The sequence below is a fragment of the Lysinibacillus contaminans genome, from assembly GCF_001278945.1.
GTDB classification, from domain to species: domain Bacteria; phylum Bacillota; class Bacilli; order Bacillales_A; family Planococcaceae; genus Lysinibacillus; species Lysinibacillus contaminans.
Genome location: NZ_LGRV01000001.1, coordinates 115,343 through 230,685, shown reverse-complemented (window position 1 = coordinate 230,685; position 115,343 = coordinate 115,343). Strand labels below are relative to the sequence as shown.

The window sequence follows — 115,343 nt, the reverse complement described above, 5'->3', positions numbered from 1 at the left end:
AATCTGCTGTGCTATCTGTCGATTCTTTTGTTGCACAAAATGCCGACAATATTATTGCTGATTCTGCGTACTTAAATGGAACTGTTCGTACATTCAATAAAGACGTACGTGTCACAATGGAACGCGAATTCAGACGTATCATTCAAGGAACTGAAATTGCTCATGATTGCACAATTGAACTAGACTATCGTTGCGGCTACCCTGCTGTTGTGAATCATGAAAAAGAAACATTATTTGTACGTGATGTTGCACAGGATATTTGTGACGTTTTTGAAATGGAAGCGACTATGGGGGGTGAGGATTTCTCTTATTATTTGGAGGAAAAACCAGGTACCTTCTTCTTCACAGGGGCTGCACCTAAAAATTATGCACCTCACCATCATCCTGAGTTTGATATCGATGAGAAAGGCATGCTCGTTGCAGCCAAAGTGTTATTAACTGCTGCGCTTAACTATCAATTAGTAGACTAAAACAAAAAAGCTCATTTTCACCAGTACATTTGGTGAAAATGAGCTTTTTTTTACTTAATGAGTGTCGGTTATAAGCCTTCATTTGGTCTACCTGAGCGCTGACATTAGCACCCGAGTAGCACTATCCTTACTTCAAGTAAGCCTATCTATTGCCTCACGACTTTGTCATCTTTGTAGTCAACTCACTCACGATAATAATTACGAAAATGGTTACAAAGAACATCGGTTGCATAATACCACACAGCCCTACAATAATAGCTTGTACAATCATCGATAGACGAACGATTTGCTGTACAGCTTTCTTCCGAGCGTCTTCTGGCTGCGGATATAGCATGTCCATACGGAAGTCTCCGCCAGATAATAATGCTTGCTTTAGTTGAATCGTTGTCGCGAAACTTAATGCGGCAGCAATAATCCATGTCACAACAGGAATATCAACGAATGCCACAATCACAGCAGAGATGGCTGTTAAGCGTACCCATAAATAAAAATGATCATCTGTACGCACAAATGTACGGAATACTAAATATTTCTGAGCATTTCCCTTTGCATATGGCACGGATTTATATAACCAATCGAGCCAACCGCGGCGACGAATGCTTCCACGTAAATGTGGTACATCTGTAAAATAATTTGCAAAACGATAAAAGCTCATCATACGATTTTGTTCAAGGTTCACAAAATGCTCATAAGGCACCGGCTCGCCAGCACATTTTTTTCGGAATACGAACACATAAGCGCAGGCAATTACTGTCAGTGCAAATGCTAACATAAGTTGTGCCTGAAGCCCCATATATACAGCCAGTCCAAATATGATGGCACGTATAAATCTGTCTCCCCATATAAGATGCCCACGCGAACTATATCGATAGCTAAATTCTCCCTGTACACTCAAATATTTCAGCACCACAATTAGGAAAAATATTGCCCAAATTTCGGATATTGTTAATGTTGTAACAGCTTTTAACAATGGAATACTAATGATATAAACGATTCCCACTAACCACACCTGAGACCAAAACGTCCAGGCAAGTGCTTTTTTAAAGTACTGTGGCATTTTCGATTCCAATGGTAGTAAATACACTTGGTCAGGCTCACGTAATAAAGTTGTTGGTCGACTAAGAGCTAAAATAATTCCAATAACTACCGCAACAATCGTCTGCGCAGGAAAATCAGTGGACACTACTTTTAGCCATTCACTATATTGATAGCCCCCTGCACCAATAAGAAACACTAGCACAATCGCAATATGCCCTGTAAAAATAAATTGCATATACTTTTGCACTTCACCTATATAATGCATGAAGCGCGAAGACCACACATCACGCAAGTTATTCATTGTCCTGCTCCTTTGTCATTGCAATATATAAGTCGTCTAATGTTGCGTTAGGCATCCCGAAAGCTGTACGTAGATCCGTCATCGTTCCTTGCGCACGTACACGCCCCTCATGCAATAAAATAATACGATCACAATGTTTTTCAGCTGTCGATAATATATGCGTCGACATTAAAATAGAAGCGCCCTCTTTTTTCTTTTCATCCATTTGATCAAGTAAAGATTGAATACCAAGTGGGTCTAACCCAACAAACGGTTCATCAATAATATAAAGACTTGGATTGACTAAAAATGCACACATAATCATCACCTTTTGACGCATCCCTTTAGAAAAATGGGCAGGAAACCAATTCAGGCGTTTCTCCATACGAAATTCTTTTAATAAGATTTCAGAACGAGCGGCAAGCGTCGCTTCATCTAAGTTATAAGCCATCGCTGTTAATTGTAAATGCTCACGCAGTGTCAATTCATCATACAATACAGGTGTTTCTGGTATATACGAAAAAGCTGTACGATACTTGTCCATATTTTCTTTTAGCGTTATTCCATTTAAACGAATGTCGCCTTCTTTTGGCAGCATTGTGCCGATAATATGCTTAATCGTCGTACTTTTCCCTGCGCCATTTAAACCAATTAACCCTACTAGTTCTCCTTTTCCAATCGTAAACGATAACTCTTTAATAACAGGCTTTCTTGTATATCCACCTGTTACATGTTGAACTTCTAATACCGACATGCCATTCACTCCTCTTCATAGTTTATATTTTATCAAAAATTAGCAAATGATTCAGTTATGAGTATGATAAAATAAAGTGAAACTTCCATTATTGGAGACACATTGCTCCTTTTAATGGTGAGCTGAACTATCCGGACCCATACAGACGCTTACCTCACATGGAAAATATAAATTTTATTTACCATCTGATTTCTAGCAACAGAACTTAGCATCTGTTAGGACGAGATAAATTTATATATAAGGGGGATTTTACTATGAGCGATTGCCTATTTTGCAAAATCATTGATGGATCTATTCCAAGTACCAAAGTTTATGAAGACGACCATGTATATGCCTTCACAGACATTTCACCTGTCGCAAAAGGTCACACATTATTAATTCCTAAACATCATTGCAAGGACCTTTTTGAAATGCCAGAGGATGTAGCGCGCAATTTATACGCGGCAGCACCAAAAGTGGCAAATGCCATTAAAGCTGCATTCAACCCAATCGGCATGAATACAATCAATAATAATGGTGAGGCAGCAGGACAAACTGTTTTCCACTATCACTTACATTTTATTCCGCGTTATGACGAAAAAGAAGGACTAGCATTAAATTGGCAAACACAAAATTATACTGCTGAACAGTTAGTAGAAGTAGCAGAGAGCATAAAAGCTCACCTTTAATTGTCAGAATAGTACATTGCCAATCTATAATTTTTAGCGTACAATCAAAAATAAGTTTCGCTAACGGTCAAGAGGACACGTTAGGAGGCAAAAAGATTAGACAGAATAGTCGAGGAGAGATGAGAAATGAATACGAAAAATTTAGTTTTAATGGCTCTTTTAGTAGGTGTCGGCACTGCACTTTACGTAGTCACACCGGGTATGGTAAATGGCATGAAGCCAGACTTTATGTTAACGATGATGTTTATCGGAATTTTGCTATTCCCTACAGTAAAAGAAACATTTTTATTGTCTTTATCAACAGGTGTGTTATCTGGTTTGTTTACAACATTCCCAGCAGGCCTGGTACCAAACATAATCGATAAAGCCGTTACTGGCTTTGTATTTTTAGTAGCTGTCATCATTCTTAAAAAAGTTGTGAGCAATATCGCAATGTCAGCTGTATTAGTTGGTTTAGGAACAGTATTATCGGGTAGTATATTCTTATCTGTTGCACTATTTGTATTTGGTGCAAACGTTGGTCAAACGTTTGCAATGTTATTTGTAGGTGTTGTACTACCAGCAGTAGCATTTAACGTTGTAGCATTCATGATTATTTATCCGATTGTCACAAAATTAGTGAAACGTTCTAAATTCAACACAGCCATTTCACAGGCATAACAAACGAAGAAGCTAACCCGTGACATAAAATCACTCGGTTAGCTTCTTTTTCGTTTTGTAAATGGATAATTCATGGTTTAATAGAAGATAATATGACAAATAAAGAAATGAGGGCATTCACAATGAAAACAAAACCATTCTTAATCGGATTAACAGCTGGAATCGTTGGTGGAACAATTGCTGTTCTTTTTTCAACGCCGCAATCAGGACAACAATTACGATCTAATTTACAAGCCAATACCGATAGCGCGAAAGAAAAAATCCAAGATGTTAAATTGCAAGTAAGCAACGTCAAACATTCTGTAAACAATCTCAGAAGCGAGGCCAAAAATAATATACCTCAAATAATAAATGATTTAAAACAGTCAATTAATACCTTTTCAACAGAAATCGAACCTACCCAAAATAAATTGCAACAAGAAATCGATGCATTACAGAATTCAATTAGCGTAATCGAGAAAAACATTGCACAATTTACCGATAGAAAGAATAATACCCTTGAAAAATAAATAGTCTTAAATACCTCATACAACCATAAAATAAATCATTTTATTATCAAAAAATATGAAAATATGAGTATTTTTCACACACGTTTCAATTTTTCAATTTTTCTAACTTTAAACTCTTTTCCTTTATTGCTATAATATTTCTAAAATGTTAAAGAAAGCAGTAGGTGATGGCTTTGTCAGAGGAATTATATACTCAAAAAGAAGCAATGCTTTATAGTCAAAGAATTGCACAATTATCAAAAGCCTTATGGAAAGCAGTTGAAAAAGATTGGCAACAATGGATTAAACCCTACGATTTAAACATTAACGAGCATCATATTTTATGGATTTCTTATCATTTAAAAGGCGCTTCTATTTCAGATGTGGCAAAGTTCGGAGTAATGCACGTTTCAACAGCATTCAACTTCTCAAAAAAATTAGAGGAACGTGAATTATTGACATTTTCTAAGCGTGATGATGACAAACGTAATACGTACGTAGAGTTAACAGAATCAGGAATTGATCTTATCCTTGAAATGAATAGCAATTATCATAATACGTATCATTCTGTACTTGAGGGTTCTTTAGCTTTAAAAGACTTATACGGTCGATTCCCAGAATTTTTAGATGTCATGGCCGTTATTCGTAACATTTACGGAGAAGACTTCATCGATATTTTCGAGCGTTCATTCCATAACTTTCGTGATTCCTTTGACAAACTCGAGCACCGTTCACCAGTAAAAGGTTAGTACTATATAAAACAGGCTGTCCAACATGTCTTAATAGACTGGACAGCCTTTCTTATGAAAAAAATCATTTTATTCTCTAATAATACTTTTGAGATATCTCCTTTTCTTGCATTTTTATATAAATCACTCTACATTAGTATAATACATTGCCTTTATGGAGTTGAATCGCAATATGCATTGCTGGAAAATTTTAAACATACAACATCATTACGGCACAACACGCATTATCTTAATGGCTGTCTGTATTTTTTTATCGGTCTTTTCGATATCTTACGTAATGCTCAACCTTACACATGAAGAGCATTTTACGGATCGCTTTTTATCGTTGTTTGCCATTACAGTACTAACACTATACCCTGTTCATAAATTTATGCACTTTATAGCATTATACGATTTACGTCATCACCTAACATTACGCGTACGTGTTCAATTTTTCTTCATCCCTGTACTCCATATGCGTCTTCGTGAACCTATATCAAAAAATCGCTATATTTTTGCTTTACTAACGCCCTTTATCTTCTTAAATGCGCTAATACTTTTAGGGACATTGCTACTCCCTGCATACACACATTACGGCACACTACTTTTAGCGTATCATAGTGGTCTATGTTTAATAGATATACTTTATGTGAAATACTTATGGAAATCACCAAAAGAAGCACAAATTGAAGAAACACCAAAAGGCTACGAAATTTTAGTCCCACCAACAATTAGTTAAGCTACTTGTTTTTTGTTTACCATTTTTGATATGCTTATAAGTACTGAAAGAGGGGAGGAATAGACTTGCTATTAACAATCGTAGTTCTATTCTCGGTATTCTATTTATTTCAAATTAATCGTATGACCTATGCACTTTGCATGCGACGTGAAATTCCCGAAGAAAACCAGCCAAAAATATTCCGAACAATAAATATACTTATTACGATTTTACTTATTTCATTCTATGTAGAAATTTTATTTGCAGTATAATTGTTCCATTAATAGGAGAAAGCTAAGGATATCGATATCCTTAGCTTTTTATCGTTTAAATTAGTACAGGAATGCTGCACCAACGATAATTAATAAGATAAATAGCACGACTAATAAAGCAAAGCTTGAGCCGTGACCGCCGCCACCATATCCACCGTTGCTCATAACCTCACCCCCCTTCTTTTCTCTATCCTATGCGTCCTGGATTTTGAAATTTAGGCGATACACAAGGGGAACCATTTTGTTTTTAAATCGTTTATGTTATAGTAAAAATTGCAAGAAAAGACAGTTAGGAGAGAATACTCAATATGAAAAAGACAGTTTTATCATTAACATTAGCAGCATCAGTTTTAGCGCTTGGTGCTTGTAGTAGCGCTGACGACAAAGCTTTAGTTACTTCAAAGGTAGGCGATATTTCGGTTGCAGACTTTCATGAAACAGCAAAAACTTTAACAGGTCCTATTGTTTTACAACAAATGGTAACAGAAAAAGTATTAGCTGATAAATATGAAGTAAAAGATGACGAAATTAAAGAAGCTTTTGATGCAGTCGCTTCACAATACGGAGATACTTTTGCACAAGCTCTTGCACAAAGTGGCTTAACAGAAGCAGGCTTTAAAGAATCTTTAAAAGTCGAGATCCTTCAAGAAAAAGCTCTAAAAGACCAAGCTATTAAAGAAGAAGATGTAAAAAAATATTATGAGCAAATGAAAACAGAATTAAATGGTCGTCACATTTTAGTAGCAGACGAAGCAACTGCTAAAGAAGCACTTGCAAAAATTAAAGGTGGCGCTTCATTTGCTGATGTAGCAAAAGAGTACTCATCAGATACTGGCTCAGCATCTAAAGGTGGCGAGCTTGGTTGGTTCTCAGTGGGTACTATGGTGGACGAGTTCAATGATGCAGCTTATGAGCTTGAACTAAACACAGTTAGCGAACCTGTAAAATCTAGCTTCGGTTATCATATTATCGAAATCACTGATAAACGTGATGTAGAAGGAGTCGGCTCATTCGAAGACGAGGAAGACAATATTCGTCAAAGCATGGTAGCTAAATTAAAACAAACTGGAGAAGCTCAAGTACTTCTTAAAGACATTATCGCGAAAATGGCTAAAGATGCAAACTTCAAAACATCTGATAAAGATTTAAAAGTTGCTTTAGATTCCCTTACAACAACAAGTGAAGAGGAAGCTGCAGCTGCTGAAAAAGCTGCTAAAGAAGCAGCAGAAAAGACTGAAAAAGAATCTGATAAAGAAGCAGATACTGAGACAGAATCTAAATAATTATAATTCTCTATAAAAAAAGGGTTACGCCAGCAAATGCTAGCGTAACCCTTTTTTTAATCGATATTTGGCTTATAAAATGAGCGATTATCCAGTGGAAATAGACGCTCTGTAAATTCTCCTGGTGATGTTTTACCGAGCGCACGAGTGAGCATATTCATCTTCGCATCGATATTATCGATATAATGCAAGATTTCTGCTTCTTGAATCATCGGCTTTTTCGGGCTGCCCCACTCTTCTTTACCGTGATGCGACAATACTAGATGTTGCAACAACATGACCTCTTCGCCTTCGATTTCTAACTCGCTGGCAATTTTGGCAATTTCGTTAACCATAATGGTAATATGGCCAAGTAAATTACCTTCTACTGTGTACATAGTTGCTACAGGACCCGATAATTCAATCACTTTACCGATATCATGCAAAATAATACCCGAATACAATAAATCACGATTTAACGTTGGATATAAATCAGCAATCGCCTTCCCTAGCTTTAACATCGATACCATATGATCAAGTAATCCGGATGCGTAATCATGATGATTTTTCGTTGCAGCTGGGAAAACTAAAATCGCATCTTGATGTTTTTTGATAGCTGCACGCGTAATGCGTGAAATGTTTGGGTTTTTAATATCGAAGAAGAATTGATTTAATTCCTCATAAAGTTGCTCTTTTGGTGTTGCTGAAGATGGTACTAAGTCATTAATAGAAATACCTTCCTCTGGCTTTGCTACACGAATTGTCTTAATGCGTAATTGGTTTTTGCCACGATAGTCATGGATTTCACCACCTACACGTACAATCGCTTCTGGATGATACATTTTTTCGTGCTCCTCATTCGTATCCCATAGCTTCGCCTCGATATCTCCGCTTTTATCTTGTAATAACAGTGACATAAACGGCTTCCCGACAGTTGTAACCCCTTTAGTCGCTTGCTTAATTAGTAAAAATTGATCAACTGGTTCTCCTGCTTGGAGCGTCGTAATTCCATTCACGTTGACGTCACTCCCCTTTCCTTTGCTAGTGCTCCTAGATCGACAATTTGCTCTTTTTGCCAAAACTCGAGCATCGTTTCATGGCAAGTAAAATATAAAATTTGACGATTATATCCTACCTCTTTTATCAATTGTACCATTTTGTTTGTACGGTTTCGATCAAAATGGACAAATGGATCATCCATTATAAACGGAAATGGCGCAGATGTTGCAAGGGTTTTTGCAAGAGCTATGCGTAACGCAATATAAGCTTGCTCTTTCGTCGCCTGCGATAATTCTGCCACATGATAACGTAAGCCTGTGATGGCCTGTGCCTCAAAATACCCTTCCTCACTGATTGAAAGCTTTTCATAGCGACCATCTGTTAGCATTTTAAAAATCGTATCTACTTGTGCAAGAACATGTGGCAATTTTTCTTCACGTAACTGGAATAACGACTGATGAATTGCTGTCGCTAAAGCCTTTTGCACAGCCCATTGCTCTACAAGTTGTTGTAGCAACGCTTTTTCCTGTTCAAATTGCTGTAGAAGCTCACCGTATTTTTCATCGTTTAATAAATGCTCTTTTTGCACTTGTAATGCCGCGCGCTCTTCTAAGCATCCATCAATTTGCTGCTGTAGCTCGCTACGTGCCAATTCCATTGCTGTAGTCTTGATATCTAGTTGTTCCTTACTAATTGGTGCAGATACATGCAGTGCGTCCAGTGAAGCTAACTGACTATCTACAGTTTGCAACTCAGCTATCAGTTGTTGATGTTGCTCAAATTTAGCATAGGCCTCATAATAAGCGGCTTCTGCTTGCACATTTGCTACTGTATATAATTGCTCGATTTCATTTTCATAGTTTGTAATTAGTGGCTGTCTTTCTTGAACCTGCTGGGCAAGGTTTGAGAGTTGCTCTGTTGTTTGTACCATTGTCTGCTGTTCTTGTTGTGCTGCAAGATACGTTGAACGAAGATGCATAAAAATTTCTTGTTCACTATAGCTCTCTTTTAGCACCTGCTGGAGTTGCTCATAAAGTTCCATTTTTTTCGTTTGTACTTCTTTGAGAAGCTTTACTGTACTTGTCCTTTTCGTTGCTAACTCCTGGACCCCTCGAATGCGCATAAACAACTCTGGCAATAAAGGCTTTGCAATAGTACCCTCTACCCTATAACGCTGTAAAAAGCTTTGTAGCAATTGTACGGCTTCAGCTATCACCTGTTCTATCTGTTGAATTTTATACTCAAGCTTTGCATATTGCCGCTCTTTTTCTTGTTGCTTCTCATTTATAAGATGCTGTTGATCTTCAAGTCGTTGTTTTTTCGAGCGCAAGGTTTGGACAATACTCTCTTGTTGCTCTAATTCACGTAATAATCGTACGTTATTTTCTTTTGGCATCTCTTCGGCATTTCTTACATTTTTTAAAAATAAAATCAGTAAAATAGCCATCACTACACCAATAACTGCAACTGCTATATTCTTTTGCGACACACCGTACATAGTAGCCAAAAGGCTCATCACTAATGCAATGAATAGAAGTAACACTGGCTGCTTTTGCTTAGATCGTTGCGACCTCGAGTGCCGCAATTGCTCTAGCTTTTTCTGTTGTTGAGGCCACTGTGCTAAAATATGTTCTTCATCCGCAGTTAATGCCTCATGCGTATATTGCTTTTTTTGCCCGGCAATTGTTTCTAATTCCTCATGAGTTTGTTCTAATGTACGAAGATGGAATTTCAGTTCTTCCTCTGCATCATTTAAAGCTACTAATTGCTTTTGATATTGCTCTTCCTGCTGTAAAGATACCGTTTTCTCAAGAAGTACTTGCTGTGACGATTTTTCCTGTATACCTAATAAACGAAACTGGGCTTCAATATCCTGCTCACATAAAAAAAGATCATCGGTTAATTTTTGTTCTTTGACAATTAGTTGATTCCATGACGCTTCCAAGTGCAAAAGTCGTGCCATCTCATCAATCGACTGCCCATTAATGGCTTGTTGTAGCTTATTTTGTAACACTTGATACTGCTCTTTTAACTGTGTGACCTGTAACGTTTCGTGCGTCAAGCGATCCTTTAATTGCTCGTATCGTCTAATCCCTTCAGCAGGGAAATGACTTTGAGTATAATTTTTCAATGTGTGTTGTAACGTCTTTTGTTTTTCGATTAGAGGCATTGCTTGCTTTATTACAGTAAGTTGTTGCCAGTCCTGTTGTTGTACTTGTTGTTGTCCATATAAATCATCAAGTCTTTGCCCGAGTTGCTGTAATTTAAGTGACTTTTCTTCAAATGTATTAATCGCAGCTTGCTCTTGCTTGATTTTCTTTTCGAGTTGTTTAATCTGCTCGATTTTTTGATTAATTTGCGGTAGCTTACCAGACTTTTTAAATAGTTCCCCCGCATCTTTTTCTAATTTCTTTTCAAGGACCGATAACCGATGAACGCCCGTCGTACCAGATGCAAGCAATAAATGTGTTAGTTCTTCCTCTGACATTTTTTCAATGCCTTGTAATTCGTGAATGGAAAACGCAAAGACTGCTTCAAACGATGCTCTTGAATAGCCGTACAATAATTTGGTTAATAGTTCATCATGTCCCTTTGTACCATCCTCACAATAAACTGTAACATCACCAGCAGCTTTTCCTTTGACACGTTCAATCGTACATTCGCCGTATATCGGGTGGCTAACTGTAAGCTGTCCTCCAAATTTCGTCGACGTTTTCGGCTCGTATTTTTGCTGTGTCTGCTGCTTGGTTGGAAAGCCAAAAAGCATCTGTAAAATAAATTGCTGAATCGTCGTTTTCCCCGCTTCATTCATGCCATAAAAAATGGTGACATTATTGTGCAAGGAAATCGTAACATCTTCATGCTTCCCAAAGCCGTAAATTTGGATTTTTTTAATTGATAGCATGTGCCTATTCACGCCCTTTGAATTTCGTCTACTAACAATGCTTGCGTGTTGATTTTTAAATGCTCAATGTCTTGTTCTGTTAATGGCTCTATAAAACGTGCACCACCCGCATGCTGATATAAATCCTTCAAAATATCTTTCCACTCAGGCATGCCCCATTGCTCTATTAAATTGATCACAGATTCTGTAGCCACCGTAGGCTCATAAGTAGTGGTGGTCGATTTAGCTACCGATAACTTTTGTACCCAGCACATCGGTTCAACACGTTCTTCCGCCTCACGAATTGTTTCAAGCCATGCTTCTACTGAAGCATGCTCAAAAAGTGTTTCTGCCTGCTCGTCAATATTATTTAATTGAAGTTCTACAACCGAGGCACCGTACTCCTGACGATTTATCGCTAAGGCCTCTTCACATTTTGTCAGTAATTCATTGGCATGTAAAACATCGCTGCAATCCACCTCTATCGTGTTATACACAACTGCTGAAGTTGGTACAAATGTTAATTCCACATCAGTTTGTGATAATGTCACATCGTAAAATCCTTTGATACCTTGTTCTTTACGATGGCGACTTTGAATATTCCCCGGATAGACTATCGGAGGACTCTGCTGTAAAAGCTGGCGTTTATGAATATGCCCTAGCGCCCAGTAATGATAATTTTTTTCGAGTAACTGCTCCTTTTTAAATGGTGCATAAACAGCATGTGTTGCATCACTCGATTCACTACCATGCAGCATGCCGATGTGAATGGCATGTGAGTCCTGTGCTACTGGATAAGTATCCATCATCGATGTTTTCACATGACGCTCCCCGTAGCTAAAGCCATATACATTTACCTGCTGCCCCCGAATTTTCAGTTGCACTATACTTGTGTCTACAGGTAATTCATACACATTACTAGGCAGTGCGAAACGTGTCCACGAACCACTTAAATGATCATGATTACCGTAGCTTAAAATAACGGGAATGTTATGATGAAACAATGTTTCCATTGCTGTCTGGAAGCGGCGTTGCGCCTGTAAACTACGATTTTCACCGTCATAAATATCCCCTACAATTAAGAGAAAATCAGGTTTTTCTTTAACTGCCTTGTGAATAATTTTGTCAAAAGCTTCAAATGTACTTTCACGAATTTTTTTCAGTTTATCCTCAGGTAAGCCAAATAAGCCCTTAAACGGACTATCTAAATGTAAATCTGCCATATGGAAAAAACGAATTGTTGACATCCAATCACCTCAAATAATTTCAAAAGCGAATATTTGTTCTTATTTTATCATAGATAGTTTCAGATTAAAAATAAATTCAAGCAACATTTTCCATAGTGGTTGCAATAATATATCCTTATTTTTTATAAATTATCAAAATATTCTTTAGTTTTGCAGTGAAGTTTATAATTCTTCTATGTATAATAGAAATATCTTCAATCAAAGGGTGGGGTTTATATGGAGAATTACCGTTTTACTGCTTTTGAAAAGACTGGGGAAACCTTGTTCGACGAAACTTGGACATTTGAAAACGATGCAACCGCAAAGCAAAATGGTCAACAGCAAATCGAAGAAAAAGGTGTCGCTGAAAAAACACATCGCCTTGTGAATGCTTCAGGCAAATTAATTTTATTCCACGTTTAAAATTACTTGCGGAATAATTAAATGCGCGTACTCAATTGAGCTACGCGCATTTTTATTTACCTTATTTCCCTGAAAAAACAGGGGTTCTCTTTCCAACAAAAGCTTGAATACCTTCTAAGTGATCTGTTGTTTTACGCATCGCCGATTGCCCTGCTGCCTCCATTGCTAAAATACTTTCTAATATTGGTAAGTTCTGCGTGTGCAGAATCTTTTTTGTCGTAATCATCGCTGCAATCGGTGAAGCTAGAATTTTACCAACAAGCTGGTCCGCCATGGCAAACACTGTGCCATCTGGTGCTACATAGTCAATTAAACCCACCTCTTGTGCTTCTCTTGCTGACAGGACTTTTCCTTCCCAAATTATTTGCTTTGCCTTCACATTGCCAACCCGTTCCTTCATAAAGAAATGGCCGCCACCATCAGGAATTAAACCAATACCGATAAAATTCATCGCAAGTTTACTATTTTCACAAGCAACCACAATATCGGCACCTAGAGCTAAACTAAATCCTAAGCCCGCTGACGCACCGTGTACTGCTGCAATCACAATCATCGGTAGTTGATAATAGGCCTTCACAATACGTGTTAGACACACCATTGCCGCATTAATATCCATAGGCTGATTCGGGTCTACCATTGCCTTAATATCTCCACCTGCTGAAAAGACCTTTCCTTCTCCGCGAATAACGAGGATCTGAATGTCTGTTTCATGTTGCAATGCTTCAAAGCACTGCGCAAGTTCTTCCATCATCACCGTATCCATGGCATTCATGGACGCCGGTCGATTGAGCGTTAACGTAGCACGGCGCTCTAATTTTTCTAGTTTAATTGTAGTAAATTCCATTTCCTACACCCCCATAAATGAATAGTCATTCACTATGTACTATTCGTGCCTTTTTCGAAAATCCCTTCTTTCCTACTCAAAATAGACCTAATTATGCTATATTAAATGACGAATATTGAATTAAAGGTGGTAAATCATCGTGACACAAAAAGATTATCGTGTATTACTTTTTTATAAATATATTGCCATTGAAGATCCCGTTACCTTTGCAGCTGAGCATTATGCAGTTTGTGAAGAAATTGGGCTACTTGGCCGCATTTTAGTCGGCTCTGAAGGTATTAATGGTACGGTTTCAGGTACAACTGCTCAAACTGAAACTTACATGAACCATATGAAAGCTGATGCTCGCTTTAAGGATATCATGTGGAAAATCGACGTGGTAGAAGGGCATACCTTCAAAAAAATGCATGTACGACCACGCCATGAAATCGTGCACCTTGGTTTAGAAAATGATATTAATCCTTTAGAAATTACTGGCGATTATTTATCACCAAAGGAATTCATGACACGAATGCAAGAAGACAACACGGTTGTGATTGATGCGCGTAACGACTATGAATTCGATTTAGGTCATTTCCGTGGTGCAATACGCCCTGATATTGAAACCTTTCGTGATTTACCCGATTGGATGGAAGAACATAAAGCTGATTTCGAAGGCAAGCAAATTTTAACGTATTGCACGGGTGGGATTCGTTGTGAGAAATTCTCTGGCTGGCTAAAGCGTGAGGGATACGGTGAGAGTGTTGGTCAATTACACGGCGGTATTGCAACGTACGCGAAAGATCCAGAAGCTAAGGGTCAATTGTGGGACGGCCAAATGTTCGTCTTTGATCGTCGTCGTGCTGTGCCTATCAACCAAGTAGAACACGTAATTGTCGGCAAAGACTTTTTCACGGGTGAGCCAACAGAGCGTTACACAAACTGTGCCAACCCTGAATGTCATAAATTAATGCTGTGTGAAGAAAAACACGAAGCATTTTATATGCGTAGCTGCTCGGACGATTGCCGCCGTGCCAAACGTAACTTCTTTGTAGCGGAAAATGAATGGACTGCAGAGCAAGTAGAAGAACAAATCGCGATAATCCACGAATGTAAAAAAGCTATAGTCTAATATATTTAAAATGCGCTTGCCAAAATTAACGGCATGCGCATTTATTATTGCAGTATTAACTTCTTCCTAAATAACGTCCCACTTGTCGTCCACTAAACAAACAACCCCCAACAAAGGTTCCCTCTAAGGCACGATAGCCGTGAACTCCACCACCACCAAATCCACTTACTTCACCTGCGGCAAAAAGTCCGGGAATCGGCTCTCCGTCCGTACCTAATACTGCACCATCTAAATTCGTCTGCAAACCACCTAGCGTTTTACGTGTTAATATGTTTAATCGCACTGCAATGAGTGGCCAGTTTTTCGTATCCAAGATTTTATGTGGCTTGGCTACACGGACTATTTTATCGCCTATATAGTTTCTTGCTCCGTGAATTGCCGTTACTTGTAAATCTTTTGTGAATTTATTGTCCATTTCACGGTCACGAGCCAAAATTTGCTCCTTAATTTTCATAAAATCAAGTAACTGATTGCCTGCAAGCTTGTTCATGCCATTAACTAATTCCTTTAAATCATGCGCAATGACAAAATCCTCTCCGTGCTCTTTAAAAGCTTGAATCGGCGCAGGTGGACCCGGTAACACACGCTTTAGCACTTGACGAATACTTTTATTAGTTAAATCAGGATTTTGCTCCGATCCCGATAAAGCAAATTCTTTTTCAATAATCTTCTCAGTCAAAATAAACCACGAATAGTCATAACCTGTTTTTTGAATGGCTTCTAACGTACTTAATGTATCGAAACCAGGGAAATTTGGCGCTTCGAAGCGGTTACCTTCTGCATCAAACCATAAAGATGATGGCCCTGGTAATATGCGAATCCCGTGATTTGGCCAAATCGGATCCCAGTTTTTTAATCCTTCTGTATAGTGCCACATACGATCACGATTGACGACACGTCCACCAATGTCTTCCGTAATCTCTAACATTCGACCATCGACATAAGCCGGGACACCAGATACCATGTTTTTCGGGGGTGTTCCGAGTCGTTCTGGCCAATTTTTTCGCACTAAATCTAAATTAGCTCCAATTCCACCACTTGCCACAACGACTGCATCTGCAAAGTACAAGAATTCCCCAACACCGATACGAGAACTTTTTTCTCCGCGCTGTGCAAAGCTTTCAGCTAAAACCGTCCCACTTATCCCTGTAATACGTCCTTCTTGCTGCATAAATTCATCGACGCGGTGCCTCGGCTTAAAATCAATAAAACCCGCTTCTATCGCTTTTTTTACTTTATCTACAAATGGCTTAATAATTCCCGGACCTGTCCCCCATACAATATGAAAACGGGGAACTGAATTACCGTGGCCTCCCGCTAATGAACCTCCTCTTTCCGCCCAACCAACTACCGGAAAAAATTTAATGCCGAAAGATTTTAACCACTCGTATTTTTCACCTGCCGCAAAATCGACATATGCTCTCGCCCATTTCATCGCCCAAGAATCCTCATCTTCTAGTCGATCGAATCCAGCAGTTCCAAGCCAATCTTGCCATGCTAATTCCTTACTATCCTTAATACCTAGTCTGCGCTGTTCTGGGGAATCCACTAAAAACAAACCGCCAAATGACCAGAAAGCTTGTCCTCCGATCGAATTCTCAGATTCTTGCTCTACTAAAAGTACCCTCTTCTTAGCATCTACTAATTCACAAGCAGCAACTAAACCTGCTAGCCCTGCACCAACAATAGCAACATCGTATTTCATCAACACACCCCCAAAAATCTTCCCTACCTTATTTACATTCTGTCTGTGTCGATGCTTTCCCTTCCAGTAATACCTGAAAATTGACAAAAATAAGACAATGAAAAAACGTTCGTATTTTTCTAAAAAAAGATCAGATTATTATTTAAAACGTTTAATTTGCACTACTAGTCTACTGCATGTATTTCATGAAAAAATACGCATAGAACACCTATACTATCTGTCTTGACACTTACCGTTAGCGCTTACATTGTACCCTCCACAAAGACGAATGATTGTATTTAAAAATATGTAAATGTTCGTATTTTAACGTTTTCACAACTTTTGAAGTCAGTGTTTTTTATATTTTTCAGAAATATTGTTGACAAAGGTGAACAATAGGGATTATGATGGTATCAAATTTAATCACACGAAAATATAGTGACGGAGACACACTAGTCGCAAGGAAATCCAAAGAGAGCTGATGGTTGGTGTAAATCAGTGATTTCTACGATGTAGTTCCACTCCCGAATAGATAAGCTGAAAAATTCCCAAGTATGCTTGTCCGTCACATGCACGTTACGCATATAGCCAAGACTGTACTGAATTATTTTATTTTTCGGGCAGTGATTAAGGGTGGTACCGCGAACCAAGATTATTTAGCCTTTCGCCCCTTACGACACAATCATTGTGTTTGTAAGGCGCGAAAGGCTTTTTATTTTGTTTTAAAAATAACACAATAAGTTACTTAAAAGGGGCTAATTACTAATGACTACTATTACTGCTACAAAAACAATTAACGTATTTATCGCTGATCCACTAAGTGAAGATGGTATTTTCCCTCTTCGCCAAGAAAAAGACTTAGACTTAAATGTTATTATCGACACAGGTCTTACACCTGAAGCATTAATGGCCAAAATTGCTGACGTGGATGTACTTTTGGTACGTAGCCAAACAACAGTAACACGTGAAGTAATCGAGGCTGCAAAAAGCTTGAAATTGATTGGTCGTGCTGGTGTTGGTGTTGATAACATCGACCTTGCAGCTGCAACTGAACATGGTATTATCGTAGTAAACGCACCAGATGGTAATACAAACTCTGCTGCTGAACACACAATTGCAATGATGACTTCTCTTGCTCGTCACATTCCACAAGCGTTCAATACACTTAAAAATGGTAAATGGGACCGCAAATCTTACGTTGGCGTTGAGCTTAAAAACAAAACATTAGGTGTTGTTGGCTTCGGTCGAATCGGCGTTGAAGTAGCTTACCGTGCAAAAGGTCAACGTATGAACGTGATGGCTTATGATCCATTTTTAACGGAAGAACGCGCAAAAGAATTAGGCGTAACAAAAGCGACAGTAGAAGAAATTTGTGCAGCAGCTGATTTCATCACAGTGCATACACCGTTACTTCCTGAAACACGTAACCTGATTAACAAAGATAAATTTGCAATGATGAAAGACGGCGTACGTATCATTAACTGTGCACGCGGCGGCATCATCAATGAAGACGATTTATATGATGCAATCGTGGAAGGTAAAGTAGCAGGGGCAGCTCTTGACGTATTTATTTCTGAACCAGCAACAGATCATAAATTACTAACTTTACCACAAGTGATCGCAACACCTCACTTAGGTGCATCTACAATTGAAGCACAAGAGTCTGTAGCTGTTGACGTATCAAATGACATCATTAAATTCTACAAAACAGGTACCGTGACAAACCCAGTTAACATGCCTTCAATCCCGAAAGAACTACTTGCACAAGTAGAACCTTTCTTCGAGTTAGCTGAAAAACTTGGTTCATTCTTATCTCAAATAACAGGCGAACCTGTACAAGAAATCAACTTATCTTATGCTGGTGAAGTAGCAAACTACGATGTGCGTCCTTTAACTTCTAATGCACTGAAAGGGTTACTATCTAAAAACCACGGTAACCACGTAAATGACGTAAATGCTCGTTATTTATCTGAACGTATCGGCATGAAAATTAACGAACATAAAACAACTACTGCAAAAGGTTTCACTAGCTTAATTACAATTGAAGTGAAAACTGCTAACGAAACACATACCGTTGCAGGTACATTATTAAATGGCCTTGGCGCGCGTATCGTGAAAGTTGAAAACTATGTTGTAGACGTAGTACCTGAAGGCCACCTTCTTTACATTAAAAACACTGACAAACCAGGTGCAATCGGTCGCGTAGCAACAAAACTAGCGGAAAAAAACATCAACATCGCAACAATGCAAGTTGGCCGTGCGCAAGTAGGCGGAACAGCTGTTATGATGCTTACAGTGGATAACGTAGTGAAAGATGAAGATCTAACATTCGTTGGGCAACTTGAAAACATCGATGAAGTAAAAGCGATCAATCTATAAAAAATATAAGTAATATTTCTTTTTTGTTCAGTTTTATAATAAAAACAGCGTACTCGCCAACATTGGCAAGTACGCTATTTTATTGGAATATTATTTACAACATTTTATAGTTAAAGCTCTTTCACAAGCTTTAATAACTCTGTTAATGACTCGACTTCATACGTTGGTGTCACAACGCCATTTGGACCATTATTTTCGCGGTTAATCCACACATTACGCATCCCAACGCGAGATGACCCTAGAATATCAGTATTTAAGTTATCACCTACCATAATGGCATCCTCTGCTTGTATACCAGCTTTCTCCATGACAAACTCAAAAATTGACGCATCTGGTTTGCCTTTACCAAAATCACCAGAGATGATGATATGGTCGAAATAAGGTGCGATTTCAGGTGTAATTTCAAGCTTTAAATTTTGTAGGCTTGGTGCACCATTTGTCAGTAATACAAGTTGGTACTTGCCTTTAAGCTCATCTAACACAGCAATCGTATCTTCGTAAAGATATGGTGTCACTTTACGCTCAGCGACAAAGCGTTCACCAAGCTCTGCCCCTAAGTTAGCATCATCAATAGCAAGTGCCGCTAAGCCCTTTGTCCAAGTTGCAGTTCTATAACCTGGTACGATTTCCTTCATTTTTTGGAAGGAATCTGTTGGATCGTCAAATGTGCCCCATAAACCTTCAAACGGGTTGATACCAATTAATACTGTATAATCATATGTTTCGTAGCCTTCATAAAGTGTACGTGCTTCTTTACGCACCGCTTCTTCTAATTCAGCTGGATCTAGCGTATGTATTGTTGCAGCGTATTCGCATGTTTTTTCAAATGCTGTTTTTACTGATTGTTTATCCCATAATAGTGTATCGTCTAGGTCAAAAATAATTGTGTTAATTGACATGTCTTCATCTCCTAGTTTATGTTGGATAAAAAACGTCCATTTCTTCTATTTTAGCATACTTTCAAAATTGCTAGCATTGCTTTTTGTACATGTTCTTTTAAGTTAAACTTTCCATTCACATGAATAAAAGCCACTTCTACACTAGCAAACGCTTGTATAGAAGTGGCTGTTCATATTATTGACCCTCTAACACATAATTCATTCCTGGTGCTGCATAATAAACTAGTCCTACATCTGGTTTAAAGTAGAATGTACTTACACCATCTTTTGTCGTTTGTTCAATGACAATTAAGTTTTTCCATTCTTTTTTCTCACCATTAATAGAAACAACTTTATTCACCGCAGTTACGTCATTATAGCTAATTGGCTCTTCACTTTCGCCAATATACATACCTTCTTCATCAATATACTCTTCATAAATAGGGAAGCTTTTCTTTGTTGTTGTTTCTGCACCAACGGTAATTGGATAAGTCGCTATTACAGGAGGTGCAGTCCAATGATCCAAAATAAAACTAGTAGTAGTTTCTGACATAGTCATTGGTGTTACATAATCTGCACCCATGTATCCTTTCGATACAGTACTATCAAACGCTACTGTGAAATTACCACTTGCCTGACTACCGTTTGCCGTGATCGTATCAATCGGATCGCTGTTAAATCCATCTGCATAAATCATATAATAGTAAGATTTCCCAACAATATTACGTGGCACTAAACCTTCATAGAAATTCAATCCTGTCGCTGGTTTATGTACAACTGTCGGTCGTTTAGATGGGTCCATTGCGCGTGTTAAAAATGCTGCAAAATGAGCACGTGTTACTTCATTTTTCGGCTTAAACGTACCGTCATTATAGCCAGTAGTAATATTATTCGCTGCTAATTGTGTAACATGACTATATGCCCAATACGTTTTTGGTACGTCAGAGAAAACTATTTCCGAAGTGCCTGTTAAATTATAGGCTACTGCTAATGCTCGCGCCATTGACTCACGTGTTATATTAGCATTTGGCGAAAATTTAGATTCTTTAGGGAAGAAACCTTTTTCTGTAGCAATAGCAATTTCCTTATAGCTTGAATCTGTCGTTGGAACATCTGAGAATCCTGGATTAGTATAGCTTTCATCAAAAAGATTTAATGCACGAACTAGCATCACCGCTGCCTGACGGTTTGTCACGTAATTTTCAGGTTTAAATGTACTATCTTTATAGCCTTGAATAATCCCCTTACTCGATAAAAAATCAATATCTACATAATTACTATGTGTAGAAGGGACATCTTTAAATGTTGCAGCTTGTACTAATGGCAAACTTACGAATGACAACAATAGCACAGTAATTAAACTTATTAGTAATTTTTTCAACAACTTTCATCTCCTTTTTTCATTGGCTCATCACCAAAATATGGGGGTACTTTCCGTTTCGACTGGGGGCGTTCTGCCGGAACAAAAATCAACAGCAATCTAAAATCAATATACTTTCTAACCTAAATGCTACCCCTAAAATTTAGGTGATTTTTCCACCTTTTCTAAATATAACATTAAATACCATCGTTTTATATAGCTTTTATATTTCTAAAATAGAGAAAGCAATCTACTTCATTGAAGTTTCCACCATCTAAAAAAGAATACACAAAAAGAGGTCGTCTCTCCGCTTCCTTCGGCGACAACCTCTCCCACATATGATCCTATTTGTTTTTCTTGCGTAGTTTATCCATCAAACTCAGTATATCTGCTTTTTTCTGATCTGTTTCCTCTTTTAAAATTTCAATGTGAAAGGTGTCACCAATCTCTTCAATCATAACACGGTCACCTTCTTGAACCTCTTTATCAATCGCTGACATTGCAATGATTACATGCTCTTTTTCATTCGGATATTTCAAAAAAACAGCATAGCCATCCTCTATACGATCTAAAGTATATTTAGTCGAGCTCACTGACAATCTCTCCCTCCGAATTACGTAATTGTGCGCCATCTCCGTCATTAAGCCAAACCTGTCTACCCGTCCATTTTAAATAATTTTGTCCTTCACTTGCGGTAGTACCACTCGTTACATAAATTATTTTTCCAGGTTGTAGCGTTACATTGGGAAAGTTAAAAATTTGATTACCTTCAATTGAAACGAGCTGCCAATCCTTTAAAACAACTGCTTCTGTGGTGTTGTTTTGAATAGCGACAATTTCATTCTCTAAATCTTTACTAATAATTTCTACACCCTCTTTTTTAGCTGGTGTTGTCGCTATTATGTTATTCGACGACTCTTTTGCGCTTACATCATAGTTTACCCCGTCTGTTGACACTATAACGGTTCCAGCTTCTGCTGTTGCATAAATTTTGCTACCAACTGCCTGCAAACGCTCCACAACTTCCTCATGTGGATGACCGTATTTATTGTCTTCACCATAACTTAAAATAGTTACTTCTGGATGCACTGTTTGAATAAAGCTTTGAGAGCTACTTGTGTTTGAACCGTGATGCCCCGCTTTTAAGACTGTCGCCTTTACATCTTGTGATACCATTTCTTTTTCTAATGCCACACCTGCATCTCCTGTTAATAAAAATGATACATCCCCATAAGAAACTTTTAACACAATGGATGCATCATTATTATCCGATGCCATTTCATCTGCATTTAATACTTTCACTGACACCGCTTCATCAAATGATATGATGTCACCTGTTTTCGGGATATTATACGGGATGTTTTTCGTATCAATAAGCGTTAGCATTTCTTCAAAGGTTTGCGATGTATGTACTTTCCCAGAATCATAAAATTGTCCAATCGGCATTGAATTCAATACAGCTATTAATCCACCAATATGATCAGCATCAGGATGTGTCGCCACTACTGCATCGAGTTTTTGTACACCTTGCTCTTTCAAATAAGCGACTATCTCTTCCCCCGCTCCCTTAACTCCTCCATCAATCAGCATCGTTTTTCCATCCGGCGACTCAATAAAAATGGAATCACCTTGTCCTACATCAATAAAATGCACGTGCATTTCGTCCCCAACGTTAGTTGGTATTTTATTTGTTTCAGTATTTTCTGTACAGCCAGCAAGCATCAGTATTGTGGCAAGTACAAACATTAGTTTTTTCATAGTGTCTCCTTTAATTGTTGTGCAAGTTCTTTGGCTCTCGCAAATAATAAATCTACCGAATTGTCCATCGCAAAGGAAGTAGATATTTGTTCATCTGCAACCGGCATAATCATTGAAAAATACGAATGCAGTGCTGGTATGCTATCAACCGCAACCTTTCCTGACAATAACACAATAGGAATCCGCTTCTGCCTTGCTAATTTCGCTACGCCAAGTGGTGCTTTACCGTTCAATGTCTGGTAGTCTGAATAGCCTTCACCTGTAATGACATAGTCAGCCTGTGCCATTCTATCTGCAAGCCCTGTTGTCATACTTACAACTTCAATGCCACTTTTAAGTGTAGCCGAAAAATATGCAAGCAGTGCCATTCCAACACCCCCCGCTGCACCAGCTCCTGCCATTTCATGTACAGCATAGCCTACTTGCTTTGCTGTAACATTCGCAAGTTGGGCAAGTGCTCGCTCTAACTGCACATGCATTTCTATTGTCACACCCTTTTGTGGACCAAATACCGCAGTTGCGCCGTTTTCACCAAGCAATGGATTATCCACATCACAAGCTATGTTCCAAGTGCTTTCACCGACTCGTGCATCAAACTCTGTCATATCAATTCGCGCTAATTTCTGTAAAGCGAGTACATCGTCTGCTAGTTCCTCTCCATGTTCATCGAAAAAGCGCAGGCCTAATGCTTTAAGAAGGCCATAGCCACCATCATTTGTCGCACTACCTCCAATTCCAACAACAAATTCCCGATAACCAGCATCAAGTGCATGACGAATCACCTCACCCATACCATAACTCGTTGCCTCAAGTGGATTGCGTAATTCTTCTTTTACTAAATGTAAACCCGTTGATTGCGCCATTTCAATCACACAAATTCCATCAGGTAATACTAAATAACTTGCTTTTACCTTTTCCCTCATAGGATTATGCACTGTAACGGCTCGTAACGTGCCACCGAGACTTGTATAAAATGCATCGATGGTTCCCTCACCACCGTCTGCAATCGGCACGCATTCGACTGTTATCATTTCATCCACTTCATGAAAAGCATTAGCTATTATATTTGCAACTTGAATCGCTGATAATGACCCTTTAAATGAATCCGGACATACTACTACACGCATTCTATCACCCCCAGAGTTATGAAAAAAATGAGTAGCTCACACCACTCATTTCATCCATACCTATATATTATATAAATCATCCAGTAACTCTATCTTCTTCTCTATCGCTTCCTCAAATGTAAGGATATACGCGGCAGGATCTTTCGGATTGTGGAATTGCGTAATCTTACCCGTTTCAGGGTCAACAAATTTAGAAGATGCCCCGCAGCCCACGCCTAAAATTGTCTGCACTTCTTCCATAATTACGATATTATAAATACTTTCTTCACCAGCTTTACTATAGCCGACATTTTCTAAGTTCCCTAAAATGTTTTTTTGGCGATATAAATAATATGGTACATAGTCATTTTCCTTTGTCCACACTTCAGCCATACGCATCATTTCTGCAACTGTGTCACGATCTGCTACTTTATATTTATCCTTATTGCGGGTCATTTCAGACGCACGCTTGAACGATAACGTATGGACGGTTAACGACTCTGGCTGCATTTTTGCAGTTTCATCCAATGAATGTTGGAATTCTTCAATACCTTCATTTGGTAAGCCAATGATTAAATCCATATTGATATTGTTCATACCTGATTCACGCGCAAGCCAAAACTTATCAATTGTTTCCTGCACCGTATGATGGCGACCAATGGCTTTTAACGTTTCATCCGTATATGACTGTGGATTAACACTAATCCGATCAATACCCCATTTTTTCAACACTTCTAATTTTTCAGGCGTAATCGTATCTGGTCGCCCCGCTTCTACCGTTACTTCTCGAATTGTTTCAGGATTAGGGAAGGATTCATACATCGTTTGATACAAAGCATCCATTTCTTCCGCTTCAATCGAAGTCGGTGTCCCTCCCCCCCAATAAATCGAAGTAATCTTCATATTATTTTCTGTTAACCATTTACCCATTTCTCGTAGCTCGATGTGCAGTCCGTCTAAAAATGTCGTCACGCGCCCTTGCTTACGGTTACTTCCAATAGCGTAAGCTGGAAACGTACAATACGCACATTTTGTTGGACAAAACGGAATACCGATATATATACTAATTCCCTTGCCTATATCATCTAAATCTGGGATCGTCACTAGTTGTCGTGCCACAATCTCCTGAAGTAACGCGACCTTTTCTTCTGACAATCGAAAATCACGCTGAAGCACTTCTGCAATTTCAGTATCACTCATTCCATCCTTACGAAACTTATGATACAGCTTTGTCGGACGAACCCCCGTCAAAATACCCCACTGTTGATGCATACCAGTAAGCTGCTCTAACACATCTAAAAACACATGCGACAGTGCACGTTTAATTCGAATATTGCGCTCGCGCTCTGGCGCATCTGTTTCATACTGGATGCTATAATCATTCGTATAACGAGTACCATTCATATCTAGTACTGCACTTGTATGTACAGAAAAATCAGCATCCACACGATAATTAAATGCCACCTCCATATCGGCTTCAGTTGTATCTACTTTTAGTTTCGAATCCTCAAAAAATAAGTTAGCCATATGATTTAAAACCCGAATCCAATCTTCTGGATATTTTTGATTTATTTTAATGATTTTCATCTATTTACTCGCTCTTTTCTATCAATATTTCCTAATACTAGGCGGACATTTGCCGACGAACCTTTCAATAGTTTAACAAATATCTTCTACCAGATGCAAAACCTGAACTTTCATTCCACTTTTCAATAGTCAGAATAAACTGTCTATTGCTAGACATTTTATCTAACTCGTGTATAATGCAAATAAAAGGAGCGATAGCTTATGGTCCTCATACAAGAACGCTATTCTTCAAATTTACCAAAATTCTTTCACCTCCTAGAAATCTCGTACCATAGCTTTAATTTAGATCGGTGTGACGAGAAAACATTCTATATTTCAGTCGAGCTCAAACATAAGGCAAATAAAGTTTTGTGCGATTTTATTTATATCCTTGATCAGTCTGAAATGTACGGGGCTATTTCCATTAACGAACGCTATAAGCAAACAAAACTCTTCATTCAACAACAATTTAATCATTCATTAATGTACTCTGACGAAATGAGTCTCGCATATAGCTTTTCTAACTCTAATTTCTTTAAACAACACATAGAACAATTTGCAAAAAAGTATCCGAAATTTGTGACGAATAAAGCAAAAAGGAGCTATCTTTAAAAAGATAACTCCTTTTTTGACTATTACGCTCACTATACCTCATTGAAAACTAACTCATCATTTACTCTGTTACTATTTCACTCATAGCAGTGATATCAATCCCATTCAACGCTTGAGTTGCAAGCCGGTCTGCCTCTGTATTTGATTTTCGAGATACTAGCTCGTACTCGGGTTTGATGCCAAGTTCTTTTAGCTTCTCATCAATTTTATCTGCCCAACTCACCAAATCCTTCTCAAGTGCAGGCCAGTCTCCATTTAACTGATTGATGACCACTTGGGAATCGCCTATGATACGAATCGGCAAATGATGGACATTTAACAATTCGAGTTCCACTAAGCCCAAGTATAATGCCGCATATTCTGCCTCATTATTTGATTTGAGTTCCGCAGAAAATGCATTTTTTCGTAGCCTGTATGACTTTCCACTTTGCTCATAATAAATAACACACCCCAAACCAGACTGGCTTGTAGCGCGGTCAAAGCCTCCATCGAAATAGACTGTTATGTTATGTGGTTCAGTTTCCACTTCTTTTAAATACGCCTTCATTTCTTTGACCGTCCATGTAATGTTGTAGCTATCTATAAAGATCACGTGTTTTGCACGTCCAGTCCTCTCCATATCCTCTGCAAATAACAGTCCTTGTGCTGCAGGCATCTCCCCAGAACGAAAAGTAGTTTCCGCTCCTTTTGGTGTTTTATAAATCCATTCGATACAAACCTTCATCATCAAGCCTCCTACACCAGTAAATCTACGCGTTAATATTAGTTTCTCCAATGTATATTGGATCTATGAAAGTACATCTAAACAATCAAGAACAGGTGCCTTCTAAACCATCACTTTGGCTTATAGACACCTGTTCTTTATAATTTTTTTGTAGAACATTCAACTAAAGTGCAAACTAAATGCCTTCATACAACGCTTGCACAGGTTTTACTAAAATACGGTTCACTTCTTCAATAACTGAGCTTAACTTCATTTCTGCCTCAAGCATCGCTAAGATTTTTTCATTTTGTTGCGCAAGCTGTGCTGTTTTTTGTGCATAGACAAGTTCATCCTCTTGCAATTCTTCACCAGCCATTTGCTTTTCTTGTAAATTCATTTGTACTTTACGGAAGTTTTGGAATAGCTTTAGTGCATCTTCATCCGCTTTCACGACTGCAACCGCTTCTTGTAATGCCTCAAATTCCTCTGTTTTACGGAATGTCGCCTCTAACGCATTAATTTCATTATAAATATTAATCATAATCACATTCTCCTTTTTACATTAAATTAACGATTAAGCCTTGTACAATACCGATTAAACCACCGAGTACCGCACCAAGTACTGTAATCATTTTAAATTCACGCTGCGAAATACCGAGTACTAGCTCTTCTAGTTTCGAAACTGGGAAAGAATCGACCTGCTCACGCACAACTTCCTTTAAATTTAATCGTTTCAATACATCTTCTAGTTTCGCTTCAGCTTGTATAAATGCTTTTTCGATTAGTCGAGGCACAACGCTTTCCTTCATCCATGTGCTACCCTCTGGCCAATAATACGCAATCGGATGATTTAAACGCTCCGCTACTGCTAATTGCTCTTTTACATAGCTTTGTAAATTAACTAAAATCGGTTCAAATTGGATATCTTCTAAGAAATCTATTACTGGACGGTCCTTTAATTTATCCCATTCCTGAACGAAAATTTTTGTTAATAATTCAGTGGTACCTGGTGACTGTAAAAACTTCACAAGCTCACGTTGCACCTTACTCACCAGTGACGAGGAATCGCCTAAAAACATATTGATCATGCCACCAAGGGACCCCTTCGATGATAAGAAATCATCCATCATTGCCTTAATTGTCATTTCGCCTTCAGGGGATAAAAAATAATCCTCACCCTTTTCTAAAATATGACCAACTACTACCGGAATTTTAGCATCGATTGTTTCTTGAATATCCGCTGATAACAGTGTACGAATGGACTTCGTGGATAATGTATTTTTCAACGATTCAAATTGTCCTGCAACGATACTCTCTACTTTTTGCTCAATGGTCATCGGTACATGAGAAAACCCAGCTAAATCCAACCAATCCTGAATCGTTTTATCATTCGTAAAAATCGTTTCCTCAATTTTAACTTGTGCAAACTGTTCAACTTTTTCTTGGATATCTTTCGAGAAAAATTTCTTTCTAAATGTTTCAGGCGTTAATAAGTAATTTACAACTGTTAATCCAAGTTGGTTTGCTAATTCATCACGTCGCTTCGGAATCAGCCCAGGTGTAAATGGCACCCGCCAATTTTTAATATATATAGCTTCATGTGGACGAAATAGCATTTTAATCGCGAGGTGATTCGTTACTCCACCTATTATTGCACCGATAACTGCCATAAATAGTAATGTTACTAGAAAATTATCCATTAGCTCCCTCTCATTTCAATCGAATTCATCTTGGCACGTTCCAAAATTTCAGAATATGCTCTTTGCACTTATTATAGCAGAGCCGTGAAATTTCGTGAAAGAAATCCCCCATAATAAAATGTCTAGTTGCAAATTTACCGCTATCCTTGAATAATGATAAATAAATACATTCAAGAATGGAGTATGCAAATGATTCAACATTTTAGCTTTAAACCATTATTTGAAAATACACAATTACCTGGCTGGACAATTTCCTTCTTTTATCAACGTGAACGATACGCTGCCGAATATTTAAAAGACGGCTCTATCCAATGGATTGGTCCTATTCCATCCGATGAAGAAGATGTAAAAAAACTGATTCACGATCTCATGCTATTTCACATTTACGATTAATAAAGGTTTATCACCAAAAGTCAGGAATGACATTTGATTAAAGGATATTAATCTTAGAATGCTTGTTGATTGGAGTGGAGGCTGGGCGAGTGTAGCTGACGGCATTCGCCTTTCGCTACAAAAAACATCTGTTGCCCCGAAGCGGCTCATCGGACGCCCCCGGAAAGTGCACAGCCGGAACGGAAATCAACCTCAAGTTATAGTAAAAAGCCTCTTTTTATATTTCAAGCAAAATAATATACATATATATATTTTACTATAAATTCAAATAATTCTTTTTAAATTAAACTTATTTATATTGATATTTTTGTATTTTTCTTATACATTTAATAAATATTAACTAATATTAAATGTTTTTATGCAGGGGGCAATTTCTAAATGAATAAAGTCGTATTGTCGAGTGAGTTAAATAACTATAATTCAAAAGCTTTAATTCGGGCTAAAGTAAAAGAACATTTTTCGGAATTCTCCGATAAAATTTCCGAATTAATAGATGAATCAGGTCCTTTGACTAGTAAAGAATTTGAAATGCTTTCTGGGTTCAGTGGTAACTTTTACAACGAATACTGTAACCAATTGAAAGCACTTTTTGAAACACAAACAAGCATATCGATGGGCAAACGCTCAGGAAAGAATTTATACATATCATACAAAAGCCAAAATTATGTTTTAACACAGCAAGGCTTAACAGAAAAAGCACCAATCATCATTTCAAAATTTACAGAAGAAGTTCCACTTAAAGAAACGCTTCATGATTTAGAAAAAGCTTGCTTAAAATTACGTTTCAATCAGTAAAAAAGAAAAAAGGTTATCTCAAAATAATTTTGAGATAACCTTTATTCGTTGCATATAGAAAATAATTCATTTAAAAAAATCAGCAAGTAAAGCTCTCTTGAGATTTTTGACGTGTCGTATTATTTGAGATATAAATGCTTCTTTCTTTAAACAAACTATCCTCAATCCTTTTAAAGGTAGCATATAGTTTTTTGATTTTCAATCATTTGCCGTCTGGAAATAAATTTTTTTTAAAATGCCTTCCTTTATACGAACACGTTAATAAATGGGTTGTCAATATTTGTGTTTTCCCTATAAATAACTTATGATTGAAACATCCAACAATTTTTAAAATCATAGGAGGTGTACACTTTGTTTACTTCCCTCATTTGGGCGGGAACAGAGGAATTATTTGGACGGAGACATATTGGAGATAACCATAAGGTTGGCGGCATTCGCCCTTCTTATTATTATGACAGGATTTTTCGTTGCAACGGAGTTTGCAATAGTTAAAGTGAGAGCTACACGTATCGATCAGCTTGTTGCTGAAGGTGTTAGAAATTCAAAAAAAGCAAAAAAAGTGGTTTCAAATTTAGATGAATACTTATCTGCCTGTCAGTTAGGTATTACGATTACTGCACTTGGCCTTGGTTGGTTGGGTGAACCTACATTTGAAATTATTTTACACCCATTATTTGAGCTTTTAAATCTACCTGGTAGTGTCTCATCTATATTTTCATTTATTATTGCATTCTCACTTGTAACGTTTATGCATGTCGTTATTGGGGAATTGGCGCCAAAAACTTTAGCCATCCAAAAAGCAGAATTAGTAACATTAAAATTTTCTGGCCCATTAATTTTATTCCATACCGTTACGTATCCAATCATTAAATTATTAAATGGCTCAGCACGTGCTTTAACAGGTTTGTTCGGCTTAAAGATGATGGGAGAATCAGACGTAGCACACACAGAAGAAGAGCTACGTATGATCTTATCGGATAGTTTAAAGGGTGGAGAAATTAATAATTCAGAATATGAATACGTAAACAGTATCTTTGCGTTTTCTGATCGTCTTGCAAAAGAAATCATGGTACCACGTACTGAAATCGTTGGTATCGACAAAGAGCTAACGATTAAAGAAGTCTTCGATTTTATGGGTGTTGAGCAATATACACGCTACCCAATTATTGATGGCGACAAGGACCATATTATCGGTTTAGTGAACATGAAGCATTTATTAACTGCTTACATTAAAGACCCTGCAAACGGTGATAAACCCGTACTTGATTATATGCAGCCGATTATTCGTGTCATGGAAACAATGCAAATTAACGATCTATTACTAAAAATACAACGTGAGCGTATTCATATGGCCATTTTAATGGATGAGTATGGTGGAACATCCGGTTTAGTAACAATTGAGGATATTATCGAAGAAATCATCGGTGACATCCAAGATGAATTCGATGATGATGAAATTCCTGAAGTACAAGAAATTGCAGATAATCATTATATTTTAGATGCGAAAATGCTGTTAGAAAATGTGAATGATATGCTTGGTACTGACATAGAAGATGATGATATCGATACAATTGGCGGTTGGTTCATGACAAAACGTTTTGATGCTCTTGAAGGTGATAGCATTGAAGCACAAGGCCATGAATTTACTGTTAAAGAATCAGACGGTCACCATATTTTATACTTAGAAGTTCTGAAATTACCTGAACTTGATTTAGCGAACGAGGAATTAAAAGTCTAAATAAAATACATGCTAAAGCGACTCCCTTTCATATAAGGGGGTCGTTTTCTAATGTCCGAAAGTTTTGCGAGGAGGAAACAAAATGGAGCTGTATACAAATTTACGTCAAGGGGAAAAAGGCGCTTGGTTGTCCATTGGTACATATTTATTACTGAGCTCAACAAAGCTTACAATCGGATATATCGGTACATCAGAGGCATTAAAAGCGGATGGACTCAATAATACTACTGACATTATTGCGTCAATTGCTGTCCTCATCGGTCTTCGTATTTCGCAAAAGCCACCTGATTCTAATCACCAGTATGGGCATTTACGTGCAGAAACAGTCGCTTCTCTCGTTGCCTCGTTTATCATGCTAATCGTTGGTTTACAGGTACTTGTTAATTCCCTCAAAAGTTTATGGGAACCAACTGGCACAACACCATCGCTTCTTACAGCTTACGTTGCCATTGGCAGTGGAGCCATTATGTATGCTGTCTATCGTTACAATTTAGCATTAGCGAAAAAAATTCGCAGTGCTGCCGTCAAAGCCGCTGCTTATGATAATCGCTCGGATGCGCTCGTTAGTGTCGGTACAGCTATTGGGATTTTCGGCGCTATTTTTGGCCTCCCAATAATTGATTCACTTACTGCCTTAGTCGTCGCATTTCTTATTATGAAAACAGCCGTGGAGATATTTTGGGAAGCGGTTCAAAGCTTAACAGATGCCTTTGATATTGAAGAAGTTGAAACGTTATCTGTGTTAATCCGCAATGTTGAAGGTGTCATTGAACTTCTGGATTTCAAAGGGCGTGCACACGGCAATATGTATTTTATCGATGTTACAGTAACGGTGAATCCCTATTTAAACGTCTATGAAAGCCACCGCATTACAGAGGTAATTGAACATACCGTCATGCGAGAAAACCGATTTTGTCATGTGTTCGTGCATATCGAGCCACATGTTGGGGAAATCCCTCCAACAAGCGATTAAACCAAACGAAAACAAGCTTCCTACCAGAAAACTGACCCTATAATCTGAAACACATAAAAAAAACACTTTTCGTTGATTTTAGGTATGTAGCTATACCCGCTATTCAACGAAAGGTGTTTTTACTTATCTGATTCTATTAGGTCAATTACGCTATGCCGCTTCCCTCTGTCAACCCATGCTTCACCGCATACAAAGCAGCCTGCGTGCGATCCTGTACTTGCAACTTTGTAAAAATATTCGATATATGTGTTTTCACTGTTTTTTCAGTAACGAATAATGAAGAGGCAATCTCACGATTACTTTTGCCCTTTGTTAGTTCAGCTAATACATCCTGCTCACGAGGTGTTAACGGATTTATATTATGCGGTGCATTTTCTGCTTCCTCGCGATTTTGTTCGAGTGTCGTTGTCGCTTCAGGGTGAATTGTATTTTCGCCGCGCATAATTCGTCGGATTGATAATACAAGTTCGTCTGGTTCAATATCCTTTAGCTGATAGCCTGCTGCACCTGCCTCCATCGCTGGTACGACGTGGTCTCTATCGGAAAAACTCGTCAGCATTAATATTTCGATATGAGGAAATTTTGCTTTAATGCGCTTCGTTGCTTGAATGCCATCCATCTCTGGCATCACTAAATCCATTAAAATAATATCTGGCTGTACGCTTTCCGCTAGTTCGATTGCTTCTAAACCATTCTTCGCCTCACCAACTACCTCAATATCTTTTTGTGTTTTTAAGAAAAATAATAATCCTCGACGGACCACATGATGATCGTCTGCTATTAATACACGTATCATTTTAGTTCCCCCTTTAATACGGCAAACGGATTAATAATTCCGTTCCTTTGCCAATTTCACTTACCCAATCAGCCGTGCCTCCTACGGATTTCGCACGATCTTTAATCGACTGTAAACCCATTGATAATAGCTTGGCATTTTTATCGATGACAAACCCTCGTCCTTCATCACGAATCACGAGTAAAATATCAGTCGCTGTCACCGTAATATAAAGGGCAGCTTCCGTTACGCCTGCATGACGACGCACATTATTAAGTGCCTCCTGCGCCACGCGAAACAGTGTCTCTTCAATACGTGATGGGAATTGCAGAACACCCGAAACCGTTACCTGTAATTTCAATCCCAGCATTTCCGCGTACACTTTAATTGCTTCTAGTAAGCCATTTTCCAAGCCCTTTGGACGTAGTTGCCAAATTAACGCACGCATCTCTGTTAAGGCATCTTGCGTTAAATGCTGAATCTCTTTAAACGTTTCCTTTACATCAGGATCCTCGCTCATTTCAATACCTGCTCTAGCCGTTAACGTAACAGAAAATAGTAACTGATTCACAGAGTCATGTAAATCACGTGCTAACCGATTTCGTTCCTTAACGAGTGCCATTTCTTGTTCTTGCTTCGTTAGTAAAATACGCTTAATGGCTGATCCCATTTGAAAAGCCACCGACTCAAGTAATGCGAGCTCTTCTTCTGAAAAGCGTACGGTATCCTTCGATGCCACATTCAGCACACCAAAGCGTTCTTGCCCCGATTGCAGTGGCACTGTTGCATGATGTGTGATACCTGCATGGTCGCCAACATTCGCTGAAATCGCACTTTCGATGCGCTGGCATTCAATAATATTGGAAGCCTTTTTTAATTCCTCATTGCGATAGCGGGAAACACACCAGCAGCCACCCTTTTGCAAATAGTGACAACTTCTATGTTCAAGCGCCTCTGGCAAATTTTCATGAACAACGAGCTCAGAGCGCCCCTTTTCATCAATAAAAAAAATCCAGCCGGTTTCAAAATTCGTTCCATTTAAAAATTGCACGAGTGCCCCTTTTAGCATCGTGACAATTTCAGTTTCTTCATTTAATAGTTCAGCGATTTCTTTTAAAATACTGATATTTGAATGTTCTGCTTCTTTCACAAAAACACCTCTTCTTCGGCATCTGTTACTTCTATCATATCACTTCCCGCCTGTTTCGTAAGGAGAAAGCCATTCATACTTTTGACTGATTTGATGGACCATAATAAATCAGTCTACATAATTAATTTACTTCTAAATTTGAAACCTCTATAATCGAACAAGTAAATGCATTACTTAAGGAGAGTTGCATATGTCTAAAAAAGTAGAGAATAGCTTACTATTCATTTGGATTGTGTCTATCGTTGCAACGTTTGGATCGCTTTATTTTTCTGAAATTCGTGGCTATGAGCCTTGTAAAATGTGTTGGATTCAACGAATTTTCATGTATCCAATTGTTATTATGACAACTATTGCTTTTATTCAAAAAAATGCTCGTATTGCGCTAACAACTGCTGTATTTGCAATTATGGGTGGTTCTGTATCGCTCTATCATTACGGCATTCAAAAAATTAGCTTTTTATCAGAGTCTGCACCGTCCTGTGGTATGGTGTCATGTACTGGTCAATACATTAACTGGTTTGGCTTTATCACGATCCCATTCTTAGCACTAACTGCATTCATCTTAATCGCAGGTGCTAGCTTCTATTTAATGAAAGCTGAAAAAATGGCAAAATAATAACCAAAAATCTTAAAAAAGCCGTGTTCTACTAATGGAATACTGCTTTTTTTACGGAGGAATATCTATGTTTCAATATGAAATCATCGAAAATAAATTAACAATTGAAGAATTGTTACGTAACAATTGGCGCCTTGGTAAAAAACTTGTACACGAACTACGTATGGCAAAGGCTGTCACAACAACAGACGGCGAGCCAATTCAGTGGAATGATCCACTTCCCGCTGGAACAGTTGTTAAATTCGCATTCCCTGTCCCTGCTTCAAGCTATAAACCGACTCCGGTTTGTGCCATTGACATTGTTTACGAGGATGATCATTGTTTAATCGTGTCAAAACCTAAAGGCATGTCAACACATCCAAATGATGAACGGGACACACATACTTGTATGAATCATGTGATGGCGCATGTACAGGAAAATGGCGGTGTCTATGCCGAGCATGTACATCGTCTAGACCAAGGTACAAAGGGTTTACTACTTGTTGCTAAACACCCACTAGCAAAATCAATTTTTGACCGTATGATTGAGGAAAAATCTATTATTCGTATGTATGCTGCAGAGGTGCAGGGAAATTTACGTTCAACATCTGGTACGATTGCTGAACCTATAGGGAAAGACCGTCATCATGCTACTCGTCGTGTCGTTTCTCACACTGGGCAGCACGCTGTTACACATTATGAAGTAGTGGCACGCTATAAACATTCATGTGTCGTTCATCTTATTCTAGAAACAGGACGCACACATCAGATCCGCGTACACATGGCACATATTGGACATCCAATCATCGGAGATACGATGTATGACGCTCGCGAAACTGAAAGTGGTGACTATGAATTACATGCAATTCAATTAGAGTTTGAACATCCATTCTTAAATAAACGCATCATTGTGAAAGATACCGTTCAATAACAAACATTCAGCCGCTAACAGGACTAAGTTAGCGGTTTTTTTATATTTTAAAATATAAATATATTATTTTTATATTATTTACATAAATTTAACTAAAATATTATTATTATATTTCCATAAATGGTAATGACGACGCATTTTTTTCATGATAGAATAATATTGAATTGTCAGTCATCTGACGTAAATGAGGGAGGAATTCATTGATGAAATGGGTTAAAAGTGTTGCTGCAACTACACTCGTTGCAAGTTTACTAGCTGTACCAGGTTTCCAAACCGTACAAGCAGAGGAAACGACAACAACAACTACTGCAAAAGAAGGTTTTAAATTAACAATTCTACACTCAAATGACACACATGCGCATGTAGAAGCCGCACCACAACGAGCTACGAAAGTAAAAGAACTCCGAGAAGCAAATGAAAACTCATTACTTTTAGACGCTGGTGATGTATTCTCAGGTACTCTATACTTCAATCAATTCACTGGAGAAGTTGATATGAAGTTAATGAACTTAATGGGTTACGATGCAATGGTATTCGGTAACCATGAATTTGATTTAGGGTCAAGCCCTGAAGGACATGCAGCACTTGCGAAATTTGTAAAAGGTGCTAATTTCCCTTTACTAGGTAGTAATCTAGATTTCTCAAAAGACTCATTATTTAATGGATTACAGCTCCAAACAGTTACTAAAGATTTCGAAAACGGTAAAATCTACAACGGTATTATTAAAGATATCAATGGAGAAAAAGTTGGTATTTTCGGTTTAACAACAGAAGAAACACCATCTATTTCTAGTGTTGCTAATGTTCAATTTGCGAAATACATCGATTCTGCGAAACAAGCTGTGGCTGAATTTGAAAAACAAGGTGTAGACAAAATTATCGCACTTACACATTTGGGCTTTGATGATTCGAAAGATTTTGACAATGATCAATTATTAGCTTCAGCTGTAGAAGGTATTGACGTGATCGTAGGTGGTCACACACATACAAAATTAACAAAAGCTGTTGAAGCTAAAACTTCTTTCAAAAACCCAACAATCATCGTACAAACGGGGCAATATAGTGAAAACTTAGGTGAGCTAGACCTTACATTCAGCGATAACGGCGCTGTTGTAGAATATTTAGGTCAACTTCATGCCCTAAATGATAAAGATAAACCTGTAGAAGCTGATGCAGAAGCTGCGGCACTTCTTGCACCATACACTGAGAAAATTTCTGCAGTGAAGCTACAATCTACTGGTAACAAAGCTGTAACTACATTAGACGGTAAACGTGGCATTTGGGGCGTTCGCGCGGGTGAAACAAACCTTGGTAATGTCATTACTGATGGTATGCTAGCTGGTGCTAAAAAAATTGACCCTGAAGTACAATTTGCCTTCTCAAATGGTGGTGGTATCCGTGCTGGCATCGACGCTGGTGATATTACGGTAGGTGAAGTCATGACAGTGATGCCTTTCGGTAACGCACTAGGTATCGTGAAAATGACAGGTGCAGAAATCTATGAAATCGCTGAGCATAGCGTAAAAGACTTCCCGAAAGAATTTGGTGGCTTCTTACACTTCTCTGGTTTACAAGTACAGTTTGATGGTAAAGCAGAAGCAGGCAAACGTGTGAAATCTATTACTCTAAATGGGAAAGAACTAGATAAAGGAGCTACTTATAAAGGTGCAACAAATACATTCACTGCTAAAGGCGGCGACGGTTTCGAAACTTTAGCAAAAGTTTATGCAGATGGTCGTGTTAGTGAGCCTGGTACGATTGATTTTGAAATGTTCATTGAGCATTTAAACTCTCTTAAAAATGTAGATGCTAAAGTAGAAGGTCGCATTATTGCTACAATCCCATTCACAGATATTAAAAAAGGCTCTGAAACAGAAGGTTATGTACGTGACCTTTACTACCGTGATTTAACACAGGGTACTTCAGCAACTACTTATTCGCCAAATGCTAACTTATCACGTGCACAAGCGGCATCATTCATCGCACGTGCATTAAAACTTGAAGCAAAAGGTAATGTAGTATTCTCAGATATTACTAGTTTAGAAGAAGCTACACAAAAAGAGATTACAGCACTTGCTGAAGCTGGTATCGTAAAAGGCCAAAACGGTAAATTTGATCCTGCAGCGAAAGTAACACGCTCACAGCTAGCTCTAATGTTTGCGCGAGCATATGAGTTACAAAACGATACAAAAACTGGATTAACAGCTGACTTTAGCGATATCGCTGCTTATAATGTTGAAACACAAAATGCAATTGCTTTAGTGAAAGATCTTGGCATTGCTAGCGGTTCTAATGGTAAATTCATGCCTGGGAACAAAGCTACACGCGCACATATGGCAAAAATGCTTTCGAATTACATTCCTTTTGTAAAAGAAACGAAATAATTGCCTACTAAAAAGCCCGCTTCTCATCATAGAGAGCGGGCTTTTTTTCTTAAAAGTCGAATTTAAAGTTATCTGGATCCTGACCAAAACGCTGATTACGATTTAAAGCATGCAATTTTTCCATTTGCACTGGTGTTAATTCAAAATCAAAAATTTGTGCATTTTCCTCTATACGACTAGGTGTTACAGATTTCGGAATAATAATTGTATCATTTTGTAAATGCCAACGTAAAACAACCTGCGCCGCCGTCTTCCCTACTTCCTGAGCGATTTCAAGAATAGCAGGATCATTTAGCACTCCACCGCGGCCAAGTGGCGACCAAGCTGTTACAGCAATTTTATGTTCACGACAAAACGCCTTTAATCCGTCTTGCTGTAAATACGGATGCACTTCCACCTGATTAACCATTGGTGCAATATTCGCCTTGGCTAGTAGCTTTTCTAGATGGTGCTCATGGTGGTTAGAAACGCCGGTAGCACGAATTAGTTTTTCATCATATAAACGTTGAATAGCGCGATACGTTTCTTCAAATGTTTCCGGAACTGCCCAGTGTGTTAAATATAAATCTAGATAATCCAAGTTCAATTTTTTCAATGATACTTCAAAAGCACGTAACGTTGCATCATAGCCATGGTCACTATTCCAAACTTTTGTCGTCACGAATATATCTTCTCGCGCAACACCAGAATAACGAATTGCTTCTCCTACTTCTACCTCATTGCCATATAAAGAGGCAGTATCAATCGCGCGATACCCAACTTTTAGTGCCTTGTCGATAGCCTGAAGTGTTTCTTCTCGCTCCGTCATTTTGTATACGCCTAAGCCAAGGCGAGGCATTTCGATACCATTTGTTAATGTTTTCGTTGATTGTAAATTCACACGCTCCAACCCCTTTCTTTTCCTAGTACCATTATACAAAATATTGTATTTAAGAAAAGTGGTATAGCATCGATGATTTTAGCTTTTTTTATTATCTCGTTTTTCATCTTCATTGAGTTGGATAGGATCTGCAATGCGATTATCCTCAGCCAATTCTACACCATCGCGCATACGTTCCATTTGTTTTCCCAACTCTTTTACCTCTTCAAAATTTGCTGCCATAGTACCATTTTCGATATTCGGAACTTTTTTCTCCATTTTCATCACCTCTAGTATAGTTTTCCCTAAAACTTTATAGATGAACCATTTCTGACATATTTTATTCAGTAAGATCATTTCATTTTTATGGGAAATAGGCTATACTAAATAGAGATTTCTTTACAAACATGAGGAGGGTTCTTCCATGAGTTTATTATTAATTATTGGTGTTTCAGCTGCTTTCCTTGCTGCTATTTTCACTGCTGGTTACGAAGGCAACTACAAAGCGGACAAATAATACCTTGAGAAAGACACTAAGTATGCTGACATACTTAGTGTTTTTCTTAATTTAAGAGAAGTAGCCTAAATGGTTACTTCTCTTTTTTGGTGAGAAAATAGTATTGCTTGACATTAATCACTTTATAAAATATACTTACTTACACAAAGTAAGTTGATAATTAATAATAACTACAATTCGGAGGCAAACTATTATGCACTTTCATGAAAAACCTAATACGTACGTTACAAATGTAGAAATTAAAGTAAGGGATTTACAACGTTCTTTAAAATATTATCAAGAGGTAATTGGCTTTAAAATTTTAACTGTGGAAACAAAAAAAGCAACTTTAACAGCAGATGGCCAAACAGCGTTACTAACAATTGTCCAACCTGATGCTGTTGAAGAAAAAACAGGTTTCACAACTGGGCTATATCACTTTGCGCTGCTATTACCAACACGCCGTGACTTAGCAAACATTATCACACATTTCCGTCAAACTGGCGTCTACTTTGGTGCATCAGATCATGATGTGAGCGAAGCACTTTATTTACAGGATCCAGATGATAATGGCATTGAAATTTATATTGACCGTCCAGAAGAAAATTGGACTTGGACATCTGATCAGGTCCATATGGTGACAGATCCGTTGAATATTCCAGCTATTTTAGCCGAAGCAAATGGAGAATGGAATGGACTACCTGCTGGTACTGTTATGGGACATATTCATTTATCTGTTTCTAGCTTAAGTGCTGCAGAAGAATTTTATACGAAGGGCTTAGGTTTTGACGTCGTAACTCGCTACGGTGGGCAGGCATTATTCATCTCTACTGGTCGCTATCATCACCATATAGGCTTAAACACTTGGTATTCTGAAAATGCACCTAAACTTGGCGAAAACCAAATTGGCTTAAAAACATATTCACTAATTTTAGACAACGAAGCACAAGCAGCAAATATGAAAGAAAATCTACGAGCAATTGGTGCACCTGTCATTGAGTTTGATGGCGGATTCCAAACAGAAGACCCTGCTGGTAACGTAGTTTTACTAAAATTTTAGAAAATAATTACGAATAAAGAAAAAGCAACTCTCACTTTAAAAATGTGAGAGTTGCCTTTTTCGTTTTGTTCCGTTCGATTTTCAATTTAATCCGGGATACCCCTGCTGACGCAATGCTTCGTAGATTACGATTGCAGCTGTATTCGATAAGTTCAATGAACGCACATGCTCACTTTGCGGAATACGTAAACACATATCACGACGCTCGTAAGCAAAATCCTTTGGTAGACCAGTAGTCTCCTTACCAAACATAAAGTAAATATCACGGTCCTTATCACTAAAGTCATGCGTCGTGAAAGGCTCTTCGCTATATGTTTCGATTAAATACAAATCTCCGTTTTTAGATACTTCTAAAAAATCTTCAAGCGAATCATGATACACAACATTCACGCTATGCCAGTAATCTAAGCCGGCACGCTTTAACATTTTATCGTCTGTAGAGAAACCAAGTGGACGAATTAAATGTAGGGATGTATTGGTACCAGCACAAGTACGTGCAATATTACCTGTATTTGCTGGAATTTCTGGTTGATATAAAACGATATGCAATGGCATAACGGCACACTTCCTTAACTAAAAAATTGTAAACCTTTATCAATTTCAACGAGTACTTCCTCGTCTTGTTCCTTATCTTTCGCCGTGAGTAACGCTGCTTCTGCGACGTCTCCACCAATCTTGCCTAATGCCCACGCTGCCGTTCCTCGGATAACAGGACGACTATCCTTTTCAAGTAGCGCCACTAAATCCGGCACAGCCGCTTCTTCTTTAAAATGGGCAAGTGCAAAAATAGCATTACGTTGAATCGGCTTTTTCCCACGCCAAGATCCTGAAACATGCCCAAACTTCTCTTTAAATTCACGATTTGAAATCGTGAGCAGTGGCACAAGTAATGGCTTTGCTAGCTCTGGATCAGGCTTAAACTCCTCATGAATCCAATTAATCTTCCCTTTATTTTTCGGGCAAACGGTTTGGCATGTATCACAGCCATACAAACGATTACCAATATGTGAGCGAAACTCGTCTGGTAAACTACCCTTCGTCTGCGTCAAAAAGGCAATACAACGCTGAGAGTCAAGCTGCCCTCCTTCAATTAAGGCACCAGTTGGACAAACATCAAGGCATAAGCGACAATCACCGCATTCATCCTCCATCGGTGTATCCGGTGCAAAAGGAATATTCGTAATAAGTTCTCCTAAATACACGTAAGAACCAAATTCAGGCGTAATAATAGAGCAGTTTTTGCCACTCCAACCAATACCAGCACGCTCCGCAACAGCACGATCAACAAGTGCTCCTGTATCAACCATCGATTCAATACGCACACCCTCTATGCGCTCTTCTAGCCAATCTTTTAACAGCGTCAACCGTTCACGCAAAGCCGTGTGATAATCGATACCCCAAGAAGCACGGCAAAAAATCCCACGTCTTGCTCCCTTCTTGCCAACAGGAGCATCCTGCATACGTGACGGATAGGCTACTGCAATGGCCACGATACTTTCTGCACCGTCAAGTAGTTGCAATGGTTCTGTTCGTTTATCAATATCTGCTTCCTCAAAACCCGATTGATAGCCAAGTTCTTGCTGACGTCGCAGTCGATTTTTTAATTCAGTAAACGGAGCTGCCGTTGTGAAGCCAATTTTGTCGACCCCAATGGATTGTGCATACGCCACAAATTCACTTTGTAATTCACGTATGTTCATTTTTATTCCAACTCCTTACATGATACAATAATAGAAATATATAAAGTAGGTGATGATTCTATGGAAGTTTCACTACATCCATCTCTTTCTACACAACATCCCGAACTTAAAATCGGCATTATCCATTATACCAAAATTGTCGTAGCAGAATCGCCTCAAATGATTAAAGGGCGTATGCAATTGTATCAGGAAAATTTGTATTTAGAAATGCAAGAAACACCTGTGACAGAACGCGCAGGTATTGCAGAATGGCGCAAGTTATGGAAAAAGCTCGGTGCAGATCCAAACCGTTATCGTCACGCTGCGGAAAGCCTCATGCGTCGTGTTGGTAAACAAAACTATATTACACCGTTTCATTCGGGTGTTGATTTAAATAACTTCTTCTCATTGCAATACGAAATTCCAATCGGTATTTACGATGTCGCTCATATTAAAGGCAACGTGGAAATTGCGCTTGGGAATGAAGAAACTGGCTATGAGGGTTTAAATGGCCGCTTCAATTCGCTACAAAACATTCTATATAGTCGAGATGAAGAAAGTGCATTTGGCTCACCATTCGTCGATTCAAAGCGAACTGCTGTAACAGAAGAAACGACTGAGGCTTTGCATATCTTCTATCTTCGACCATCTTTATCAAACGAAGAAGCAGAAAAACTACTAGCTTCTGCTGGAAGAATGTTTAACCAAATCCATGGCGGTGATTATGCCACTGCCCTCTTAACAAATGTAACACCAACTACTACACTATAAAGGATGTGTTTTCATGACAATTAATCTTGCAGAAGCAGTCAAATTGAAAAGTGTTTTAGCTAAAAAGGTGCAGGAGCTGATAGGTGAGTTGCATCGTAGTGCCTTTGTGACCGTTGAAAAAGGACAAACGCCAAAAACAAGTAATCGCTCAATGACGACAATTGAGACTGAGCTTGCGCAGGTTCGACTTGATATGCGTACATTAGACCGCCTTGTATATGGAGCAAACATTCAAAATACAGTCGAATTTAAAAATGAAAAGCTAGCCCTTGTCGAAGCGATTGAGCTAGCAACACAACTCCGGGCAGAAGCTGAGCTCTGTAAGCAATTTAGCATGCACGAAAAAGAAACAGTGCGTATGGGCTATGGTGAAGGTACTATGCTTTATGAAGTCGCATTATATGAACCAGAAGAGTACCGTGAACGTGCCGCTACGCTTGAAAAAGATGCACATAAGCTCTCAAATTTAATTAATGCAAAAAACTACAGTGTCGAAATTAACTTCGACGATTCTCGCTATTTCTAAACTCGGGGCGGTGAGACTCCAATCCGAGATGGATGTGCTGTTTTCGACGCCCTACTTATAAGTAGACAACCTTACTAAACCAATAACATGTCACCTGTTACTTTATGACCGATGACCAATAACCAACTAAAGGCAACGGCCATACTCCAAACAAGCATGTAATTTAGTCGAAAATGCCATTCATAAACCTCTCTTGCACCTTGTGTGTAAGAGGGGTTTTTATGTATAAAAAGGGCACGATGTAAACCGTATTAAAAAAACTTTCTGCAGGAATTATTCTGCAGAAAGCTCTTCTATTTAATGTACGCCAGGTAAAATTCGCAATACCTTTTCCTTGGCATCTAAAATAGCTTCAACACCTAGTGGAATAGCAATATTCGTTGTTTCATGCCCAATTTTAAAACCAGCTACTACTGGTACTTCTAAATCAGCAAAGTACTCTTCCATTAGCGTTAGTAACTCAGCTTCATCCGCTTCTGTTTGTGTAAATGAGCCAATCACAACGCCTGCTAAATGATCCAATTTTCGTGCCTGCTTTAACTGTTGCAGCATAGAATCAATACGAGGAATTGTTTCTGCAATATCTTCTAAAACAAGAATTTTTCCTTCCGTCCGAATTTCAAACTTCGTACCAAGCGTACTAACAAGCCGTCTTAAATTACCGCCTGTGAGTTGGCCACGTGCCACTCCTGACGCTATTGTAGTCAGAGGCGAAATTATTTCTGTATACTGCACTTCCATAGGGGTAAACAACTGTAAAAACATCTTTTTCGAAATCTCATCCATCTTTCGCGTTGTCATAATCATCGGCCCGTGAAATGTCACTAAATCTGAAAATTCATTAATCGCTATGTGCATATATGTAAGGTCTGAAAATCCCCAGAAAATTTTCGGATTTTCTGTTAATAGCGTATAGTCGATTTTCTCTGCAATACGTGCACAACCATAGCCACCTCTCACACAAAAAATCGCCTTAACCTCAGGGTCCTCAACCATTGCATGAAAATCAGCTAGTCTCTCTTCATCCGTACCTGCTAAATACTTGTACTTTGCGCCAATAGTTGAACCAACTTTATAACGTAATCCAAGCTCATCTAAAAATGCCAACGCTTCACCTAATTCTTCTACCTCTACGGCACTCGATAATGCTACGAGTCCAACTGTGTCACCCTTCACTAAATGTGGTGCTGTACTTTTCACCGTAACCCCTCCTGTTCTTTTTATCATTCTAGCATATGCACATACGCAAAGCTTCGTCATACCACTGATTATTGCAAACAGTAACGTCAATAATTGACGGTAGTATTCTGACTATTAAAGGAGTTTTATGACCATGAAAATTCCTCCGTCCACACTATTACTACTCGCTACACTTTTATGAGGTGGTAATTTTGTTATTGGTCGTGCCGTAAGTGGGTCATATCACCACTTACACTTGCCTTCCTACGCTGGTGTGTCACCTTCATCATCTTCTTACCGAATGCTTATGGCAGCTTAAAACGTGACAGGCGCATGCTCAATGCACATTGGCCCCATCGTTCTTATTCTTTCTTTCACTGGAGTTGCTGCATTCAATGCGCTTGTTTATATCGGCTTACATTACACAACTATCCAGTAAAAATAGATAAACGCAGACTTCGTTTATTCGAAGTCTGCGCTTATTTTAATTATTTCGTACCGCCATAAATAACAGTTACATTTGGATGATTCAATAATTGGCTCGCTGGGAAATCCTCTGTCACGACACCACTACGTAACTTCTCCATCGCCTCTAACTTTTTCGCACCAAAGGCAATTAATACAATAGCCTTTGCATTCATAATGGACTGAATACCCATCGTAATTGCATGTGTTGGTACATCTGCTGGGTTATCAAAATAAATTGCATTTTCTGTACGTGTTGACTCTGTTAGCTCTACAATATTCGTTAATGAAGTAAACGGCGTGCCTGGCTCATTAAAACCGATATGCCCGTTTACGCCAATACCTAATAATTGCAAATCAATGCCTCCAGCTTCCGCAATACGTGCATCATATGCCTGACATTCAATCGCTAAATCTGCCGCCTTGCCATTTGGTAGATGAATGTTTTCTTCCTTCACATCCACATGATTAAATAAAACGTCATGCATAAATGTCCAATAACTTGCAGGGTTAGACTGCTCCAATCCAACATATTCATCTAAGTTAAACGTCTTCACATCTTTAAATGAAATTTGTCCAGCTTGCTGACGCTTTACTAATTCCTCGTACATCCCTACTGGTGAACCACCTGTTGCTAAACCTAAAACACTATCTGGTTTTGCTTGTAGTTGTGCCGTGAAAATATTGGCAGCAACCTCACTCATTTCATCATATGAATTGACTTCAACCCACTTAATGGTATTCTTCATTACACTCGTCATATATTTACCTACCTTATAAGCATTTTTATTGTTAATTTCAAATGGATAATATCCCACTACATAAAAGCTAACAAATTAATATTACAATTTATTGCTCTACATTACTATTATTTTCTTTCGCTAACTTTCGACGTGTATTCTTTGTAAATTTCGGTTATGTTAAATAGTAAGGAAGCGAGGCGACATTTCATGAATGCACACATACAACAATATTTACAGCATATTAAATTTCAAGGATCTATAGAACCGTCTATTAAACTACTAGGTCATTTACAAACATGCCATCTCCACGCAATCCCATACGAAAATTTAGATGTCTCCATGAAACGAGGCATATCATTCTCTATTCCTAATTTATTTAAAAAACTGATTGTTCAAAAACGCGGCGGGAATTGTTTTGAACTTAATATACTTTTTAGTTGGCTACTACGTGAACTTGGCTTTTCTGTAAAAAATCGCTACGCACAATTTTGGCGCAATATAGATGCAGATACACCACTAGAAAATGTACCGATGCACCAGCTACTCGTCGTGACATTTGCAGGACTTTCTTATATAACAGATGTCGGCGTTGGGGCTCTAGCTCCATGTAAGCCTGTCCCACTCCTTGCTGGGCATAAGCACCGAGAAGGTAATGAGCTCTATAAGATCGAACAAGATGATACATACGGCTGGATGCTGTACGAACAAACTTCTCACGATTGGCGTTTACTTTATAGCTTTACTGATGATGCAAGTGATGCTAAATTTGCCCCAAGACTTTCTACACAACCGAACAAAATTGCCATGATTCGAACTGCTCGTGGTCGCAATACGATGTTGAACAATGAATTCCGCATTTACGAAGGTAATACCTTAACAACCTATACCACTCACACTGAGCAAGAATGGCAACAAGCGCTAAAGCGTTATTTCCATATTTCTATTACGTAGGAAAAAGGGTGCTTCTTAACTTTACGTTAAAGATGCATCCTTTTTCATTTAATAGGCTGTGCGTTTAAGAAGCTCGTAATTATTTTTTCCGTTTTTCATCTGCTTTATTAAGCCTACGTTATCTGCATAGTAATACACATTCACATCACTGTTAAATACAGTCGTTTCTTCAAGAATAACGACATTCTTATAGGTTACTCCTCCTGCTTGATGTGTAGCATTTGTATCGTTCACCGTTATGCGGACACCGCTACTTATACCTTCATCATCTTCATGCTTAATAATGCCTATTCTTAGAGGCAGCTCTATATACAAATCATAATGAGAGCTAAAATCTTGAGCAATTGCTTGCCCATAAACGGAACCCCCATCGTATAGCAATTCATCATTAAATAGTTTATTATTCGTCGTATTGGTAATCGTCCAGATATCATTTTTATCATCATTACGGCTATACTGATAATTTAATATATACGTCTGATTATCCTCAGGTGATTTGAAGGCATAAGTGTACATATAGTTACGATCCTTCATTATTTTAAGTTTTGTAACTGTTAAGGCTCTTGCCAAAAATGCTGAAAAATGGGCCCGTTTCAGTGTTACCTTTGGCTTAAATGTACCATCCCGATAGCCCCTCGTGATACTATTATTCGCCACTGCAGAAATAGCCTGATAGCCATCTGTATTCTTCGTAACATCTTCAAAATGATACGGATCCGAACCTTTTAAATGAAATGCCCTTTGCAAAATAAGAGCCATCGTTCCTCTTGAAATCGTAGCACCTGGGTTGAAATTATGCGCAGACTGAAAAATCCCTGCACTGTGAGCGGCTGCTATTTCTTTGTAATAAATATGGGTCACGGGTATGTCTTGATAATTAGGGTTTTTTATATTAGATGTGTTCAATCCTAATGCACGTGTTAATAGTACCGCTACTTGTGCTCTCGTCACATTATTATTAGGCTTAAAAGAACCATCAGGATAACCCTTTATAATCTCTCTATCTACTAAATAATCAATTTCTGTTATTAACGTATGGTTCCTAGTCACATCATTAAAACTCGCTGCATCAACCTGTTCAATTGGCGACACCCAAACAAAAATCATAGACAGACATATCACCGCAACAATTTGTTTCATAGCTTTCACTCCTATTTAGTATTCCTTATTCTTATACTATTCACCTTCCCCTTGATTTAAAAACAATTTTTAAAAGTGATTTAAAAAACTTTCAAATAAGTCTTTTTTTTGAACCTACTTAAAAAGTTGTCCTACTTTGTAATCCTTAATAATCTCAGCAATTTCCTTTGTCTGCTTTACATACTGTAACGCTGTCACAAAACCATTTAATCTCGCCTCAGCCCTTACGAAATTTAATAAGGACACAGATGTTTGTTGGCGTTCATATTCAACATACATCGACTTTGTTTCTTCTTTATAGGATTTATACAATGTTTTCAATTCCATAACATCACCCATATTTCTTTTGAATCTACATCAAGATTTTAGACAATCTAATTTTAGGTACTGCATGATTTTGCTTGGTATCAGACTTGATGAATATGACCTTTCTATATGAATAGAAAGGCGTTTAACGGCGTACAGTATTGTTTGTTTCATATTGTATGTTCACCTTGATTTTGTTCAGGTCCCTATCAATTTTGGAAATTAGCATATGTAATTCTTCATTTTCTGAAGCGGCAAAAGTTTCGCCTCTTTGTTTGCTTAAAGAAACGGTTTGATTAATCAGCCTCAGACAAGATTTAATCAGTGCCAAGTCAGTTTTGATTGCTTCTTTGCTTAAAATGTCGACTTCTTCCACCTATACTCACCTCCTACAAATATAATTCGACATTGGAATTAATTTACCTACCAACAATAGGAATATTAAACTAAATAAACAATCACACTAGTGTTAACCAGTGCGAGCAGTACCGCATAATCCATGTGCTTGCTAAAAGTGAATATTAATATTCACAAAACAAACAAATTAAATGGAGGAAAAATAAAGTGACAAATAGAATTAGTTTGCAAAGAAATGAAACCTATTTTCAAACGGTACGCTGAGGTATATTTTGCTCTACTGTATATGAACGGAGACTTAGGCTTCGTATTTTCGTCCACATATCAAAAAGTCCAGGTTGAAGAAAAATGGGGCCATTCAGAAATAAAACAAGCTAAAGTCGAAAGATTGTTAGATGTAGTGAAAATCAACGAGGAAAATTATAAGCATGAAAATACTTATATTAAAATATTAGAAAGATGGTCAAAAAAACGATTTTTCTAAAGCTGTCGAAGACCATAATACTGTTTGGAAGCTTCAAGATGGAACAATCGGAGAAGCATATCGCTTGCTAACATCTGTTGAGGAAGAGCGATACATACAAAAGCATTTCAAAAAATAGCGCCCAGCGACGGGTGCGTTTCTCGTCTGCTTATTACACATTACCCCCGTACATTATTAGTGGTAAATCTGTAGTGTAAATGATAAAAAAAAAGCTCCACACAATTAAGTGTGAAGCTTTTAATAATAGCATTTGCTAAATAGATTGTGATACCGAAGGTGGGACTCGAACCCACACGCCTCGCGGCATCGCATTTTGAGTGCGACGTGTCTGCCATTCCACCACTTCGGCATGTTGCTAATAGATAAAAAAAATCGGATTATCCGATTAATAATTACAGTATATTATGGAGGCGGCAACCGGATTTGAACCGGTGGTAGAGGTGTTGCAGACCTGTGCCTTACCACTTGGCTATGCCGCCGTAAAAGTTAAAATGGAGCGGAAGACGAGGTTCGAACTCGCGACCCCCACCTTGGCAAGGTGGTGTTCTACCACTGAAGTACTTCCGCAATAGATGGCTGGGGTACCTGGATTCGAACCAGGGCATGACGGAATCAAAATCCGTTGCCTTACCGCTTGGCTATACACCAAAAGATAATTTTATATAAAAATGGGGCGACTGATGGCAATCGAACCCACGAATGCCTGAACCACACTCAGGTGCGTTAACCACTTCGCCACAACCGCCATATAACTATATTTTTGAAATTTAAATTAAATGAGGCGACTGATGGGAATCGAACCCACGAATGCCGGAACCACAATCAGGTGCGTTAACCACTTCGCCACAACCGCCATAAAATTAATTGGCAGGGGCAGTAGGAATCGAACCCACATCAAAGGTTTTGGAGACCTCTATTCTACCGTTAAACTATGCCCCTGTAAAACAAANTAAATTAAATGGGGCGACTGATGGGAATCGAACCCACGAATGCCTGAACCACAATCAGGTGCGTTAACCACTTCGCCACAACCGCCATAAAATTAATTGGCAGGGGCAGTAGGAATCGAACCCACATCAAAGGTTTTGGAGACCTCTATTCTACCGTTAAACTATGCCCCTGTAAAACAAAAAAACTGGTGGAGGGGGACGGATTCGAACCGCCGAACCCTAAGGAGCGGATTTACAGTCCGCCGCGTTTAGCCACTTCGCTACCCCTCCGGGAAATACATGGTGCCGGCTATAGGAATCGAACCCACGACCTACTGATTACAAGTCAGTTGCTCTACCTGCTGAGCTAAACCGGCAAAAAAACATGGTGGGTCAGGACGGAATCGAACCGCCGACACTTAGAGCTTCAATCTAATGCTCTACCAACTGAGCTACTGACCCATATTTTTTATAAAAATGGCGGTCCCGACCGGGATCGAACCGGCGATCTCCTGCGTGACAGGCAGGCATGTTAACCGCTACACCACGGGACCATTTTGGTTGCGGGGACAGGATTTGAACCTGTGACCTTCGGGTTATGAGCCCGACGAGCTACCACTGCTCCACCCCGCGACAATGCTATAAAATTAATGTGATAATGGTGGAGGATGACGGGCTCGAACCGCCGACCCTCTGCTTGTAAGGCAGATGCTCTCCCAGCTGAGCTAATCCTCCATCTGGTTGTTTGAAAATGGTGACCCCTACGGGATTCGAACCCGTGTTACCGCCGTGAAAGGGCGGTGTCTTAACCGCTTGACCAAGGGGCCAATTTGTAATTGTAATCCTAAAGTTTGCTGGCGGAGAGTAAGGGATTTGAACCCTTGAGACAGTGTTAACCGTCTACACGATTTCCAATCGTGCTCCTTCGGCCACTCGGACAACTCTCCAAGAATGGCTCCGAAGGCAGGACTCGAACCTGCGACAACCTGATTAACAGTCAGGTGCTACTACCAACTGAGCTACTTCGGAATAATTTTATGTATAGGCTAGCGACGTCCCACCCCCACCGGGGGAAGCCCCCAACTACCATCGGCGCTAAAGAGCTTAACTTCCGTGTTCGGTATGGGAACGGGTGTGACCTCTTTGCCATCATCACTAGACTATTTGAAAGACAATAATTATTATATCATATTTACTAATAAAATCAAGCGTTTTTTAAAAAAACACTCATTATTCTTTCAAAACTGGATAAACGTTTCATTGATATACAAACTATTTTTGTTTTGGTTAAGTCCTCGATCGATTAGTATTCGTCAGCTACATGTGTCGCCACACTTCCACCTCGAACCTATCTACCTCATCGTCTTTGAGGGATCTTACTTACTTGCGTAATGGGAAATCTCATCTTGAGGGGGGCTTCATGCTTAGATGCTTTCAGCACTTATCCCGTCCACACATAGCTACCCAGCGATGCCTTTGGCAAGACAACTGGTACACCAGCGGTGTGTCCATCCCGGTCCTCTCGTACTAAGGACAGCTCCTCTCAAATTTCCTACGCCCACGACGGATAGGGACCGAACTGTCTCACGACGTTCTGAACCCAGCTCGCGTACCGCTTTAATGGGCGAACAGCCCAACCCTTGGGACCGACTACAGCCCCAGGATGCGATGAGCCGACATCGAGGTGCCAAACCTCCCCGTCGATGTGGACTCTTGGGGGAGATAAGCCTGTTATCCCCGGGGTAGCTTTTATCCGTTGAGCGATGGCCCTTCCATGCGGAACCACCGGATCACTAAGCCCGTCTTTCGACCCTGCTCGACTTGTAGGTCTCGCAGTCAAGCTCCCTTATGCCTTTACACTCTACGAATGATTTCCAACCATTCTGAGGGAACCTTTGGGCGCCTCCGTTACTCTTTAGGAGGCGACCGCCCCAGTCAAACTGTCCGCCTGACACTGTCTCCTGCCCCGCTAAGGGGCATGGGTTAGAATTTCAATACAACCAGGGTAGTATCCCACCGACGCCTCCTTCGAAGCTGGCGCTCCGAGATCTCTGGCTCCTACCTATCCTGTACAAGTTGTACCAAAATTCAATATCAGGCTACAGTAAAGCTCCACGGGGTCTTTCCGTCCTGTCGCGGGTAACCTGCATCTTCACAGGTACTATAATTTCACCGAGTCTCTCGTTGAGACAGTGCCCAGATCGTTACGCCTTTCGTGCGGGTCGGAACTTACCCGACAAGGAATTTCGCTACCTTAGGACCGTTATAGTTACGGCCGCCGTTTACTGGGGCTTCAATTCGCAGCTTCGCTTGCGCTAACCACTCCTCTTAACCTTCCAGCACCGGGCAGGCGTCAGCCCCTATACGTCACCTTACGGTTTTGCAGAGACCTGTGTTTTTGCTAAACAGTCGCCTGGGCCTATTCACTGCGGCTCTCTCACGCTTGCACGCTACCAGAGCACCCCTTCTCCCGAAGTTACGGGGTCATTTTGCCGAGTTCCTTAACGAGAGTTCTCTCGCACACCTTAGGATTCTCTCCTCGACTACCTGTGTCGGTTTGCGGTACGGGCACCTCTCACCTCGATAGAGGCTTTTCTTGGCAGTGTGAAATCAGGAACTTCGTCCATACGGACTCGTCATCACAGCTCAATGTTAAAGAATGCGGATTTGCCTACATTCACACCTTACTGCTTGAACACGCGCAACCAACGGCGTGCTTACCCTATCCTACTGCGTCCCCCCATTTCTCAAACGGTGAGGAGGTGGTACAGGAATATCAACCTGTTGTCCATCGCCTACGCCTATCGGCCTCGGCTTAGGTCCCGACTAACCCTGAGCGGACGAGCCTTCCTCAGGAAACCTTAGTCATACGGTGGACGGGATTCTCACCCGTCTTTCGCTACTCATACCGGCATTCTCACTTCTAAGCGCTCCACCAGTCCTTCCGGTCTGACTTCAACGCCCTTAGAACGCTCTCCTACCACTCACATCATAGATGTGAATCCACAGCTTCGGTGAATCGTTTAGCCCCGATACATTTTCGGCGCAGCGTCACTCGACCAGTGAGCTATTACGCACTCTTTAAATGATGGCTGCTTCTAAGCCAACATCCTGGTTGTCTGTGCAACGCCACATCCTTTTCCACTTAACGATTACTTTGGGACCTTAGCTGGTGGTCTGGGCTGTTTCCCTTTTGACTACGGATCTTATCACTCGCAGTCTGACTCCCGTGTATAAATATCTGGCATTCGGAGTTTGTCTGAATTCGGTAAACCGGGATGGCCCCCTAGTCCAAACAGTGCTCTACCTCCAGTATTCTCAATCACGAGGCTAGCCCTAAAGCTATTTCGGAGAGAACCAGCTATCTCCAGGTTCGATTGGAATTTCTCCGCTACCCACACCTCATCCCCGCACTTTTCAACGTACGTGGGTTCGGGCCTCCAGTAAGTGTTACCTCACCTTCACCCTGGACATGGGTAGATCACCTGGTTTCGGGTCTACGACCACGTACTAATTCGCCCTATTCAGACTCGCTTTCGCTGCGGCTCCGTCTTCTCAACTTAACCTCGCACGTAATCGTAACTCGCCGGTTCATTCTACAAAAGGCACGCTATCACCCATTAACGGGCTCTAACTACTTGTAGGCACATGGTTTCAGGATCTATTTCACTCCCCTTCCGGGGTGCTTTTCACCTTTCCCTCACGGTACTGGTTCACTATCGGTCACTAGGTAGTATTTAGCCTTGGGAGATGGTCCTCCCAGATTCCGACGGAATTTCACGTGTTCCGCCGTACTCAGGATACACTCAGGAGGGAATGAACTTTCGACTACAGGGCTTTTACCTGCTACGGCGGACCTTTCCAAGTCGCTTCGTCTAACTCATTCTTTTGTAACTCCGTATAGAGTGTCCTACAACCCCAAGAGGCAAGCCTCTTGGTTTGGGCTCTTCCCGTTTCGCTCGCCGCTACTCAGGGAATCGATTTTTCTTTCTGTTCCTCCAGGTACTTAGATGTTTCAGTTCCCTGGGTCTGCCTCTATGACGCTATGTATTCACGTCAAAGTACTGTTCTATTAAAAACAGTGGGTTCCCCCATTCGGAAATCTCCGGATCAAAGCTCACTTACAGCTCCCCGAAGCATATCGGTGTTAGTGCCGTCCTTCTTCGGCTCCTAGTGCCAAGGCATCCGCCATGCGCCCTTAATAACTTAACCTACGTTATTAAGCCTAAAAACTTAATTAAAAAAATAAATGTGTTTGTTACTATATCAATGTCGTTTTATCCAGTTTTCAAAGAACAATGTTTTGAAGTGTTTCATCTTGCGATGAACCTTCAAAACTGAACGCAAAACGTAATCTTACAAACCCATGGTTTGTATTCCGAAAATATCCTTAGAAAGGAGGTGATCCAGCCGCACCTTCCGATACGGCTACCTTGTTACGACTTCACCCCAATCATCTATCCCACCTTCGGCGGCTGGCTCCAAAAAGGTTACCTCACCGACTTCGGGTGTTACAAACTCTCGTGGTGTGACGGGCGGTGTGTACAAGGCCCGGGAACGTATTCACCGTGGCATGCTGATCCACGATTACTAGCGATTCCGGCTTCATGTAGGCGAGTTGCAGCCTACAATCCGAACTGAGAACGACTTTATCGGATTAGCTCCCCCTCGCGGGTTGGCAACCGTTTGTATCGTCCATTGTAGCACGTGTGTAGCCCAGGTCATAAGGGGCATGATGATTTGACGTCATCCCCACCTTCCTCCGGTTTGTCACCGGCAGTCACCTTAGAGTGCCCAACTAAATGATGGCAACTAAGATCAAGGGTTGCGCTCGTTGCGGGACTTAACCCAACATCTCACGACACGAGCTGACGACAACCATGCACCACCTGTCACCGTTGTCCCCGAAGGGAAAACTGTATCTCTACAGTGGTCAATGGGATGTCAAGACCTGGTAAGGTTCTTCGCGTTGCTTCGAATTAAACCACATGCTCCACCGCTTGTGCGGGCCCCCGTCAATTCCTTTGAGTTTCAGTCTTGCGACCGTACTCCCCAGGCGGAGTGCTTAATGCGTTAGCTGCAGCACTGAGGGGCGGAAACCCCCCAACACTTAGCACTCATCGTTTACGGCGTGGACTACCAGGGTATCTAATCCTGTTTGCTCCCCACGCTTTCGCGCCTCAGTGTCAGTTACAGACCAGATAGTCGCCTTCGCCACTGGTGTTCCTCCAAATCTCTACGCATTTCACCGCTACACTTGGAATTCCACTATCCTCTTCTGCACTCAAGTTCCCCAGTTTCCAATGACCCTCCACGGTTGAGCCGTGGGCTTTCACATCAGACTTAAAGAACCACCTGCGCGCGCTTTACGCCCAATAATTCCGGACAACGCTTGCCACCTACGTATTACCGCGGCTGCTGGCACGTAGTTAGCCGTGGCTTTCTAATAAGGTACCGTCAAGGTACAGCCAGTTACTACTGTACTTGTTCTTCCCTTACAACAGAGTTTTACGAACCGAAATCCTTCTTCACTCACGCGGCGTTGCTCCATCAGGCTTTCGCCCATTGTGGAAGATTCCCTACTGCTGCCTCCCGTAGGAGTCTGGGCCGTGTCTCAGTCCCAGTGTGGCCGATCACCCTCTCAGGTCGGCTACGCATCGTTGCCTTGGTGAGCCGTTACCTCACCAACTAGCTAATGCGCCGCGGGCCCATCTTATAGCGACAGCCGAAACCGTCTTTTAGTATTTCCCCATGAGAGGAAATAGATTATTCGGTATTAGCCCCGGTTTCCCGGAGTTATCCCAAACTATAAGGTAGGTTGCCCACGTGTTACTCACCCGTCCGCCGCTAACATCAGAAGAAGCAAGCTTCTTCATCAATTCGCTCGACTTGCATGTATTAGGCACGCCGCCAGCGTTCGTCCTGAGCCAGGATCAAACTCTCCATAAAAGTAGTTTGAAAGCTCATTAGCTTTGCTAGCGTATCAACTAAAAGTTGATATCTATTTATTACTTGTGTTTTGTTCACTAACGAAGTTAGTTACTAAAAACGTTATTGATTACGTTTTGCATGTTCAGTTTTCAAGGTTCACTTTTAAGTTGTCGTTTTCAGCGACTTCTTTATATTATCATTCCACTTAGTTTATGTCAACAACTTTTTAAAAAAAGTTTTTCGTTGAGTTTTCTAAGTGTTTTTCGTGATGTCTTAGCGACAATTAATATAATACAATATTGATATATTATTCGTCAACACTTTTTTTAAAAAAAAATCGAGATATTTTTCATACCTCGATTACAAGCATACTATAGACCGGATTTAGTTTCTATAGAAGAGCATCTACATTCACTTTATAGTGTCGATGAAAAATCATTTCACTTTTCGCTATGACAGGTTCAATAAGGATAAAGCCTTTATCCACTAAGTACTCTACAAAGACTTCTAAATCGACGGAGTAATTTACAAGTTCACTGTGATCATGAAGTTCCTGAATTGTCCAAGCTTCTTTTTTCTTCATTACTTCTATAATATGCCTTGCTCCATCTTGCGTACGTGAATGGATTAAAAACTCACTTGCTAAAAACAGCAACTCTAAGCGTTTTTCAATAGGTTCGTGACTCGTCACAAGTTCTTCATACAACTTATAGATGGCGGGTTCAATTTTCTTCACTTGTCCCCAAACCGTTACTTCCGGATATAAACCACTATCAATAATCGATAATCGACCTAAATGATGAAGCGAATCTACAACATGGTTATAAGCATCTAAATAACTACCCTTATCGAAATACTCTTTCCCTTCTAAATAACGACGAATCAGCTTTGAAAATTGAATACCTGTCTTGATTTTACGACCGTTGAACGGGAACTCCTGTAATTCAATTTTTAATTTATGAAGAAACTCATTGCGATCGAATAATATCTTACCGAAGAAAATCCAATCTACAACTTTTTTATTGGAGCCGATTAATAGCCATTTTCGTAATAATTTCTCTGTGACAGTATGTAAGGCTACCTTGTTATCTTCATATAGATAGTGTTTCGTAAAAACCGGAGTATCAGCTTCTTTTACGATTATTAATAAGACCGTATCAAATGTATCAGTAACATTACTTTTCTCCTCATGTTTTTCAACTAAAATAACACCTAGTGTATTTGGCTGACTAGCTCGTTCTTGATAAATCGGGCGCAAAACTTGCTCCATGTTCAGCCCTCCTTATATATTTTTCAATACAAATTATCATGTTTTAAATTTCGACATACTCTAAAAGAATCCTTCTTTTCATTTTTTTCTAATCTAAAATACTTTATCCTTATATGGTATAGTATTCTTTAGATTGGGAGGCAAGATGATATATGAAACCTTATAAAAGCAAAATCAATAAAATCCGTTCATTTGCATTAGCCTTAATCTTTATCGGCTTTATAGTTATGTACGGTGCTATTTTCTTTAAAGACAACCAATGGCTTGTGCTTATTTTCATGTCACTTGGTTTACTATGTATTTTAGGTAGCACAGCTGTGTATGGTTGGATTGGCTTATTATCGACGCGCGCTGTACAAGTAGAGTGCCCGAATTGCCACAAACATACGAAAGTTTTAGGTCGTGTGGATATGTGTATGTATTGCAATGAACCACTTACACTTGACCCTACACTAGAAGGCAAAGATTTCGATCAATCATACAACCAAAAGCAACATAACTAAAAAATTCCTAGCCCTCACCTGAGAGCTAGGAATTTTTATTGTACTTTTGAAGATACTTCTTTACACGTTGTACATGTACCATAGATTTCAAGACGATGTGAGTGAACATCATAACCAGTTACTTGCGATGCGAAATGCTCAATTTCATCGAGACCAGGATAATGGAAGTCTACGATTTTCCCACAGCACTCACAAATCATGTGATAGTGATCGTTAGTAACAAAATCAAAACGGCTCGAAGCATCTCCATAAGTAAGCTCTTTTACTAAACCAACTTCGCGGAATACGCGGAGGTTATTGTAGACGGTCGCTACACTCATATTCGGGAATTTCCCTTCAAGTGCTTTATAGATTTCATCCGCAGTTGGATGTGCCATTGATTGAATCAAATATTCCAAAATCGCATGACGCTGAGGAGTTATACGTACACCAGTTGTTTTTAACGTGTCAAGTGCATCTTGTAAATGCGTTGCAGACATCGCCATGCACCCCTTTTCATAAGTATTCTTAATTTATAATTGTTATAAATAGTGTATCGAATGGAAGCAACATCTGTCAACATTTGCCCATTCTTCTTATGAAAAATTGTAGCTTAATACCCTCTTGACAGGTCCATTACATTTTCTAGATCCCTTTCACCTTTCATCCATTTCTCAAGACTCGGCTTAAATATCTCTAAACTGCGCTCTACATAGCGGGCAGAATGGCTCGATACGTGTGGTGACACAATCACATTCGGCAGTGTCCATAAAGGATGATTGGCAGCAAGTGGCTCTTCTTCAAATACATCAAGTACTGTGTGGCCAATCTCACCATTTTCAATCGCCTGAATCAGAACATTCTCATCCACTAAGTTTCCACGTCCGAAATTCATGAAAATCGCATTGTTTTTCATCGCTTTAAAATGCGCTTCCTTCAATAAATGTGTTGTTTCAATTGTCTTCGGTAAAACAGAGATAACAATATCTGCTTTTGGCAAAGTATCTAAAAGCCCATCAAAGCTCACCATATCATCCATATATACGGCTTCTTTCCCAGTTCTATTGCAGCCAATTGTCTTAACACCAAAGGCTTGGAGTAAACGACCAACCTCACTACCAATCGCACCCGGCCCTAAAATAAGCGCAGTGCTATCACGTAATTCCGATTGCTTCGCTTTTTTCGACCACTCACTTTTCTTCTGTTGCTCGTACATCCACGGTAGTGCACGTTTAATGGCTAGGATATGAGCTAGAATTGACTCTGCCATTGGTGTTTTATGAATACCACGTACATTGGATACAACAATACCTCGGTCAATTATCGCTTGCGCTGGCATTTTTTCTACGCCCGCAGAAGCAACGAATATCCATTTGAGTTTTTTTGCATATTGAATATTATCGTTATCTAAATCCTCTCCATATGTAACAAGTACATCGGCCTTTTGTAGCTCTTCTATAGATAAAGCATTTTCAAACACAAAATCTACCTCTGGAAACTCTGCTACTAATGGATCCTTTAAGTCGGGTCTTGGTTCAAATGTAAAATAGATTCTCATTTTCCGGCCTCCTGTTCTGCTAAAAATGTATACACTTCTTCAATATGGTTTTTCACACGTACTTTACGCCACTGCTTTATGAGGTTACCTTCACCATCTATTAAAAATGTTGAACGTTCAATACCCATATATTCACGACCATACATTTTTTTCAGTACCCATACACCATAAGCTTCTGCCACCGCGTGATCCTCATCCACTAAAAGAGAAAAAGGCAAGCCATGCTTATCAATAAACTTCGTATGCTTTTTCGCATCATCTGGACTAACACCCAACACAACGGCATTTAAATGACTGAAATCTTCGTGCTTATCACGGAAATCACAAGCCTCTGTCGTACAGCCTGGTGTCATATCTTTTGGATAAAAATATAAAATTACATATTGACCAAGGTAATCCTTTAAATGTACTGTTTCTCCTTTTTCATTGACTAGCGAGAAATCTGGTGCTTTTTTTCCTTCTATTAAAGTCATAAAAAATCTCCTCCTCTGTATCTCTTATTTTACTCCAAGTAGCAAATCAAATCATATCCCTTATTTTTTTGGATTTCTTACTCTGTTAGGTCTACAATAGGTTATGTATAAATGAATTGGAGGCAATATTTATGAATCACTCAAAATCTGAAGCAGTACACGCAGAAGCACTTCAACACATCGTTGGTGGTGTGAATAGTCCTTCGCGTTCTTATAAGGCAGTTGGTGGTGGCTCACCTATTTCTATGGCGCGTGGGAAGGGCGCTTATTTATGGGATGTTGATGGCAATCGCTATATCGATTACTTAGCAGCATACGGACCTATCGTGACAGGTCACGGTCATCCACATATTGCAAAAGCTATTACAAATGCAGCTGAAAACGGTACATTGTTCGGGACACCGACTGAATATGAAGTGACTTTTGCCAAAATGCTAAAAGAAGCGATTCCTTCAATGGATAAAGTTCGCTTCAATAACTCTGGTACAGAAGCGGTTATGACTACAATCCGTGTCGCACGTGCTTACACTGGTCGTACAAAAATCATGAAATTCGCTGGCTGCTACCACGGTCATTTCGACTTAGTATTAGTGGCGGCTGGCTCTGGTCCTGCAACACTTGGTACGCCGGACTCAGCAGGTGTGACGACAGCTACTGCTGAAGAAGTGATTACTGTTCCTTTCAATGATCCAGAAGCATTCATGGCCGCAATGGATAAGTGGGGCGACCAACTTGCTGGGATTTTAATTGAGCCAATCGTTGGGAACTTCGGTATTGTGGAGCCCAAACCTGGTTTCTTAGAATTAGTACATGCTACTGCACAACAAAAAGGTGTACTGACAATTCATGATGAAGTAATTACAGCATTCCGCTTCCATTACGGAGCTGCACAGGACCTTCTTGGTTTAACACCAGACTTAACTGCACTTGGTAAAGTAATCGGTGGCGGTCTACCAATCGGCGCTTACGGTGGTCGTAAGGAAATTATGGATACAGTTGCACCACTTGGTCCAGCCTACCAAGCTGGTACAATGGCTGGTAACCCAGCTTCTATGCAAGCTGGTATTGCTTGTTTAGAAGTACTTGCTCGTCCTGGTGTGTATGATGAGATGGATCGTCTTGGTGCTATTTTAGAAGAAGGCATTTTAGCGGCGGCGAAAAAACACAACGTAACGATTACGTTAAATCGTTTAAAAGGTGCACTAACAATTTATTTTACAGACGTAAAAGTTGAAAACTATGAGCAAGCCGAAAACACTGACGGAGAAATTTTCGGACGCTTCTTTAAGCTAATGATTGAACAAGGCATTAACCTTGCACCATCTAAATACGAAGCGTGGTTCTTAACAACGGAGCATACGGAAGCAGATATTCGCGAAACAATCGAAGCTGTAGATTATGCATTTTCAAAACTTTAATGATTTTTATTGAGCGACTTTCCGTGGAGAGTCGCTCTTTTTCAAAGATAAGTGCTTATAAAGGAATCTATGCATTCGCAATGCATCAAAGGAACAGGTAGAATCCTTTTACTCATTTACTTCCACTCGCAACTTGTTGTAGAATTATGATTATTTCTTTGTGATGGGGGAATAAGGATACAGATGCACTTTTAAATATAGAATTTAAATCCATGTATTTTTTGACACTTCATTCTATACTGTATAGAATGTAACTTTAAAATAACTGACAGAAAGGACATCCATTTTCTATGAAATTAGGTGCCCGCGTATTTAAAACTGCTGTAGCTATTGTCTTTGCGCTTTTTATTGCTGAATTGTTGAAATTGCCTTCACCCGTATTCGCTGGAATTGCAGCTATTTTTGCGATTCAACCTTCAATTTATCGGTCTTATCAAACAATTATCGAACAATTACAGGCAAATATAATTGGCGCCACTGTCGCAGTTATATTCGGTTTACTGTTTGGTCATCATATGGTGGCGATTGGAATAGCCGTCGTGGTAACGATTGGGTTAATGTTGAAATTTAAACTTGAAAAATCCTTATCGATATCACTTGTAACCGTGGTGGCGATTATGGAGATTCAAGGGGATGACTTTCTTACCTTTGGCTTTATTCGTTTTTCAACGGTTTTAGTGGGGGTACTCGCAGCTTTTGTCATCAACCTATTTTTCTTACCACCCAAATACGAAGTGAAATTATTCCGTAAAATTCACTTTTTACAGGATGATATTATTCGTTGGACACGACTAGCTGTGCGCCAAGCTTCCGAGCATACATCTACTAAGGCGGCTGTAAGCAAATTTCAATCTCGCATGTCTCGTGTAGATATTCTCTATGAATTTTACAAAGAAGAACGTAGCTATTTTAAAAATAAAAAATACGAAAAAGCACGTAAACTTGTTATCTATCGTCAAATGATTACGACGTCGAAAAAAAGCTTAGAGTTACTCCAACGTCTGCATAAGCATGAGAATGAGATAGCTCACTTACCGACACAATTCCATTTAATGATTCAAGAACGTTTAGATTTCCTACTCACTTATCACGAGCAACTTTTACTGAAGTACACAGGAAAATTAAAGCCCGAGCATTCTGAATGGAGCAAACACATCGAGTATATTCAGCGCAATCAATTAATGGATATCTTCATTAAACAAGTGAAACTTGCACAAGATGAGGGAGACGTTGAGTTTTCAAGCTATCACTTGCTGTACATTTTATCGCGTATTTTGGATTACGAAGAAAATTTAGAGCATCTTGATATGTTGATTGTTTCGTTTCAAAACTATCACGGTCATGAAATAAATTTTGATATTGATGAAGAGTTTATTTAATGATTGAAACGACAAATTGGTTTAAGCCAGTTTGTCGTTTTTTCTTTCTATTAATATATTTGTAAATAAATTGCCAGTTAGATATAATTAACTTAAAATTCGGAATAATTAGGGGTGTTTATAGTGTATGGTGAATTTAAGTAAGATTGAATTAACAAAGAAAGGGCAATCCATAAATTTAACGAAATCTCAAACTCAAGGGATTGGTGAAATTCTCGTTAACCTAAACTGGAATCAACAACCTGCGAAACCTTCAAGTGGATTTTTATCTTCCCTTTTTGGTACTAAGTCTAATGGCGGTATTGATTTAGATTTAGGCTGTTTATATGAGTTAGCTGACGGAGAAAAAAGTTGCGTTCAGGCTCTTGGCAATGCATTCGGTAGTTTGAATTATCCCCCCTTTGTTGGATTAGATGGAGATGATCGCACAGGCATGGTAAGTGGAGGCGAAAACTTACGTATTAACGGGGATAAGGTAAGTGACATTAAGCGGGTCCTTGTGTATGCCTTTATATATGAAGGCGTAGCGAATTGGGCTGAAGCTGACGGTATCGTGACAATCAACTATGGGACAGGGCCAAGTATCGAAGTTCGGTTAAATGAACATCGGAATGGGAAAAACATGTGTGCCATTGCTATGATTGAAAATGTAAATAACGAAACATTTAAAGTTGAGCGCCTTGTTGAGTATTTTAATGGTCATAAAGATATGGACAAAGCCTATAAATGGGGACTCTCTTGGCGAACAGGTCAAAAATAAAAAATCCGACACCGTTTTAATATCTATCAGACGGTGTCGGATTTTTTACGTTTCACTTCGGAGTGCCAATAATTGTTGTTCTGTCTTCTTACGTTTTGCTGTTTGTTCGTCACGCAGCTGACGATAGGTTGTAATACCTGCAATGATGGTATCCCACATTTCTTCAAGTGTTTGTGTTTTTTCAGGTTGCTGCGCCATCGCCATACTTAATTGCACAGTATCACTGTTGACCCCGCCGAATTGCTTCATGCGGTTTTCAAAAGCGGTTGCTGACTCATTATGTAGCTGTTGACGTTTTTCATTGACTGCACTCATAAGACCTATTTTAAAGACTGGAATCGTCTTGACGAATGCTCCATTAATTTGTTCGATCAACTCGCTATTACCACTACGAATCATTTCAATCTGTGGTGCCGCTAAAATCGCAACCATGCGCGATTTCTCTAGCTCATCTATTTTCCCGGCGAGTGTTTCAGCAATCGCTTGTAAACTATTTAGCTCCATTCGAGCAATTTGATTGCCTGCTTCACTTTGCTTTTCATACATCGGTATTAACGTTGATGTCACTTCATCTAACTTCATCTCTGCTGCTACAATGTATTTTTCAAGCTCCATATAATACGTTAAATCCTCATGATACAGTCGTGCCAGCATTCGATTATCATTGGCTAGAGCCTTTTCCATTAGCACAAATTGATAATGAATTTTCTCAATGTCTCTACCTAAAACATTGTACTTATCAAATAAATCCTCTTTCTTTTTCGGCGCACGCTTAAACAACTTTCCGAAAAAGCTTTGTTGCTCAATAATCTCTTTTTTATCGAACTTCAGCATTAATGATTCTAACTGCTTTAATAATTCGCCAGATTCATTCACAGGGGATTTTGCCATCATATTTAAAATTTGGTCCGAGAAACGTGATAATTTCATCGCAGGTTCTTTACCTAATGCCATTAAATCCAGTTGATTTTTCACATTGATACGACTCGCGATTCGCTGCACTTCAGTACTTTGACGTAGTTGCAGTTTTGTTGCCTCTGCTGTTTCTGGAGTCAATTGATCAAGTGTGATCGGTACATTGGACATAATGCGCCTCCTTCCCTAGCCTTCAGAAAAAGCGGTTAAATAGTTTTTTTATTATTTTATCAGGCGCGGCCTTTTGCTGTTTGGGCTCTTCATATTGTAAATCAAACACCATATGCTCTAAACGATGAACATCGAACGTATCTTCTTGCAAATGTTTTTCTAAATCAAGCTTACCTGTAGGATTATAAAAGACAATATCAACACCAAAACGATTTAGAAATGCTAGTAGTGCAATGTCTTCACGCGATAATGCTGGTTGCTGAGGCCCTTGGTATAGTACAAGTTTCGGTACCTCTTGCGAGTAATCAAAGCTTTGTAATAAACGTAAGATTTCTTTAGGAATCATCGTCGTTTGCTTAAATAAGAAAAGTTGTAAATCATATAGTGATTCATTTGGCTGTTGTTTCAACATTGGTTGTTCACACGAAGTTTTGATCGTATGGGCAATTGCCTGCTGTAACTCTAGTGCCAACTCTCCGTATTGCCACCAATCACTTTGCACAATACGTTCTTCTGATAACTCTCCATTTACTAAGCAATGCTTATAGTGGAAGTGATAATTCGCTTTACTCGTTTTTGCATAAGGGAATTCTTGCACAAATACGGTTTGCGGGCTCGCTTGTAGTTTGTGCATATTTCGCCAATACTCTTCACGCTGACTCGATACACCGCTAATTTTCGCAAATATTACTGGTATCACAACTTCATTGCCGACTACTTCAAACTTTGGTCGGACCATCGCCTTTTCATTTGCATAAATAAAAATATCATCATACGTCATCCGTAACGTTAACGAACGTGGCATATAATCTTTAAATTGCCATGGTCGATACACACCCGATTGTTGGTCATGCATTAATTGCTCAAAATGTTGGCTTGAACGATAACCAACCGTTGCCTGACGATCACGGAGTTTATCGGGGAAAGGTTGTAATGTCGTTTTATTTGTATAAGAATGCGTTATGGAAAACATGTTTGTTAGATCCACTTCGGCAAATTCATCAACTGCAGCTGGATGAAAGATCAATACATCACAACCAAGCTCCATTAATAAGAGTAGGAAATAACGCTGACTAATCGTCGTTTCACCGTACCAAACAACTTTTGGGAAATCATCTGTTGGCTTCATCGTTTTCGTCCATTGTATCCAGTGGTTTTTTAGCCACTTCACCATATCAATTAAGAAGCGACGGAAATCATTCGTAAGTAATCCGAGTGATTGCTGATCGCGGAAGCGCTCCACAACTCGAATCGTTGCAAGCTGTAAATGTCGATTCATCGAAGCGTCATCATGCTTCGGAATAAGTTGGTGGCCATACATCATGGCGATTAGTCGATTGATAGACAAGCCCTTTGGCGTTTGTTGATGTTGGTCTAAAATACCTTGTAATGCCTGAAAATCATTTTTCTCAATATGTTTATTTAATTCTTCACTTAAAATATGGACACCTTGATGTTGTGCCAATGTAAATAATGAATTGAAATAATCATCTTCTTCTATTGGTACACCTAATACACGAACAGCGATGCGACTAAAAACTACACGTTTTTCTGTCACCTCATATAGTGCACGCATCTTTGGTGAGTCTTGGAACGCCTGTAGCCAATCATAAGGATCCCGCTCCAAAACAGATTCAATTGTGATTGTTTGCATACAAACGCCACCTCCTTACATCGTACTTACACAATGGGTTGTTTTGCAGCGAGTTGCAAAACATCTTCAAGTAAATTTTTCGTAAAGGCTTCACCACTATGAGCCGAATATATTGTATTGCCCAACACTGTTGGTTGCTTATCCTTTAAATCACCATGATCTGGTGTATAGCTTATATCGGCCATCGCGAGCATACCGTAGTCCATAATAGAATCCCCCGCTGCCACGTGCACATCGTATGTACAATGCTCTTTCAAATAAGCAATCGCCGCTTCTTTCGTTAACACTTTCGGTAGAAAATATAATTTCCTTCCTTGTAAAAGGACATACCAACCAAGTGCATCGAATTCCTGAATAATTGCCTGTACTTCCTCTTGGCGTATGATTTCCAAATCAACATAATAAACATAAAATAAATCATCAACATAAAATGTACGTTGTAGCCAAGTATCCGACTTCATCGACTCAAAACGACGTAACATATCGGCTTCTGGTATAGAGGAGTCTTCAATACGTTGACGTAAAGTTTTTGCCCATTTTTCACTCGGGCGGCCCTTTTCTAATATTGTACCTCCATTACTTGTAATTGCAAAAGTCGGACATAGCTCATTTATCAAATGAATTCGTTCATATTGATGTAATGCGCGTGTCGTGACAGGTACAAAAAATGTTTGTTCATGTACTTGATGTAGCAATTTTGTTGTTGTTTCTGTCATCATGCTCATCGCTTCACCATCTATTCGTTCTGCTACAACAGGTGTTGTTGCGGGTGGAAAATTATCCATCATACGCTTTGAATAGATAAGTGTACGGTCTAAATCAGATGTAAATAGTAGCATGTATTCTCTCCTCTATACTTCTTTTATTAAGCCGCAGCATGCATACGACATATTCGGATATTCTTCAACAGGTACATTTTTTTCCTTAGCTAATAATAATATGTGCTCGAGTTCGTTCGCGTATTTAGGATTAATTAGAATTTTCCACGGTATACGGCGCAGTAACACACGCGTTGTTTCCCCTACACCAGGCTTCACGAAATGAATATTTGCAATCCCTAACTCCCGTTGAATCGCTTCGACCGATTTCATGCCTTGCCAAGTAACAGGAGATTGTGGTTGCTTACTAATTTGCTGCTCTACTTCCTTTTTCACTTGTTCAAAATAAGCACTCACACGTTCAATGTACAAGTTCGATACATCTACGTCCTCTAGCTCTTTATAATATTTCGCCCCGTGGAAGTCATGTTCCTTCATAAACTGCAAATTCAATACTGTGCGACTCACTAGCCCCGACACTGTTGAATTTAAACAAGCAGACGGAATTAAAAAATCTTCACGCGTACCATAAATCGACGTACAGTGCCCTGGATCAGCTAATACAGCTAATGTCGCATCGAGTTGTTCCTCATTATTTACATTAAAGTGCTCACACGCTTGTTGCAATTCTTTTGTGATGGCACCCTTTCCTGTCCAACCATCTATAAATTGAATACGTGCTAACGGATGCTCTGCAAATATATACTGAATAGCTGTCTCGTCAATACCGCGGCCACGCAGTATCGAAATCGTGTAATGCGGCACTTGGACGTTGTAACGCATTTCGATGTAACGCTTAATCAAAATTCCAATCGGCGTGCCTGCTCTCGCTAAACTAACAAGCACTAAATGCTCTAACCCCTGACGCGCTACAATTTGTTCCGCTACAATCCCAACGGCTAGCGCAATACGTTTGGCATAGGCATCTAATGTTTTATAAAAAAGTGCCATATATGCTTCTGAAGGCTGATACTCGACGGGTAACATTTCAGAATAATGTGTCCCTGATTGGATGAGTTGTTCACGTTTTTCATTGTTTAATTCAAGTGAGACATTACTAATATCCCGTAGTAAAAAGACGACATCCTCAGGTGCATAACTCCCCATTTTATCGGGTTGCATTACTAGCCTCATAATTCACCCTCCAATTCATGCATACAAACCACATAAATTTCCGCTTCACTTACCAATCGAAGAGCTTCCACAACCCTCGCTACGACTGTCTTATCTGCTATACGTTCCACTACTAAAAAAAGTTCCGAGTATGGGTGACTTTGTACATTATATAGATAGTTCGCAACACCGTTATTTTCAGGGCTTTCAAACGCTATTTTCTCAGTAATTGTATAGCCTACATCCTCTGTACAATATATCGGGCTACGAGTTGTCGATTGAACATAAACGTCATCACCTAAATAACTAGCTATTTGCATCGGTACATACATAAACTCACCTGTTCCAATCACAAGTGCTGGACCACCCGTTCTCCATTTTTTCAACTCCCGGGCAATTCCCTTTAGTGTATTCTTTTGTTCCACATGCTGTTCAGTCGTCAACATAAATCTTCCCGTTGCTAGCATGTATGGCGCTTTATTTTCAATACCATTTTCAGCAATCGAGCGATAGTTTTTTTGTTCAATAGGTTCTTTTATCGATAACAGTGCCATATTTCGAGCCTCTTGTGTAGTTGCTTCCACTTGTTTGCCTGATAAAAGCGGCTCCCCACTGCAGCTAAATTGGCCACCCATAATTGCTATAAAATCGACCGATACATCCCACTTTTGTTCTAATTGCTTAAAGAATGCTTGCTGTTGTTCAGAACGCCAATCTAAAATGGATAACACCGTATAGTGTTTTACAAAAGGAAACTTCTTTCTCAACGTTTCGATCATATTCACTACCGTATTTCCTGTTGTAATCTCATCATCGATTAACACAATGCGCTTTGCTTGTAGCAATTTTTCAGGTTCTTCACTGTATACACGATGGCTCGTGGCATGTGAATGTTCTTCTTCAAACGTTATAAATGGTTCAATATCAGGTAGTTGTTCACGTGTTGTATGAATATATGTGGCCTTCGATTGAAACGCATTGAAAACTGCATGGCCTAGTGCTGTCGCTGTTTCTGCAAAACCTATAAACAATGTCTCCTCAGCCAAGTCCAAACCCATATCCTCCACTTGTTGTAAAACTACTGGTGCATTTTCATGTTGCTTTAGTGCCTGTACAACAGCAGGTAAAGATACAGCTTCCTCGCCAACAAGTTTCTGATTATACATCATTGCTAGCAATGTCCCTGTAAGCATTGGCACTTGTGGACGTACAGCTATATGCTTTCCAAGAATTGTACTGACAAATAAAAATCGCCTTTTTTTATTAATACGTGTTGCCATTTTAAACAAATCTGTTAATCCAAAATCATATGGATTGTCTACTATATCAATATCAATTTCATAGTTTTGAATAATTTTTAGTCGATTCTTCAGTTGCTTCATGCCCATTTCCCCCTACATCTGTGTGCAATAAAAGAGACGCGAAATCCATGGATTCGTTGTATACACCATATAAATGTGCTTGGTGCAATATTTGCTGTGCCCATCTCGTATGCGGCTTCATTTCATTCATTTTGTTTGCATAATGACTTTTTACCACACCTTTTTGCCCGTCATTATTTTCTATTATACTAACTGCATCTAAGTATTCCTCATAAGAAACCACATAGAGTGCGTGTACGACACGAATATGACTCGGATGGATAATCGTTTTGCCCAAAATTCCATTTTGCCTGTCCATTAGCACCTCTCTCATCAATCCATCTAAACAGTCATCTAACAATGCTTTACGCGCATTCAACGCTCCCTTTTCACTAAATGGTGTCGCTCTTAGTGCAGGCTTTAATACGCGCTGATTGTTGAAATATTCCCATACAGGCCCTGAAATAACAAAGCCATCTTCCTCACGGCCAAGCACATTTATAATATCTGCAATACAATCTCGAATAACAGCAATATCGTAAATAGTCGAGTCTACACGACGACGAATGCCATAGATTCCACAAAAATCAGTCGCGCCAATGCGTACATTTAATACGCGTGATCGATATTTGTTAAGCACTTCTTTAATGGCAAATAATGCGGTCATTCGAGATTCCTTATACAAAATGTCACGACTTTCTAAAATCGGCATGCCATATAAAGTTAGTTGATGCTGCTGAATCGTTTGCTCGAGCAATTCATAATAAGTAGCACCTTGTGTCGCTGTGAATTTTGGAAATACATAACCAGTTAATACTTCTTGTCTTTTGCCCAATGTGTTAGTTAAAAATGCAAATTGCTCCACACTTCGAACACGAATAAATATTAGTGGCAAATTTTGTAGCTCAATTTGTTTATTCTCATACAGTGTAAACAGTTTACTAATATCCTCAACTAACTTTGCTTCACATGTTACCAACTCTGCATCTCCAACAGCATCCTCTAAATCAATGACAAATGACGTCAACTCTTTGTATTTATGTGATTGCACCATTTCAATAATGTTAGGCATCGATGCCGGCATATACAACGTCGCACCTAATGCATACGCTAAAATATCCGGTGCATCCCATTTTGTAAAAGGCTGCGGTTTTTTATAAAAGATTGTTTCTGTTTCAGCTAAAAAATGTTGCATCTAATCCTCTCCTCAGTAAAAGAATGACCTTTATGAAAAAAAGACACTGTATCAGCCTGTTTTACCCAGACCAATACAGTGCCTTTGTTATGCTACTTTTCTCTTATTCATCTTATGCACAACAAATGTAAGCAAGAATGCAACGATTAAAATGACAAAGAAAATTTCATGTGATATATGGAAGCCGAAAACGCCAGCAAACATTTTAAACGCAATAATGGCAATTAAAATAAACGCCGTTGTTTCAAGTTCCGGTACTCGCTCAATTAACGTCAGGAATACACCAGCGATTGTACGCATCATGATTATTCCTAACATCCCACCTAATAATAGCACCCATACTTGGTCTGAAATCGCAAAAGCTGCCAGTATTGAATCCACTGAAAAGGCGATATCCATTAATTCTACTGAGATAACTGTTGCCCAGAAAGTACCGAATACACGGACCATCCATCCACTCTTCTTAAACTCTTTTGCTTCGTCCTCATTGCCGCCTCTATTTCTAAAGTGCAAGATGACAAGCCAAAATAAATAAGTAGCACCTATAATTTTAACCATCGAGAACTTTACAAGGTATACACCGATACCTATGAAGATAAATCGGAAGAAGTAAGCACCGAACATCCCATACATCAAAGCTCTTTTTCGCTGTTTTGGTGGAAGATGTTTTACAAGTACCGCTAATACTAATGCATTATCCGCAGATAGAAGCCCCTCCATAATAACTAACGACAGAATAAGTCCCCATGATACCGGATCCGTTAAAACTTCTCCCCACATCTGCCAGTTAAAAAACTGCGCATATGTATTTAGTATCTCATTAACTATGTCCAAACGAGCTCCCCCATCATTTGAAAAATGCCTTTAATTTATTGCAAGCCGTAAGCATTTACTAAAGCACCAAGTCCACCTTGATAGCCCGAACCTACTGCAGCGAATTTCCACTCGCCATTGTGACGGTATAGCTCACAAAATACAACAGCCGTTTCAATGCTGAAATCCTCACCTAAATCATATCGAAGGACTTCTGAACCTGTATCTTCGTTCGTTAACCGAACATACGCGTTCAACACTTGCCCGAAATTTTGACGACGACCTTCTCCATCATAAATCGTCACTGTTACAACTACCTTTTCAATTTGAGGAGATACTTGTTTTAGGTTCACAAGAATTTTTTCATCATCCCCATCTCCATCACCCGTACGGTTATCGCCCGTATGTTCGACAGATTGGTCTGAACTTTTTAAATTATTGTAGAAGATAAAGTCTTGCTCATTGCGGCATTTTCCAGACGCATCTAGTAAAAATACAGATGCATCTAAGTCAAAGTCATTACCGCCATCGAATTGTTTAACATCCCAGCCTAAACCAATACCTATATTATTTAAGCCTGGATCTTGCTTCATTAAATCAATGCGTTGCCCTTTACTCAACTGAATACCCATTAGAAAATCTCCCTTCCCTGTGAAAAGATACAGTGTTAGTTTACATTTAAGCCGTAATCATTACATAGAGCAGCTAACCCACCTTGGAAACCTGCACCAATTGCATTGAATTTCCATTCGCCGTTATGACGGTATAATTCTCCCACGACAACAGCCGTTTCAATGCTGAAATCCTCGCCTAAATCATAGCGAATTACTTCTTCGTTTGTAGCTGCATTGACAATACGAATGAATGCATTCGTTACCATACCGAAGTTTTGGTTACGCGCCTCTGCATCATGAATTGTTACAGTGAATGCTATACGCTGAATATGTGCAGGTACTTCTGTTAACGCTACTTTTACGATTTCATCATCGCCAGCACCATCACCAGTTAAGTTGTCACCAGAGTGTTCTACTGAACCATTACCACCGATTGTATTGTTATAGAAGATAAAATCATTTTGATCTGCTACTTTTCCTGTATCAGCAAGCAAAAAGATAGAAGAATCTAAATCGAAATCATTTCCTCCATCATATTTGTTTGTATCCCAGCCTAAACCTACAATTACGTTTGTTAACCCTGGATTCGTTTTTGTTAAATCAACCTTTTGACCTTTTTGTAATGAAATACCCATTATTATATTCCTCCTAGTTAGTAATTATTAATTATTGATATCTTCGAGCTACGTCGCCAAGTTTCATGTCATTCGTACCGTTACCAACAGCAGCAAATTTCCACTCATTACCATGTCGATAAATTTCGCCACAGACTAACGTCGTTAAGTCCGAATAGTTATCAGTTAAATTATAGCGGATTAGTTCGTTACCTGTCTTGTCATCGTACACACGAATATATGCATTTTGAATCATCCCGAAGTGTTGTTTACGTCCAGCTGCATCATAAATATTTACGACGAAAACAAGTTTATTGAACTGTGCAGGCACTGCTCCTAACTCAATTGTAATAACTTCATCGTCACCATCGCCATCACCTGTTCTATTATCACCAGAATGCTGCACTGAACTACATTTACTTTTTAATTTTCCGAAATAAACAATGTCATCTCCCGCAACAAGCTTGTCTTCTTGTAGCATTAGTACTGAAGCATCACAGTCGACATCTTTACCGCCGCCTGCTCCGCTTCCACCAGAAAATAAACCACCTAAGAAACCGCCACTTTTTGCTTGGCCGACTGGATCCCAGCCTAGACCGACTTTGATTTTATTTAAACCTGCGTTGCCTTTTGTCAAATCGACACGTTGCCCTTTTTGTAAATTAATACCCAATATTACCATCCTCCTATAAAATGAATACGCTTTCAGCTGAATAATATTACATCCGTTAGTAATCCGTAAAAATGAAGATAGACATAATCACTTATTCCCATCTTAGTAAAACTTCTTCTACTCGCTACTCAATTAACAATAGGAAACTTATAATATTTCGAAACAAAATTAATTATTCCAGCTTTATCTTAAGTCTAAAATAATATAACAAAAAATACAATCAATGGACCCGCAAACTCAAATTAAATTATATTATATTCCACATAACATTCACTTTTAATTAGTACATAAAAAGAAACCTTCTAACTTTATAAAGTAGAAGGTTATTTACTTATTACCCTAACTTTTCATTTTCGGGTCAAGGGCATCACGTAGTCCGTCACCCATTAAGTTAAAACCGAGCACTGTTAGCATAATTGCTAACCCCGGGAAGATCATCGTCCATGGTGCTTTCAGTAAATAAATACGAGCATCCGCTAGCATTTTGCCCCATTCCGGTGCTGGCGCTTGAGCTCCAAGCCCTAGGAAACCAAGTGCTGCCGCTTCAATAATGGCTGTCGCAATCGCAAGTGTACCTTGCACAATGATTGGCGTCATTGAGTTTGGCAAAATATGCGAGAACAGAATACGTATATCACGCATTCCAATGGCCTTCGCAGCTACAATATATTCTTCTTCTTTTACGCTCAATACCTTTGAGCGTATCAATCGACCGAAGTTCGGCACATTAATAATCGCGATAGCAATTAATGCATTTTGTAGTGATGGACCAAGTACAGCTACTACTGCTATAGCGAGTAAAATACTTGGAAATGCCAACATAATATCAAATAGACGTGAAATGATTGTATCGATCCATTTGCCATAGTAGCCAGCCACAATTCCTAGTACACTACCAACAATCGCTGATAGAATAACTGAGAAAAGACCCACCCAAAGCGAAATACGGGCACCGTGCACTACACGAGAGAAAATATCTCGTCCAAAATCATCCGTTCCAAACCAATGCTGGCCTGAAGGTGCTAAAAGCCGCTTCGTAAAATCTTGTTCATTAACGCCTTGCGGGGCAATGTTCGGACCATATACTGCAAGTACAATGAAAAACAATACAATACCTGCACCTATTAGGGAGATTTTGCTTTTTTTAAAGCTACGCCATCCTTCTCTCCAAGGACCCGCCGCACGATTTTGTACTGCATCTTTTTTTAAATCTATTACTTCAGCCATAATCGCATCTCCCTCCTACTTATATTTAATCCGCGGATCAATCACCGTATACAATAAATCCACAATTAAGTTAATCATAATGAAAATAAAAGCAATGACTAAAATACCTGATTGAATAACTGGATAATCACGGAAGCCAATCGCTTCGTAAATATAGCGGCCAATACCAGGCCAACTGAAGATGGTTTCTGTTAAAATTGCACCGCCTAGTAGTAAGCCAGTTTGTAAACCGATAATCGTTAACACAGGAATGATTGCATTTTTCAAAGCATGCTTATATACAACGACAAACATTTTTTGTCCCTTGGCGCGAGCTGTACGTACATAATCTGAACGCATTACTTCTAGCATAGATGAACGTGTCATACGTGCAATTATCGCCATTGGGATTGTGGCAAGTGCCATTCCAGGTAACACTAAGCGTTTTAACACTTCGGTAAATTGATCGAAGCGGCCTTGAATGAGCGTATCAATCAAATAAAAATGTGTAATAGGGGTGATTGGATCTCTCACATTTTCTCTCCCAGACGACGGGAACCAATCAAGCTTAACGCTAAACGCCCACTGCTCCATTAATCCTAGCCAGAATACCGGTACAGAAACGCCAATAAGTGCAATAACCATCGCCGTATAATCAAACCATGAATTTTGGAACCACGCTGAAATAATTCCTGCATTTACGCCTATGATCACAGCAATAATCATCGCAAATAAAGCAAGCTCTGCAGTTGCAGCTAAATACGGGAAAATTTCCTCTGATACAGGTAACTTCGTCCGTAACGATACACCTAAATCTCCCTGTAGAACTCCGCCTAAGTATCTGAAATATTGGGTAAACCATGGTTGATCTAATCCTAAACTTGCGTTCAATGCTTCGACCGCTTCTTTCGTTGCCTGCTGCCCTAAAATAACTTGTGCAGGATTACCAGGTATCGCCCGAATTAGCATAAAAACGATAAAAGACATTCCAAGCAAAACTGGGATTAATTGTAGTAAACGTCTTCCCATATAGTGAAGCATGTTGTTCACCTCTCTATTATTTTCATATTGTACTTTTACTAAGAAAAGCATTGATGTCTATTCACATACTGTAGAAAGGGGTAGCCTTCACTAAACGGTAACCGTTTACGTGATTGTTCTTTCATACAGAAAAACAGGTTGTGACAATCATAATTGTCACAACCCGTTTCTACAGCATTAGGCAAATTCGCCAGCTGCAAAAGCTTGTTATGTCACTATGAAGTCAGTGACACTTACTAAATTCTATACAATGAATTTGCGCCCAAAGGCTTTATCTTCATTTGAACTTACTTAAAATAAACTGCATCTAAACGGTCAGAACCTGTTGGATGTGCAATGTAATTTTGTAACTCTGCACCTGCTGCTAAAATTGGAGTTGAGTGTGCTAGCGGAACCCACGGTGCATCCGCAAAGACAATTTCTTGTGCTTGTTTGTAAAGAGCATTACGTTTTTCTTCATCGATTTCAGTTTGTGCAGCTACAAGCAATTTGTGTAATTCTTGGTTGTCATAGAACGTATAGTTATTAGAACCGATATTATCCCCGTCTAATAATGCATAAATGAAATTGTCTGCGTCCCCATTATCACCTGTCCACCCAAGTAAGAACGCATCTGCTTCCCCTTTTTCAGCTTTATCTAAATAAGTAGCCCATTCATACGATACAATTTTTGATGGCATACCAACATCTGCTAAATTCTTTTGAATTGCTTCAGCTATTTTTTGACCATCTGGCATGTACGGACGTGGTACAGGCATAGCCCATAGTTCGATTTCTTTTCCATCATAGCCTGCTTCAGCTAGTAAAGCTTTTGCTTTTTCAGGATCGTATTCATAACCTGGGATATCATCATTGTAACCAGAGATTACTGGAGGCATTGGATTTTTCGCAGGCTGAGCTAATCCTTCGTAGAATGCATCTACTAACGTTTGCTTATCAATTGCATGATTCACTGCTTGACGTACTTTAACGTTATCAAACGGTGCCCGTGTAGCTGTTAAACCTAGGTAACCAACGTTCATAGATGGACGTTCGATTAATTGTAATTTATCATTTGATTCAATCGATGTTTTATCAGATGGACTTAAGCCATCCGCTACATCAATTTCACCTGCGTTCAGTGCGGTTAAGCGAGCAGAGTTTTCTGGAATAGAACGATAGATTACTTTCTCTAACTTCGGTAAACCATCGATATAATAATCTGGATTTTTCTCGATTGTAATAGAAGCAGTACGCTTCCAATCAACAAATTTGAATGGACCTGTCCCTACTGGATTAGTAGATAATCCTTCTTCATTCGCTTCAAATGCTGTTGGTGATGCGATTGCAAATGGCGACATCGCTAAATTTTTCAAGAATGGTGCTTGTGGTTGGCTAAGCTTAAAGACCACAGTATTATCACCTTCAGCTGTTACTGATTCGATGACTTGCGTATCACCAACTACAAATTGAGTGCTATAGTAAGGATGTTTTTCTCCCCCAGCCTTCCAACGCTCAAAGTTTTTCACAACCGCTTCTGCATTAAAATCAGTGCCATCATGGAATTTCACACCTTCTTGTAATTGGAAAGTGTATGTTAAACCGTCTTCTGATGGCTCCCAAGATTTCGCTAACCCTGGATTAATTGTTACATCTTGCTCACCAAAGTTAACAAGTGTTTCATATAAATTAGCCGTTACAGTAAATGATTCACCATCAGTTACTACAGCTGGGTCAAGTGCTACTGAGTCACCGCCACGGCCATATACTAATTCTGTTTTCCCACTACTGCTAGCAGTGTCGCCACCAGTTGAAGCATCTTTAGAACCTGAATCCTTGTTATCTGAGGCTCCACAAGCAGCTAAGATTGTCGAGAGAACAAGGATAAGCATTACGCCTAATGACCAAAACTTCTTTTTCTTCATTCAATTTCCCCCTAAATGTTTTATATCATTTAATGTTGCATTTCATCGTATAGATGGCAAGCAACATAATGACCTGGTTTTACTTCTTGCATTTTCGGTATAACAGTTGAACACTCTTCCTTTTTAAAAGGACATCTCGTGTGAAATGAACAGCCACTGGGCGGATTCGACGCACTCGGAATATCTCCTGATATGATAAGCTGTTCTCGCTCAAACGCTGGGTCCGGTACGGGAACAGATGATAATAGTGCTTGTGTATACGGATGAAGTGGCTCCGCATACAAGTCCTCACTTGCTGTTAACTCTACTAACTTACCTAAATACATCACACCAACACGGTTACTAATATGACGGACAACCCCTAAATCATGCGATATAAAAATATAAGTAAGCTTTAATTCTCTTTGCAGTTTTTGCATTAAGTTTAAAACTTGAGCTTGAATGGATACGTCAAGGGCTGATACCGGTTCATCCGCAATAATTAGACGCGGATTGGTCATAAGCGCTCTAGCAATACCGATACGCTGTCTTTGCCCGCCGCTAAATTGATGCGGATAGCGTTTAATATGGTATTCATTTAAACCAACAATTTGAAGAAGCTCTAACACCTTCTTCTTCCTTTCTGCAGAATTACCCATCCCGTGTACAATTAGTGGTTCTTCTAAAATCTTGCCAACCGTATGACGTGGATTCAGCGATGCATAAGGGTCCTGGAAAATCATTTGAATATCTCGACGAGCTTTACGCATTTCTTTATTTGATAATTCAGAAATCTTTTTACCTGCAAATTCTATATTTCCTTCTGTCGGCTCTAGTAAACGCATGAGTAAACGGCCCGCTGTCGATTTTCCGCAACCAGACTCACCTACAATGCCGAGTGTTTCACCTTCAAATACGTCAAAGGAAACATTATCGACTGCTTTTACATTTCCTACTTGCTTATTAAAGACTCCTTTATTAATTGGAAAATATTTCTTCAACCCTTCCACTCTCAATAACACTTTCGTCACGCTTAGCCACCTCCTGTTCATCCAGTAAAAAACATCTCGATTTATGCTGCTCCGATGCTACGTATAAAGGTGGTGTTTCCTGTGTGCAACGCTCCATTGCAAATTCACAGCGTGCTGCAAAACGGCAACCCTCCTTAATGGTTCCCGGCTTCGGTACAGTCCCAGGAATCGAGTATAAAGACTCCTTTTTAAAACGCATATCAGGTACTGATTTAATGAGCCCTTGCGTATACGGATGCAATGGCTTATTAAAAATCTCATTAATCGGCGCTTCTTCAACAATTTGTCCTGCATACATAACGATGACACGTTCACATGTCTCAGCAACGACTCCTAAGTCATGTGTAATAAGTAAAATAGCTGTGTTCAGACGCTTATTTATATCTTTCATAAGTTGTAAAATTTGCGCTTGAATCGTTACGTCTAATGCAGTTGTTGGCTCATCTGCAATCAACACTTTCGGGTCACAAACAAGTGCCATGGCAATCATGACACGCTGACGCATCCCACCAGATAATTGATGCGGATAATCTTTTAATAATTCTTCAGCACGTGGTAAACCTACTAGTTTCATAATTTCAACTGCACGTGCAAATGCCTTTTTTTTCGACCATTTCGGATTATGAATTACTATTGCTTCTTTTAGTTGATCACCAACTGTAAAAAGTGGGTTCAAGGATGTCATTGGCTCTTGGAAAATCATCGCCACATCTTTTCCTCGGATTTTTTGCATTTGTTTATCTGTTAATTTCGCCAAATTTTTTTCGCCTAATAAAATTTGTCCACCTGTAATTTTCCCAGGGGGCGATGGAATTAATCCCATAATCGATAAGGATGTCACACTTTTACCACTACCCGACTCCCCGACAATCCCTAAAATTTCTCCTTCGTGAACAGAAAAATCTATATTATCAACGGCAGGAATTTGTCCATCATCTGTGAAAAAGGTTGTTTCTAAACCTTTTACTTCTAACAGCTTGTTTCGCACGCACGCTCACCTACCTAATTTTTACTTATTTTATAGTTTATTTAATATAATACACTAATGTATATACAATTCGCTATTTTCAGATAATTCTAACTAATTTTATTCTCTCTTTCAACCTTTATTTTTCTACGATACGCAATATTTTTTCTAAAAACACAATATTTCTCAATTACTCTGTAACATTGGAATTATCTTGCTGAATAATTCCAATTTACAATTGGACTAAATGCGTTAAAGTGCTCGTCTACATAAATGAGGTATTGTCGAAATGTCTCACATCATGTGAGCCTTAGTTGCTTACGGGCGAGAAGCAGAAGTAAGTGTTCCATTACTTTTGTCTGTGAGAGCTGAACACTATGTCTAAAGTTGATGAGATTATCTAGAGGACTTATTCACTTTAGAGTCTCCATAGTTAAAAATCCATAATTTAACAATAATAAAAAAAGAGGCACTCACTTTATAGTGAGTGCCTTCTCTTATTAATCTAAATGCTGAACTTGGAACAGATTATAGTATGTGCCTTCCTGTTGCATAAGTTCTTCATGCGTACCTTCTTCTATTAATTCCCCATGATTAATGACAAGAATTTTATCTGCATGTGTAATAGTAGAAAGTCGGTGCGCAATAATGATCGTTGTCCGTTCATGAGCGAGTAATTCAAGTGACTCTTGAATTAGTGCTTCACTTTCCAAGTCTAATGCAGATGTTGCTTCATCTAATACTAAAATCGGTGGGTTTTTCAGGAACACACGTGCAATCGCAACACGTTGCTTTTGCCCTCCTGATAATTTTACGCCTCGTTCGCCGACTTTCGTGTTGTAGCCTTCCGGTAATCCCATAATGAAATCATGTGCATTCGCTGCTTTTGCCGCAGCAACCACTTCTTCATCTGAAGCGCCCGGTTTCCCCATTAAAATATTTTCTTTCACTGAATCGCTGAACAGTATATTATCTTGTAGTACAAGCCCAATTTGAGAACGTAATGAGTGTATTGTCACATCTCGCACATCCTGACCATCGATAAACACAGATCCACCTGTTGTGTCGTAAAAGCGTGGAATTAAACTTATTATAGTAGATTTCCCGCCGCCACTCATTCCTACAAATGCTACAGTTTCTCCTGCCTTAATGGTGAAGTTAATGTCTTTTAAAATTTTCGAGCCATCTTCTTCATATTGGAATTCAACATTTTGGAAGCGTACTTCTCCGTTTACACGTTGTAACTCAAGTGCATCTTCTTTATTTTGCACCTCGTAAGGCTCGTCAATTAACTCAAACATACGATCCATTGAGGCAACGGATTGCGTTAATGCCGTAGAAGAACTTACTAATCGACGAAGTGGACCATACAAACGCTCAATATACGCAATGAAGGCAACCATCGTCCCGACAGATAAAGCATCATTAATCACTTGGTAACCTGCATAGGCAATGACTAGTAATGGCGCAACGTCTGTAATCGTGTTAACGACTGCAAATGATTTCGCATTCCATTTCGTTTGATCAAGTGCCTTTTCTAAAAACTCTCCATTTGCTTCGTCGAATATTTTTTGCTCATGTTTTTCAAGCGTAAAACTTTTAATAATACTCATCCCGGCTACACGCTCATGCAAATAACTTTGTACACCTGCAAGTGCCTGTGAACGTTTACGTGTTAAATCGCGTAACTTTCCAAAGAAAAACTTCACACTAAACGCATAAAACGGGAAGGCAATTAAAGCGACAATTGTTAATTTAACATCCAAGGCTAGCATAATGATTACTGCAATAACAATAGTTGCAAGGTCTAGCCAAACATTCATTAAGCCCGTCATGATAAAGTTTTTCGTCTGTTCAACATCATTTATGACACGCGAAATAACTTCGCCTGCTCTCGTATTCGCATAATACTTTAAGCTTAGGCGTTGCAAATGCGCATAAATTTCCTTTCGAATATCAAATAACACTTTGTTACTCACGTGCTGTGCAAAGTATTGACGATAATACTCAATTGGTGGACGAATGATAAAGAACACGAAAATCGTGCCACCTAACCAGGTAAACAGCTGTTTTGTTTTTTCAACATCCGTTAAATCTTCCGCACCAATAATATCATCCAATACTATTTTAATAAGCAATGGAATAAATAAAGGAATCGCAAATTTTACTATACCAATTAAAACAGTTAAAATAATTTCCCATGTATACGGTTTTACAAATCGCATATACCGTTTCATACTACCCAAATACCATCACATCCTCTTAAAAAAGAAACAGACATTCTATTATGAATGATGAATGCCCTTACGTATTATAGCAATATTTCACATACAGTACAGTAACTGAATCCTCAGTGTGAACTATTTCAACCTGCTACTATACAAAATCTCTATCTTGGATGAAATAATTTCAAATGAGATTGTGGCTTTTTTCAAAATATGTACTTGATTGCATTTTCTACTACGAGCGGGCGTGGGTTGAGCGACTTGGGGCCGGGGTTGAGCGACTTCGTTTTTAATTTTATCGCCCTACTTTTCAAATTTATCGTTCATATTTCTGAATTTATCGACATCCACAACAACAAATAAAAAACACCTGCAAAAAATAACAGGTGCTACTCACTATCATCAGATTGCATCTCTAGCTGAAATTTATAACGGTTTGTCCATGCATCAATAAAATCTGGTGCAAATGGTCCTCTTCTTTGTTGTATCCAGCCAATCAATTTATCGACATTGCGTTTTAGAATTTTATCAATAACTTCAGGATAAGACATTTCTTTACGATGCTGCTCATATTCATCTTCATCGAGAAGCGAGTACGACATATCTGGGAAAACTTTAATGTCTAAATCATAGTCAATGTATTTAATCGCATTATTGTCGAAAACAAATGGTGAGCTTATATTGCAATAATAATACACACCGTCTTCACGTAGCATGCAAATGATGTTAAACCAGTGCTCCGCATGGAAATAGCAAATAGAAGGCTCTCTCGTCAGCCAGGTACGACCATCGGATTCTGTAACAAGTGTTCGTTCATTCGCACCGATAACGATATTTTTCGTTCCTTTTAATACCATCGTTTCTTGCCAAACACGGTGGATACGGCCATTGTGCTTATAACTATGTATTTGTATCGTTTCTCCTTCTACTGGTATTGCCATTTTTGAAGCCCACCTTTTCCTCTATGCTACCTAAAATCTAGCAGTCTCAAGTATATTATAGCAACCTGTCCATGAAACGTGTAGTTAGAAAACCATAAAGTTCATCATATCATTTCGTTCAGGTGCAAATATACGCGGATTAGTAGCAAATTTCAACACAAAAGAGGTTTATAAAAAAAATTTCAAATTAAAAAAACTGTCACATGCCATCTTATAGATTTCATGGACAGTCTTTTTGTAGGTAAACTTAATGGATTCGCATCAAAATTAAGTCATTTACAAACCAAAATTAATTGTTAGAGCTGTTGTTTTGGTTTTTCTTTGCAAATTGACCTGAAGCTTGAGATTTTTTCGCTTCAGCTTTTTGATTTTGTTGCTGAACGTCAGCAAAATCTGTTTCTGAACCAAACTCCTCAACTTGACGTTGTTGACTGTTTTGTTTTTGAGCACTTTGGTTGCTGTTGTTGTTTTGATTTCGTTTCATATTAAATTCACCTCCACGATAAGTATTGTGTACCGAAGTGATTGTTTTTATGCTAAAGAATTTTATTATTTTAATGTTTCCCAAATTTTCAGCATTGGCACTGGCATCGGTAACATCTCAATTTGCTCACGGGTAAACCAGTGACCACACTGAGATGGCTCACTTTGTAGATGATAGCTATTGAGCTGCCAAGTTAAATGTGAAAAGACATGCTTAAATTTCATTAATTCTTGTTGCTTGTTTACATGTACATGATAATTCGCTTCAAATATAGCCTGTGTAGTCAATGTTGCTTCCTCGTCATGTTCAATCATTGGGAACTGCCACATATTCGCAAGTAAGCCCTTTTCGGGACGTTGCTCCATTAATATGCGCCCTTCCGTATCCTCACAAACAAATACATCATACGATAAATGTTTCATCTTCACTTTTTTTGATTTCACCGGTAATTTTTCCGGCTCGCCTCCGTTAAATGCCTTGCAATACTCACGTACCGGACATAATAAACACTTTGGCGACGTCGGTGTACAAATAAGTGCACCTAGTTCCATTAAACCTTGATTGAAAGAAGACGTATGCTCTGGATCAATGAGTTCCTCTACAGCCGCTTCAAAAATTTTCTTCGTCTTTGGCAAAGCAATATCCTCATGAATTTCAAGCACACGGCTTAAAACACGCATGACATTCCCATCGACTGCATGCTCCGGCTTATTATAGGCAATACTTAAAATAGCACCTGCTGTATATGGACCGACACCTTTTAACTTCGATATTTCATGACGATTATCTGGCACAATTCCGCCATAATTTTCAAGTACTTCACGTACCCCTGCTTGTAGATTGCGTGCACGGGAATAATATCCTAACCCTTCCCAATGCTTTAATAAATATTCCTGCGGTGCTTCAGCTAACAATTCCAGGGTAGGAAAACTTTCCATAAAACGATTGTAGTATGGGATCACTGTATCAACACGCGTTTGTTGCAGCATCACTTCAGATACCCAAATTTTATAGGGATCCTTCGTATGCCGCCAAGGTAAATCTCTTTTTTCACTTTCAAACCATTCGACTAAAGCCCGTCGAAATTCTGCTACATATGGATAATTCACAGCTACCTCCAGTATTTTTCAGATTTAAATTTTGTTAAAAAGGGTATACAATAAAGATAAAGAAATGTAAACACATTACCATTATTGAAATATACATGTATGCAATTTACGCTTTTTCAAAGCGCATACTAGGAGTGGATACTTTTGGATTCAGGCACACATTTCGTTATGGGCATTGCCCTCAGTGGTCTTGCACTTGCTGACCCTGTTGTCGCAAGTCATTCAATGACCTATACAGCTGTTATCGCTGGCACCATTATTGGCTCGCAAGCACCCGACGTTGATACCGTATTAAAACTTCGTAATAACGCTGTTTATATACGTCACCATCGTGGGATTACGCACTCTTTACCTGCTGTTGTCTTATGGCCAATTCTCATTACAGCCGCGCTATCTTTTATTATTCCAGACGCGAACGTGCTTCATGTATGGCTTTGGACGTTTTTAGCAGTTGCACTTCACGTTTTTGTCGATATTTTTAATGCTTATGGGACACAAGCTATTCGTCCATTTTCGAAAAAATGGGTCGCACTTGGTGTCATTAACACCTTTGATCCTATTATTTTCACTTTACACTGTCTTGGCATATTATTATGGGCATTTGGCGCAAATCCAGTGTGGACATTCAGTATCATGTATTTAGTGATTTTTTGCTACTATATTTTACGCTTTGCCATACAGAGAGCCGTTAAAAAGGCTGTACACAATACAATCCAAGATGAGGAATATGTCATTGTAGCGCCTACAATGCGCTTCTTCCATTGGCGTATCGCCGCTAAGTCAAAAACGCATTATTATGTCGGCCGTGCGTACGGACGTTCCGTTAATATTTACGATAAATTCGAAATTAAACCGATACCAAAAACACCGGTTGTGGAAGCCGCACTGAAAGACATTAATCTAGATGCATTCGTGTCCTTCTCGCCGTTATATCATTGGGAAATTTCCGAGCTTGAAAATGGCCTAACCGAAGTGCGTTTAATCGACCTTCGATATCGTAGTGACAATCGTTATCCATTCGTTGCCGTTGCTCAATTAAATGACGACAATGAAATTATCACTTCATATACAGGCTGGATTTTCACCGAAGATAAACTCCAGAAAAAACTTCAAATTGGCGCGAGCAATTAAATATGTTCATCCTAGTAAATTAATGAATAAAACCGGCGTGTCTCATAATAAAAATGAGATACACCGGCTTTTTTATTGCATCATGTCGTCACTCGCATCCAGTAAATGTGCGTACTTCGGATTGCGTCCTGCGAATTCGTGGAGTTTATCGCCATAGCTAGTAATTAACTGGCGCACTAAGTTCTCTGTATAGTCCGAACCGCGGTAGGAATAGCCGGCTTTCGCTGATGTCGACTCAAAATCGCTCCATAAAAGCTCAATCCATACGCGCGCTCGTCCAGTAGACATTTGTGGATTCTTCGCTAATAACTCAGCTGTTAATGTTTCAATTTTTTCTTGCATTTATTTTCCCGCCTTTACTGGTGATAATATAGAGACTGGCAAGGCCTCTTGATATTTATCGCCACCTAAACGATGACCCCATGCAAAACGACCTTTTAAATAATCAACTTGGAAGTACTGATTATCTGAGCCATCAATACGATACATCTCACCTTGCACAATTGTATCTAGATCTACTAAATACGCTGCTGCCATTAGGGCTTTACGTTCGTATACTGCAAATTCATTAATGATCCCGAGCTGTTCTGCTTTACGCGCTTTCTCTTTTAACTTGGCTACTTCTTCGCGCAATTCATGCTCTGTCATAGCTGCATAATTTTTTTCGTTCATTGTTCATTCTCCTTCTCTTCAATAAAACGGGCTATCACTTCAACAGGAAACCCCTTTTGATAAAGTGCCTGTTTCGTTTTCACTTTTAACTCATAACCAGTATACTTCGCTGAATACTTTTTCCAAACTTTCTCGCCTTGTGCATCAAGCATCTGTTGCCAGTCATCCTCGTCTTGCTCGAAAGTAATTCCTTGAAGTACCTCATCCACTATACCGAAAGAATAGCCTTTTCTCATGAGGAAGTCTTGAATTTTTTGCTTCACCTGCGCTGGCGTCTTTTTCTTCTCAGAGCGAACTACCTTTTCGGCGAGTTGTGCGGCAAGCTTTACTTGTTCCTCATGACTATATGTTTCAAGCACTTCATCTTGCAAAGTTTTATCGATCCCTTTTTTGATGAGATCCTGACGAATTGCACGCGGCCCTTTTTTCATCGTCGCCTTTTTCGTATCAAGAAGTGCCTTAGAATATACTTCGTCATTTAAAAAGCCATATGATTTCAGCTTTTGAATAGCTTCTAAAATAACGGCTTCCCCATATTCCAAATCGAGCAACTTTTTCTTTACCTCATGCTCGCTACGCATTTGATAAGAAAGGAAGTTAAGTGCCTTGTTGAATGCTTTTCTAATTTCGTCCTCGTAAGCAATTTCTTCTATATCATATGCTTCTAATACTTTCCCTTTTGTTAGCCCAAATTGAAGTAAAATTGCTTCATCAACCGGAAAAGCGTACTCTTCGTTCAAATATATATTATAGCGTTCTGGATTGTTTTTTTGACGCGCAATTTTTGTGATAACACGCATATGGAAACACCCCTTTATCTACATCATTATAACATCTTTTTCTTTTAGCTCGTCTTTATGTATAGTGTAATCATACTGATTGGAAAAAGGAGGGATTTCTAATGAAAATCGTTATTGCTGGTGGCACTGGCTTTGTCGGTAATAAACTCGTAAAACTATTACAAAATGATGGGCATGAAATCGTTATTTTAACCCGTGGTAGTTCAAAACATGAAAGTGGCATTGACTATGTACAATGGTTACAAGATGGCTCTCGACCTGAAACAGAGCTTGGCGAGGTCGATGCATTTGTTAATTTAGCAGGCGTTTCACTAAATGCTGGTCGTTGGACGAAAAAACAGAAAAAGGCCATTTATACGAGCAGGATGGATGCCACAATTGAAATTGTACGTATAATGGAAGCACTTCAGAAGAAACCTAAAGTACTTGTAAATGCTAGTGCTGTAGGTATTTATCCAACTTCTACAATCAACACCTATACAGAAAGTTTCACGGATTATGCAACTGACTTTTTAGGATGTACGGTTCATGATTGGGAACGCCATGCAAAACGCGCTGAAAACTTAGGTGTACGCGTAGCACTTGCACGTTTTGGCGTGATTTTAGGGAGTGAAAGTGGCGCACTTCCATCGATGTTACTTCCTTATAAAATGTATGTCGGAGGCACAATTGGTTCCGGTGAACAATGGCTCTCTTGGATTCATGTTGAAGACGCTGCACGTGCACTTTATTTTGCAATAACAAATGAGGCGATCAGTGGCGCGTTTAATGTTACAGCACCAAGCCCAGAACGCATGAAAGAATTTGGACAAACAATTGCCAAAGTCATGAATCGCCCACATTAGATGCCCGTGCCAAACCTTGCGATGCAGCTAGCACTCGGTGAACAAAGTATGCTCGTCTTAGAAGGTCAGCATGTATTACCAAAAGTTTTAGAAGCACAAAACTTTGAATTTCAATTTCCACATTTAAAAGAAGCACTTGAAGATTTGTTATAAGATAAGTTCAGCAATTAATGGTTTTTTTCAGCGTTCACCTGCTATATTTCAGCACTTACTAACTTTTTTCAGCGTTCATTTTCAACGTCAATTTAGGTGGGATAATTATTATAAAACAACGCATCCTAAGGAAAAAGAAAGGATGCGTTTTTTATGTGGAAACAACATATAGTAGGTGCAGTACTTGCCACTTTTATCATTGCTGCCGCAGTGAGCATCAATCCTTATTTCGCCTCTAGTTCCGATGAATACAATTGGGGCATTAAACGAGCAAAGGACGGTAACCCAGCAGAAGCTGGTGCACCACTTGATCAATTACTCGATAAGTATGGCGCTATTTACAAAGGAAAGCCTGACCGAAAAGTGGCTTATTTAACATTTGATAATGGCTATGAGAATGGATTTACAGAAAGTATCTTGGACACTTTGCAAAAAGAGGAGGTACCTGCAACGTTCTTTTTAACGGGGCACTATTTGGAAAGTGCCAGCGATCTTGTGAAACGCATGGTAGAAGATGGGCATACAATTGGTAATCACTCCTATGGACACCCCAATATGGCGCGACTTTCGCGTGATGGTATGCGTGCGGAATGGCGCAAATTTGACGGGAAATTACGTGAATTAACAGGCATTGACCGCACCACATATGCGCGTCCACCTGAAGGAACTTTTAACGCCAAATTATTAGAGGTCGGCAATGCAGAAGGTTATCGCCATATTTTTTGGTCTGTCGCTTTTAAAGATTGGTTAAAAGATGAACGCCGTGGTGCAGATTATGCATACAATTCGCTAACGGAGCAGCTTCACCCTGGTGCCGTTATTTTAATGCACACTGTAGCACAAGATAATGCCGAGGCTCTTCCACTCTTTATTGCAGAGGCCAAAAAGCAAGGCTACACATTTTTATCCCTTGATGATCTAGTATTAGAATATGAAGACTTCCCTGTCGCTTTGCAATCGTCCACTCCTTAGTTATAATGGGGAAATGATATTAAAAAGGACGTGGAAAGTTTGACGCAACAAACAACAATGGAAGTGGGACAAAAATTCCCACTTTCAATTAAACGACTAGGGATTAACGGCGAAGGAGTAGGCTTTTACAAACGCAATGTCGTATTCGTCAAAGGCGCTATCCCAGGTGAAGAAATTACAGCGCAAGTAACTAAAACACAACATAATTTTGCAGAGGCTGAAATTGTAACGATTCGCAAAGCTTCAGAGCATCGTCAAGAAGCTCCTTGCCCCGTTTACAACGAATGTGGTGGTTGCCAGCTTCAACATATGACATATGAAAAACAACTTATTGAAAAGCGCGATATTGTGATGCAAGCATTAGAGCGTTATGCAAAACCGTTAGCAGAAACAGTTGAAGTCCGTCAAACACTTGGTATGGACAATCCATGGAACTACCGCAACAAAAGCCAGTTCCAAGTACGTAAAGAAGGCAAACGTGTATATGCCGGCCTTTTCGCGGAAGGCAGTAATAAGCTGTTAAATATTAACGACTGCTTAGTGCAACACCCTATTACGTCAAAAGTAACGGTCGCAACACGCAAAATTTTACAAAAGCTAAATATTACGATTTATGATGGTCGTACGCTAGATGGTTTAGTACGTACAATTGTTGTGCGCACGGGTATCCATACTGGCGAAACACAGGTCGTATTAGTAACAACACGTAAGGAGATTCCGCATCTTGACGAACTCATTACACGCATAAAAAAAATCGACCCAAGTATCGTATCGATTGCACAAAATATTAATCGTGACAGATCATCTCTTATTTTTGGCGATGAAACAATTATCCTCGATGGCAAAGAAACGATTCATGAAGAACTTGGCGAATTAGCATTCGACCTTTCTGCTCGCGCCTTCTTCCAATTGAACCCAACGCAAACGGTTCATTTATATGATGAAATTAAAAAAGCAGCCGCATTAACTGGCGAAGAAACAGTTGTTGATGCTTACTGTGGTGTTGGTACAATCGGTTTATGGCTAGCAGATAAAGCTAAAGAAGTGCGTGGCATGGACGTTATTCCTGAAAGTATCGAGGATGCACGCCAAAATGCACGTAATCATGGCTACGAACATACAACATACGCAGTCGGTACAGCCGAATCCGTGCTGTCACAATGGCACAAAGAAGATTTCACACCAGATGTGATTACAGTCGATCCACCTCGTACTGGCCTTGCACCAGAGTTCATTCGTACCGTGCTGAAGCTGAAACCAAAACGCTTTGTTTATACATCTTGTAACCCTTCTACATTAGCGAAGGATTTACAAGAGTTATCGAAGTTGTATGATGTGGAGTATATTCAACCAATCGATATGTTTGCACAAACGGCGCTAGTGGAGTGTGTGGCGAAGCTTGTTTTAAAAGAAGTTAAATAATCCATCAAAAGAAGACAACTACCTAATCGGGCATTGTCTTCTTTCTTTTTTTGAAATGAATTCACTAATTTATAACACATATGACTTTCCGAATTTCACTACAAGTTATCTTGTTAACTAATGAATTCAGAGTAGGTTGAAATCATGAAGTCGCAATCATTTTTCACGTGGAATACTGAACACCAATTTTCTTTCAAACGTCTAAAAGCCCATTTGTCAAAATCGATAGTTTGAATAAATTCGAGTTTGTTGAAGTCACGATTAGAATTCCCCTGTGTTAAAACGAAAATGAACTCGATACATTTCGATGAAAAAATGTGCCTTAGAAAAGATCAACAAAGAACATTTATTCATTCAAATGCGGAGATAGTTTTTTTAGCTGCTCTATTTCTTTAAAGGGATTGTAAGGAGATTCTTTATATAGACATATTTTGAAGCCTTGCTATATAAGCCTTTACGAGGAAGTACTTGATTCTGAAGTAACTTCAGAATTGAACTAATTTAACTATGATGTACTGTTGATAGCAAATTAGTTTTCTTTGCACTAGACAAATGCGATTTTTTATTATATAATAAATGTAATAAGATCGTTAACGAAGAAACAATGAATTCACATATTACAAAGAGTAATCATGTTTTATTCGATACTTTTTGTAATATGTGAATTTTTTTCTTTTGAAGAAATATGATATTATTTAATACAATTAATGGAGGTCATTTAAATGACACAACAAGGTACAGTAAAATGGTTTAACGCAGAAAAAGGTTTCGGTTTCATCGAAGTTGAAGGCGGAAACGACGTATTCGCTCACTTCTCAGCTATCCAAGGTGACGGTTTCAAATCACTTGACGAAGGTCAAAAAGTTGAATTCTCAGTAGAAGACGGCCAACGTGGACCACAAGCTACAAACATCGTAAAACTTTAATTTTTAATGATGTAAACACAAAAGAGGCATCCTTTCATTAGGATGCCTCTTTTTTTAGTTATATTATATTTGTTGCGTATTCACCCAATTTCGTCAGACCAATTAAAGAAACAAATCTTTTAAAACAGCAGGATCAAGATATGTTCATCGTTTATCCTCTTAATGGGTTCTTACAAGTGGTTTCCATCTTTATCTTTCATAACACTTGTGATATAAAATGTGTAAGTTCCATCCGCGTATTATTATTTTATGGATAGTAAATCCCCTATGCAATCTATATTTCATCTCCCACCTTCGCTGCCGTCACCCCAGGATAAATATTAGCCGTAGCCTCTTGTTCAGGTACCAGAACCGCCTAACAACAATGCTACCCAAAGGTTGCTCAACCATCTCCTTCTGTATTTCAATATAACGCTCATTATATTTCCCCACTTTTTTGTATCTGTTGAGTTGAACTAATTTTCCTCTTCTAATTGAAAGTTTATTTACCCTATATAACAGGTGTCAGATTGAGCATTCAAACCCTATATTTAGAAATTAGTACTTCTATAATTATATTTGCATTTTGTTCAATAACCTGTATAATTACAAACTAGGTGCCAAACCTACGTGGCATGGATGTAATATCCGTGTCACACCAAAAAACGCCATAACAGCACGGATTTGCTGGGCGTTTTTTGTTTTTTGAGCGGGTGGATGAGCCCCGCTCTTTTATTTTACCTACAAAAGCGACCACGACATTAAACCGTCAGTGATCGCTTATTTTTTTCCCGAATACCATTCATATCTGTACAAGTACAATATGTAAAAGAAAGCTATCGTTTTTTGCATACGCTAAGTAAAGTCCATAAAAAAGGTAAAACGACTTCTGTTGTAGTCTAAGAAATAATGCATGTATGCCCCAATAATGTTATCGTCGCCAAGACACATCAAAAAGCCTTAGCGCTCACCATATGTGAATTGACGCTAAGGCCTAACTAATACTTATATCCATTTCAGCTTGTATAAACACGAATATCGGCTTTTAATATGGCCGAGTACTTGTTTAAACTCCCTCCTTTTCGAGTTAGAGTTCATTGTTTGTTCTTCACCAGCTCCTTTACTTGTTCTTAATACAACATTAACACACGACCTCAATAATGTAAATATTCAGTTTATTTAAATTCACAAAATAATTACTAAGGCCCAATCATTTTCCAACTACTTGCATTTATCATAGACGTTGAAATTTCCGTTGAAATCCGCTACTATGAAAAGGACGAAATGAGGTGTACGCATGTCAAAGCCAATTACTGATAAAGAACAACAAGTAACTTACTTAAAAGAACGTCTTGAAATCTTTTTAGAAGTCCTAGATGCTATTGATCCTGAAACGACTGAATTAGAAGACATCGATCGCTTAATTCAAATGATGGATGATTTAGAAGACAAAATGGAGCAATTTAACGCTCGTGAACAATAATATAATAAGATATTTACGCCTGTTACTGTCGAATTGACTCACTTGGTGTGAGCCTCGTGAAATGGCGCGAATACCTAAAATATTTATGATTAAAAGCGCAAGTTAGCTAATGCTACTTGCGCTTTTATTTATATATTATTCCAAATTCGACTACAGACGCTCTTTTTTTAAATTGTCTAACAGAGTATAATATGATGTGGAAATAATCAATTTTTTTATGGGGGGCAATACCAATGAATTTACAAGCTTTGGAGAAAAGTCTTTACGATTTAGTGACTGAAACATCTACAAATTTACCGAAAGACGTACGTCGTGCAATTAAAAAAGCAAAAGAGTCAGAAAATGCTGGCACTCGCGCTGCAATGAGCTTAGACACAATCTCTAATAATATCGCAATGGCGGAAGACAATGTATCACCAATCTGTCAAGATACTGGTCTACCAACATTTAAGATTTACACTCCTGTTGGCGTAAATCAATTAGAGATTAAAGCAGCAATCAAAAAAGCAATTATTGACACATCTGCTGATGCTAAATTACGTCCAAATGCTGTTGATTCATTAACTGGCGAAAATAGCGGTAACAACATTGGTGAAGGCCTACCTGTTATGAAATTCGAACAATGGGAAAACGATTACATTACGATTAAGTTAATCCTTAAAGGTGGCGGCTGTGAAAACAAAAACATCCAATATAGCCTACCAACAGAACTTGAAGGTCTTGGACGCGCTGGCCGTGACTTAGATGGTATCCGTAAATGTATCCTTCACTCTGTCTACCAAGCACAAGGTCAAGGCTGTTCTGCTGGCTTCATCGGCGTAGGTATCGGTGGTGACCGTTCTTCTGGCTACGATTTAGCTAAAGAACAGTTATTCCGTCATGTAGAAGATACAAATCCAAATCCAGAGCTTGCACAATTAGAAGACTATGTTGTGAAAACTTCAAATACATTTGGTATTGGAACAATGGGCTTCGGCGGTGAAGCAACTTTACTTGGCTGTAAAATTGGTGTTATGCACCGTATCCCTGCTTCATTCTACGTATCTGTAGCGTATAACTGCTGGGCATACCGTCGTATGGCTATCGACATCAACCCTGAAACTGGCGAAATCATCAAGTGGCACTACCAAGATGGCGAAAAAATCACGTTCAAAGACGAGCAAGTTGCTGCAACGACAGAAGAAACTTCAACAGATGTTGTAGAACTTACTGCACCTATTACTGAAGAACAAATTCGTGCATTAAAAGTTGGTGACGTTGTATCCATCACGGGTCGTATGTTCACTGGCCGTGACGCAATCCACCATCACTTAATGAGCCACGATGCACCAGTAGATCTTAACGGACAAGTTATTTATCACTGTGGTCCAGTAATGGCAAAAGACGCAGAAGGCAACTGGACAGTAAAAGCTGCTGGTCCAACAACTTCAATTCGCGAGGAGCCATACCAAGGTGACATCATGAAAAAATTCGGTATCCGTGCTGTCATCGGTAAAGGCGGTATGGGTCCAAAAACTCTGAAAGCTCTAGGCGAACACGGTGGTGTTTACTTAAACGCTATCGGCGGTGCAGCTCAATACTACGCAGACTGCATTAAAGGCGTAGACGGCGTTGACCTAATGGAATTCGGTATTCCTGAAGCAATGTGGCACTTAAACGTGGAAGGCTTCACAGCGGTAGTAACAATGGACTCTCACGGGAACTCATTACACGCTGATGTAGACAAATCTTCATTAGATAAATTATCTAAACACGCAGAACGCGTATTCTAAAAATAAATTCTCTCTATAATCAAGAGATATTTTGAAATAAATGAAACTGATTTTGCTGTGGCGAAAGCAGAGCGACAGCCACACCACAAAACCAGTTTTCTAAAAAATCCAATTTATAAATAATGCAATTTTTTGATTAGAATAAATTATTTCTACTATATAAAACAAATAGCTATTTACTGTAAGGAATAAGCGTGCCAAATGCGTTTATTCCTTTTTTGTCGATTAAGCTAACCTCCCACTTCCATTTCTCAAAACGCTTTGTTATAATAATTCTAAATTAGAATATAAATCACAAAAGTACTGGCAAATCACACAGATATGCCAGTATTACTATTTTATAAGGTTTATGATATTGATTTTCATTATCAGGAGGGATACGAATGGAATACTCCAATCGAGAAAATGTTAGTTTAATTGAGAAAACAAAAGAACATGCAGAACTAATCGCTGCTCTTGTCGCGGGGTTATTTATCTTGCTGGCATGGCGATTAGATACGAGCGGTCAAATAACTGCTTCCGTTCTATTATATGTAATTGCTTTTTGTGTTGGTGGTTTTGCGAAAGCTAAAGAAGGTATTAAAGAAACAATTGTAGAAAAGAAATTAAATGTGGAACTACTTATGGTTTTAGCTGCAATCGGTTCTGCTGCAATTGGCTATTGGACTGAAGGTGCAATTCTTATTTTCATTTTCGCAGTAAGCGGCGCTTTAGAAACCTATGCGATGAATAAAAGTCATCGTGAAATTTCTGCACTCATGAATTTGCAACCTGAAGAAGCTTGGCTTGTACGTGGTGGATTCGAACCAATGAAAGTGGCAGTTTCTACATTAAAGATCGGTGATCATCTACTTATTAAACCAGGTGAACGTGTACCAGCTGACGGAATTATCTTCAAAGGGCAATCATCTATTGATGAAGCAGCCATTAGCGGTGAGTCATTACCTGTTGTAAAACGTGAAGGCGATGAAGTTTTCGCTGGAACAGTAAATTTAAATGGTGCCATTACGATGGAAATGACAAAACCAAACTCAGAAACATTATTCCAAAAAATTATTACACTTGTGCAAACTGCACAAAGTGAAAAATCACCATCTCAGCAATTTATCGAAAAATTTGAAGGTACTTACGTAAAATTTGTATTACTTGCTGTAGCACTCATGATGTTCCTTCCCCACTTTTTACTAGGCTGGGACTGGACAACGACATTTTACCGCGCAATGGTACTCTTGGTTGTCGCATCACCGTGCGCGCTCGTTGCTTCAATTATGCCAGCGACACTTGCTGCTATTTCGAATGGCGCAAAAAACGGTATTCTCTTTAAAGGCGGTTTACATCTAGAAAATTTAAGCGTGTTAAAAGCGTTAGCCGTGGATAAAACAGGCACACTGACACAAGGAAAGCCTGTCGTTACAGATTTTATAGTGCGTGATGGTTTAGAGAAAAAACAAACGATTGCACTACTAGCAGGCGTTGAAGCACAATCCAATCACCCACTCGCACAAGCTATTACTATGTATGCGAAAGCAGAGGGCATCACACATTTTCCACAGGCTAACATTGAAGATATTCCTGGTTGGGGTATGAAAGGCTTTGTCGATGGGACTGAATATTTAGTAGGTAAACCTGACTTCGTTGGTGAAGATGAAGCAAATTCCTTCGCTAACGGCGCAGCATCAACACTTGCCGCTGAAGGAAAAACGGTTATTTTCATTCGTGATCATACGGGCATTATCGCACTTGCCGCATTAAAAGATACCGTTCGTGATGAAGCGAAACATGCAATCGCACTGCTAAAAGAACTTCATATTGATGTGGTTATGCTGACAGGCGACAATGAAAAAACTGCGAAAGTTATTGCGAAGGAAGCAGGCGTTACTGAATACGTAGCAGAGTGCTTACCAGAAACAAAAGTCACTGAGATGAAACGTCTACTTGGTCACTACAATCATGTTGGTATGGTTGGTGATGGCATTAACGATGCCCCTGCTCTTGCAACAGCCACAACAGGTATTGCCATGGGAGAAGGAACAGACGTTGCACTTGAAACAGCCGACGTTGTATTAATGAAAAGTGACTTATCTAAAATTGCTTATGCCATTCGTTTATCACGCAAAATGCAACGTATTGTAAAACAAAATATAGTCTTTTCTATCGGAGTCATTACATTGTTAATTGCCTCTAACTTTTTACAAGTTGTCGATTTACCACTAGGTGTTATCGGTCATGAGGGCAGTACAATCCTCGTTATTTTAAATAGCTTACGCATGCTCAATAAAAATATTTAACACCAAACAGCCTTGCTATCACACAATCGTGATGCAAGGCTGTTTTAACATAGTTAAAAGGTCAAAATTCAGGTGTTCTCCGATGCTTGTTTAACTCTTTTTGTAGGGCTCTTTTTTGCATAGTAGCATTTAACACTGCTCCAAAAATCAAAACCATGCCGGTGAAATACAACCACAGCATTAAAATAATGACGCCACCAATACTGCCATATGTAGCAGAATAATTCGCAAAATTACTAATATAAAAAGAAAAGCCATATGTTAAGACTAGCCAGGCTAGTGTAGAAAAGATTGCACCGGGCCACACGCCCATTATTTTTTGACGCGGATCTGTATTAGGGATAAACCAGTAAAGTCCTAATAAGACTAAAAAAATAAGCAATAGTGGCATTGTCCAGCGTATATTTTTCCAAAACATCACAAATTGCTCTTCAACTCCGACAATTGAAAACAAAAAGTGTCCAATTTGCTGACCGAAAACAGGTAGTAATAGCGCAACACCCACAACAACTACAAGTGCAATTGTAAATACGAGCGATAATCCCCTATTCACAATTCCTACTCTACCTTCCGTATCATAGGCTTTATTTAATGCTCGGAACAGCGCATTAATTCCTTTCGAAGCAGACCATATCGTACCAATGATCCCTATTGATAATAAACTACTATTACGATTCGTTAAGATCTCATTTAGCGTACTTTCAATTAGCCTATATACTTCATCGGGCATTATATTCACTAAAGTTGAATACACGAGCTCTGTTTCTAAATTTAAATATGGCAATAACGTCACTAGGAAGATTAGCATCGGAAAGAAGGATAATAAAAAGAAATAGGCTAGCTGGGCACCAAGTGCAGATATTTCAACTCGCTGTATGCGAAGCACTATGTCTTGCACAAAACCCTTAGGAGTCGTGATATCTAAAGTTGTTTCGTTTGCTGAGACAAAGGATTTAACGAATCCTAGCGCCGCATTTGCAGACGTCTTTTTCTTTTCCATGCAGTTCTCCTCCTTTACTATCTATTTCGCCTCGGCGAAATAGCGTCCAGATTTTGAATTGTGCTTGCACAATTCGCTCCTTTCAAAATCTGTGACATCCGCCAGAGGATTTATCTTCATTCAGTCAGCGTTTGTACATTCACTGATAAAAGACTGACCCCTCATTAATCTCATCACCTATAAAGGTGGGATTTTTCTACTGAATGAAGATAGACTTATTCTTTATCTGATGAAGAGAAGGCAGATTTCGTATCACTTATCATATCTTGAATTGTGGAAGGAAACTCTTTAAACTCATCCGCTTTTTCGACTAACATATTGACGTTCTCTGATGCACTTTCATAAAATGATTGGGCTGCAGTCACTTTTTCTTGGATAAGCTCCTGCAACTCTTCACGGTTCGCTGCGTAATACGATACTGTCTCAGAAATTCTTTTCGTAGAAGCAATTGTTTTTTCACGTGTCGTACGATCAAGCATACTAAGTGCGGCACCTACTGCTGCGCCAACAACGATTGATGCTAATAATTTACTTTGTCCCATATGGAATACCTCCTACTTGTCTTAATATATTCCCTTATAAATGATAAATAAACAACTAACTTCCTTTATTCTACCCAAAATCAGGATGTTTTTAAAGCGAAGCTCGAATACAGTATTGACAATTTTTTTATTCAATGAAATGATATTGGCGAGGACTACGAAAGGTAGGTTTAAACGAATGAATTTATCAACACCATCAAAAGAAAATGTTATCTATATGGTTGAGCAAATGAAAGATAAACTTCGCATGGTCAATGTAGATGCAATGAAATCAGAGAATTTCAATGAAGCCAATTATGAGGATTTAGTCTACTTATATGAAATGGTCATGAAACGCGATTCATTTAGCCCTAGTGAAATGCAAGCAATCGTTGCAGAATTAGGCTCACTGCGCAAATAACGAAAAGCTATTAGCCCCGGCATAGAGCCTGTTGCTAATAGCTTTTTTTTATTGCGTATTCGTTGTGGATGAACCATCTTCCGCGACAAATGGCTGAATCAATACTTCTACACGGCGGTTTTTCGCCCGACCTTCAGCCGTATCATTTGGTGCAATGGCACTATCCTCACCGTAACCTCTAACGCTAATTTTCTTAGAATCTAGCTGTTCGTTACTATTTATTAGAACCATATAGAATTCTGAAGCACGCATTACTGATAACTCTATATTTGACGAGTAGTTTGGTCCTGCTGGAACATTATCTGTATGCCCTGTAATGACAATATTACGAGCAGGATCGGATACTAATACGCCCGCAAGCTCTTGAATAGTCGGAATATATTCTGGTTTAATTTCTTCTTTACCTGAGTCGAATAGTATACTATCACGAATCGTTACCAACAAACCTTCTTCTGTCATTTCTGTTGCAAACTGGCCTTCCATTTCATTGACCGCGATGAAATTATCAACACTGTCCTTAATCTCAGCTAGTTCCTGTTGATCCTTTAAATAAGCTGAAGTTTGTTGTGACACTTCGTCACTCTCTGCATTAGGCGTTTCTATAGGTGAGGATTGTTCTAAAAAGCCTGTCCCACCATCAAAAACCTGCGTGAATACTGCTGACATTCGTTCTAACTTCACTTGATCGACAGAACTTGATGCAAATAATACGATGAATAGTGCTAGTAACAGCGTTAAAACATCTGCATACGGTACTAGCCAAGACTCATCCATATGTTCTTCGTGTTTATGCTTCTTAGCTCTCTTTGCCAAGGCCGCCCTCCCCGCTTTCACCCGTAATTTTACGACGTTCTTCCATCGTTAAATAAGAAGATAATTTTTGTTCGATAACACGAGGCGCTTCCCCTTCTAAAACAGAAAGGATTCCCTCAACCATCATTCGTTTTTGTTTTACTTCAACTGAAGATTTACGCTTCAATTTATTTGCAAATGGATGCCATAATACATAACCGGTAAAAATACCAAGTAAAGTAGCAACAAAGGCTGCCGAAATTGCATGTCCTAATTTTTCAATATCATTCATATCTGCTAATGCGGCGATTAATCCTACTACCGCACCAAGTACCCCAAGTGTCGGGGCATATGTACCTGCTTGTGAGAAAATTGCAGCACCACTTGTATGGCGATCTTCCATCGCTTCTACTTCTTCCGTTAAGACATCACGAATATAGTCAGCATTTTGACCATCAATGGCTAAAGTCAGACCATTTTTCAAGAATGGGTCTTCCACTTCAGAAGCTTTACTTTCAAGTGCAAGTAAACCCTCACGACGTGCTAAATCAGCCCATTGCGAAAACATTTTAATGATTTCAATATCATCTGCTAATTTTGTTTCTTTGAAAAGAATTTTAAATAATTTTGGTACTCGTTTTAATTCCTTCATAGGGAAGGCGATGGTTACAGCAGCTAATGTACCAAAGATGATAATTAAAATAGCCGCGGGGTTTGCTAGTGCAGTTAAACTTACCCCTTTCATCACCATCCCTGTTAATAACGCGACAAACGCTATAACTACCCCTACTACTGACGATATATCCATTCCAGAACCTCCAAACCTTCCATTACTACTGGCTTCGATTTATTTTTCCATATTATTAAATATAGTATAAATGTATTTTAACAATTAATCGATGCCATAAATGCTATTTCTTTGAATTTTGACTATATTTGATTATATTGAATTAAGAATAATACACCAATTTGTACATATTCATAAGGAATTAAGAATTTGTTATTATCATTTGACAAAAATTCACTATGCCATGTCGAATTAGCTGTAAAAACAGGATTAAATACCTAAAATCGATAGTGCATCTATATGAGCGGTTAGACTGATAACTAAAAAAAACATAATTTAATTACTAAAATACTATACTGAAATGGTACAAAACCTGTTATTGTTCATTTCTCTGACAATAAATTTGTTCAAACTCGTTAAAAAATTAAAACTAAAGAACCGTGAAATTTCTACCCTTTTTAAAAAATACAGAAGCATGAATAGCTTACTGAGCAAAATTTTGCTTAATAGTTAATCTGAACCACTATTCCGCTAAGGTAATCTATAAGACCATTAAACAAACTCCTAAAAATCGGAATTTATGGATTTCATAAATTATCCTTACTTTTTTATGACAATCTATTGTATAATTGCAATAAATGAAAGTTGATTATCTAGTAGAGAGGAGTTTTTAACTATGTTCTTAACAACTGTACTTGGCTTTTCAGCCGTTCTATTAATTGCAACTGCATTCTTCATTCACTATCTACAAGTAGGATTAGATTCTAAATCTTCAGTAATTGTAGATCCAAAACCATCAGAAAAATTCTAAAAAATGTTAAAACAGCTACTTTTCGTAGCTGTTTTTTCTTTTTTTATGTATCATATATTTATTATCGTTAATTCGATATACTAATATAAATTAATTAGTGTATTATTTAGGGAAATATTTTGTTGTTATTTGTCAGGAACTTTGTTGTTTTATATTCCAAACTAACGTAAATTACTATGTTTTTTAGTTGATCGTAGCGGAAGTCAACCTATCACTTTAATAGGAATGGATAAAATCGATTAATCAACACGCCTGATAAATTACTAAACTTCTTTTTTCTTCGCAAAATTGCGTGAATATTGTCATTATTATTTGCGTATTCAAAATTTTGCTCTAAAATATTTCTGTAGGGAAGGGAGCAAATTTCATGACAATGTTAAAAGATATTCTAGAATTTAATGAAGATTTTGTTCAAGAGAAAAAATATGAACCTTTTATAACAACAAAATATCCAGATAAACATATTGTTGTATTATCTTGTATGGATACTCGCCTTGTAGAGCTTTTACCTAAAGCAATGAATTTACGAAATGGCGATGTGAAAATCGTAAAAAGTGCCGGCGCATTAATTAGCCACCCATTCGGTGCGGTGATGCGTAGTTTACTTGTTGCTGTTTACGAATTACAAGCAGATGAGGTCTATGTTGTCGGTCATTATGATTGCGGTATGAGCGCCATCGATCCGGAGCTAATGCTTGGTAAGATGGTAGATCGAGGGGTAAGCACTGAAACGATTAAAATGATGGAGTATTCTGGTATTGATTTAAAAGACTTTTTACGCGGCTTTGGTGACGTAGCGACAAGTGTTGTAAAAAGTGTCGACACAATTCGCAATCACCCTTTAATGGTAAAAAGCATTCCCGTTCACGGTCTAGTTATCGATCCAAATACAGGACGTCTTGATTTAATCGCTGACGGTTCTAAATAATAAAAAAGATGTGACTATCCGTCGAACTCTCGGATAGTCACATCTTTTTTTCAAAATCACTCATCTAAGCGTGCATACATATAGTGATCTACCCATTTGCCGTTAATATACAATAGCTTTCGCAATAAGCCCTCCTGTTGAAATCCTGCTTTTTCAAGCACTCGAATGGAAGCCTTATTTTCTGGTGCTACATATGCCTCAACACGATGTAAACCGACTTGCTCAAAAGCAAAACGGACGATTAGTTCTACGGCCTCCGTCACAATTCCCTTTCCTACATATGTCTCATCCATCGCATAGCCTACAAATGCACTCGAATAAGGCAGTCGCTTCACTGAATAAAGTGCGATGTGCCCAATTAAATCCTTTGTACCAAGCGCGTAAATACCAAATGTAAACTCCCGTTGCGAGCTCATTAAATATAAGCTTTCTTGAATTTTTTTATATTGCGTATCTACTGTATAGTATTCAGGTCGATTCAGTGGTTCATATGTAGACCAAAAGTATTTGTTGCGACTTACGAGACCTGTTAGATTCCGTGCATCTTTTTCTTGGAATGTTCGAACGTAGCATTTCTTCCCCTCAATCGATACCACATTTCCACCCTTTTTCCTTAGTAAGTTCCAAATTTTTAATACCATATCTCCACACAAACCTTCCGATAATTGTCAATATACTTTTAATTGTATGAAAAAAAAGATGCTGCTACAACTAAATCAATTTATTGTTTAGTTACAGTAACATCTCTAATATTATTTTTTCGGATCACACATTTACCAAGTTTGATGATTCTGGTGCTTCTAAAATATTTGTTAAATGCAAGCCACGTTTTTGAGCCTCACGCTCGATTTGAGCAATTGTTTCTTGTAACACTTGTACACGCGCATGTTTTTTATCGTCACCTGCTACTAAAATCCATGGCGCATTTTTCTTATCTGTTTTCGCAAACATCTCATTAGCTGCTTCTACATACTGTGGCGTTTTTTCACGGTTTCGCCAGTCTTCATCCGTTAGCTTCCACGCCTTATATGGGTCTTGTTCTCTCTCTTTAAAACGCTTTAATTGTTCTTCATCTGATACGTGTAACCAGAATTTCACGACTATGTAATCTCCGTCAGTAAGTAACTTTTCAAAGTTATTTATTTCATCATACGCACGAGACCACTCTTCCTTTGCTGCAAAGCCCTCAGTGCGCTCTACAAGCACTCGTCCATACCATGAACGGTCGAAAATTGCGATTTGCCCGTGTTGTGGTAATTTACGCCAGAAACGCTGTAAATAGTTATAACGAAGTTCATGTGGCTGTGGTGCAGCAATTGGATGTACGACATAACCACGTGGGTCTACACGTTCGATTAGACGTTTAATAGCTCCCCCTTTACCTGCAGCATCCATGCCTTCAAAAACAAGAATAAGACCAATTTTATTGTTCAGTAAAAATTGTTGGGCATTTAGCATTTCATATTGAAGTACTTTTAATTTCTTTTTGTACATTTTTTTATCTAGTTCAATCGATAAATCTAAATTTTTAATAGTTTGAGCCATTTAATACCCTCCCCGTTTTTGGTTACTCTCATTGTACTAGAGAAGATTAACCTTGAATACATAAATGGTAAATTGTAGATAATTAAAGTGAATTAGCATAATACTTCAGATGCAATTTTCGCTATAATAAAATAGAAATTCTGTGACAATCATATACTTATTAGCTTTTTCCCTATACAATTTAACAGGAAGGGAGAGGACCTCATGCCTCAATTTATTTTTATGACAATTTCGTATATTGTCGTACTCACCCTAACCTTTTCATCCTATTTCATAAAAATAAACGGTCAATCTTCATTAGAAATCTCTAACCGCTTTCCGGTTATGTTTGCCCCTTTAAATGTTAGTTATGTTATTTGGATTGTGATTTTTATATTACTTGGTTATTGGTTAGTTATGAATCTGAAAAGTCAGCACTCGCAAAAGAGGCTGCCTACCAAGCAAGGTACGCTATTTGGCAGCATATGTATACTGCAAATAATGACGATTATCTTCTGGCATCAGGAACTTTTTGTCGCTTCATTAATCGTCACGTTCATGTTATTGATTTACTTATATATGCTGTATAATACGTATCCACTCAGCAATAATAAGCTTACTGGTCGTGTTCCGGTGTCTATTTTTTTTGCATGGACAACGTTTTTACTCATGACAAATTTTAGTTTTACTTTAACTTCATATAGTTGGAATGGTTTTGGCTTAAGCAATCCACTATGGGCTGTTATTTTATTAACAGTCGGTACGGCAATTGCTTTACATATCCGCTTCCATCATTTCGATATTGCGTATCCTAGTGTCTTCATCTGGGCTTATATTGGCATAGCATTGCATAATGGCTTTGATGAACTACTCGTGACAACAGCAGCACTTTTTTTATGTGGTGTTTTGCTCGTTGGAATATTATTTATCAAAAAAAATCCCGCATACCAAAAATAATTTGGTGTACGGGATTTATCTTATTCTTCATCTAATGTAGTTAAAATGATTGGTGCACCTTTTGTGACGATGATCGAATGCTCAATTTGTGCAACTAATGATTTGTCTGGCGTTACAAATGTCCAGCCATCACCAGATTCAACGATAGCCTCGGCTTTAGCAGAGATGAATGGCTCCACTGCAAGCACCATTCCCTCTTTCATAATCGTCGTATCCCACGCATCGTAATAGTTTAAAATATGGCTCGGTTCATCATGTAAAGACTTTCCTATTCCGTGACCTGTTAAGTTCATAATGACTGTTAAATCATTGGCATATGCTTCACGTTCAACAGCCTTGCCGATTTGGTTTAATTTTGAGCCTGCTTTAACTTTTGTCATTGCACGATCAAAGGCACTTTTCGCTACGCGGCAAAGTTTTTCTTTTTCTTCATAGCCTTCTCCGACTACAAATGAAATACCTGTATCTGCAAAATAACCATCTAAAGAACCCGATACGTCGATATTCACGATGTCGCCCTCTTGAATCACACGGCTACCAGGCATACCATGCGCTACTTCCTCATTGACACTAATACAAGTGTAACCTGGGAAATCATATTCTGCTTTAGGACCTGATACAGCGCCTCGCTCTGCAAACATACGACCGGCAATTTCATCTAGTTCAAGTGTTGTCACACCTGGCTTTGTAGCGGCTTTCATGGCTTCACGGATCTCAGCGCAAATACGACCTATTTTTTTAAAAGCTTCAATTTCTTCTTGTGTTTTTACAATCATTTTAAACGTCCCTTTCATCACTAATGTCTACTCTTTAATATATCACAACTACAGCATAAAGATGAGGAATCCGAGTTAATTGCGTCCAGATTTTGAATTGTGCAAGCTCAATTTAAAATCTGTGACATCCGCCGGAGGCTTTATCTTTTTAGCGGGTGTTTGTACACCCGCTAAAAAAGATAAAACGCCCGTTCCTTATTGGAGACGGGCGACATACTTGTTAAGATTTTCGTTGCATTAGTTGTGGTGCTGCTGTAAATAAAAGAACGCAAGCAACAGCTGTTAAAATTGTCGCTGGTAGCATATAAGTTCCGTTGTAAATAATTGAATAGATCCATGCATTTTGATCACCAGCATATTCTGAAAAGAACACCGCGCCCGCAGATGTATGTGCTACATAGCGTAAAAAGCCCGCTATGACAGTTCCAATGACAATAAAAATCGCCATTTTCACCTTCTCCATTTTTACAGCTGCATCAAGTACAGGCTTACGTACAATCGCCGCTAAGCCAACAACTGTAAATGCCACACCATAATCAAGGAAACCTTGTAACCAGTGCACGATATATGCACCGAACATTGTCTGCGTAACACCAATGAGCAGCCCTGTTGTTAAACCTGCACCAACTCCCCAGCGAAATGCCATTAATACAATCGGCACCATGACAAGACTAACCGAGCCACCTTGTGCCCATACTTTAAATGATAATTGGTCGAGTACAAGCCCAACCGCAGCGAAAATTGCAATTTCCACCAGCATTAATAATCTTTTTTTGTCCATAACAGTATTCTCTCCTTTGTTCCGATGTAGGATACAAGAGCAGGAATAGAAATCAGTTGTTTTATTGATTGGGCTGTCTGGCAATCTACTATAATAGGTAAAATAAAAAACGATGCCAGGACAGAGCCTCACATCGTAAACGTGTCGGTTTCTATCCACAATCCCTACGCAAGTGTTAACTTACAGGTTCAAAGAGTAAAGGCATTACGTGCCCAATCTCAGCCGACATCATCGGCACCCCTTGTGGTCGTTACATCTAGATTTTTGTTCGAACATCATCATTGTACGCAAACAATTATGTAATTACAACCGCTTGCTTATTAAATCTTTTTGAAACTTTTCAATTTTTTATGCGTAAATATTAAAAAAGGAGGGACAACTACTATGGAGAATCAAAAAATCTTATCTGCATTTAGTTATCTCAGTATTTTTTTCGCACCGTTCATAGTACCTTTAATTGTTTATTTTATCTCAAAAGATAGTGAGGTTAAGCGCCATTCTATCCGAGCACTCATGTCACATTTAATTCCAGTTGCTATTGGTATCGTCTTCTTTATCATATTCGTCTTTTCTGCACTATCATTTAGCGGCTACGATCCTAGTGCTTACGATTCTTCATTCATCATTATCTGGCTTGTTGGATTTGTCATTTACCTACTAGTATCACTTGGTATCGTTATTTGGAATATTGTGCAAGCCATGCGCGTCATTCGTTAATGTTTCATCCACACAATAGGTGGGTAAAAATAATAATAAAAGGAAGTTGGTATAAAATGAAAGTTACAAACGTTGTAAAAACTGCTGTAAAATTTGCACCCATCGTTATTCCCATCATCAAAAAAGTAATTGCCGCAAAAAAAGGAAAGACCCCTACTTCAGTAAAGACATATAGAAAATAATGTGTTCACTAAAGCTATCCCCAATTCGCGGGATGGCTCTTTTATTGTCTACATACATCCTCAAATTTAGATTACTACTCATAATGAGTAGATTTAATTTAAATATCTATCAGGTGAAGAACTATCGGTGATTTCGGTGTGCATATGATTGTCTCCACGTCGGGTTAAGCGACTTTGAGCCGAGGTTGAGCGACCTCCCACCAAAGTTGAGCGACTTGAGACTGAGGTTGAGCGACTTTGGACAGAGGTTGAGCGACTTGAGACCGAGGTTGAGCGACTTTGGCCCGAGGTTGAGCGACTTCCCACCAAAGTTGAGCTACTTGACTCCCCGTCATTATGAGAGCTTTCATTTTTGGTAATTTCCCTAAGGGTATTTACTCATTTAGAGTTACAATAAATATCAGCAATATATAAAGGGGCTGTTTACGATGAATACAGAAAAACAATTATTAAGCTTAGTCAATGCAGCGCAAGTACTTACCTCAACGCTCGACATTAATCAAGTGTTGGAAAAGCTGATGAGTGAAGTATTACATGTTATTGACGGTGCCGATGCAGGCGTATTATTTATGCTAAATACACGTACAAATCGCCTGATTGCCAAGCATGCCATTGGCTATAACCTCGCTTATTTGAAGAAAATTCATCTTGCCTCGAACGAAGGAATGACAGGTAAAGTATTTTCGCAAAAAAAAGCATTTAGGTTCCATTCTAGTGATGATGTAACAGAAAGCATGTCCGACTTATTCCCTCTCTATGAGGAAGACTATACTAAAGCAGTTGGTGACTTTGCTTATCCAAAAAGCGCCGTTTGTGCCCCACTTCTCGATAAATACAACTCATGTATCGGTGTTTTAACAATTGTTAATTTTTCAGGTGATACACAATTTGAAAATAACGATTTAATGATGCTACAAGCATTCGCCAATCAATCCTCTATTGCGATTGAAAACGCAAAACTATTCACGCAAAATGAACGATCAAAGCGAATTTACGATGCTCTAACACGTGTTTCTTTAACACGAGGTCGCCTCAGCGATATGACAGATACACTAGCCTCTTTGCTTGGACAACCAGTAGCAATTATGACAGATTTTTATGATGTACTTGTCGCATCCTCTACGACAGCAAAACACGCTGCAGAATTTTTGAGGGAGCAGCGATTAGAGGATCTTAACTCAGTAGTACAGCAATGCATGCAGCATCAAGTCCACATTTCAATAGAACAAGAAATGTATGTGAGCTACTTATTCCCTATTCATACAGAGCGTGGCGTTCTAGGTATGCTACTCATTACGATGCACGATTACTTACAGATGGACCCTCTTGACTTATTTGCTGTGGAACAAGCAAGCGCTCTATTTGCCTTACAGTTAGCCGAGCAAGAAAAGGAGCTTGAAATTTCCTTCAAATACGACGGCTATTTGTTGCAACAGCTTTTAAATTTAGATTTTAATGCCTTTTATAAGCGTCAAGAAGCACAACAAACAACGCATTTCTTATGCGCTACGTTACAGCTTCAGGAAAATGCTTACGGCGTTGTTCAAACAAAAAAACAGCAACAACAATTTAGCAAGTTACTGTATCGTGTTACACGCCTATTTTCATTTTCGATTTTCATCTCGGAGCATGATTTGCACTATCACTTTTTATTTATGAACAGTCCAGAAATACCTGTTGAACAATTTAAAGAACGTATTCAACAATTTTTCGAGCTAATTGATAAAGATGTAAAAAAATATAATTCCCTATCTTTTAATGTAGGTCTTGGAAGACTTTTTGAATCGATTGAAAATATTACAAGCTCGCACCGTGATGCGAAAAAGTGTATCGACTATTTACAAACACTTGAACAACCACCACTTATTTTGTCCTATGACAAACTTGGACCCTATACACTTTTTTTAAATAACGATCCACAGGAAACGGCTGAATATATAGAGATGAAACTTGGGTCAATTATCAAATATGACAATCAACACAAGACCGATTTGTTATACACGCTCAAACTGTACTTTGCACACAATCAAAATCGCAAACAAACTGCGGAAGCGTGTTTTGTGCACATAAACACTATTAAATATAGGCTTCAGACCATTTTTTCATTGCTAGATATTGATGAAAAAAACGGTCAAGTTATGTTCGAATTGAATTTAGCACTCTATATGCAATCGAACGTACTAAATGCCAAATTAGCCAAAACGAACAAATGATACACTCTACCTTTGTCGTTTTTTACATAGTATTTTTATAGCATTCATTGTTATACTATATCCTGCTTGTTGAATTTTCAGAATATTTAAGTTAAACACGGAGGACCTCAGAACAATGGAAATATGGAGTTTATTTACGATTATTGCTTCACTCGCACTATTAATATTTTTAGCATTACGCGGTTTCAGTATTATCATCATTGCACCAATTGCCAGCTTAGTCGTAATACTATTAAATCAAATGCCTATTTTAGATTCGCTACAAGGGAACTATATGAGCGGGTTTATGAACTTTATGAAAAATTATTATCTCATCTTCTTGTTTGCTGCAATTTTCGGCAAATTTATGGAAGACAGTGGTGCAGCACGATCAATTGCTGAAAAGCTATTAACCGTTATGGGGCGCAGTAACAAATTCAATGCACTGATGGCAATTGTGATCATTTGTTCCTTTTTAACGCTAGGTGGTATTAATACATACGTTGTTATTTTCGCTATTTTACCAATTGCTAAGCCTTTATTTAAAGAATTGAATATACCGTGGCACTTGTTTACAGGAGCATTCTTCTTTGGAATAGCAACCTTCACGATGACGATGCTTCCGGGTTCACCATCTGTACAAAATATTATCCCAACAAAATACTTAGGTACAACTACTACAGCAGCACCTGTTGTTGGAATCGTCGCAACCATTACCATCATTCTTTTAAACTGCTTCTATTTAAAACGTCAATTAGCAAAATCAGAGGCACGTGGTGAAACATATGAAAATATGAAAAATCCAGATAAACAGGATTCAAAGGCATTTGAAGCAACAGTAAAAAAATTGCCGCCATTTTTCTTAAGTATTTTCCCACCAATCTTTTTAATCATCACATTAAACGTATTTAAAGTAGATATCCTCTACACGTTAATGCTTACTGTTTTTATTGCTATGATTATCTTCTGGAAATACATAGATAACAAATTACAGGCGATAAACATCGGAGCAACGAATACCGTTTTACCAATCATCAATACTAGTGCTGATGTCGGGTATGGTACAGTCATTGCCGCTACAGCCGGCTTCGGTTTAATAACGGAAATGCTTGCAAACATTCCTGGCAGCCCGTTAATTTCCCTTTATGTAGCCATTGCGGCACTTGCAGGAATTACAGGGACGGCATCCGGTGGTCTTGGCATTGCGATGGAAACGTTCGTTCAAACGTATTTAGATTTAGGTGTTGACCCTGAGGCACTTCACCGTATTGCCGCTATTGCTTCCGGTAGTTTAGATTCATTACCTCATAACGGTGCGGTTATTACCGTGCTTGCAGTAATCGGATTAACGCATAAAGATGCCTACAAACACATATTTTTTGTATCGGTCATCGGACCATTAGTAGCTGCAATTCCAGCACTAATTGCTGCTATCTTAATTTACTCGTAATACGAATACCCCTCGCATTATAAATAGGTATTGAGGGCATTAACATTCATTAAACAGCAGGAGATGAACGCACATGAAAATCTCACTTTTCGCGACATGTATAGTCGATATGTTTCAAACAAATGTGGGCAAAGCAACTGTAGAACTTCTAGAACATCTTGGCTGTGAAGTCATTTTTCCAAACGGACAAATTTGTTGTGGACAACCAGCCTACAACTCAGGTTATGTAAAAGATGCAAAGGAAGCGATGAAAAATATGATTACAGCATTTGACGATGCTGAATATGTTGTATGCCCTTCTGGTTCTTGCGCTTATATGTTCCGTGAGTATGAAAAAGTTTTTGCAGATGATCGTCAATGGGCCGCTCGCGCAAAACGATTAGCTGAAAAAACGTATGAACTAACACAATTTATCGTCGATGTACTGGGCATTACGGATGTCGGCGCTAGCTTCAATGGCAAGGTAACCTATCACATGTCATGCCATATGACGCGTCTACTTGGTGTGAAGAGTGCGCCTTTAACATTACTAGAAAATGTTAAAGGGTTAACGTATACAGAGCTACCAAACAAAACAACTTGCTGCGGCTTCGGTGGTACATTCTCTGTGAAAATGACACCTATTTCCGAGCAAATGGTTGATGAAAAAGTACAGCATATTATCGAAACGGGTGCCAAATATATAGTTGGTGCAGATGAAGGCTGCTTAATGAATATTCGTGGACGTGCAGAGCGATTGGGCGCACACGTACAAGTACTTCATATTGCTGAAATATTAAATTCTAGAAACGCGGAGGTGCATGTATAATGCCAATGAAGGTCGGCGATGAGCCATTTAACAATCGAGTTGGAGAAGGCATTCAAAATACCTTTATGCGGAGTGCTGTTTCCGGGGCACAAGATCGTCTAGAGAAAAATCGTCAATTGGCTGTTGAGGAGCTTAGCAACTGGGAAGAGTGGCGCTCGCTTGGTGAGGAAATTCGTCAGCATGTGTTAGCAAATCTTGACTATTATTTAACACAGTTAAGTGACCAGGTTGCAGCACGAGGTGGTCATGTTTTCTTTGCTGCCTCCGCTGAGGACGCGCGAGCTTATATCGCAAATGTTGCCAAGGAAAAGCAGGCAAAAAAAATCGTCAAATCGAAGTCGATGGTAACAGAGGAAATTGACTTAAATCATTATTTAGAGAAACACGTCGGCTGTAGCGTCGTCGAAACCGATTTAGGCGAGTATATTTTACAGCTCGACGATGATTTACCTTCACACATCGTAGCCCCTGCTTTGCACCGTAAGAAAGAACAGGTACAGGAAAGCTTCCAGCGCCATCATCAATACGAAGGTTCTGAACGTCCCGAAGAATTGACAAAGCATGCGCGTAAAATGTTACGTGATGATTATTTAACGGCGGATATCGGCATTACTGGCTGTAACTTTGCAGTGGCGGAAACGGGCTCAGTTTGCATCGTAACAAACGAAGGTAATGCAGATTTATCGACAGCGTTGCCAAAAACACAAATTACAGTAATGGGTATGGAGCGGCTTGTACCAACTTTTGAAGAGCTAGAAGTGCTTGTCAATATGCTAACACGAAGTGCCGTTGGTCAAAAACTTCCAAGCTATGTAACCGTATTAAGTGGTCCCCGCCAAGAAGGCGATGTAGATGGTCCTGAAGAGTTCCACTTAGTCATTGTGGATAATGGTCGTTCTGAAATTTTAGGCAGTGAATTCCAATCGATTTTACAATGTATTCGCTGTGGCGCTTGCGCTAATATTTGCCCTGTTTATCGTCATGTTGGTGGCCATTCATATGGTTCTATTTACTCTGGTCCAATTGGCGCCGTCTTATCTCCATTACTTGGTGGCTACGATGAATATAAGGAATTACCATTCGCATCTACACTTTGTGGGGCTTGTACCGATGTATGTCCAGTGAAAATTCCATTGCATGAATTACTGCACAAGCATCGACAAACGATTGTAGAAAAAGAAGGCCGTGCGCCAATCTCAGAACGCTTCCTAATGTCTATCTTTGGCATGGGCTCTTCATCATCTGGTATGTATAAATTTGGATCCAAGGTTGCGTCAAGTGCCTTAAAGCCATTGACAAAAGGCGATCATATTTCAAAAGGCGTTGGACCATTAAAAAATTGGACGGATATTCGTGAATTCCCTGCACCGAAAAAAGAACGCTTCCGTGACTGGTTCGACAATCGACAAAAAGGAGACCACTAATCATGAAAGGCACTATCCAAAATCGCGAATCCTTTATACGCCAATTATCTTCTAGGCTACAACGTTCAGCTGCACCTAAGCATGTAGAACGTCCACAATGGGGTTATACACCGCAGCATAAAACATTACAAAATTTATCGCAGGATGAGCTATTAGCTGTTTTGCAAAAACAATGCACACGTATTAATACAAACTGCATTGTCACATCCTCTGCTGATTTAGCTACGACGATGGAAAAAGTCATTACCGATAACGGTGGTGGTCCAATTATGGCTTGGCAAGACGAACGTTTTGATGCGTACGGTCTTACATCACTATTTACACAAACATTACCTGAAAAACAAATCGAGCTACATACTTGGGACCCGGCAGTAGGGCGCGAGAATATAGCACTTGTAGAAAAGGCCAATATCGGGATTACGATAAGTGATATCACACTGGCCGAATCTGGTACAGCTGTTCTATTTAGCAACCCGAATCACGGTCGTACAGTAAGTTTCTTGCCAACAAAGTCGATTATTTTAATACCAAAAAGCTCTATCGTCCCTCGAATGACACAGGCTGCCATGCAAATTCGTGAACGATTACAAAATGGGGAAACATTAGCTTCTTGCATTAATTTCATTTCAGGTCCAAGTAACTCTGCTGATATCGAGATGATTTTAGTCGTAGGCGTACACGGTCCAATGTATATGACCTACATCATTATCGACGATTTATAAAAAAGAGGCGCTTTTTGATAAGCGCCTCTTTTCTTATTTCACTTCAAAACGGGTTTTACTATATCCACTCAATGTTTTTTCAACATGTAAAACTGCTGGCATTGCGGCTTTTAGCTCCGCCACATGCGAAATAACACCAATCATCCGACCAGAATCCTGTAAATCAATCAATGTATCAATTGCTTTATTTAATGCCTCTTCATCAAGTGAACCAAAACCTTCATCGATAAACATCGTTTCAATGCGAATATTTCCTTGGAAGCTTTGAATAACATCTGCCATACCAAGTGCAAGACTTAATGACGCATTAAACTTCTCACCACCGGACAATGTTTTGACATCACGGATTTGATCAGTATAGGCATCATAGACATCCAGTCCAAGCCCACTTTGCTTCGCATGCTTTTCTAATCGATCCGAGCGGCGAAGCTCAAATTGCCCATTCGATAAATGATACAGACGTAAATTAGCCGCTGCTGTAATTTTATCTAAATAATTGATTTGAATATAACGTTCAAAGGATATTTTTTTCGCATTTTGACCATTTAGTAATGAATGCAGTTCTTTAACGCGCCCCGCTTCTTTTTCTAGTGATTGTATTTCTTCAGATGCCTCTTTTAATTTCACGACAAAGTCCGCACAAGCTTGCGCATAGCCTTTCGTACGTTGCAGGCTATTAAACGCTTCCTCGTAAGTCGCACGTAGCGTTACGAGCTCAGCTTCCATCAAGGCTAAATCTTGCTTCTCTTTGCCCTGTAACTGTTTAGCTCCTTCAGAAATTTGCACTTGCAATGTGTGAAGCAGTTGTTCGTAGTCACTACAAGCTTTACGCAATTCGTCAATTTGCTCGATGCTTCTTTTCGCTGCATCATATGCTTGATAGCTTTCAAATCCAACATCCTTCATGCTCGTTGCAAATTGCTCGCGTTTTAGATTTAAGTTTGCTACTACTTCCTCATAAGCTTTTTTTGCTAACTCAACTGCCGTTGTTGCATTACTAGCCGCTTCTTTTGTCACCTGTAAGTTTTGCTGACTTGCCTGCCATGCTGTTTGTAGCGCAATTTTATGTTTACCTGCATCATCAATTGCACGCTTTAATGCCTGTAGTGACTGTAAATTTTCTGGAATATGTTTTTGCTGTTCCGCCACGATCGTCTGTTGCTTTGTTAGCTCCATTGACCGTTCTGCAAAAAGTCGTTCAAATTGTAATTGTTTCGCCTGCAACCTCTCTGCTACTTCAAACAGATTTTTCTGCTTTGTTCGTACTAAAGACAATTGTTCACTAACTACTTTCAAAGTGGAAATTTGTTGCTCTACATGTTGTAAGGATGCAAAAATATCAAGTTGGTCAGTTACTGAAATATTTAAAGACGCTAGCTGTTCATCGGTTTCTTTATACAGTTGTTTAGCCGATTTGAGTGCCGCTTCCTTTTCAAAATATAGGCGCTCTTCTGCATGGACCAACTCTCGAATTTCTTCTAGTCGCTCTTCATCAATCTCCTCTACTTCAGTAAAAGGTGATACTTGATGTGTCGTACTGCCACATACTGGGCAAGGATCGCCTGCTACTAATTTTGCCGCCAAAATACTCGCCTGATTGGCAATCCATTTTTGTTCTAGCTGTTGAAGTACTTGCTTTGAATTTTTATACTGGGTAACCGCTATGTTTACATCATGACTCGAAGATTCAATCGTATTCTCGTATTTCTCAACCTGTGTCAGTAACGCTACTTGCTCACGAAGCTTTGGTAGCTGTTC

Annotated in this window: 108 protein-coding genes, 17 tRNA genes, 3 rRNA genes, 2 pseudogenes, 1 riboswitch and 1 other annotated feature (2 of these 132 running past the window's edge); of the genes and pseudogenes, 47 read left to right on the top strand and 83 right to left on the bottom strand. The window is 39.0% G+C overall.

The window, feature by feature from the left end; genetic code table 11:
* Positions 1-470, top strand: the 3' portion of a protein-coding gene (locus tag AEA09_RS01170) for a M20 metallopeptidase family protein (RefSeq protein ID WP_053582094.1). 691 nt of this gene lie to the left of the window's left edge; 470 of the gene's 1,161 nt are visible here — the last part of the coding sequence; its start codon lies beyond the left edge, outside the window; its stop codon occupies positions 468-470.
* A gap of 154 nt (positions 471-624) precedes the next feature.
* Here the strand turns inward: AEA09_RS01170 and AEA09_RS01165 are convergent, their stop codons facing one another.
* Complete coding sequence (locus tag AEA09_RS01165; RefSeq protein ID WP_053582093.1) at positions 625-1,809, bottom strand: ABC transporter permease; 1,185 nt, start codon at positions 1,807-1,809, stop codon at positions 625-627.
* Positions 1,802-2,542, bottom strand: a complete 741-nt coding sequence (locus tag AEA09_RS01160; RefSeq protein ID WP_053582092.1) for an ABC transporter ATP-binding protein — start codon at positions 2,540-2,542, stop codon at positions 1,802-1,804. The genes AEA09_RS01165 and AEA09_RS01160 overlap by 8 nt, the downstream gene beginning before the upstream one ends.
* A gap of 254 nt (positions 2,543-2,796) precedes the next feature.
* On the opposite strand from AEA09_RS01160, the gene AEA09_RS01155 reads away from it, so the two are divergent.
* From AEA09_RS01155 to AEA09_RS01130, 6 genes are all read left to right on the top strand, one after another.
* Positions 2,797-3,210, top strand: coding sequence for an HIT family protein (locus tag AEA09_RS01155; RefSeq protein WP_053582091.1), 414 nt, complete (start codon positions 2,797-2,799; stop codon positions 3,208-3,210).
* A 126-nt stretch (positions 3,211-3,336) separates the two neighbouring features.
* Positions 3,337-3,870, top strand: a complete 534-nt coding sequence (locus AEA09_RS01150) for a tryptophan transporter (RefSeq protein WP_053582090.1) — start codon at positions 3,337-3,339, stop codon at positions 3,868-3,870.
* A 122-nt stretch (positions 3,871-3,992) separates the two neighbouring features.
* Complete coding sequence (locus tag AEA09_RS01145; RefSeq protein ID WP_053582089.1) at positions 3,993-4,379, top strand: YtxH domain-containing protein; 387 nt, start codon at positions 3,993-3,995, stop codon at positions 4,377-4,379.
* A 167-nt stretch (positions 4,380-4,546) separates the two neighbouring features.
* Positions 4,547-5,107, top strand: coding sequence for an HTH-type transcriptional regulator Hpr (locus AEA09_RS01140; RefSeq protein ID WP_053582088.1), 561 nt, complete (start codon positions 4,547-4,549; stop codon positions 5,105-5,107).
* Positions 5,108-5,279: 172 nt separating this feature from the next.
* Positions 5,280-5,825, top strand: coding sequence for a DUF3267 domain-containing protein (locus AEA09_RS01135; protein ID WP_053582087.1), 546 nt, complete (start codon positions 5,280-5,282; stop codon positions 5,823-5,825).
* 65 nt (positions 5,826-5,890) lie between these two features.
* The gene (locus tag AEA09_RS01130; RefSeq protein ID WP_053582086.1) at positions 5,891-6,076 is read left to right on the top strand and encodes a hypothetical protein; all 186 of its coding nucleotides are present in this window, start codon (positions 5,891-5,893) and stop codon (positions 6,074-6,076) included.
* A 60-nt stretch (positions 6,077-6,136) separates the two neighbouring features.
* On the opposite strand, the gene AEA09_RS19375 is transcribed toward AEA09_RS01130, so the two are convergent.
* Positions 6,137-6,241 carry a YjcZ family sporulation protein gene (locus AEA09_RS19375; protein ID WP_082332520.1) on the bottom strand — a complete coding sequence of 35 codons (105 nt, stop codon included), beginning with the start codon at positions 6,239-6,241 and terminating at the stop codon, positions 6,137-6,139.
* Between the two features lie 143 nt (positions 6,242-6,384).
* On the opposite strand from AEA09_RS19375, the gene AEA09_RS01125 reads away from it, so the two are divergent.
* Positions 6,385-7,359, top strand: a complete 975-nt coding sequence (locus AEA09_RS01125) for a peptidylprolyl isomerase (protein ID WP_053582085.1) — start codon at positions 6,385-6,387, stop codon at positions 7,357-7,359.
* Positions 7,360-7,415: 56 nt separating this feature from the next.
* Here AEA09_RS01125 and yhaM read toward each other — a convergent pair whose 3' ends face one another.
* Genes yhaM through AEA09_RS01110 form a run of 3 tightly spaced genes read right to left on the bottom strand, consistent with a single transcriptional unit; the run spans position 7,416 to position 12,468 of the window.
* Positions 7,416-8,354 (bottom strand): 3'-5' exoribonuclease YhaM, encoded by a 939-nt coding sequence (gene yhaM / locus AEA09_RS01120; protein ID WP_053582084.1) that lies wholly within the window; start codon positions 8,352-8,354, stop codon positions 7,416-7,418.
* Complete coding sequence (locus tag AEA09_RS01115; RefSeq protein ID WP_053582083.1) at positions 8,351-11,242, bottom strand: ATP-binding protein; 2,892 nt, start codon at positions 11,240-11,242, stop codon at positions 8,351-8,353. Before AEA09_RS01115 ends, yhaM begins: the two co-directional genes overlap by 4 nt.
* 8 nt (positions 11,243-11,250) lie before the next feature.
* Positions 11,251-12,468, bottom strand: coding sequence for a metallophosphoesterase family protein (locus AEA09_RS01110; RefSeq protein WP_053582082.1), 1,218 nt, complete (start codon positions 12,466-12,468; stop codon positions 11,251-11,253).
* 216 nt (positions 12,469-12,684) lie between these two features.
* On the opposite strand from AEA09_RS01110, the gene AEA09_RS01105 reads away from it, so the two are divergent.
* Positions 12,685-12,870, top strand: coding sequence for a YhzD family protein (locus AEA09_RS01105; RefSeq protein ID WP_053582081.1), 186 nt, complete (start codon positions 12,685-12,687; stop codon positions 12,868-12,870).
* A gap of 61 nt (positions 12,871-12,931) precedes the next feature.
* On the opposite strand, the gene AEA09_RS01100 is transcribed toward AEA09_RS01105, so the two are convergent.
* The gene (locus AEA09_RS01100) at positions 12,932-13,714 is read right to left on the bottom strand and encodes an enoyl-CoA hydratase (protein ID WP_053582080.1); all 783 of its coding nucleotides are present in this window, start codon (positions 13,712-13,714) and stop codon (positions 12,932-12,934) included.
* Positions 13,715-13,853: 139 nt separating this feature from the next.
* Between AEA09_RS01100 and trhO the strand changes: the two genes are divergently transcribed.
* Positions 13,854-14,825, top strand: a complete 972-nt coding sequence (gene trhO, locus AEA09_RS01095) for an oxygen-dependent tRNA uridine(34) hydroxylase TrhO (protein WP_053582079.1) — start codon at positions 13,854-13,856, stop codon at positions 14,823-14,825.
* 55 nt (positions 14,826-14,880) lie between these two features.
* On the opposite strand, the gene AEA09_RS01090 is transcribed toward trhO, so the two are convergent.
* Positions 14,881-16,530: an FAD-binding dehydrogenase gene (locus tag AEA09_RS01090; RefSeq protein ID WP_053582078.1), complete on the bottom strand. Its 1,650-nt coding sequence runs from the start codon at positions 16,528-16,530 to the stop codon at positions 14,881-14,883.
* A gap of 408 nt (positions 16,531-16,938) precedes the next feature.
* Positions 16,939-17,184: a binding site (T-box leader), on the top strand.
* 90 nt (positions 17,185-17,274) lie between these two features.
* Here AEA09_RS01090 and serA point away from each other — a divergent pair.
* The gene (gene serA, locus AEA09_RS01085) at positions 17,275-18,888 is read left to right on the top strand and encodes a phosphoglycerate dehydrogenase (protein WP_053582077.1); all 1,614 of its coding nucleotides are present in this window, start codon (positions 17,275-17,277) and stop codon (positions 18,886-18,888) included.
* 110 nt (positions 18,889-18,998) lie between these two features.
* Here serA and AEA09_RS01080 read toward each other — a convergent pair whose 3' ends face one another.
* The 9 genes from AEA09_RS01080 to AEA09_RS01035 all read right to left on the bottom strand — a co-directional run bounded on the left by AEA09_RS01080 (position 18,999) and on the right by AEA09_RS01035 (position 28,571).
* Entirely contained in the window at positions 18,999-19,787 is a 789-nt protein-coding gene (locus tag AEA09_RS01080; protein WP_053582076.1) for an HAD family hydrolase, read from the bottom strand.
* Positions 19,788-19,962: 175 nt separating this feature from the next.
* The gene (locus tag AEA09_RS01075) at positions 19,963-21,147 is read right to left on the bottom strand and encodes an S-layer homology domain-containing protein (protein ID WP_053582075.1); all 1,185 of its coding nucleotides are present in this window, start codon (positions 21,145-21,147) and stop codon (positions 19,963-19,965) included.
* A 323-nt stretch (positions 21,148-21,470) separates the two neighbouring features.
* Entirely contained in the window at positions 21,471-21,719 is a 249-nt protein-coding gene (locus AEA09_RS01070; protein ID WP_053582286.1) for a DUF3006 domain-containing protein, read from the bottom strand.
* Positions 21,706-22,884 carry an MBL fold metallo-hydrolase gene (locus tag AEA09_RS01065; protein WP_053582074.1) on the bottom strand — a complete coding sequence of 393 codons (1,179 nt, stop codon included), beginning with the start codon at positions 22,882-22,884 and terminating at the stop codon, positions 21,706-21,708. The genes AEA09_RS01070 and AEA09_RS01065 overlap by 14 nt, the downstream gene beginning before the upstream one ends.
* Positions 22,881-24,011 (bottom strand): glycerate kinase, encoded by a 1,131-nt coding sequence (locus AEA09_RS01060; protein WP_053582073.1) that lies wholly within the window; start codon positions 24,009-24,011, stop codon positions 22,881-22,883. The genes AEA09_RS01065 and AEA09_RS01060 overlap by 4 nt, the downstream gene beginning before the upstream one ends.
* 60 nt (positions 24,012-24,071) lie before the next feature.
* Positions 24,072-25,577, bottom strand: a complete 1,506-nt coding sequence (locus AEA09_RS01055) for a coproporphyrinogen III oxidase (RefSeq protein WP_053582072.1) — start codon at positions 25,575-25,577, stop codon at positions 24,072-24,074.
* 652 nt (positions 25,578-26,229) lie between these two features.
* A complete protein-coding gene (locus AEA09_RS01045; protein WP_053582070.1) occupies positions 26,230-26,892 on the bottom strand; it encodes a ribonuclease H family protein in 663 nt (220 codons plus the stop codon).
* 175 nt (positions 26,893-27,067) lie between these two features.
* Positions 27,068-27,412, bottom strand: coding sequence for a YlbF family regulator (locus AEA09_RS01040; RefSeq protein WP_053582069.1), 345 nt, complete (start codon positions 27,410-27,412; stop codon positions 27,068-27,070).
* Positions 27,413-27,428: 16 nt separating this feature from the next.
* Entirely contained in the window at positions 27,429-28,571 is a 1,143-nt protein-coding gene (locus tag AEA09_RS01035) for a DUF445 domain-containing protein (RefSeq protein ID WP_053582068.1), read from the bottom strand.
* 189 nt (positions 28,572-28,760) lie between these two features.
* On the opposite strand from AEA09_RS01035, the gene AEA09_RS01030 reads away from it, so the two are divergent.
* The 4 genes from AEA09_RS01030 (at position 28,761) to AEA09_RS01015 (ending at position 32,470) form a co-directional block, all read left to right on the top strand.
* Complete coding sequence (locus AEA09_RS01030) at positions 28,761-28,964, top strand: YheE family protein (protein ID WP_053582067.1); 204 nt, start codon at positions 28,761-28,763, stop codon at positions 28,962-28,964.
* Between the two features lie 378 nt (positions 28,965-29,342).
* Positions 29,343-29,759 (top strand): hypothetical protein, encoded by a 417-nt coding sequence (locus AEA09_RS01025; RefSeq protein ID WP_053582066.1) that lies wholly within the window; start codon positions 29,343-29,345, stop codon positions 29,757-29,759.
* Between the two features lie 406 nt (positions 29,760-30,165).
* Positions 30,166-31,497 carry a hemolysin family protein gene (locus AEA09_RS01020; RefSeq protein WP_281176680.1) on the top strand — a complete coding sequence of 444 codons (1,332 nt, stop codon included), beginning with the start codon at positions 30,166-30,168 and terminating at the stop codon, positions 31,495-31,497.
* Positions 31,498-31,579: 82 nt separating this feature from the next.
* Positions 31,580-32,470 carry a cation diffusion facilitator family transporter gene (locus AEA09_RS01015; RefSeq protein ID WP_053582064.1) on the top strand — a complete coding sequence of 297 codons (891 nt, stop codon included), beginning with the start codon at positions 31,580-31,582 and terminating at the stop codon, positions 32,468-32,470.
* A gap of 145 nt (positions 32,471-32,615) precedes the next feature.
* On the opposite strand, the gene AEA09_RS01010 is transcribed toward AEA09_RS01015, so the two are convergent.
* Positions 32,616-33,266, bottom strand: coding sequence for a response regulator (locus AEA09_RS01010; RefSeq protein ID WP_053582063.1), 651 nt, complete (start codon positions 33,264-33,266; stop codon positions 32,616-32,618).
* A 13-nt stretch (positions 33,267-33,279) separates the two neighbouring features.
* Positions 33,280-34,395 (bottom strand): GAF domain-containing sensor histidine kinase, encoded by a 1,116-nt coding sequence (locus AEA09_RS01005; RefSeq protein WP_053582062.1) that lies wholly within the window; start codon positions 34,393-34,395, stop codon positions 33,280-33,282.
* A gap of 190 nt (positions 34,396-34,585) precedes the next feature.
* Here AEA09_RS01005 and AEA09_RS01000 point away from each other — a divergent pair, with 190 nt between their 5' ends.
* The 3 genes from AEA09_RS01000 to AEA09_RS00990 all read left to right on the top strand — a co-directional run bounded on the left by AEA09_RS01000 (position 34,586) and on the right by AEA09_RS00990 (position 38,305).
* The gene (locus AEA09_RS01000) at positions 34,586-35,011 is read left to right on the top strand and encodes a disulfide oxidoreductase (protein ID WP_053582061.1); all 426 of its coding nucleotides are present in this window, start codon (positions 34,586-34,588) and stop codon (positions 35,009-35,011) included.
* A 67-nt stretch (positions 35,012-35,078) separates the two neighbouring features.
* Positions 35,079-35,921 (top strand): RluA family pseudouridine synthase, encoded by an 843-nt coding sequence (locus AEA09_RS00995; RefSeq protein WP_053582060.1) that lies wholly within the window; start codon positions 35,079-35,081, stop codon positions 35,919-35,921.
* A gap of 203 nt (positions 35,922-36,124) precedes the next feature.
* The gene (locus tag AEA09_RS00990; protein WP_053582059.1) at positions 36,125-38,305 is read left to right on the top strand and encodes a 5'-nucleotidase C-terminal domain-containing protein; all 2,181 of its coding nucleotides are present in this window, start codon (positions 36,125-36,127) and stop codon (positions 38,303-38,305) included.
* A 49-nt stretch (positions 38,306-38,354) separates the two neighbouring features.
* On the opposite strand, the gene AEA09_RS00985 is transcribed toward AEA09_RS00990, so the two are convergent.
* On the bottom strand, positions 38,355-39,185 hold the full coding sequence (locus tag AEA09_RS00985) for an aldo/keto reductase (protein ID WP_053582058.1): 831 nt from the start codon (positions 39,183-39,185) through the stop codon (positions 38,355-38,357).
* Between the two features lie 78 nt (positions 39,186-39,263).
* Positions 39,264-39,443, bottom strand: coding sequence for a hypothetical protein (locus tag AEA09_RS00980; RefSeq protein WP_053582057.1), 180 nt, complete (start codon positions 39,441-39,443; stop codon positions 39,264-39,266).
* Between the two features lie 431 nt (positions 39,444-39,874).
* Between AEA09_RS00980 and AEA09_RS00975 the strand changes: the two genes are divergently transcribed.
* Positions 39,875-40,720, top strand: coding sequence for a VOC family protein (locus AEA09_RS00975; RefSeq protein WP_053582056.1), 846 nt, complete (start codon positions 39,875-39,877; stop codon positions 40,718-40,720).
* A gap of 81 nt (positions 40,721-40,801) precedes the next feature.
* Here the strand turns inward: AEA09_RS00975 and trmL are convergent, their stop codons facing one another.
* Both trmL and queG read right to left on the bottom strand, forming a co-directional pair.
* Positions 40,802-41,275 (bottom strand): tRNA (uridine(34)/cytosine(34)/5-carboxymethylaminomethyluridine(34)-2'-O)-methyltransferase TrmL, encoded by a 474-nt coding sequence (gene trmL / locus AEA09_RS00970; protein WP_053582055.1) that lies wholly within the window; start codon positions 41,273-41,275, stop codon positions 40,802-40,804.
* A 14-nt stretch (positions 41,276-41,289) separates the two neighbouring features.
* Positions 41,290-42,420 (bottom strand): tRNA epoxyqueuosine(34) reductase QueG, encoded by a 1,131-nt coding sequence (queG, locus tag AEA09_RS00965; RefSeq protein ID WP_053582054.1) that lies wholly within the window; start codon positions 42,418-42,420, stop codon positions 41,290-41,292.
* Positions 42,421-42,480: 60 nt separating this feature from the next.
* Here queG and AEA09_RS00960 point away from each other — a divergent pair, with 60 nt between their 5' ends.
* Both AEA09_RS00960 and AEA09_RS00955 read left to right on the top strand, forming a co-directional pair.
* Positions 42,481-43,170 carry a B3/B4 domain-containing protein gene (locus AEA09_RS00960; RefSeq protein ID WP_053582053.1) on the top strand — a complete coding sequence of 230 codons (690 nt, stop codon included), beginning with the start codon at positions 42,481-42,483 and terminating at the stop codon, positions 43,168-43,170.
* A 13-nt stretch (positions 43,171-43,183) separates the two neighbouring features.
* Positions 43,184-43,696, top strand: a complete 513-nt coding sequence (locus tag AEA09_RS00955) for a hypothetical protein (RefSeq protein WP_053582052.1) — start codon at positions 43,184-43,186, stop codon at positions 43,694-43,696.
* Between the two features lie 297 nt (positions 43,697-43,993).
* Here AEA09_RS00955 and AEA09_RS00950 read toward each other — a convergent pair whose 3' ends face one another.
* Both AEA09_RS00950 and nagB read right to left on the bottom strand, forming a co-directional pair.
* Positions 43,994-44,896 (bottom strand): S66 peptidase family protein, encoded by a 903-nt coding sequence (locus AEA09_RS00950; protein WP_082332518.1) that lies wholly within the window; start codon positions 44,894-44,896, stop codon positions 43,994-43,996.
* A 467-nt stretch (positions 44,897-45,363) separates the two neighbouring features.
* On the bottom strand, positions 45,364-46,077 hold the full coding sequence (gene nagB, locus AEA09_RS00945) for a glucosamine-6-phosphate deaminase (protein WP_082332535.1): 714 nt from the start codon (positions 46,075-46,077) through the stop codon (positions 45,364-45,366).
* Positions 46,078-46,290: 213 nt separating this feature from the next.
* Here nagB and AEA09_RS00940 point away from each other — a divergent pair, with 213 nt between their 5' ends.
* The gene (locus tag AEA09_RS00940; RefSeq protein WP_053582049.1) at positions 46,291-47,034 is read left to right on the top strand and encodes an arylamine N-acetyltransferase family protein; all 744 of its coding nucleotides are present in this window, start codon (positions 46,291-46,293) and stop codon (positions 47,032-47,034) included.
* A 48-nt stretch (positions 47,035-47,082) separates the two neighbouring features.
* Here the strand turns inward: AEA09_RS00940 and AEA09_RS00935 are convergent, their stop codons facing one another.
* From AEA09_RS00935 to AEA09_RS00925, 3 genes are all read right to left on the bottom strand, one after another.
* Positions 47,083-48,174 (bottom strand): S-layer homology domain-containing protein, encoded by a 1,092-nt coding sequence (locus AEA09_RS00935; protein WP_053582048.1) that lies wholly within the window; start codon positions 48,172-48,174, stop codon positions 47,083-47,085.
* Between the two features lie 114 nt (positions 48,175-48,288).
* Positions 48,289-48,501: a hypothetical protein gene (locus AEA09_RS00930; RefSeq protein ID WP_053582047.1), complete on the bottom strand. Its 213-nt coding sequence runs from the start codon at positions 48,499-48,501 to the stop codon at positions 48,289-48,291.
* A 124-nt stretch (positions 48,502-48,625) separates the two neighbouring features.
* Positions 48,626-48,856 carry a hypothetical protein gene (locus tag AEA09_RS00925; RefSeq protein WP_053582046.1) on the bottom strand — a complete coding sequence of 77 codons (231 nt, stop codon included), beginning with the start codon at positions 48,854-48,856 and terminating at the stop codon, positions 48,626-48,628.
* 216 nt (positions 48,857-49,072) lie between these two features.
* On the opposite strand from AEA09_RS00925, the gene AEA09_RS20565 reads away from it, so the two are divergent.
* Both AEA09_RS20565 and AEA09_RS20560 read left to right on the top strand, forming a co-directional pair.
* Entirely contained in the window at positions 49,073-49,321 is a 249-nt protein-coding gene (locus AEA09_RS20565; protein WP_053582045.1) for a DUF6241 domain-containing protein, read from the top strand.
* A gap of 7 nt (positions 49,322-49,328) precedes the next feature.
* Positions 49,329-49,439, top strand: a pseudogene (locus AEA09_RS20560) (DUF6241 domain-containing protein); the annotation flags it as partial.
* A gap of 150 nt (positions 49,440-49,589) precedes the next feature.
* On the opposite strand, the gene AEA09_RS00915 reads toward AEA09_RS20560, so the two are convergent.
* From AEA09_RS00915 to AEA09_RS00810, 21 genes are all read right to left on the bottom strand, one after another.
* A tRNA-Leu gene (locus AEA09_RS00915) sits at positions 49,590-49,670 on the bottom strand.
* Between the two features lie 56 nt (positions 49,671-49,726).
* Positions 49,727-49,800, bottom strand: a tRNA-Cys gene (locus AEA09_RS00910).
* Positions 49,801-49,813: 13 nt separating this feature from the next.
* Positions 49,814-49,888, bottom strand: a tRNA-Gly gene (locus AEA09_RS00905).
* Positions 49,889-49,894: 6 nt separating this feature from the next.
* Positions 49,895-49,969, bottom strand: a tRNA-Gln gene (locus AEA09_RS00900).
* 21 nt (positions 49,970-49,990) lie between these two features.
* Positions 49,991-50,066 (bottom strand) — tRNA-His (locus AEA09_RS00895).
* A 120-nt stretch (positions 50,067-50,186) separates the two neighbouring features.
* Positions 50,187-50,260: transfer RNA gene (locus AEA09_RS00885), tRNA-Trp, on the bottom strand.
* 20 nt (positions 50,261-50,280) lie between these two features.
* Positions 50,281-50,356, bottom strand: a tRNA-His gene (locus tag AEA09_RS00880).
* 12 nt (positions 50,357-50,368) lie between these two features.
* Positions 50,369-50,442, bottom strand: a tRNA-Trp gene (locus tag AEA09_RS00875).
* A gap of 15 nt (positions 50,443-50,457) precedes the next feature.
* Positions 50,458-50,541: transfer RNA gene (locus tag AEA09_RS00870), tRNA-Tyr, on the bottom strand.
* Between the two features lie 10 nt (positions 50,542-50,551).
* Positions 50,552-50,627, bottom strand: a tRNA-Thr gene (locus AEA09_RS00865).
* A 9-nt stretch (positions 50,628-50,636) separates the two neighbouring features.
* A tRNA-Phe gene (locus AEA09_RS00860) sits at positions 50,637-50,712 on the bottom strand.
* Between the two features lie 16 nt (positions 50,713-50,728).
* A tRNA-Asp gene (locus AEA09_RS00855) sits at positions 50,729-50,804 on the bottom strand.
* Positions 50,805-50,808: 4 nt separating this feature from the next.
* Positions 50,809-50,883, bottom strand: a tRNA-Met gene (locus tag AEA09_RS00850).
* A gap of 26 nt (positions 50,884-50,909) precedes the next feature.
* Positions 50,910-50,985 (bottom strand) — tRNA-Val (locus tag AEA09_RS00845).
* A gap of 17 nt (positions 50,986-51,002) precedes the next feature.
* Positions 51,003-51,077: transfer RNA gene (locus AEA09_RS00840), tRNA-Glu, on the bottom strand.
* A gap of 28 nt (positions 51,078-51,105) precedes the next feature.
* Positions 51,106-51,197: transfer RNA gene (locus AEA09_RS00835), tRNA-Ser, on the bottom strand.
* Between the two features lie 5 nt (positions 51,198-51,202).
* A tRNA-Asn gene (locus AEA09_RS00830) sits at positions 51,203-51,279 on the bottom strand.
* 15 nt (positions 51,280-51,294) lie between these two features.
* Positions 51,295-51,410 (bottom strand): 5S ribosomal RNA (rrf, locus tag AEA09_RS00825).
* A 123-nt stretch (positions 51,411-51,533) separates the two neighbouring features.
* A 23S ribosomal RNA gene (locus AEA09_RS00820) occupies positions 51,534-54,462 on the bottom strand.
* Positions 54,463-54,644: 182 nt separating this feature from the next.
* Positions 54,645-56,199 (bottom strand): 16S ribosomal RNA (locus tag AEA09_RS00815).
* The 16S, 23S and 5S rRNA genes sit together here with 17 tRNA genes alongside, the layout of an rRNA operon.
* A gap of 373 nt (positions 56,200-56,572) precedes the next feature.
* Entirely contained in the window at positions 56,573-57,451 is an 879-nt protein-coding gene (locus tag AEA09_RS00810; protein ID WP_053582044.1) for a nucleotidyltransferase-like protein, read from the bottom strand.
* A 152-nt stretch (positions 57,452-57,603) separates the two neighbouring features.
* Between AEA09_RS00810 and AEA09_RS00805 the strand changes: the two genes are divergently transcribed.
* A complete protein-coding gene (locus AEA09_RS00805; protein ID WP_053582043.1) occupies positions 57,604-57,954 on the top strand; it encodes a YgzB family protein in 351 nt (116 codons plus the stop codon).
* Positions 57,955-57,989: 35 nt separating this feature from the next.
* On the opposite strand, the gene perR is transcribed toward AEA09_RS00805, so the two are convergent.
* From perR to bcp, 3 genes are all read right to left on the bottom strand, one after another.
* Positions 57,990-58,433, bottom strand: coding sequence for a peroxide-responsive transcriptional repressor PerR (perR, locus tag AEA09_RS00800; RefSeq protein WP_053582042.1), 444 nt, complete (start codon positions 58,431-58,433; stop codon positions 57,990-57,992).
* A gap of 113 nt (positions 58,434-58,546) precedes the next feature.
* On the bottom strand, positions 58,547-59,491 hold the full coding sequence (locus tag AEA09_RS00795; protein WP_053582041.1) for a D-2-hydroxyacid dehydrogenase: 945 nt from the start codon (positions 59,489-59,491) through the stop codon (positions 58,547-58,549).
* Entirely contained in the window at positions 59,488-59,964 is a 477-nt protein-coding gene (gene bcp / locus AEA09_RS00790; protein WP_053582040.1) for a thioredoxin-dependent thiol peroxidase, read from the bottom strand. Before bcp ends, AEA09_RS00795 begins: the two co-directional genes overlap by 4 nt.
* A gap of 131 nt (positions 59,965-60,095) precedes the next feature.
* Here bcp and AEA09_RS00785 point away from each other — a divergent pair, with 131 nt between their 5' ends.
* The 3 genes from AEA09_RS00785 to AEA09_RS00775 all read left to right on the top strand — a co-directional run bounded on the left by AEA09_RS00785 (position 60,096) and on the right by AEA09_RS00775 (position 63,521).
* A complete protein-coding gene (locus tag AEA09_RS00785; RefSeq protein ID WP_053582039.1) occupies positions 60,096-61,382 on the top strand; it encodes a glutamate-1-semialdehyde 2,1-aminomutase in 1,287 nt (428 codons plus the stop codon).
* 290 nt (positions 61,383-61,672) lie between these two features.
* The gene (locus tag AEA09_RS00780) at positions 61,673-62,761 is read left to right on the top strand and encodes an FUSC family protein (RefSeq protein ID WP_053582038.1); all 1,089 of its coding nucleotides are present in this window, start codon (positions 61,673-61,675) and stop codon (positions 62,759-62,761) included.
* 127 nt (positions 62,762-62,888) lie between these two features.
* Complete coding sequence (locus AEA09_RS00775) at positions 62,889-63,521, top strand: TerD family protein (RefSeq protein ID WP_053582037.1); 633 nt, start codon at positions 62,889-62,891, stop codon at positions 63,519-63,521.
* Positions 63,522-63,566: 45 nt separating this feature from the next.
* Here AEA09_RS00775 and AEA09_RS00770 read toward each other — a convergent pair whose 3' ends face one another.
* The 19 genes from AEA09_RS00770 to mutY form a co-directional block, all read right to left on the bottom strand.
* Entirely contained in the window at positions 63,567-64,607 is a 1,041-nt protein-coding gene (locus AEA09_RS00770) for a toxic anion resistance protein (protein ID WP_053582036.1), read from the bottom strand.
* A gap of 22 nt (positions 64,608-64,629) precedes the next feature.
* Positions 64,630-66,261 carry a YceG family protein gene (locus tag AEA09_RS00765; protein ID WP_053582035.1) on the bottom strand — a complete coding sequence of 544 codons (1,632 nt, stop codon included), beginning with the start codon at positions 66,259-66,261 and terminating at the stop codon, positions 64,630-64,632.
* A gap of 26 nt (positions 66,262-66,287) precedes the next feature.
* On the bottom strand, positions 66,288-67,100 hold the full coding sequence (locus AEA09_RS00760) for an HAD family hydrolase (protein ID WP_053582034.1): 813 nt from the start codon (positions 67,098-67,100) through the stop codon (positions 66,288-66,290).
* Positions 67,101-67,112: 12 nt separating this feature from the next.
* Positions 67,113-68,213 (bottom strand): cysteine protease StiP family protein, encoded by a 1,101-nt coding sequence (locus tag AEA09_RS00755; RefSeq protein ID WP_053582033.1) that lies wholly within the window; start codon positions 68,211-68,213, stop codon positions 67,113-67,115.
* Positions 68,210-69,574, bottom strand: a complete 1,365-nt coding sequence (locus AEA09_RS00750) for a phosphoribosyltransferase family protein (protein ID WP_053582032.1) — start codon at positions 69,572-69,574, stop codon at positions 68,210-68,212. The genes AEA09_RS00755 and AEA09_RS00750 overlap by 4 nt, the downstream gene beginning before the upstream one ends.
* Positions 69,531-70,748: an HpcH/HpaI aldolase/citrate lyase family protein gene (locus AEA09_RS00745; protein WP_053582031.1), complete on the bottom strand. Its 1,218-nt coding sequence runs from the start codon at positions 70,746-70,748 to the stop codon at positions 69,531-69,533. Before AEA09_RS00745 ends, AEA09_RS00750 begins: the two co-directional genes overlap by 44 nt.
* Positions 70,749-70,835: 87 nt before the next feature.
* On the bottom strand, positions 70,836-71,582 hold the full coding sequence (locus AEA09_RS00740; RefSeq protein ID WP_053582030.1) for a TerC family protein: 747 nt from the start codon (positions 71,580-71,582) through the stop codon (positions 70,836-70,838).
* Positions 71,583-71,617: 35 nt separating this feature from the next.
* On the bottom strand, positions 71,618-72,193 hold the full coding sequence (locus AEA09_RS00735) for a TerD family protein (protein ID WP_053582029.1): 576 nt from the start codon (positions 72,191-72,193) through the stop codon (positions 71,618-71,620).
* Between the two features lie 35 nt (positions 72,194-72,228).
* Positions 72,229-72,810, bottom strand: a complete 582-nt coding sequence (locus tag AEA09_RS00730; RefSeq protein ID WP_053582028.1) for a TerD family protein — start codon at positions 72,808-72,810, stop codon at positions 72,229-72,231.
* 31 nt (positions 72,811-72,841) lie between these two features.
* Entirely contained in the window at positions 72,842-73,462 is a 621-nt protein-coding gene (locus tag AEA09_RS00725) for a TerD family protein (protein WP_053582027.1), read from the bottom strand.
* Between the two features lie 339 nt (positions 73,463-73,801).
* Positions 73,802-74,689: an ABC transporter permease gene (locus AEA09_RS00720; protein WP_053582026.1), complete on the bottom strand. Its 888-nt coding sequence runs from the start codon at positions 74,687-74,689 to the stop codon at positions 73,802-73,804.
* Between the two features lie 15 nt (positions 74,690-74,704).
* Complete coding sequence (locus AEA09_RS00715) at positions 74,705-75,709, bottom strand: ABC transporter permease (RefSeq protein ID WP_053582025.1); 1,005 nt, start codon at positions 75,707-75,709, stop codon at positions 74,705-74,707.
* A 287-nt stretch (positions 75,710-75,996) separates the two neighbouring features.
* The gene (locus tag AEA09_RS00710) at positions 75,997-77,613 is read right to left on the bottom strand and encodes an ABC transporter substrate-binding protein (RefSeq protein ID WP_053582024.1); all 1,617 of its coding nucleotides are present in this window, start codon (positions 77,611-77,613) and stop codon (positions 75,997-75,999) included.
* A 29-nt stretch (positions 77,614-77,642) separates the two neighbouring features.
* Entirely contained in the window at positions 77,643-78,623 is a 981-nt protein-coding gene (locus AEA09_RS00705; protein WP_053582023.1) for an ABC transporter ATP-binding protein, read from the bottom strand.
* On the bottom strand, positions 78,571-79,611 hold the full coding sequence (locus AEA09_RS00700; protein WP_053582022.1) for an ABC transporter ATP-binding protein: 1,041 nt from the start codon (positions 79,609-79,611) through the stop codon (positions 78,571-78,573). The genes AEA09_RS00705 and AEA09_RS00700 overlap by 53 nt, the downstream gene beginning before the upstream one ends.
* 479 nt (positions 79,612-80,090) lie before the next feature.
* Positions 80,091-81,836 (bottom strand): ABC transporter ATP-binding protein, encoded by a 1,746-nt coding sequence (locus tag AEA09_RS00695; protein WP_053582021.1) that lies wholly within the window; start codon positions 81,834-81,836, stop codon positions 80,091-80,093.
* A gap of 368 nt (positions 81,837-82,204) precedes the next feature.
* Positions 82,205-82,756 (bottom strand): nucleoside tri-diphosphate phosphatase, encoded by a 552-nt coding sequence (gene ntdP, locus AEA09_RS00690; RefSeq protein ID WP_053582020.1) that lies wholly within the window; start codon positions 82,754-82,756, stop codon positions 82,205-82,207.
* Positions 82,757-83,045: 289 nt separating this feature from the next.
* Positions 83,046-83,240, bottom strand: coding sequence for a hypothetical protein (locus AEA09_RS00685; protein ID WP_053582019.1), 195 nt, complete (start codon positions 83,238-83,240; stop codon positions 83,046-83,048).
* A gap of 65 nt (positions 83,241-83,305) precedes the next feature.
* The gene (gene mutY / locus AEA09_RS00680) at positions 83,306-84,349 is read right to left on the bottom strand and encodes an A/G-specific adenine glycosylase (RefSeq protein WP_053582018.1); all 1,044 of its coding nucleotides are present in this window, start codon (positions 84,347-84,349) and stop codon (positions 83,306-83,308) included.
* 144 nt (positions 84,350-84,493) lie between these two features.
* Between mutY and AEA09_RS00675 the strand changes: the two genes are divergently transcribed.
* Complete coding sequence (locus AEA09_RS00675) at positions 84,494-85,480, top strand: metal-dependent hydrolase (protein ID WP_053582017.1); 987 nt, start codon at positions 84,494-84,496, stop codon at positions 85,478-85,480.
* 72 nt (positions 85,481-85,552) lie between these two features.
* Here the strand turns inward: AEA09_RS00675 and AEA09_RS00670 are convergent, their stop codons facing one another.
* From AEA09_RS00670 to recX, 3 genes are read right to left on the bottom strand one after another with little or no spacing between them, the layout of a single operon-like run.
* Positions 85,553-85,822, bottom strand: a complete 270-nt coding sequence (locus tag AEA09_RS00670) for a YfhJ family protein (RefSeq protein WP_053582016.1) — start codon at positions 85,820-85,822, stop codon at positions 85,553-85,555.
* Positions 85,823-86,152 carry a YfhH family protein gene (locus AEA09_RS00665; RefSeq protein WP_053582015.1) on the bottom strand — a complete coding sequence of 110 codons (330 nt, stop codon included), beginning with the start codon at positions 86,150-86,152 and terminating at the stop codon, positions 85,823-85,825. It lies immediately after the preceding gene.
* Positions 86,149-86,952, bottom strand: a complete 804-nt coding sequence (recX, locus tag AEA09_RS00660; RefSeq protein ID WP_053582014.1) for a recombination regulator RecX — start codon at positions 86,950-86,952, stop codon at positions 86,149-86,151. The genes AEA09_RS00665 and recX overlap by 4 nt, the downstream gene beginning before the upstream one ends.
* 101 nt (positions 86,953-87,053) lie before the next feature.
* Here recX and AEA09_RS00655 point away from each other — a divergent pair.
* The 7 genes and pseudogenes from AEA09_RS00655 to AEA09_RS00625 all read left to right on the top strand — a co-directional run bounded on the left by AEA09_RS00655 (position 87,054) and on the right by AEA09_RS00625 (position 96,792).
* Positions 87,054-87,950: pseudogene (locus AEA09_RS00655) on the top strand (TIGR01777 family oxidoreductase).
* Between the two features lie 153 nt (positions 87,951-88,103).
* Positions 88,104-88,922: a polysaccharide deacetylase family protein gene (locus tag AEA09_RS00650; protein WP_053582013.1), complete on the top strand. Its 819-nt coding sequence runs from the start codon at positions 88,104-88,106 to the stop codon at positions 88,920-88,922.
* 39 nt (positions 88,923-88,961) lie between these two features.
* Positions 88,962-90,344, top strand: a complete 1,383-nt coding sequence (gene rlmD, locus AEA09_RS00645) for a 23S rRNA (uracil(1939)-C(5))-methyltransferase RlmD (protein ID WP_082332516.1) — start codon at positions 88,962-88,964, stop codon at positions 90,342-90,344.
* A gap of 722 nt (positions 90,345-91,066) precedes the next feature.
* Positions 91,067-91,270, top strand: a complete 204-nt coding sequence (locus AEA09_RS00640; RefSeq protein WP_053582012.1) for a cold-shock protein — start codon at positions 91,067-91,069, stop codon at positions 91,268-91,270.
* A 1,276-nt stretch (positions 91,271-92,546) separates the two neighbouring features.
* On the top strand, positions 92,547-92,732 hold the full coding sequence (locus AEA09_RS00635) for an SE1561 family protein (RefSeq protein ID WP_053582011.1): 186 nt from the start codon (positions 92,547-92,549) through the stop codon (positions 92,730-92,732).
* A 233-nt stretch (positions 92,733-92,965) separates the two neighbouring features.
* Positions 92,966-94,504 (top strand): fumarate hydratase, encoded by a 1,539-nt coding sequence (locus AEA09_RS00630; protein ID WP_053582010.1) that lies wholly within the window; start codon positions 92,966-92,968, stop codon positions 94,502-94,504.
* Positions 94,505-94,887: 383 nt separating this feature from the next.
* Positions 94,888-96,792 carry a heavy metal translocating P-type ATPase gene (locus AEA09_RS00625; protein WP_053582009.1) on the top strand — a complete coding sequence of 635 codons (1,905 nt, stop codon included), beginning with the start codon at positions 94,888-94,890 and terminating at the stop codon, positions 96,790-96,792.
* Positions 96,793-96,853: 61 nt separating this feature from the next.
* Here the strand turns inward: AEA09_RS00625 and AEA09_RS00620 are convergent, their stop codons facing one another.
* Both AEA09_RS00620 and AEA09_RS00615 read right to left on the bottom strand, forming a co-directional pair.
* Entirely contained in the window at positions 96,854-97,792 is a 939-nt protein-coding gene (locus AEA09_RS00620; protein WP_053582008.1) for a YihY/virulence factor BrkB family protein, read from the bottom strand.
* Between the two features lie 215 nt (positions 97,793-98,007).
* A complete protein-coding gene (locus AEA09_RS00615) occupies positions 98,008-98,334 on the bottom strand; it encodes a YtxH domain-containing protein (protein WP_053582007.1) in 327 nt (108 codons plus the stop codon).
* 178 nt (positions 98,335-98,512) lie between these two features.
* On the opposite strand from AEA09_RS00615, the gene AEA09_RS00610 reads away from it, so the two are divergent.
* Positions 98,513-98,734 (top strand): DUF1128 domain-containing protein, encoded by a 222-nt coding sequence (locus AEA09_RS00610; protein ID WP_053582006.1) that lies wholly within the window; start codon positions 98,513-98,515, stop codon positions 98,732-98,734.
* Positions 98,735-98,782: 48 nt separating this feature from the next.
* Here the strand turns inward: AEA09_RS00610 and motB are convergent, their stop codons facing one another.
* Complete coding sequence (gene motB, locus AEA09_RS00605) at positions 98,783-99,547, bottom strand: flagellar motor protein MotB (protein ID WP_053582005.1); 765 nt, start codon at positions 99,545-99,547, stop codon at positions 98,783-98,785.
* Positions 99,531-100,334, bottom strand: a complete 804-nt coding sequence (gene motA / locus AEA09_RS00600; protein WP_053582004.1) for a flagellar motor stator protein MotA — start codon at positions 100,332-100,334, stop codon at positions 99,531-99,533. Before motA ends, motB begins: the two co-directional genes overlap by 17 nt.
* A 655-nt stretch (positions 100,335-100,989) precedes the next feature.
* Between motA and AEA09_RS20410 the strand changes: the two genes are divergently transcribed.
* Both AEA09_RS20410 and AEA09_RS00595 read left to right on the top strand, forming a co-directional pair.
* Positions 100,990-101,124, top strand: a complete 135-nt coding sequence (locus tag AEA09_RS20410; protein WP_281176679.1) for a hypothetical protein — start codon at positions 100,990-100,992, stop codon at positions 101,122-101,124.
* Positions 101,125-101,491: 367 nt separating this feature from the next.
* Entirely contained in the window at positions 101,492-102,052 is a 561-nt protein-coding gene (locus tag AEA09_RS00595) for a beta-class carbonic anhydrase (RefSeq protein ID WP_053582003.1), read from the top strand.
* 56 nt (positions 102,053-102,108) lie between these two features.
* Here the strand turns inward: AEA09_RS00595 and AEA09_RS00590 are convergent, their stop codons facing one another.
* Together AEA09_RS00590 and AEA09_RS00585 are read right to left on the bottom strand one after the other, a co-directional pair.
* Complete coding sequence (locus tag AEA09_RS00590) at positions 102,109-102,693, bottom strand: GNAT family N-acetyltransferase (protein ID WP_053582002.1); 585 nt, start codon at positions 102,691-102,693, stop codon at positions 102,109-102,111.
* Positions 102,694-102,817: 124 nt separating this feature from the next.
* Positions 102,818-103,597 carry a polyphosphate kinase 2 family protein gene (locus AEA09_RS00585; RefSeq protein ID WP_053582001.1) on the bottom strand — a complete coding sequence of 260 codons (780 nt, stop codon included), beginning with the start codon at positions 103,595-103,597 and terminating at the stop codon, positions 102,818-102,820.
* Positions 103,598-103,801: 204 nt separating this feature from the next.
* Here AEA09_RS00585 and AEA09_RS00580 point away from each other — a divergent pair, with 204 nt between their 5' ends.
* Entirely contained in the window at positions 103,802-104,533 is a 732-nt protein-coding gene (locus tag AEA09_RS00580; protein ID WP_053582000.1) for a tryptophan-rich sensory protein, read from the top strand.
* A gap of 20 nt (positions 104,534-104,553) precedes the next feature.
* Here AEA09_RS00580 and map read toward each other — a convergent pair whose 3' ends face one another.
* Positions 104,554-105,309 (bottom strand): type I methionyl aminopeptidase, encoded by a 756-nt coding sequence (gene map, locus AEA09_RS00575; protein ID WP_053582284.1) that lies wholly within the window; start codon positions 105,307-105,309, stop codon positions 104,554-104,556.
* A gap of 220 nt (positions 105,310-105,529) precedes the next feature.
* Positions 105,530-106,090, bottom strand: a complete 561-nt coding sequence (thiT, locus tag AEA09_RS00570) for an energy-coupled thiamine transporter ThiT (protein WP_053581999.1) — start codon at positions 106,088-106,090, stop codon at positions 105,530-105,532.
* A gap of 143 nt (positions 106,091-106,233) precedes the next feature.
* A riboswitch (TPP riboswitch) is annotated at positions 106,234-106,342 on the bottom strand.
* A gap of 132 nt (positions 106,343-106,474) precedes the next feature.
* Here thiT and AEA09_RS00565 point away from each other — a divergent pair.
* From AEA09_RS00565 to AEA09_RS00535, 7 genes are all read left to right on the top strand, one after another.
* On the top strand, positions 106,475-106,807 hold the full coding sequence (locus AEA09_RS00565) for a magnetosome magnetite crystal formation protein family (RefSeq protein WP_053581998.1): 333 nt from the start codon (positions 106,475-106,477) through the stop codon (positions 106,805-106,807).
* Between the two features lie 56 nt (positions 106,808-106,863).
* Entirely contained in the window at positions 106,864-106,989 is a 126-nt protein-coding gene (locus AEA09_RS20405) for a hypothetical protein (protein ID WP_281176678.1), read from the top strand.
* A gap of 428 nt (positions 106,990-107,417) precedes the next feature.
* Positions 107,418-109,202, top strand: a complete 1,785-nt coding sequence (locus AEA09_RS00555) for a helix-turn-helix domain-containing protein (RefSeq protein ID WP_053581996.1) — start codon at positions 107,418-107,420, stop codon at positions 109,200-109,202.
* Positions 109,203-109,317: 115 nt separating this feature from the next.
* On the top strand, positions 109,318-110,631 hold the full coding sequence (locus AEA09_RS00550) for a GntP family permease (RefSeq protein WP_245622751.1): 1,314 nt from the start codon (positions 109,318-109,320) through the stop codon (positions 110,629-110,631).
* A gap of 73 nt (positions 110,632-110,704) precedes the next feature.
* Positions 110,705-111,439, top strand: coding sequence for a (Fe-S)-binding protein (locus AEA09_RS00545; protein ID WP_053581995.1), 735 nt, complete (start codon positions 110,705-110,707; stop codon positions 111,437-111,439).
* Positions 111,439-112,863 carry a LutB/LldF family L-lactate oxidation iron-sulfur protein gene (locus tag AEA09_RS00540; RefSeq protein ID WP_053581994.1) on the top strand — a complete coding sequence of 475 codons (1,425 nt, stop codon included), beginning with the start codon at positions 111,439-111,441 and terminating at the stop codon, positions 112,861-112,863. Before AEA09_RS00545 ends, AEA09_RS00540 begins: the two co-directional genes overlap by 1 nt.
* A 2-nt stretch (positions 112,864-112,865) precedes the next feature.
* The gene (locus AEA09_RS00535; protein ID WP_053581993.1) at positions 112,866-113,585 is read left to right on the top strand and encodes a LutC/YkgG family protein; all 720 of its coding nucleotides are present in this window, start codon (positions 112,866-112,868) and stop codon (positions 113,583-113,585) included.
* A 33-nt stretch (positions 113,586-113,618) separates the two neighbouring features.
* Here the strand turns inward: AEA09_RS00535 and AEA09_RS00530 are convergent, their stop codons facing one another.
* On the bottom strand, positions 113,619-115,343 hold the 3' portion of the coding sequence (locus tag AEA09_RS00530; RefSeq protein WP_053581992.1) for an AAA family ATPase. Its footprint extends 1,356 nt past the window's final position; only the last 1,725 of its 3,081 coding nucleotides appear in the window; the start codon falls outside the window, past its right edge; it ends in the stop codon at positions 113,619-113,621.

What these genes read in the sequence shown, in the direction of transcription:
- AEA09_RS01055 (WP_053582072.1), bottom strand. Translation starts at nt 25,577, where the DNA reads ATGAAAATCATTAAAATAAATCAAAAATATCCAGAAGATTGGATTCGG.
- AEA09_RS00565 (WP_053581998.1), top strand. Translation starts at nt 106,475, where the DNA reads ATGGAGAATCAAAAAATCTTATCTGCATTTAGTTATCTCAGTATTTTT.
- AEA09_RS00980 (WP_053582057.1), bottom strand. Translation starts at nt 39,443, where the DNA reads ATGGAGAAAAAAGTTCCGAATATCGAAAATGGTACTATGGCAGCAAAT.
- AEA09_RS00610 (WP_053582006.1), top strand. Translation starts at nt 98,513, where the DNA reads ATGAATTTATCAACACCATCAAAAGAAAATGTTATCTATATGGTTGAG.
- AEA09_RS00765 (WP_053582035.1), bottom strand. Translation starts at nt 66,261, where the DNA reads ATGCAAACAATCACAATTGAATCTGTTTTGGAGCGGGATCCTTATGAT.
- AEA09_RS00550 (WP_245622751.1), top strand. Translation starts at nt 109,318, where the DNA reads ATGGAAATATGGAGTTTATTTACGATTATTGCTTCACTCGCACTATTA.
- AEA09_RS00935 (WP_053582048.1), bottom strand. Translation starts at nt 48,174, where the DNA reads ATGAAACAAATTGTTGCGGTGATATGTCTGTCTATGATTTTTGTTTGG.
- AEA09_RS01125 (WP_053582085.1), top strand. Translation starts at nt 6,385, where the DNA reads ATGAAAAAGACAGTTTTATCATTAACATTAGCAGCATCAGTTTTAGCG.
- AEA09_RS00805 (WP_053582043.1), top strand. Translation starts at nt 57,604, where the DNA reads ATGAAACCTTATAAAAGCAAAATCAATAAAATCCGTTCATTTGCATTA.
- AEA09_RS00995 (WP_053582060.1), top strand. Translation starts at nt 35,079, where the DNA reads ATGTTTCAATATGAAATCATCGAAAATAAATTAACAATTGAAGAATTG.
- AEA09_RS00760 (WP_053582034.1), bottom strand. Translation starts at nt 67,100, where the DNA reads ATGCTACTATTTACATCTGATTTAGACCGTACACTTATCTATTCAAAG.
- AEA09_RS00620 (WP_053582008.1), bottom strand. Translation starts at nt 97,792, where the DNA reads ATGGAAAAGAAAAAGACGTCTGCAAATGCGGCGCTAGGATTCGTTAAA.
- AEA09_RS20565 (WP_053582045.1), top strand. Translation starts at nt 49,073, where the DNA reads ATGAAACCTATTTTCAAACGGTACGCTGAGGTATATTTTGCTCTACTG.
- AEA09_RS00770 (WP_053582036.1), bottom strand. Translation starts at nt 64,607, where the DNA reads ATGTCCAATGTACCGATCACACTTGATCAATTGACTCCAGAAACAGCA.
- AEA09_RS00960 (WP_053582053.1), top strand. Translation starts at nt 42,481, where the DNA reads ATGGAAGTTTCACTACATCCATCTCTTTCTACACAACATCCCGAACTT.
- AEA09_RS01025 (WP_053582066.1), top strand. Translation starts at nt 29,343, where the DNA reads ATGAATAAAGTCGTATTGTCGAGTGAGTTAAATAACTATAATTCAAAA.
- AEA09_RS00715 (WP_053582025.1), bottom strand. Translation starts at nt 75,709, where the DNA reads ATGCTTCACTATATGGGAAGACGTTTACTACAATTAATCCCAGTTTTG.
- AEA09_RS01145 (WP_053582089.1), top strand. Translation starts at nt 3,993, where the DNA reads ATGAAAACAAAACCATTCTTAATCGGATTAACAGCTGGAATCGTTGGT.
- AEA09_RS00955 (WP_053582052.1), top strand. Translation starts at nt 43,184, where the DNA reads ATGACAATTAATCTTGCAGAAGCAGTCAAATTGAAAAGTGTTTTAGCT.
- AEA09_RS00795 (WP_053582041.1), bottom strand. Translation starts at nt 59,491, where the DNA reads ATGAGAATCTATTTTACATTTGAACCAAGACCCGACTTAAAGGATCCA.
- AEA09_RS00720 (WP_053582026.1), bottom strand. Translation starts at nt 74,689, where the DNA reads ATGGCTGAAGTAATAGATTTAAAAAAAGATGCAGTACAAAATCGTGCG.
- queG (WP_053582054.1), bottom strand. Translation starts at nt 42,420, where the DNA reads ATGAACATACGTGAATTACAAAGTGAATTTGTGGCGTATGCACAATCC.
- AEA09_RS00810 (WP_053582044.1), bottom strand. Translation starts at nt 57,451, where the DNA reads ATGGAGCAAGTTTTGCGCCCGATTTATCAAGAACGAGCTAGTCAGCCA.
- AEA09_RS00595 (WP_053582003.1), top strand. Translation starts at nt 101,492, where the DNA reads ATGACAATGTTAAAAGATATTCTAGAATTTAATGAAGATTTTGTTCAA.
- AEA09_RS01135 (WP_053582087.1), top strand. Translation starts at nt 5,280, where the DNA reads ATGCATTGCTGGAAAATTTTAAACATACAACATCATTACGGCACAACA.
- AEA09_RS00710 (WP_053582024.1), bottom strand. Translation starts at nt 77,613, where the DNA reads ATGAAGAAAAAGAAGTTTTGGTCATTAGGCGTAATGCTTATCCTTGTT.
- AEA09_RS00665 (WP_053582015.1), bottom strand. Translation starts at nt 86,152, where the DNA reads ATGAACGAAAAAAATTATGCAGCTATGACAGAGCATGAATTGCGCGAA.
- thiT (WP_053581999.1), bottom strand. Translation starts at nt 106,090, where the DNA reads ATGGACAAAAAAAGATTATTAATGCTGGTGGAAATTGCAATTTTCGCT.
- AEA09_RS01110 (WP_053582082.1), bottom strand. Translation starts at nt 12,468, where the DNA reads ATGTCAACAATTCGTTTTTTCCATATGGCAGATTTACATTTAGATAGT.
- AEA09_RS01100 (WP_053582080.1), bottom strand. Translation starts at nt 13,714, where the DNA reads ATGGAATTTACTACAATTAAACTAGAAAAATTAGAGCGCCGTGCTACG.
- AEA09_RS01165 (WP_053582093.1), bottom strand. Translation starts at nt 1,809, where the DNA reads ATGAATAACTTGCGTGATGTGTGGTCTTCGCGCTTCATGCATTATATA.
- trmL (WP_053582055.1), bottom strand. Translation starts at nt 41,275, where the DNA reads ATGCCATTGCATATCGTTTTATATCAACCAGAAATTCCAGCAAATACA.
- AEA09_RS00670 (WP_053582016.1), bottom strand. Translation starts at nt 85,822, where the DNA reads ATGCAAGAAAAAATTGAAACATTAACAGCTGAGTTATTAGCGAAGAAT.
- AEA09_RS01080 (WP_053582076.1), bottom strand. Translation starts at nt 19,787, where the DNA reads ATGTCAATTAACACAATTATTTTTGACCTAGACGATACACTATTATGG.
- AEA09_RS00555 (WP_053581996.1), top strand. Translation starts at nt 107,418, where the DNA reads ATGAATACAGAAAAACAATTATTAAGCTTAGTCAATGCAGCGCAAGTA.
- AEA09_RS01035 (WP_053582068.1), bottom strand. Translation starts at nt 28,571, where the DNA reads ATGGATAATTTTCTAGTAACATTACTATTTATGGCAGTTATCGGTGCA.
- AEA09_RS00615 (WP_053582007.1), bottom strand. Translation starts at nt 98,334, where the DNA reads ATGGGACAAAGTAAATTATTAGCATCAATCGTTGTTGGCGCAGCAGTA.
- AEA09_RS00735 (WP_053582029.1), bottom strand. Translation starts at nt 72,193, where the DNA reads ATGGGTATTCAGTTGAGTAAAGGGCAACGCATTGATTTAATGAAGCAA.
- perR (WP_053582042.1), bottom strand. Translation starts at nt 58,433, where the DNA reads ATGTCTGCAACGCATTTACAAGATGCACTTGACACGTTAAAAACAACT.
- AEA09_RS00990 (WP_053582059.1), top strand. Translation starts at nt 36,125, where the DNA reads ATGAAATGGGTTAAAAGTGTTGCTGCAACTACACTCGTTGCAAGTTTA.
- AEA09_RS00685 (WP_053582019.1), bottom strand. Translation starts at nt 83,240, where the DNA reads ATGAAACGAAATCAAAACAACAACAGCAACCAAAGTGCTCAAAAACAA.
- AEA09_RS01150 (WP_053582090.1), top strand. Translation starts at nt 3,337, where the DNA reads ATGAATACGAAAAATTTAGTTTTAATGGCTCTTTTAGTAGGTGTCGGC.
- AEA09_RS01030 (WP_053582067.1), top strand. Translation starts at nt 28,761, where the DNA reads ATGATTCAACATTTTAGCTTTAAACCATTATTTGAAAATACACAATTA.
- AEA09_RS00755 (WP_053582033.1), bottom strand. Translation starts at nt 68,213, where the DNA reads ATGAGGCTAGTAATGCAACCCGATAAAATGGGGAGTTATGCACCTGAG.
- AEA09_RS01015 (WP_053582064.1), top strand. Translation starts at nt 31,580, where the DNA reads ATGGAGCTGTATACAAATTTACGTCAAGGGGAAAAAGGCGCTTGGTTG.
- bcp (WP_053582040.1), bottom strand. Translation starts at nt 59,964, where the DNA reads ATGACTTTAATAGAAGGAAAAAAAGCACCAGATTTCTCGCTAGTCAAT.
- AEA09_RS00540 (WP_053581994.1), top strand. Translation starts at nt 111,439, where the DNA reads ATGCCAATGAAGGTCGGCGATGAGCCATTTAACAATCGAGTTGGAGAA.
- AEA09_RS00580 (WP_053582000.1), top strand. Translation starts at nt 103,802, where the DNA reads ATGCCTCAATTTATTTTTATGACAATTTCGTATATTGTCGTACTCACC.
- AEA09_RS00630 (WP_053582010.1), top strand. Translation starts at nt 92,966, where the DNA reads ATGAATTTACAAGCTTTGGAGAAAAGTCTTTACGATTTAGTGACTGAA.
- serA (WP_053582077.1), top strand. Translation starts at nt 17,275, where the DNA reads ATGACTACTATTACTGCTACAAAAACAATTAACGTATTTATCGCTGAT.
- AEA09_RS00640 (WP_053582012.1), top strand. Translation starts at nt 91,067, where the DNA reads ATGACACAACAAGGTACAGTAAAATGGTTTAACGCAGAAAAAGGTTTC.
- AEA09_RS20410 (WP_281176679.1), top strand. Translation starts at nt 100,990, where the DNA reads ATGTTCTTAACAACTGTACTTGGCTTTTCAGCCGTTCTATTAATTGCA.
- AEA09_RS01115 (WP_053582083.1), bottom strand. Translation starts at nt 11,242, where the DNA reads ATGCTATCAATTAAAAAAATCCAAATTTACGGCTTTGGGAAGCATGAA.
- AEA09_RS00940 (WP_053582049.1), top strand. Translation starts at nt 46,291, where the DNA reads ATGAATGCACACATACAACAATATTTACAGCATATTAAATTTCAAGGA.
- AEA09_RS20405 (WP_281176678.1), top strand. Translation starts at nt 106,864, where the DNA reads ATGAAAGTTACAAACGTTGTAAAAACTGCTGTAAAATTTGCACCCATC.
- AEA09_RS01000 (WP_053582061.1), top strand. Translation starts at nt 34,586, where the DNA reads ATGTCTAAAAAAGTAGAGAATAGCTTACTATTCATTTGGATTGTGTCT.
- AEA09_RS00585 (WP_053582001.1), bottom strand. Translation starts at nt 103,597, where the DNA reads ATGGCTCAAACTATTAAAAATTTAGATTTATCGATTGAACTAGATAAA.
- recX (WP_053582014.1), bottom strand. Translation starts at nt 86,952, where the DNA reads ATGCGTGTTATCACAAAAATTGCGCGTCAAAAAAACAATCCAGAACGC.
- AEA09_RS01160 (WP_053582092.1), bottom strand. Translation starts at nt 2,542, where the DNA reads ATGTCGGTATTAGAAGTTCAACATGTAACAGGTGGATATACAAGAAAG.
- AEA09_RS00625 (WP_053582009.1), top strand. Translation starts at nt 94,888, where the DNA reads ATGGAATACTCCAATCGAGAAAATGTTAGTTTAATTGAGAAAACAAAA.
- AEA09_RS19375 (WP_082332520.1), bottom strand. Translation starts at nt 6,241, where the DNA reads ATGAGCAACGGTGGATATGGTGGCGGCGGTCACGGCTCAAGCTTTGCT.
- AEA09_RS00730 (WP_053582028.1), bottom strand. Translation starts at nt 72,810, where the DNA reads ATGGGTATTTCATTACAAAAAGGTCAAAAGGTTGATTTAACAAAAACG.
- AEA09_RS00535 (WP_053581993.1), top strand. Translation starts at nt 112,866, where the DNA reads ATGAAAGGCACTATCCAAAATCGCGAATCCTTTATACGCCAATTATCT.
- AEA09_RS00780 (WP_053582038.1), top strand. Translation starts at nt 61,673, where the DNA reads ATGAAATTAGGTGCCCGCGTATTTAAAACTGCTGTAGCTATTGTCTTT.
- AEA09_RS00930 (WP_053582047.1), bottom strand. Translation starts at nt 48,501, where the DNA reads ATGGAATTGAAAACATTGTATAAATCCTATAAAGAAGAAACAAAGTCG.
- AEA09_RS01040 (WP_053582069.1), bottom strand. Translation starts at nt 27,412, where the DNA reads ATGATTAATATTTATAATGAAATTAATGCGTTAGAGGCGACATTCCGT.
- AEA09_RS01090 (WP_053582078.1), bottom strand. Translation starts at nt 16,530, where the DNA reads ATGAAATACGATGTTGCTATTGTTGGTGCAGGGCTAGCAGGTTTAGTT.
- AEA09_RS00650 (WP_053582013.1), top strand. Translation starts at nt 88,104, where the DNA reads ATGTGGAAACAACATATAGTAGGTGCAGTACTTGCCACTTTTATCATT.
- AEA09_RS01060 (WP_053582073.1), bottom strand. Translation starts at nt 24,011, where the DNA reads ATGCGTGTAGTAGTATGTCCGGATTCATTTAAAGGGTCATTATCAGCG.
- AEA09_RS01065 (WP_053582074.1), bottom strand. Translation starts at nt 22,884, where the DNA reads ATGAAAAAACTAATGTTTGTACTTGCCACAATACTGATGCTTGCTGGC.
- AEA09_RS01140 (WP_053582088.1), top strand. Translation starts at nt 4,547, where the DNA reads ATGGCTTTGTCAGAGGAATTATATACTCAAAAAGAAGCAATGCTTTAT.
- AEA09_RS00545 (WP_053581995.1), top strand. Translation starts at nt 110,705, where the DNA reads ATGAAAATCTCACTTTTCGCGACATGTATAGTCGATATGTTTCAAACA.
- AEA09_RS00785 (WP_053582039.1), top strand. Translation starts at nt 60,096, where the DNA reads ATGAATCACTCAAAATCTGAAGCAGTACACGCAGAAGCACTTCAACAC.
- AEA09_RS01105 (WP_053582081.1), top strand. Translation starts at nt 12,685, where the DNA reads ATGGAGAATTACCGTTTTACTGCTTTTGAAAAGACTGGGGAAACCTTG.
- AEA09_RS00745 (WP_053582031.1), bottom strand. Translation starts at nt 70,748, where the DNA reads ATGCAACATTTTTTAGCTGAAACAGAAACAATCTTTTATAAAAAACCG.
- AEA09_RS01010 (WP_053582063.1), bottom strand. Translation starts at nt 33,266, where the DNA reads ATGATACGTGTATTAATAGCAGACGATCATCATGTGGTCCGTCGAGGA.
- AEA09_RS00975 (WP_053582056.1), top strand. Translation starts at nt 39,875, where the DNA reads ATGCACTTTCATGAAAAACCTAATACGTACGTTACAAATGTAGAAATT.
- ntdP (WP_053582020.1), bottom strand. Translation starts at nt 82,756, where the DNA reads ATGGCAATACCAGTAGAAGGAGAAACGATACAAATACATAGTTATAAG.
- AEA09_RS00750 (WP_053582032.1), bottom strand. Translation starts at nt 69,574, where the DNA reads ATGAAGCAACTGAAGAATCGACTAAAAATTATTCAAAACTATGAAATT.
- AEA09_RS01155 (WP_053582091.1), top strand. Translation starts at nt 2,797, where the DNA reads ATGAGCGATTGCCTATTTTGCAAAATCATTGATGGATCTATTCCAAGT.
- motA (WP_053582004.1), bottom strand. Translation starts at nt 100,334, where the DNA reads ATGGATATATCGTCAGTAGTAGGGGTAGTTATAGCGTTTGTCGCGTTA.
- AEA09_RS01045 (WP_053582070.1), bottom strand. Translation starts at nt 26,892, where the DNA reads ATGAAGGTTTGTATCGAATGGATTTATAAAACACCAAAAGGAGCGGAA.
- AEA09_RS00590 (WP_053582002.1), bottom strand. Translation starts at nt 102,693, where the DNA reads ATGGTATTAAAAATTTGGAACTTACTAAGGAAAAAGGGTGGAAATGTG.
- AEA09_RS00635 (WP_053582011.1), top strand. Translation starts at nt 92,547, where the DNA reads ATGTCAAAGCCAATTACTGATAAAGAACAACAAGTAACTTACTTAAAA.
- map (WP_053582284.1), bottom strand. Translation starts at nt 105,309, where the DNA reads ATGATTGTAAAAACACAAGAAGAAATTGAAGCTTTTAAAAAAATAGGT.
- AEA09_RS00775 (WP_053582037.1), top strand. Translation starts at nt 62,889, where the DNA reads ATGGTGAATTTAAGTAAGATTGAATTAACAAAGAAAGGGCAATCCATA.